Origin of the sequence: Bradyrhizobium sp. AUGA SZCCT0105 (assembly GCF_018129565.1) — a bacterium.
Lineage (GTDB): Bacteria > Pseudomonadota > Alphaproteobacteria > Rhizobiales > Xanthobacteraceae > Bradyrhizobium.
In genome coordinates this window covers 668,569-780,079 of record NZ_JAFCMK010000003.1, presented here as the reverse complement: position 1 = coordinate 780,079, position 111,511 = coordinate 668,569, and the positions used below count along the sequence as shown (strand labels likewise).

The 111,511-nt window shown below is 64.8% G+C and carries 113 protein-coding genes, 1 pseudogene and 1 riboswitch; of the genes and pseudogenes, 71 read left to right on the top strand and 43 right to left on the bottom strand.

What is annotated here, in order from left to right:
* Positions 1–240: transposase (locus JQ573_RS19670; RefSeq protein ID WP_212314275.1), on the top strand; the 240-nt coding region annotated here is incomplete at its 5' end.
* 52 nt (positions 241–292) lie between these two features.
* Here the strand turns inward: JQ573_RS19670 and JQ573_RS19665 are convergent.
* Positions 293–1,153, bottom strand: a complete 861-nt coding sequence (locus JQ573_RS19665) for a prephenate dehydratase (RefSeq protein WP_212314273.1) — start codon at positions 1,151–1,153, stop codon at positions 293–295.
* Between the two features lie 21 nt (positions 1,154–1,174).
* Entirely contained in the window at positions 1,175–1,915 is a 741-nt protein-coding gene (locus JQ573_RS19660; protein ID WP_212314271.1) for a 3-deoxy-manno-octulosonate cytidylyltransferase, read from the bottom strand.
* Between the two features lie 198 nt (positions 1,916–2,113).
* Here JQ573_RS19660 and JQ573_RS19655 point away from each other — a divergent pair, with 198 nt between their 5' ends.
* From JQ573_RS19655 to JQ573_RS19630, 6 genes are all read left to right on the top strand, one after another.
* Positions 2,114–2,662, top strand: coding sequence for a cytochrome c family protein (locus tag JQ573_RS19655; protein ID WP_092119076.1), 549 nt, complete (start codon positions 2,114–2,116; stop codon positions 2,660–2,662).
* 215 nt (positions 2,663–2,877) lie between these two features.
* Positions 2,878–4,782 (top strand): extracellular solute-binding protein, encoded by a 1,905-nt coding sequence (locus JQ573_RS19650; protein ID WP_212314269.1) that lies wholly within the window; start codon positions 2,878–2,880, stop codon positions 4,780–4,782.
* A gap of 16 nt (positions 4,783–4,798) precedes the next feature.
* Positions 4,799–6,670: an extracellular solute-binding protein gene (locus tag JQ573_RS19645; protein WP_212314267.1), complete on the top strand. Its 1,872-nt coding sequence runs from the start codon at positions 4,799–4,801 to the stop codon at positions 6,668–6,670.
* Complete coding sequence (locus JQ573_RS19640) at positions 6,671–7,780, top strand: microcin C ABC transporter permease YejB (protein WP_212314265.1); 1,110 nt, start codon at positions 6,671–6,673, stop codon at positions 7,778–7,780.
* Positions 7,780–8,964 (top strand): ABC transporter permease, encoded by a 1,185-nt coding sequence (locus tag JQ573_RS19635; protein WP_212314263.1) that lies wholly within the window; start codon positions 7,780–7,782, stop codon positions 8,962–8,964. Before JQ573_RS19640 ends, JQ573_RS19635 begins: the two co-directional genes overlap by 1 nt.
* Before the next feature lie 3 nt (positions 8,965–8,967).
* The gene (locus JQ573_RS19630) at positions 8,968–10,593 is read left to right on the top strand and encodes an ABC transporter ATP-binding protein (RefSeq protein ID WP_212314261.1); all 1,626 of its coding nucleotides are present in this window, start codon (positions 8,968–8,970) and stop codon (positions 10,591–10,593) included.
* A 115-nt stretch (positions 10,594–10,708) separates the two neighbouring features.
* On the opposite strand, the gene JQ573_RS19625 is transcribed toward JQ573_RS19630, so the two are convergent.
* Together JQ573_RS19625 and JQ573_RS19620 are read right to left on the bottom strand one after the other, a co-directional pair.
* Complete coding sequence (locus tag JQ573_RS19625) at positions 10,709–11,551, bottom strand: C40 family peptidase (protein ID WP_212314259.1); 843 nt, start codon at positions 11,549–11,551, stop codon at positions 10,709–10,711.
* Positions 11,544–12,923, bottom strand: coding sequence for a M17 family metallopeptidase (locus JQ573_RS19620; protein ID WP_212314258.1), 1,380 nt, complete (start codon positions 12,921–12,923; stop codon positions 11,544–11,546). Before JQ573_RS19620 ends, JQ573_RS19625 begins: the two co-directional genes overlap by 8 nt.
* A gap of 206 nt (positions 12,924–13,129) precedes the next feature.
* Between JQ573_RS19620 and JQ573_RS19615 the strand changes: the two genes are divergently transcribed.
* Entirely contained in the window at positions 13,130–13,927 is a 798-nt protein-coding gene (locus JQ573_RS19615) for a tetratricopeptide repeat protein (protein WP_212314257.1), read from the top strand.
* A gap of 120 nt (positions 13,928–14,047) precedes the next feature.
* On the opposite strand, the gene JQ573_RS19610 is transcribed toward JQ573_RS19615, so the two are convergent.
* The 9 genes from JQ573_RS19610 to JQ573_RS19570 form a co-directional block, all read right to left on the bottom strand.
* A complete protein-coding gene (locus tag JQ573_RS19610; RefSeq protein ID WP_212314256.1) occupies positions 14,048–15,022 on the bottom strand; it encodes a type II secretion system F family protein in 975 nt (324 codons plus the stop codon).
* 9 nt (positions 15,023–15,031) lie between these two features.
* A complete protein-coding gene (locus JQ573_RS19605; protein ID WP_212314255.1) occupies positions 15,032–16,009 on the bottom strand; it encodes a type II secretion system F family protein in 978 nt (325 codons plus the stop codon).
* Between the two features lie 11 nt (positions 16,010–16,020).
* Positions 16,021–17,484 carry a CpaF family protein gene (locus JQ573_RS19600; protein ID WP_212314254.1) on the bottom strand — a complete coding sequence of 488 codons (1,464 nt, stop codon included), beginning with the start codon at positions 17,482–17,484 and terminating at the stop codon, positions 16,021–16,023.
* Positions 17,485–17,508: 24 nt separating this feature from the next.
* Positions 17,509–18,777 (bottom strand): AAA family ATPase, encoded by a 1,269-nt coding sequence (locus tag JQ573_RS19595; RefSeq protein ID WP_176528876.1) that lies wholly within the window; start codon positions 18,775–18,777, stop codon positions 17,509–17,511.
* Positions 18,774–19,526 (bottom strand): CpaD family pilus assembly protein, encoded by a 753-nt coding sequence (locus tag JQ573_RS19590; RefSeq protein WP_212314253.1) that lies wholly within the window; start codon positions 19,524–19,526, stop codon positions 18,774–18,776. The genes JQ573_RS19595 and JQ573_RS19590 overlap by 4 nt, the downstream gene beginning before the upstream one ends.
* A gap of 8 nt (positions 19,527–19,534) precedes the next feature.
* Entirely contained in the window at positions 19,535–21,019 is a 1,485-nt protein-coding gene (locus JQ573_RS19585) for a type II and III secretion system protein family protein (protein WP_409334656.1), read from the bottom strand.
* A gap of 2 nt (positions 21,020–21,021) precedes the next feature.
* On the bottom strand, positions 21,022–21,816 hold the full coding sequence (gene cpaB, locus JQ573_RS19580; RefSeq protein ID WP_212314252.1) for a Flp pilus assembly protein CpaB: 795 nt from the start codon (positions 21,814–21,816) through the stop codon (positions 21,022–21,024).
* A 127-nt stretch (positions 21,817–21,943) separates the two neighbouring features.
* Positions 21,944–22,468, bottom strand: coding sequence for a prepilin peptidase (locus JQ573_RS19575; protein WP_092119029.1), 525 nt, complete (start codon positions 22,466–22,468; stop codon positions 21,944–21,946).
* A gap of 171 nt (positions 22,469–22,639) precedes the next feature.
* On the bottom strand, positions 22,640–22,804 hold the full coding sequence (locus JQ573_RS19570; protein WP_173643703.1) for a Flp family type IVb pilin: 165 nt from the start codon (positions 22,802–22,804) through the stop codon (positions 22,640–22,642).
* Positions 22,805–23,082: 278 nt separating this feature from the next.
* Between JQ573_RS19570 and JQ573_RS19565 the strand changes: the two genes are divergently transcribed.
* The 5 genes from JQ573_RS19565 (at position 23,083) to JQ573_RS19545 (ending at position 27,506) form a co-directional block, all read left to right on the top strand.
* Positions 23,083–23,913: a sterol desaturase family protein gene (locus JQ573_RS19565; protein WP_212314251.1), complete on the top strand. Its 831-nt coding sequence runs from the start codon at positions 23,083–23,085 to the stop codon at positions 23,911–23,913.
* A 24-nt stretch (positions 23,914–23,937) separates the two neighbouring features.
* A complete protein-coding gene (locus JQ573_RS19560; protein WP_212314250.1) occupies positions 23,938–25,383 on the top strand; it encodes a hypothetical protein in 1,446 nt (481 codons plus the stop codon).
* 253 nt (positions 25,384–25,636) lie between these two features.
* Positions 25,637–26,143, top strand: coding sequence for a pilus assembly protein N-terminal domain-containing protein (locus JQ573_RS19555; protein ID WP_212314249.1), 507 nt, complete (start codon positions 25,637–25,639; stop codon positions 26,141–26,143).
* 167 nt (positions 26,144–26,310) lie between these two features.
* Positions 26,311–26,868: a TadE/TadG family type IV pilus assembly protein gene (locus tag JQ573_RS19550; RefSeq protein ID WP_212314248.1), complete on the top strand. Its 558-nt coding sequence runs from the start codon at positions 26,311–26,313 to the stop codon at positions 26,866–26,868.
* Complete coding sequence (locus tag JQ573_RS19545) at positions 26,865–27,506, top strand: TadE/TadG family type IV pilus assembly protein (protein ID WP_212314247.1); 642 nt, start codon at positions 26,865–26,867, stop codon at positions 27,504–27,506. Before JQ573_RS19550 ends, JQ573_RS19545 begins: the two co-directional genes overlap by 4 nt.
* Before the next feature lie 157 nt (positions 27,507–27,663).
* Here JQ573_RS19545 and JQ573_RS19540 read toward each other — a convergent pair whose 3' ends face one another.
* The 3 genes from JQ573_RS19540 to JQ573_RS19530 form a co-directional block, all read right to left on the bottom strand.
* Complete coding sequence (locus JQ573_RS19540) at positions 27,664–27,876, bottom strand: cold-shock protein (RefSeq protein WP_016842648.1); 213 nt, start codon at positions 27,874–27,876, stop codon at positions 27,664–27,666.
* A gap of 268 nt (positions 27,877–28,144) precedes the next feature.
* Positions 28,145–28,438, bottom strand: coding sequence for a translation initiation factor IF-1 (gene infA, locus JQ573_RS19535; protein WP_016842649.1), 294 nt, complete (start codon positions 28,436–28,438; stop codon positions 28,145–28,147).
* A gap of 24 nt (positions 28,439–28,462) precedes the next feature.
* Positions 28,463–29,881, bottom strand: a complete 1,419-nt coding sequence (locus JQ573_RS19530) for a DEAD/DEAH box helicase (RefSeq protein WP_212314245.1) — start codon at positions 29,879–29,881, stop codon at positions 28,463–28,465.
* Between the two features lie 532 nt (positions 29,882–30,413).
* On the opposite strand from JQ573_RS19530, the gene urtA reads away from it, so the two are divergent.
* From urtA to JQ573_RS19445, 17 genes are all read left to right on the top strand, one after another.
* Positions 30,414–31,742, top strand: coding sequence for an urea ABC transporter substrate-binding protein (gene urtA, locus JQ573_RS19525; RefSeq protein ID WP_092119009.1), 1,329 nt, complete (start codon positions 30,414–30,416; stop codon positions 31,740–31,742).
* Between the two features lie 110 nt (positions 31,743–31,852).
* On the top strand, positions 31,853–33,448 hold the full coding sequence (gene urtB / locus JQ573_RS19520) for an urea ABC transporter permease subunit UrtB (protein ID WP_212314371.1): 1,596 nt from the start codon (positions 31,853–31,855) through the stop codon (positions 33,446–33,448).
* On the top strand, positions 33,445–34,614 hold the full coding sequence (gene urtC / locus JQ573_RS19515; RefSeq protein WP_092119003.1) for an urea ABC transporter permease subunit UrtC: 1,170 nt from the start codon (positions 33,445–33,447) through the stop codon (positions 34,612–34,614). The genes urtB and urtC overlap by 4 nt, the downstream gene beginning before the upstream one ends.
* Positions 34,615–34,618: 4 nt before the next feature.
* Complete coding sequence (gene urtD, locus JQ573_RS19510; protein ID WP_050405363.1) at positions 34,619–35,380, top strand: urea ABC transporter ATP-binding protein UrtD; 762 nt, start codon at positions 34,619–34,621, stop codon at positions 35,378–35,380.
* 3 nt (positions 35,381–35,383) lie between these two features.
* On the top strand, positions 35,384–36,079 hold the full coding sequence (gene urtE, locus JQ573_RS19505; RefSeq protein ID WP_212314243.1) for an urea ABC transporter ATP-binding subunit UrtE: 696 nt from the start codon (positions 35,384–35,386) through the stop codon (positions 36,077–36,079).
* A gap of 51 nt (positions 36,080–36,130) precedes the next feature.
* Entirely contained in the window at positions 36,131–37,063 is a 933-nt protein-coding gene (locus tag JQ573_RS19500; RefSeq protein ID WP_212314241.1) for an urease accessory protein UreD, read from the top strand.
* A gap of 28 nt (positions 37,064–37,091) precedes the next feature.
* Complete coding sequence (locus tag JQ573_RS19495; protein ID WP_050387204.1) at positions 37,092–37,394, top strand: urease subunit gamma; 303 nt, start codon at positions 37,092–37,094, stop codon at positions 37,392–37,394.
* Between the two features lie 9 nt (positions 37,395–37,403).
* On the top strand, positions 37,404–37,709 hold the full coding sequence (locus JQ573_RS19490; RefSeq protein WP_212314238.1) for an urease subunit beta: 306 nt from the start codon (positions 37,404–37,406) through the stop codon (positions 37,707–37,709).
* A 5-nt stretch (positions 37,710–37,714) separates the two neighbouring features.
* Complete coding sequence (locus JQ573_RS19485) at positions 37,715–38,269, top strand: HD domain-containing protein (protein ID WP_212314228.1); 555 nt, start codon at positions 37,715–37,717, stop codon at positions 38,267–38,269.
* 1 nt (position 38,270) lies between these two features.
* Positions 38,271–39,986: an urease subunit alpha gene (gene ureC / locus JQ573_RS19480; RefSeq protein WP_212314225.1), complete on the top strand. Its 1,716-nt coding sequence runs from the start codon at positions 38,271–38,273 to the stop codon at positions 39,984–39,986.
* A 111-nt stretch (positions 39,987–40,097) separates the two neighbouring features.
* Positions 40,098–40,397 (top strand): putative quinol monooxygenase, encoded by a 300-nt coding sequence (locus tag JQ573_RS19475; protein ID WP_024581875.1) that lies wholly within the window; start codon positions 40,098–40,100, stop codon positions 40,395–40,397.
* A gap of 25 nt (positions 40,398–40,422) precedes the next feature.
* Entirely contained in the window at positions 40,423–40,722 is a 300-nt protein-coding gene (locus JQ573_RS19470; protein WP_092118991.1) for a putative quinol monooxygenase, read from the top strand.
* Positions 40,723–40,730: 8 nt separating this feature from the next.
* Entirely contained in the window at positions 40,731–41,360 is a 630-nt protein-coding gene (locus JQ573_RS19465) for an urease accessory protein UreE (protein WP_212314224.1), read from the top strand.
* Entirely contained in the window at positions 41,341–42,078 is a 738-nt protein-coding gene (locus tag JQ573_RS19460; RefSeq protein WP_212314369.1) for an urease accessory protein UreF, read from the top strand. The genes JQ573_RS19465 and JQ573_RS19460 overlap by 20 nt, the downstream gene beginning before the upstream one ends.
* 174 nt (positions 42,079–42,252) lie before the next feature.
* A complete protein-coding gene (gene ureG / locus JQ573_RS19455) occupies positions 42,253–42,897 on the top strand; it encodes an urease accessory protein UreG (protein ID WP_212314223.1) in 645 nt (214 codons plus the stop codon).
* A 402-nt stretch (positions 42,898–43,299) separates the two neighbouring features.
* Positions 43,300–44,961 (top strand): HWE histidine kinase domain-containing protein, encoded by a 1,662-nt coding sequence (locus tag JQ573_RS19450; protein ID WP_212314222.1) that lies wholly within the window; start codon positions 43,300–43,302, stop codon positions 44,959–44,961.
* 203 nt (positions 44,962–45,164) lie between these two features.
* The gene (locus JQ573_RS19445; RefSeq protein ID WP_212314221.1) at positions 45,165–46,193 is read left to right on the top strand and encodes a cytochrome-c peroxidase; all 1,029 of its coding nucleotides are present in this window, start codon (positions 45,165–45,167) and stop codon (positions 46,191–46,193) included.
* A gap of 30 nt (positions 46,194–46,223) precedes the next feature.
* Here JQ573_RS19445 and JQ573_RS40625 read toward each other — a convergent pair whose 3' ends face one another.
* Positions 46,224–46,352 carry a hypothetical protein gene (locus JQ573_RS40625; protein WP_283815087.1) on the bottom strand — a complete coding sequence of 43 codons (129 nt, stop codon included), beginning with the start codon at positions 46,350–46,352 and terminating at the stop codon, positions 46,224–46,226.
* 352 nt (positions 46,353–46,704) lie between these two features.
* Between JQ573_RS40625 and JQ573_RS19440 the strand changes: the two genes are divergently transcribed.
* Positions 46,705–47,688: a hypothetical protein gene (locus JQ573_RS19440; protein ID WP_212314220.1), complete on the top strand. Its 984-nt coding sequence runs from the start codon at positions 46,705–46,707 to the stop codon at positions 47,686–47,688.
* Between the two features lie 22 nt (positions 47,689–47,710).
* Here the strand turns inward: JQ573_RS19440 and JQ573_RS19435 are convergent, their stop codons facing one another.
* Positions 47,711–48,076 (bottom strand): methylamine utilization protein, encoded by a 366-nt coding sequence (locus JQ573_RS19435; RefSeq protein ID WP_212314219.1) that lies wholly within the window; start codon positions 48,074–48,076, stop codon positions 47,711–47,713.
* 215 nt (positions 48,077–48,291) lie between these two features.
* On the opposite strand from JQ573_RS19435, the gene JQ573_RS19430 reads away from it, so the two are divergent.
* Positions 48,292–51,201 (top strand): EAL domain-containing protein, encoded by a 2,910-nt coding sequence (locus tag JQ573_RS19430; RefSeq protein WP_212314218.1) that lies wholly within the window; start codon positions 48,292–48,294, stop codon positions 51,199–51,201.
* 44 nt (positions 51,202–51,245) lie between these two features.
* Here JQ573_RS19430 and JQ573_RS40915 read toward each other — a convergent pair.
* A pseudogene (locus tag JQ573_RS40915) lies at positions 51,246–51,359 on the bottom strand (YdeI/OmpD-associated family protein); the annotation flags it as partial.
* Positions 51,360–51,601: 242 nt separating this feature from the next.
* Here JQ573_RS40915 and JQ573_RS19420 point away from each other — a divergent pair.
* Positions 51,602–51,763, top strand: a complete 162-nt coding sequence (locus JQ573_RS19420; RefSeq protein ID WP_212314216.1) for a hypothetical protein — start codon at positions 51,602–51,604, stop codon at positions 51,761–51,763.
* 12 nt (positions 51,764–51,775) lie between these two features.
* On the opposite strand, the gene JQ573_RS19415 is transcribed toward JQ573_RS19420, so the two are convergent.
* On the bottom strand, positions 51,776–52,324 hold the full coding sequence (locus JQ573_RS19415) for a sigma-70 family RNA polymerase sigma factor (RefSeq protein WP_092118964.1): 549 nt from the start codon (positions 52,322–52,324) through the stop codon (positions 51,776–51,778).
* Positions 52,324–52,527: a NepR family anti-sigma factor gene (locus tag JQ573_RS19410; protein ID WP_018269610.1), complete on the bottom strand. Its 204-nt coding sequence runs from the start codon at positions 52,525–52,527 to the stop codon at positions 52,324–52,326. Before JQ573_RS19410 ends, JQ573_RS19415 begins: the two co-directional genes overlap by 1 nt.
* A 266-nt stretch (positions 52,528–52,793) precedes the next feature.
* Between JQ573_RS19410 and JQ573_RS19405 the strand changes: the two genes are divergently transcribed.
* Both JQ573_RS19405 and JQ573_RS19400 read left to right on the top strand, forming a co-directional pair.
* Positions 52,794–53,606 carry a response regulator gene (locus tag JQ573_RS19405; RefSeq protein ID WP_212314214.1) on the top strand — a complete coding sequence of 271 codons (813 nt, stop codon included), beginning with the start codon at positions 52,794–52,796 and terminating at the stop codon, positions 53,604–53,606.
* Positions 53,607–53,773: 167 nt separating this feature from the next.
* The gene (locus JQ573_RS19400; protein ID WP_312011539.1) at positions 53,774–57,865 is read left to right on the top strand and encodes an ATP-binding protein; all 4,092 of its coding nucleotides are present in this window, start codon (positions 53,774–53,776) and stop codon (positions 57,863–57,865) included.
* Between the two features lie 25 nt (positions 57,866–57,890).
* Here JQ573_RS19400 and JQ573_RS19395 read toward each other — a convergent pair whose 3' ends face one another.
* Entirely contained in the window at positions 57,891–59,102 is a 1,212-nt protein-coding gene (locus JQ573_RS19395; protein WP_212314212.1) for a cytochrome P450, read from the bottom strand.
* A 216-nt stretch (positions 59,103–59,318) separates the two neighbouring features.
* Here JQ573_RS19395 and JQ573_RS19390 point away from each other — a divergent pair, with 216 nt between their 5' ends.
* The 3 genes from JQ573_RS19390 (at position 59,319) to JQ573_RS19380 (ending at position 61,211) form a co-directional block, all read left to right on the top strand.
* Positions 59,319–60,044, top strand: coding sequence for a TetR/AcrR family transcriptional regulator (locus tag JQ573_RS19390; RefSeq protein WP_212314210.1), 726 nt, complete (start codon positions 59,319–59,321; stop codon positions 60,042–60,044).
* Positions 60,045–60,128: 84 nt separating this feature from the next.
* Positions 60,129–61,010 carry a DMT family transporter gene (locus tag JQ573_RS19385; RefSeq protein WP_212314208.1) on the top strand — a complete coding sequence of 294 codons (882 nt, stop codon included), beginning with the start codon at positions 60,129–60,131 and terminating at the stop codon, positions 61,008–61,010.
* Positions 61,011–61,070: 60 nt separating this feature from the next.
* Complete coding sequence (locus JQ573_RS19380) at positions 61,071–61,211, top strand: hypothetical protein (protein ID WP_173643732.1); 141 nt, start codon at positions 61,071–61,073, stop codon at positions 61,209–61,211.
* Between the two features lie 26 nt (positions 61,212–61,237).
* On the opposite strand, the gene JQ573_RS19375 is transcribed toward JQ573_RS19380, so the two are convergent.
* Entirely contained in the window at positions 61,238–61,477 is a 240-nt protein-coding gene (locus JQ573_RS19375) for a hypothetical protein (RefSeq protein WP_212314206.1), read from the bottom strand.
* A gap of 179 nt (positions 61,478–61,656) precedes the next feature.
* Between JQ573_RS19375 and JQ573_RS19370 the strand changes: the two genes are divergently transcribed.
* From JQ573_RS19370 to JQ573_RS19330, 9 genes are all read left to right on the top strand, one after another.
* Positions 61,657–61,833 carry a hypothetical protein gene (locus JQ573_RS19370; RefSeq protein ID WP_171947849.1) on the top strand — a complete coding sequence of 59 codons (177 nt, stop codon included), beginning with the start codon at positions 61,657–61,659 and terminating at the stop codon, positions 61,831–61,833.
* Positions 61,799–61,993, top strand: coding sequence for a hypothetical protein (locus JQ573_RS19365; protein ID WP_212314204.1), 195 nt, complete (start codon positions 61,799–61,801; stop codon positions 61,991–61,993). Before JQ573_RS19370 ends, JQ573_RS19365 begins: the two co-directional genes overlap by 35 nt.
* Before the next feature lie 57 nt (positions 61,994–62,050).
* A riboswitch (Fluoride riboswitch) is annotated at positions 62,051–62,111 on the top strand.
* Between the two features lie 72 nt (positions 62,112–62,183).
* Entirely contained in the window at positions 62,184–62,465 is a 282-nt protein-coding gene (locus JQ573_RS19360; protein ID WP_212314381.1) for a hypothetical protein, read from the top strand.
* A complete protein-coding gene (gene crcB / locus JQ573_RS19355) occupies positions 62,462–62,848 on the top strand; it encodes a fluoride efflux transporter CrcB (RefSeq protein WP_212314202.1) in 387 nt (128 codons plus the stop codon). Before JQ573_RS19360 ends, crcB begins: the two co-directional genes overlap by 4 nt.
* Positions 62,849–63,007: 159 nt before the next feature.
* On the top strand, positions 63,008–63,229 hold the full coding sequence (locus tag JQ573_RS19350) for a hypothetical protein (RefSeq protein ID WP_092118943.1): 222 nt from the start codon (positions 63,008–63,010) through the stop codon (positions 63,227–63,229).
* 71 nt (positions 63,230–63,300) lie between these two features.
* Positions 63,301–63,981 (top strand): transglutaminase family protein, encoded by a 681-nt coding sequence (locus JQ573_RS19345; protein ID WP_212314200.1) that lies wholly within the window; start codon positions 63,301–63,303, stop codon positions 63,979–63,981.
* 77 nt (positions 63,982–64,058) lie between these two features.
* The gene (locus tag JQ573_RS19340) at positions 64,059–64,985 is read left to right on the top strand and encodes a DMT family transporter (protein ID WP_212314198.1); all 927 of its coding nucleotides are present in this window, start codon (positions 64,059–64,061) and stop codon (positions 64,983–64,985) included.
* Between the two features lie 82 nt (positions 64,986–65,067).
* Complete coding sequence (locus tag JQ573_RS19335; RefSeq protein ID WP_212314197.1) at positions 65,068–65,247, top strand: hypothetical protein; 180 nt, start codon at positions 65,068–65,070, stop codon at positions 65,245–65,247.
* Positions 65,248–65,897: 650 nt separating this feature from the next.
* The gene (locus JQ573_RS19330; protein ID WP_212314193.1) at positions 65,898–66,293 is read left to right on the top strand and encodes a hypothetical protein; all 396 of its coding nucleotides are present in this window, start codon (positions 65,898–65,900) and stop codon (positions 66,291–66,293) included.
* Positions 66,294–66,468: 175 nt separating this feature from the next.
* On the opposite strand, the gene JQ573_RS19325 is transcribed toward JQ573_RS19330, so the two are convergent.
* From JQ573_RS19325 to JQ573_RS19315, 3 genes are all read right to left on the bottom strand, one after another.
* A complete protein-coding gene (locus JQ573_RS19325; RefSeq protein WP_212314191.1) occupies positions 66,469–66,918 on the bottom strand; it encodes a hypothetical protein in 450 nt (149 codons plus the stop codon).
* 118 nt (positions 66,919–67,036) lie between these two features.
* The gene (locus JQ573_RS19320) at positions 67,037–67,408 is read right to left on the bottom strand and encodes a YqjD family protein (protein WP_212314189.1); all 372 of its coding nucleotides are present in this window, start codon (positions 67,406–67,408) and stop codon (positions 67,037–67,039) included.
* Between the two features lie 76 nt (positions 67,409–67,484).
* The gene (locus tag JQ573_RS19315; protein WP_212314187.1) at positions 67,485–68,597 is read right to left on the bottom strand and encodes an AI-2E family transporter; all 1,113 of its coding nucleotides are present in this window, start codon (positions 68,595–68,597) and stop codon (positions 67,485–67,487) included.
* A 209-nt stretch (positions 68,598–68,806) separates the two neighbouring features.
* Between JQ573_RS19315 and JQ573_RS19310 the strand changes: the two genes are divergently transcribed.
* The 3 genes from JQ573_RS19310 (at position 68,807) to JQ573_RS19300 (ending at position 70,569) form a co-directional block, all read left to right on the top strand.
* The gene (locus tag JQ573_RS19310; protein WP_212314184.1) at positions 68,807–69,628 is read left to right on the top strand and encodes a L,D-transpeptidase; all 822 of its coding nucleotides are present in this window, start codon (positions 68,807–68,809) and stop codon (positions 69,626–69,628) included.
* A gap of 42 nt (positions 69,629–69,670) precedes the next feature.
* Complete coding sequence (locus JQ573_RS19305; protein WP_212314182.1) at positions 69,671–70,300, top strand: DUF2865 domain-containing protein; 630 nt, start codon at positions 69,671–69,673, stop codon at positions 70,298–70,300.
* Between the two features lie 113 nt (positions 70,301–70,413).
* Entirely contained in the window at positions 70,414–70,569 is a 156-nt protein-coding gene (locus JQ573_RS19300) for a Thivi_2564 family membrane protein (protein ID WP_061880958.1), read from the top strand.
* A 541-nt stretch (positions 70,570–71,110) separates the two neighbouring features.
* Here JQ573_RS19300 and JQ573_RS19295 read toward each other — a convergent pair.
* The 3 genes from JQ573_RS19295 to JQ573_RS19290 all read right to left on the bottom strand — a co-directional run bounded on the left by JQ573_RS19295 (position 71,111) and on the right by JQ573_RS19290 (position 74,658).
* Entirely contained in the window at positions 71,111–73,273 is a 2,163-nt protein-coding gene (locus tag JQ573_RS19295) for a malate synthase G (protein ID WP_212314180.1), read from the bottom strand.
* 193 nt (positions 73,274–73,466) lie between these two features.
* Positions 73,467–73,661, bottom strand: coding sequence for a hypothetical protein (locus JQ573_RS40240; protein WP_249132011.1), 195 nt, complete (start codon positions 73,659–73,661; stop codon positions 73,467–73,469).
* Positions 73,648–74,658, bottom strand: a complete 1,011-nt coding sequence (locus JQ573_RS19290) for an MFS transporter (protein ID WP_249132005.1) — start codon at positions 74,656–74,658, stop codon at positions 73,648–73,650. Before JQ573_RS19290 ends, JQ573_RS40240 begins: the two co-directional genes overlap by 14 nt.
* A 27-nt stretch (positions 74,659–74,685) precedes the next feature.
* On the opposite strand from JQ573_RS19290, the gene JQ573_RS19285 reads away from it, so the two are divergent.
* On the top strand, positions 74,686–75,198 hold the full coding sequence (locus tag JQ573_RS19285) for an AraC family transcriptional regulator (protein ID WP_312011542.1): 513 nt from the start codon (positions 74,686–74,688) through the stop codon (positions 75,196–75,198).
* Positions 75,199–75,327: 129 nt separating this feature from the next.
* Here the strand turns inward: JQ573_RS19285 and cysC are convergent, their stop codons facing one another.
* Together cysC and cysD are read right to left on the bottom strand one after the other, a co-directional pair.
* A complete protein-coding gene (gene cysC / locus JQ573_RS19280) occupies positions 75,328–77,247 on the bottom strand; it encodes an adenylyl-sulfate kinase (RefSeq protein WP_212314179.1) in 1,920 nt (639 codons plus the stop codon).
* Between the two features lie 24 nt (positions 77,248–77,271).
* Complete coding sequence (gene cysD / locus JQ573_RS19275) at positions 77,272–78,066, bottom strand: sulfate adenylyltransferase subunit CysD (RefSeq protein WP_212314177.1); 795 nt, start codon at positions 78,064–78,066, stop codon at positions 77,272–77,274.
* Between the two features lie 247 nt (positions 78,067–78,313).
* On the opposite strand from cysD, the gene cysG reads away from it, so the two are divergent.
* The 12 genes from cysG (at position 78,314) to JQ573_RS19215 (ending at position 89,994) form a co-directional block, all read left to right on the top strand.
* Positions 78,314–79,765 carry a siroheme synthase CysG gene (cysG, locus tag JQ573_RS19270; protein WP_212314174.1) on the top strand — a complete coding sequence of 484 codons (1,452 nt, stop codon included), beginning with the start codon at positions 78,314–78,316 and terminating at the stop codon, positions 79,763–79,765.
* Entirely contained in the window at positions 79,762–80,079 is a 318-nt protein-coding gene (locus JQ573_RS19265) for a DUF2849 domain-containing protein (RefSeq protein WP_074131355.1), read from the top strand. The genes cysG and JQ573_RS19265 overlap by 4 nt, the downstream gene beginning before the upstream one ends.
* Before the next feature lie 27 nt (positions 80,080–80,106).
* Entirely contained in the window at positions 80,107–81,762 is a 1,656-nt protein-coding gene (locus JQ573_RS19260; RefSeq protein ID WP_097673761.1) for a nitrite/sulfite reductase, read from the top strand.
* The gene (locus tag JQ573_RS19255) at positions 81,749–82,264 is read left to right on the top strand and encodes a DUF934 domain-containing protein (RefSeq protein ID WP_212314173.1); all 516 of its coding nucleotides are present in this window, start codon (positions 81,749–81,751) and stop codon (positions 82,262–82,264) included. Before JQ573_RS19260 ends, JQ573_RS19255 begins: the two co-directional genes overlap by 14 nt.
* Positions 82,261–82,989: a phosphoadenylyl-sulfate reductase gene (locus tag JQ573_RS19250; RefSeq protein ID WP_212314171.1), complete on the top strand. Its 729-nt coding sequence runs from the start codon at positions 82,261–82,263 to the stop codon at positions 82,987–82,989. The genes JQ573_RS19255 and JQ573_RS19250 overlap by 4 nt, the downstream gene beginning before the upstream one ends.
* A gap of 181 nt (positions 82,990–83,170) precedes the next feature.
* Positions 83,171–84,172 (top strand): sulfate ABC transporter substrate-binding protein, encoded by a 1,002-nt coding sequence (locus JQ573_RS19245; protein WP_212314169.1) that lies wholly within the window; start codon positions 83,171–83,173, stop codon positions 84,170–84,172.
* Between the two features lie 50 nt (positions 84,173–84,222).
* Entirely contained in the window at positions 84,223–85,029 is an 807-nt protein-coding gene (cysT, locus tag JQ573_RS19240) for a sulfate ABC transporter permease subunit CysT (protein ID WP_212314365.1), read from the top strand.
* Positions 85,030–85,037: 8 nt separating this feature from the next.
* Positions 85,038–86,000, top strand: a complete 963-nt coding sequence (gene cysW / locus JQ573_RS19235) for a sulfate ABC transporter permease subunit CysW (protein WP_409334655.1) — start codon at positions 85,038–85,040, stop codon at positions 85,998–86,000.
* The gene (locus JQ573_RS19230; RefSeq protein WP_212314168.1) at positions 85,990–87,039 is read left to right on the top strand and encodes a sulfate/molybdate ABC transporter ATP-binding protein; all 1,050 of its coding nucleotides are present in this window, start codon (positions 85,990–85,992) and stop codon (positions 87,037–87,039) included. The genes cysW and JQ573_RS19230 overlap by 11 nt, the downstream gene beginning before the upstream one ends.
* 364 nt (positions 87,040–87,403) lie before the next feature.
* Positions 87,404–87,901, top strand: coding sequence for a CAP domain-containing protein (locus tag JQ573_RS19225; RefSeq protein ID WP_076860877.1), 498 nt, complete (start codon positions 87,404–87,406; stop codon positions 87,899–87,901).
* Between the two features lie 107 nt (positions 87,902–88,008).
* Positions 88,009–89,193: a DUF3734 domain-containing protein gene (locus JQ573_RS19220; RefSeq protein ID WP_212314166.1), complete on the top strand. Its 1,185-nt coding sequence runs from the start codon at positions 88,009–88,011 to the stop codon at positions 89,191–89,193.
* Between the two features lie 12 nt (positions 89,194–89,205).
* Entirely contained in the window at positions 89,206–89,994 is a 789-nt protein-coding gene (locus tag JQ573_RS19215) for a 3-hydroxybutyrate dehydrogenase (RefSeq protein ID WP_092118875.1), read from the top strand.
* 131 nt (positions 89,995–90,125) lie between these two features.
* On the opposite strand, the gene JQ573_RS19210 is transcribed toward JQ573_RS19215, so the two are convergent.
* Both JQ573_RS19210 and JQ573_RS19205 read right to left on the bottom strand, forming a co-directional pair.
* Positions 90,126–91,493 (bottom strand): oligosaccharide flippase family protein, encoded by a 1,368-nt coding sequence (locus JQ573_RS19210; RefSeq protein WP_212314361.1) that lies wholly within the window; start codon positions 91,491–91,493, stop codon positions 90,126–90,128.
* A gap of 252 nt (positions 91,494–91,745) precedes the next feature.
* A complete protein-coding gene (locus JQ573_RS19205; RefSeq protein ID WP_212314165.1) occupies positions 91,746–92,582 on the bottom strand; it encodes a protein-disulfide reductase DsbD domain-containing protein in 837 nt (278 codons plus the stop codon).
* Positions 92,583–92,718: 136 nt separating this feature from the next.
* Here JQ573_RS19205 and JQ573_RS19200 point away from each other — a divergent pair, with 136 nt between their 5' ends.
* The gene (locus JQ573_RS19200) at positions 92,719–93,378 is read left to right on the top strand and encodes a YqgE/AlgH family protein (RefSeq protein ID WP_176528924.1); all 660 of its coding nucleotides are present in this window, start codon (positions 92,719–92,721) and stop codon (positions 93,376–93,378) included.
* Between the two features lie 243 nt (positions 93,379–93,621).
* On the opposite strand, the gene JQ573_RS19195 is transcribed toward JQ573_RS19200, so the two are convergent.
* Together JQ573_RS19195 and JQ573_RS19190 are read right to left on the bottom strand one after the other, a co-directional pair.
* Complete coding sequence (locus tag JQ573_RS19195; protein WP_212314162.1) at positions 93,622–94,509, bottom strand: TauD/TfdA family dioxygenase; 888 nt, start codon at positions 94,507–94,509, stop codon at positions 93,622–93,624.
* A 101-nt stretch (positions 94,510–94,610) separates the two neighbouring features.
* Positions 94,611–95,390: an SDR family NAD(P)-dependent oxidoreductase gene (locus JQ573_RS19190; RefSeq protein WP_212314161.1), complete on the bottom strand. Its 780-nt coding sequence runs from the start codon at positions 95,388–95,390 to the stop codon at positions 94,611–94,613.
* Positions 95,391–95,572: 182 nt separating this feature from the next.
* On the opposite strand from JQ573_RS19190, the gene JQ573_RS19185 reads away from it, so the two are divergent.
* Positions 95,573–96,307 (top strand): SDR family NAD(P)-dependent oxidoreductase, encoded by a 735-nt coding sequence (locus tag JQ573_RS19185; protein WP_212314160.1) that lies wholly within the window; start codon positions 95,573–95,575, stop codon positions 96,305–96,307.
* A gap of 59 nt (positions 96,308–96,366) precedes the next feature.
* Entirely contained in the window at positions 96,367–96,741 is a 375-nt protein-coding gene (locus JQ573_RS19180; protein ID WP_212314159.1) for a CsbD family protein, read from the top strand.
* Between the two features lie 107 nt (positions 96,742–96,848).
* On the opposite strand, the gene JQ573_RS19175 is transcribed toward JQ573_RS19180, so the two are convergent.
* From JQ573_RS19175 to JQ573_RS19165, 3 genes are all read right to left on the bottom strand, one after another.
* Positions 96,849–98,582, bottom strand: a complete 1,734-nt coding sequence (locus tag JQ573_RS19175; RefSeq protein ID WP_212314357.1) for an SGNH family hydrolase — start codon at positions 98,580–98,582, stop codon at positions 96,849–96,851.
* A gap of 316 nt (positions 98,583–98,898) precedes the next feature.
* The gene (locus JQ573_RS19170) at positions 98,899–100,278 is read right to left on the bottom strand and encodes a lytic murein transglycosylase (protein ID WP_212314158.1); all 1,380 of its coding nucleotides are present in this window, start codon (positions 100,276–100,278) and stop codon (positions 98,899–98,901) included.
* Positions 100,279–100,412: 134 nt separating this feature from the next.
* Complete coding sequence (locus JQ573_RS19165; protein ID WP_212314157.1) at positions 100,413–100,832, bottom strand: MerR family transcriptional regulator; 420 nt, start codon at positions 100,830–100,832, stop codon at positions 100,413–100,415.
* A 90-nt stretch (positions 100,833–100,922) separates the two neighbouring features.
* On the opposite strand from JQ573_RS19165, the gene JQ573_RS19160 reads away from it, so the two are divergent.
* A complete protein-coding gene (locus JQ573_RS19160) occupies positions 100,923–102,224 on the top strand; it encodes an NADH:flavin oxidoreductase/NADH oxidase family protein (RefSeq protein ID WP_212314156.1) in 1,302 nt (433 codons plus the stop codon).
* Positions 102,225–102,375: 151 nt separating this feature from the next.
* On the top strand, positions 102,376–103,251 hold the full coding sequence (galU, locus tag JQ573_RS19155) for a UTP--glucose-1-phosphate uridylyltransferase GalU (RefSeq protein WP_212314154.1): 876 nt from the start codon (positions 102,376–102,378) through the stop codon (positions 103,249–103,251).
* Between the two features lie 261 nt (positions 103,252–103,512).
* Here galU and JQ573_RS19150 read toward each other — a convergent pair whose 3' ends face one another.
* Positions 103,513–104,469 (bottom strand): hydrogen peroxide-inducible genes activator, encoded by a 957-nt coding sequence (locus tag JQ573_RS19150; protein WP_212314152.1) that lies wholly within the window; start codon positions 104,467–104,469, stop codon positions 103,513–103,515.
* 118 nt (positions 104,470–104,587) lie between these two features.
* Between JQ573_RS19150 and katG the strand changes: the two genes are divergently transcribed.
* Positions 104,588–106,753, top strand: coding sequence for a catalase/peroxidase HPI (gene katG / locus JQ573_RS19145; RefSeq protein WP_212314149.1), 2,166 nt, complete (start codon positions 104,588–104,590; stop codon positions 106,751–106,753).
* A gap of 99 nt (positions 106,754–106,852) precedes the next feature.
* Here the strand turns inward: katG and JQ573_RS19140 are convergent, their stop codons facing one another.
* The 3 genes from JQ573_RS19140 to JQ573_RS19130 all read right to left on the bottom strand — a co-directional run bounded on the left by JQ573_RS19140 (position 106,853) and on the right by JQ573_RS19130 (position 108,708).
* The gene (locus JQ573_RS19140) at positions 106,853–107,053 is read right to left on the bottom strand and encodes a hypothetical protein (protein ID WP_212314148.1); all 201 of its coding nucleotides are present in this window, start codon (positions 107,051–107,053) and stop codon (positions 106,853–106,855) included.
* A gap of 119 nt (positions 107,054–107,172) precedes the next feature.
* On the bottom strand, positions 107,173–108,183 hold the full coding sequence (locus tag JQ573_RS19135) for an aldo/keto reductase (protein ID WP_212314147.1): 1,011 nt from the start codon (positions 108,181–108,183) through the stop codon (positions 107,173–107,175).
* A 99-nt stretch (positions 108,184–108,282) separates the two neighbouring features.
* Positions 108,283–108,708, bottom strand: a complete 426-nt coding sequence (locus tag JQ573_RS19130) for a PaaI family thioesterase (protein WP_092118828.1) — start codon at positions 108,706–108,708, stop codon at positions 108,283–108,285.
* 92 nt (positions 108,709–108,800) lie between these two features.
* Here JQ573_RS19130 and JQ573_RS19125 point away from each other — a divergent pair, with 92 nt between their 5' ends.
* Together JQ573_RS19125 and JQ573_RS19120 are read left to right on the top strand one after the other, a co-directional pair.
* Positions 108,801–109,430, top strand: coding sequence for a CoA pyrophosphatase (locus JQ573_RS19125; protein ID WP_212314146.1), 630 nt, complete (start codon positions 108,801–108,803; stop codon positions 109,428–109,430).
* Between the two features lie 364 nt (positions 109,431–109,794).
* Positions 109,795–110,991, top strand: coding sequence for a hypothetical protein (locus tag JQ573_RS19120; RefSeq protein ID WP_212314145.1), 1,197 nt, complete (start codon positions 109,795–109,797; stop codon positions 110,989–110,991).
* 117 nt (positions 110,992–111,108) lie between these two features.
* Here JQ573_RS19120 and JQ573_RS19115 read toward each other — a convergent pair whose 3' ends face one another.
* On the bottom strand, positions 111,109–111,408 hold the full coding sequence (locus JQ573_RS19115) for a hypothetical protein (RefSeq protein ID WP_212314144.1): 300 nt from the start codon (positions 111,406–111,408) through the stop codon (positions 111,109–111,111).
* Positions 111,409–111,511: the final 103 nt, after the last annotated feature.

The window sequence follows — 111,511 nt, the reverse complement described above, 5'->3', positions numbered from 1 at the left end:
GGCGCCTTCCGCGGCAAGCGCAAGATTGCGGGCGGCCGAAAGCGCGTTCGTGACGCCCTTTATATGGCGGCCCTCAACGCAGTCCGCAGAGCCGATCCGTTCAAGGCCTTCTATGCACGACTGCGACAGGCCGGAAAACCAGCCAAACTCGCCCTCATCGCCGTCGCCAGGAAGCTGCTGACCGTCCTCAATGCCATGATGCGAAACCGAAAGCCGTACCTGCAGACCAAACCAACATAACAGTTGCCGGCTTTCGCCGGGACGACGTGTGGAAAGATTGCGCTCGCCTGACTCAGTCCTGCGTTTCGCTGAAGGTCGCGCGGAACGGATGGCCGGGATAGACGCCGACGATGCGGAATTCGCGCGAGAAGAATTTCAATTCCTCCAGCGCGAAGGCGAGTCCACGGTCGTCAGGATGACCGTCGACATCGGCATAGAATTGCGTGGCGAAGAAATTGCCGTCGACCATGTAGCTTTCGAGCTTGGTCATGTTGACGCCGTTGGTGGCGAAGCCGCCCATCGCCTTGTAGAGCGCGGCGGGCAAATTGCGCACCCGGAACACAAAACTGGTGACCAGCGGCCCGGAGCCCTGCGCGGCCCATTTGGCCTCGCGCGCCAGCACCACGAAACGGGTGGTGTTGTGGGCCTCGTCCTCGATGTCCTCGGCGAGAATGTCGAGGCCATAAATATCGGCGGCGAGGCGCGAGGCAATCGCCGCCACGCTCTTGTCGCCGCGCTCGGAAATATCGCGGGCGCTGCCGGCGGTGTCGCCGGCGACGATTGGCCGGACGCCGAGCTTGCGGATGATGCGCCGGCACTGGCCGAGCGCATGGACGTGGCTCTCCACGCTCTTGATGTCGGCGAGCCTGGTGCCCTTCACCGCCATCAGCTGGTGGCGGATCGGCAAGAACCATTCGCCGACGATGAACAGGCCCGAGGCGGGCAGCAGATGATGGATGTCGGCGACGCGGCCGGCGACCGAATTCTCGATCGGGATCATGCCGAGATCGGCCTCGCCCGAGGAAATCGCGGCCAGCGCATCCTCGAAGGTCGGGCAAGGCATCGGCTCGGCGTCGGGATAGGCCTCGGCGATCGCGATATGGGAATTGGCGCCAGGCTCACCCTGGAACGCGATTTTCAGCTTCTTGGTCATGGGTGGCCTTTTAGCAGCGGCTTAGGCTTTTGCCAGTATCCGCCGGGCGGTTTCGAGGTCGGCCGGAGTGTCGACGCCGCGGGGCACGGTGTCGACGATGGTGATGTCGATCCGCATCCCCGCCTCCAGCGCGCGCAGCTGCTCGAGCTTCTCCTGCTGCTCCAGCGGCGAGGGCGGCAGCCGCACGAACCGCTCCAAGGCGGCACGGCGGTAGGCATAGAGGCCGATATGGTGGTAGCGCGGTCCGTCACCATAAGGTGCCGTGGCGCGGGTGAAATAGAGCGCGCGCAGCCGGTTAGGGCCAATCGGCGAGCCGACCGCCTTGACGACGCTGGGGGCCCGATCCTCCTCCTCGGTATGGATGCGCGAGGCCAGCGTCGAGATGTCGACGGTGGGGTCGGCGAGCGGCGGCATCACGCTGCGGATCGTTTCAGGGGTGATGGTCGGGAAATCGCCCTGCAGATTGACCACGATCTCGGCAGCACCGTCCGGGTCGAGGATCGTCATCGCTTCATGGATCCTGTCCGAGCCGGAGGGATGGTCCGGGCGGGTCATCACCACCTCGCCGCCCGCAGCCTTCACTGCGGCTGCGATCTCGGGCGCGTCGGTTGCGACTGCGACCCGGCCGATCCCGGCCGCCTCGGCCCGTCGCAGCACATGGACGATCATCGGCGCGCCCGCGATATCGAGCAGCGGTTTGCCGGGGAGGCGCGTGGCGGCCATGCGGGCCGGAATCAGCACCAAGGTACGGGGTTGGGTCATTCGTGTCGGGGCCCGTCCGGCCTGCGGAAATTGGCGGGGAGGAGGTTGAATTCGGCGCGTTTATACGGGTTGCCAGAGCGCGGGCAAACCGATATCTCAACCCTGCTTGGGGCGGTGCGATAAGGCCGATTCCCAGGTCTTTCCCCGCGGCCGTATTCCGGCCTGAAGTCGACATTCAAGGCCCGGAGCCTGACCGAAATGGACTCCTTCGAACTCAACAAAATCCTCGGTGCGGTTCTCGGCACCTGCATCGTCGTCCTGGTGATGAGCTTTGCCGCCAGCGCGAAATTCGCGCCGAAGCTGCCGGAGAAGCCGGGTTTTGAGATCGCGGTGAAGGAAGAGTCCCATGGCGGTGGTGGCGAGGCCGCTGCGGCCGCCTCCGAGCCGATCGAGAAGCTGCTGCAGACGGCTTCCGCCGAGAAGGGCGCAGCCGCCGCCAAGAAGTGCCAGGCCTGCCATACCTTCGAGAAGGGCGGCCCCAACCGCGTCGGTCCGAACCTGTTCGGCATCGTCGGCGAGAAGAAGGGCGAGGGCCGTGGCTTCAATTTCTCGGCCGCGATGAAGGGCAAGGGCGGCGACTGGTCCTTCGACGACCTGAACAAGTTCCTGACCAACCCGAAGGGCTTCGTCCCCGGCACCGCGATGGGCTTCGCCGGCGTGCCGAAGGACAGCGAGCGCGCCGACATCATCGCCTATCTGAATTCGAACTCGGAGCACCCGGCTCCGCTCCCGACCGCTTCGAAGTAACGACTTGCTTCGCGCAAGCAGGCGAATGAAACGGCCAGGCACTGCCTGGCCGTTTTCGCATGGGGAATCCGCTGTCGCGGGGTTGTTATCGGGACGTTTCGCCGCACCGATATTGTTCCCGGGCCAATATCATGAGGAAAAAGCAACGTAATTTGTCGAACCGTTGCCTTATATTGGGTCCCATGTAACCGGGGCCGCAAGCAGGAAGACCGAATTTGGCGATCACCCGACGACACCTCCTTCAAGGCAGCGCACTGGCGGCACTCGCTCCGGCGCTCGGACTGAACTCCGGCCTGTCGGCGATCACGCCGGCACTCGCCGACGATGCCCCCAACGGGCTGAAATGGCGCCACGGCCTGTCCACCTACGGCGAAATCAAGTACCCGGCCGACTTCAAGCGTTACGATTACGTCAAGCCGGACGCGCCGAAGGGCGGCGTGGTTCGGCTGTTCCAGCCCGGCACCTATGACAGCTTCAACCTGGTCGTTGCGGGATTGAAGGGCACGGTCGCCGCGGCGGTCACCCGCATATACGACTCGCTGATGGAAGCCTCGCTCGACGAGCCCGATACCTATTACGGCGAGCTCGCCGAAGGCGCGGCCTTCCCCGACGATTTCTCTTACGTGATCTACCGCCTCCGTCCCGGGTCGCGTTGGCACGACGGCAAGCCGGTCACGCCTGAAGACGTGATCTTCTCCTTCGAGGCGCTGAAGGCGAACAGCCCGATGTTCAGCGCTTACTACCGGCATATCGCAAAGGCCGAGAAGATCGGCGATCGCGATGTCAAGTTCACCTTCGACAGCCCGGGCAACCGCGAGCTGCCGATGATCACCGGTCAGCTCGTCATCCTGCCCAAGCATTGGTGGGAGGGCACCGACGCGCAGGGCAAGAAGCGTGACATCACCGCGAGCACGCTGGAGCCGCCGCTTGGGTCGGGCCCCTACAAGATCAAGGAATTCGTTGCCGGACGATCGGTCGTGCTCGAGCGCGTCAAGGATTACTGGGGCAAGGACATTCCGATCGCGATCGGGCAGAACAATTTCGACGAGCTGCGCTACGAGTATTTCCGCGACGACACCGTCGCGCGCGAGGCGCTGAAGGCCGACCAGTTCGATTGGTACAACGAGCGCAGCGCCAAGGAATGGGCGTCGGCCTACGACGTTCCGCCGGTGCGCGAGAACCGGCTGCTCAAGGAGCTCTTCACCGTCCGCAATCAGGGCCGGATGCAGGGCTGGGTGTTCAACCTGAGGCGCCCGAAATTCGCGGACCCCAGGCTGCGCCGGGCCTTCAACTACGCGTTCGATTTCGAAGAGATGAACCGCGTGCTCTCGACCGGCGAGTACCATCGCGATTCAAGCTATTTCGACGGCATCCCCGATCTGATGGCGACCGGCCTGCCGGAAGGCAAGGAGCTCGAGCTGCTGGAGACGCTGCGTGACAAGGTGCCGCCGGAAGTCTTCACCACGCCCTACACGAACCCGGTCGGCGGCACACCGGAGAACGTCCGCGCCAATCTGCGCGAGGCGACGCGGCTGCTGAAGGAAGCCGGCTTCGAGATCCGCGATCGCAAGCTGGTCGATTCCTCGGGCCAGCCGTTTACGGTCGAGATCCTCGGCAACAGCGGCGATTCCGGCATGGAGCGGATCACGCTGTTCTACAAGCCGAGCCTGGAGCGCCTCGGCATCACCGTCAATCTGCGCGCCGTCGACACCGTGCAGTATCAGAACCGGGTACGCGATTTCGATTTCGAGATGGTCACCCAGGTGTGGGGCCAGTCGATCTCGCCCGGCAACGAACAGCGCGATAATTTCGGCTCGCAGGCCGCCGACCGGGCGGGCTCGAACAATCTTCCCGGCATCAAGAATCCGGCCGTCGATGCCATCATCGAGCGCATCATCTTCGCCAACAGCCGCGCCGATCAGATCGCCGCCGCCAAGGCGCTGGACCGGGTTCTACTCTGGAACTTCTATTGCGTTCCACACTTCAACTACGACAAGCAGCGCTATGTCTATTGGGATCGCTTCAGCCATCCCGATCCGCTGCCGAAATACGCGGTTTCAGGTTTCCCAAATCTTTGGTGGTACGACGCCGACAAGGCAGCCAAGCTCAAGCGTTCATAAGCTCAAGGATCCGCGCATGGCGCTATTCTCCCGTCGGCACGCACTCGGTCTCGGCATCGGCGCGTTGAGTGCTGCAGGCCTGCGGACTGCACCGGCAGTGGCCGACAACGGAGCCGAAATGCACGGCATGTCGGTGTTCGGCGACCTGAAATATCCCGCGGATTTCCAGATCTTCGACTACGTCAATCCGAAGGCGCCGAAGGGCGGCGCCTTCTCGGTGATTCCGTGGGTGCGCGCCTACAACCAGTCCTACTACACCTTCAACTCGCTAAACGCCTACGTCCTGAAGGGCGAGGGCGCGCAGGGCATGGACATGACGTTCGCGGCGCTGATGTCGCGCGCCAATGACGAGCCCGACGCGATGTACGGCTTTGCCGCGAAGTCGGTGCAGATCTCGCCCGACAAGCTGACCTACCGCTTCACCTTGCGCCCCGAAGCGCGCTTCCATGACGGCTCGAAGCTGACCGCGCAGGACGTCGCCTTCTCACTCAACACGCTGAAGGAAAAGGGGCACCCGCTGATCCAGGTGCAGCTCCGCGACTTCGTCAAGGCCGAGGCGCCCGATGACGCGACCGTGGTGGTGACCTTCGCGGCGGGTCGCGCACGCGACGTACCGCTCTATGTCGCGAGCCTGCCGATCTTCTCCAAGGCCTATTACGCGACGCGATCGTTCGAGGAATCGACACTCGATGCGCCGCTCGGCTCGGGGCCGTACAAGGTTGGCCGGTTCGAGGTCAACCGCTACGTCGAATACGACCGCGTCAAGGACTGGTGGGGCGCCGATCTTCCGGTCAATCGCGGCAGCTACAATTTCGACACCGTGCGCTACGAATTCTATCGCGACCGCGATGTGGCATTCGAGGGCTTTACCTCAAAGAGCTATCTGTTCCGCGAGGAGTTCACCGCGCGGGTCTGGGCGACGCGCTACGATTTTCCCGCGGTCAAGGACGGCCGGGTCAAGCGCGAGACGCTGCCCGACGACACGCCGTCCGGCGCGCAGGGCTGGTTCATCAACATGCGCCGCGACAAGTTCAAGGATTCTCGCGTACGCGAGGCGCTGATCTGCGCCTTCGACTTCGAGTGGACCAACAAGACCATCATGTACGATGCCTATGCGCGCACCGTCTCACCGTTCCAGAACTCGGACATGGTGGCGGAAGGTCCTCCCTCGCCGGAGGAGCTTGCGTTGCTCGAGCCGTTCCGCGGCCAGGTGCCGGACGAGGTGTTCGGTTTGCCGTTCGTGCCGCCGATGTCCGACGGCTCCGGTCAGGACCGTGCGCTGCTGCGCAAGGCGGTGCAGCTGCTCAACGAGGCCGGCTGTGTGGTCAAGGACGGCAAGCGCGTGCTGCCGAACGGCACGCCCATTACCATCGAATTCCTCAACGACGAGCCCTCGCTGCAACCGCACCACGGGCCATACATCAAGAATCTCGGCACGCTCGGCATCGATGCGACGTTCCGCCTGGTCGACGCGGTGCAGTACCGCGCCCGGGTGGAAGACTTCGACTTCGACATGACCATGCAGCGCTTCAGCTTCTCGGCGACGCCCGGCGACAGCATGCGGCCGTTCTTCTCCTCGCAGGCTGCGAAGACCAAGGGCTCCTACAATCTCGCAGGCATATCCAATCCCGCGATCGACGTGTTGATCGAGAAGATCATCAGCGCCAACAGCCGCCATGAGCTGACGATCGCCTGCCGCGCCTTCGACCGGGTGTTTCGCGCCGGCCGTTACTGGGTGCCGCAATGGTACCGCAACACGCATCCGATCGCCTACTGGGATCAGTTCGGCCATACCGAGAAGCTCGCCAAGTATACCCAGGGCGTCGGTGCGCCGGAGAATTGGTGGTACGACGCGGCCAAGGCCGCGAAGCTCGAGCAGGCGAAGTAGATGAGCGCCTATATCGCCCGACGTATCTTCCTGATGCTGCCGACACTGCTCGGCATCCTGTTCGTCTCCTTCGTGGTCGTGCAGTTTGCTCCCGGCGGTCCGGTCGAACGCGTCATCGCGCAGATCAACGGCGCCGACACCGGCGGCACCTCGCGCGTCTCGGGTGGCGGCGGCGATTTCGGCGCGCAGCGCGGCCAGGGCGCGGGGGCGGCCGGCGCCGTCAACTCGAAATATCGCGGCGCGCAGGGGCTCGATCCTGATTTCATCAAGAAACTCGAGGTGCAGTTCGGCTTCGACAAGCCGGCGCCGGAGCGGTTCGCGCTGATGGTCTGGAATTTCGCGCGGTTCGATTTCGGCGAGAGCTATTTCCGCAGTGTCAGCGTGCTCCAGCTGATCAAGGAGAAGCTGCCGGTCTCGATGTCGCTCGGCATCTGGATGACGCTGCTGACCTATCTGATCTCGATCCCGCTCGGCATCCGCAAGGCGGTGAAGGACGGGTCGCGGTTCGATACCTGGACCTCGGCCGTGATCATCGTCGGCTTTGCGATCCCGGGTTTCCTTTTCGCGATCCTTTTGATCGTGCTGTTCGCCGGCGGCTCGTTCCTCAACATCTTTCCGCTGCGCGGCCTCACCTCGGACGGCTGGTCGCAATTCCCCTGGTACTGGAAGATCATCGACTATTTCTGGCACCTGACGCTGCCGCTGGTGTCAATGGCGCTCGGCGCCTTCGCCACCATGACGCTGCTGACAAAGAACTCGTTCCTCGACGAGATCCGCAAGCAATATGTGATGACCGCGCGGGCCAAGGGCTGCAGCGAGCACCAGGTGCTGTACGGCCACATCTTCCGCAACGCCATGCTGATCGTGATTGCGGGCTTCCCGGGCGCGTTCATCCACGCCTTCTTCTCGGGCTCGCTGCTGATCGAGACCATCTTCTCGCTCGACGGGCTCGGCCTGCTCGGCTTCGAGAGCGTCCTGAACCGCGACTATCCGGTGGTGTTCGGAACGCTGTTCATCTTCTCGCTGGTCGGACTGGTGGTCAATCTGATCTCAGATCTTGCCTATATGTGGATCGATCCGCGGATCGACTTCGAGGCGCGGGAGGTCTGATGACGATGCTCGCGCCCCAACCGGTCGAGACCACGACGCAATCGCCGATGGGCGAGGCGGTGCCCGCCACCCGCCGCGGTTTTTCGCCGTCGCCGCTGAACAAGCGGCGCTGGCAGAACTTCAAGGCGAACCGTCGCGGCTACTGGTCGTTCTGGATCTTCCTCATCCTGTTCGTGGCGTCGCTGTTCGCCAATTTCATTGCCAACGACAAGCCGCTGGTCGTCAGATATGACGGCCGTCTCTACTGGCCGGTCGTATTCACCTACGCCGAGACGACTTTCGGCGGCGACTTCGAGACCGCGGCCGACTATCGCGATCCCTATCTGCAGAAGCAGATCGCCGCCAAGGGCGGCAGCATGATCTGGCCGCCGATCCGCTATTCCTACGACAGCCGCAACCTCGATCCGCCGACGGCGGTGCCGTCGAAGCCGACCTGGCTCCTGACCGAAAAGCAGTGCGCGGACGTGGTGAAGCGGAAGGGCCTGACCGGCTGCCGCGACCTCGAATACAACTGGCTCGGCACCGACGATCAGGGCCGCGACGTCGTCGCGCGGCTGATCTACGGCTTCCGCATCTCGGTCTTGTTCGGCCTGACGCTGACCATCCTGTCCTCGATCATCGGCGTTGCCGCCGGCGGCGTGCAGGGCTATTTCGGCGGCTGGATCGATCTCGGCTTCCAGCGCTTCATCGAGATCTGGACCGCGATCCCCTCGCTCTATCTGCTGCTGATCATCTCGGCGGTGCTGCCGCCGGGCTTCTTCATCCTGCTCGGCATCCTCCTGCTGTTCTCCTGGGTCTCGCTGGTCGGCCTGGTCCGGGCCGAATTCCTGCGCGGCCGCAACTTCGAATACATCCAGGCGGCGCGTGCGCTCGGCGTCTCCAACCGCGTGATCATGTTCCGCCATTTGCTGCCGAACGCGATGGTCGCGACCATGACGTTCCTGCCCTTCATCGTCTCGTCCTCGGTGATGACGCTGACGGCGCTGGATTTCCTCGGCTTCGGCTTGCCGCCCGGTTCACCCTCGCTTGGTGAATTGCTGTCGCAGGGCAAGGCCAATGTGCAGGCGCCGTGGCTCGGCCTCACCGGCTTCTTCTCCGTCGCGATCATGCTGTCTCTCCTGATCTTCATCGGCGAAGCCGCGCGCGACGCCTTCGATCCGCGCAAGACGTTCTCGAAGGGCTGACGCATGGACGCGACCAACCAGCCCCTGCTCGACGTCAGCGACCTCTCCGTCGCCTTCGGCCGCTCGCTTGCGGTCGATCGCGTCTCTTTCTCGATCAAGCGCGGCGAATGCACGGCGCTGGTCGGCGAGTCCGGCTCGGGAAAATCGGTCAGCGCGCTGTCGGTATTGAGGCTGCTGCCCTATCCGGCGGCGTCACATCCCTCCGGGGCGATCCGTTTCAAGGGCCGCGATCTCCTGGGATCGTCGGAACGCGAGATGCGCGGGATTCGTGGCAACGACATCTCGATCATCTTCCAGGAGCCGATGACCTCGCTCAATCCGCTCCACACCATCGAATCCCAGATCGGCGAGATCCTGTCGCTGCACAGCGGCATCAGCGGTGCGGCGGCGCGGGCGCGGACGCTGGAGTTGCTGGGCCAGGTCGGCATCCCCGAGCCGGAGACGCGGCTCAAGAGCTATCCGCATCAACTGTCCGGCGGCCAGCGCCAGCGCGTGATGATTGCGATGGCACTTGCCAACGAACCCGATCTCTTGATCGCGGACGAGCCGACCACCGCGCTCGACGTCACCGTGCAGGCGCAGATCCTGGCCTTGCTGGCCGAGATCCGCGCGCGGCTTGGCATGAGCCTGTTGTTTATCACCCACGATCTCGGCATCGTCCGCCGCATCGCCGACACCGTCTGCGTGATGAACAACGGCAAGATCGTCGAACAGGGCCCGGTCGAGCAGGTCTTCACCGCGCCGAAGCATGCCTATACGAAGGCGCTGCTGGCGGCCGAGCCGAAGCCCGACCCGGCGCCGCCGCAGCCGGATGCGCCGGTCGTGATGTCGGCGGACAATCTCAAGGTCTGGTTTCCGATCAAGCGCGGGCTGATGCGCTCGACCGTCGGCCACATCAAGGCCGTCGATGGCGTCAGCCTTGCGGTGCGCAAGGGCGAGACGCTCGGCGTCGTCGGCGAATCCGGCTCCGGCAAGACCACGCTCGGGCTGGCACTGCTCCGGCTGATTTCGTCCGATGGCCCGATCGTGTTCCTCGGCAAGGACATCCAGGGCCTGCGCTTCAAGCAGATGCTGCCGTTCCGCCGCGACATGCAGATCGTGTTCCAGGACCCGTTCGGCTCGCTCAGCCCGCGGATGTCGGTCGCCGACATCATCGCCGAGGGGCTCGAGGTGCACCAGAAACAGCTGTCGCGTGAGGAGCGCGAGGCGCGGGTGATCAAGGCTTTGAAAGATGTCGGGCTCGATCCGGACTGGCGCTTCCGCTATCCGCACGAATTCTCCGGCGGCCAGCGCCAGCGCATCTCGATCGCGCGCGCAGTCGTGCTGGAGCCGAACTTCGTCGTGCTGGACGAACCGACCAGTGCGCTCGACATGCTGCTCCAGGCCCAGATGGTCGATCTTCTGCGCGACTTGCAGCGCAAGCGCGACCTGACCTACATGTTCATCTCGCACGATCTGCGCGTGGTGGCCTCGCTCGCGAGCCATCTGATCGTGATGAAATCCGGCAAGGTCGAGGAGGAGGGGCCGGCCTCCGAGCTGTTCAAGAATCCGAAGAGCGACTACACCCGCGCGCTGTTCGCCGCCGCGTTCCGCATCGAAGCGGCCGGCGAGGGGACGGTGGCGACGTAGCCATTGCGCGTCATTCGGGTGCGCGCGAAGCGCGAGCCCGGAATCCATCGATCCGCACGTTCGGTGGATGAACGGATTCCGGGTTCGACGCTGCGCGTCGCCCGAAATGACAGGCTCAAAGCCGCTTAATTACCAGGACGTCGCTGCCGGCGGCCTTGATCCGCGCGATGGCGGCATGCGTGCTCTCCACCACCGTTGCCATGTGATGCGCGTTGGCGTGCACGATCGTCGTCGCATCGCGCACGATGGCGACATGGCCCTTCCAGAAGATCAGGTCGCCGCGCTGCAGATGTCTCGATTCCGCGGTCGTCAATTCGCGGCCGAGCCCGTCCTGCTGCATGTCGCTGTCGCGCGGGCAGCCGGTGCCGGCGGCGGTCAGCGCGATCTGGACCAGGCCGGAGCAATCGATGCCGAGGCTCGACTTGCCGCCCCAGAGATAGGGCGTGCCGACGAACTGCTCGGCGATTGCGACGAAATCCTGCGCCATCGTGTCGAGAGAGGCGAGATGCTGGCGTGGCAAATGCCAGCCCTCGCGGGTCACCGCGAAGGGACCGTCCTCGCGGGTGATTGCGAGCCTGGTCCCCATCGCCAGCGCCTCGACCGGCGGCAGCTTGATCGACGGTCCCGGAAACGCCAGCGTGCGCAGCGCCGTCACCTTGTGCGACGGCGCTGCGCCGGGCACCGTCAGCGCCGCCTCGGCAATCCAGCCGACATAGCCGTCATCGGCAAGCTGGCCCCAGGCCCAGCCTTCGCCGTTGCGGTCGTACACCGTGACGCATTCACCCCTGAGTGCCTGCGTCATCTGTTCGGCATCGGCCGCCGGCGCCCGCCGCAGCGGCGCGATGGCATCCCCGACCTCAAGCGTCTCGCCGTCGGCGAAGCGCGCCGCCTTCACCTTGCCCTCGAGATATTTTGCCGCGACGTCCTCGCGGGCCGGCGTCAGTCTGACATCATGCATAGCGCTGGCTCAGCAGTTTGTAGATCGCGCGCGCAGCCTGGCATTCGCCGCCTTCGGGGCGGCCGGGCTTCGCCGACGGTGTCCAGCCATAGATGTCGACATGCAGCCAGCTCCTGGCATGCTCGACGAAGCGCTGCAGGAACAGCGCGCAGGTGATCGAGCCGGCGAAACCGCCCGACGGCGCGTTGGTGATGTCGGCGGTCTTGGAGTCGAGCCAGGCATCGTAGGCCGGCCACAGCGGCATCCGCCACAACGGATCGTTCTCGCTCCTTGCAAACGCAGCAACGTCGCCGGCGAGCGCCTCGTCATTGGTGTAGAACGGCGGCAGATCCGGGCCGAGCGCCACGCGCGCGGCGCCGGTCAGCGTGCCGAGATCGACCAGCAGGTCCGGCGTCTCCTCGTCGGCCAGCGTCAGCGCATCGGCGAGCACCAGCCGCCCCTCGGCATCGGTGTTGCCGATCTCGACGGTGATGCCCTTGCGCGACTTGAAGATGTCGAGCGGACGGAACGCATTGCCGGCAACCGCGTTCTCGACCGCCGGGATCAGCACGCGCAGCCGCACCTTCAGCTTCGCGTCCATCACCATCTGCGCCAGCGCCAGCACGTTGGCGGCGCCGCCCATATCCTTCTTCATGATCAGCATGCCGCTCGACGGCTTGAGGTCGAGCCCGCCGGTGTCGAAGCAGACGCCTTTGCCGACCAGCGTCACCTTTGGATGCGCCGGATCGCCCCAGCTCAGATCGATCAGCCGCGGTGCGCGGGTCGACGCCATGCCGACGGCGTGGATCAGCGGGAAGTTCTGCGCGAGCTCGTCGCCATCGATGCAATTGAAGGCGGCGCCGAATCGCGTTGCGAGGTCGCGCGCCGCCTCGGCGAGCTCGGCCGGGCCCATGTCGTTGGATGGCGTGTTGATGAGGTCGCGCGCCAGCGCCGCGGCATCCGCCATCCGCGCGATCTCGGCCGTGTCGACGCCATCGGGCGGCACCAGGCGGACCTCGGGGGTCTTGTTCTTGCGATAGCGGCCGAAGCGGTAGCAGCCGAGCGCGAAGGCGAGCGTCGCAAGCCGCGTGTCATGCGGCGCATTGGCAAAGCGGTAGACGCCCGGCGGCAGCAGGCCGGGCAGGGCGCCGGCACGGAACGGATCGCGCGCCTTGTGGTCTGCATCCTCGAGGCCGAACAGCACCTGCGCGATGCCGCCATCAGCTGCCGGCAGCGCGAGCGCCTTGCCCGGCTTGGCCGCAAAGTCATTGGCCTCCGCGAACTGGCGCGCCGGCGCCGGCAACTCGCTGCGGATCGCATCCCATGTCGCCTTGCTGACGAAGGTGATCGGCGTGACGGCGGTCGTGGAGGCGGTCTCGAACACGGATGGCATGCGGCTCTCGGCTGTTCTGGCGTCGTTGCTGGTGACTAACACGCCTTTCGCGGTGGATGGTAGCGCGCCCGCGGTTGATGCGACCTGCGGGATTGGAACCGGCGCGCCGGTCGCCGGTGCCGCAGTTAACCAGACGTTAGGGTTAACAGTCTATTGCTGGCACGCTCGGCTCGATCCATTTGCCCGATTTTGTGAGTCACAGTGCCATGCGTCGACAGTCCATTTTGACCCGGCATCTTAGTTCCGCAGCCCTCGTGGCGGTCCTCGCCGCCGGGCTTGGCGGTTGCCAGACCATGTCAGACGTCACCGGATCGATCGCGTCCCGGTCCGATCCGGTGCCAGACGATCCGCGCCGCAATCTCGAGGTTTATGGCGAGCGCTACCGCAAGAATCCCAAGGATGTCGACGCCGCCATCGCTTACGGGCAGGCGCTGCGCATGACCGGACAGCGTTCGCAGGCCTGCGCCGTGCTGGAGCAGGCCACACTCGCCAGCCCCGGCAGCAAGCCGCTGCTCGCCGCCTATGGCCGCGCGCTCGCCGACAACGGTAATTCGCAGGCCGCATTCGACGTGCTGAGCCGCGCGCACAGTCCGGACAATCCGGACTGGCGGATCCTGTCGGTGCAGGGCACCACGCTCGACAAGTTGAACCGGCACGAGGAAGCGCGGCGCTACTACGCCAGTGCGCTTCGACTGGCCCCCGACGAGCCGTCGGTGCTGTCCAATCTCGGCCTGTCCTACATGCTGACCAAGGAATTGCCGAAGGCGGAGCAGACGCTGCGCCAGGCCTATGCCAGCGCCCGCGCCGACACCCGCATCCGGCAGAACCTTGCGCTCGTCGTCGGCCTGCAGGGCCGCTTCGCGGAGGCCGAGACCATCGTCAAGGCCGACCTGCCGGCCGATGAGGCGGCGGCCAACGTCGCCTATCTGCGCGACATGCTGAACCGCAAGGACGGTCCGCGGATTTCATCGCGCGCCGCACCTGTCGTCGCCAAGGACGATTAACGCTCGTTTATGGCGTCTGACAGCGAAGCGCTCGGCTTCGCTGTCCATATCTGCCCTAACGCGCACAAAAAGAAACGCCCGGCGTTTGCCGGGCGTCTTGGTAATGCGCTGCGGCGCGGCTCAATGCATCGTGGCGATCTTGATGTAGGACGGCCCGAGGATCACGATGAACAGGCAGGGCAGGAAGAACAGGATCATCGGCACGGTCAGCTTGGGCGGCAGCGCCGCCGCCTTCTTCTCGGCCTCGTTCATGCGCATGTCGCGATTTTCCTGCGCCATCACGCGCAGGCTCTGGCCGAGCGGCGTGCCGTAGCGTTCGGATTGCTGCAAGGCCATGCACACCGACTTCACGCCTTCGAGCCCGGTGCGGCGCGCCAGGTTCTCGTAGGCGGACTTGCGGTCCTGCAAATAGGACAGTTCCGCGGTCGTCAGCGCGAACTCCTCCGACAGCGCGATCGACTGCCCGGCGATCTCGTTGGCCACCTTCCGGAACGCGACCTCGACCGACATGCCCGACTCGATGCAGATCAGCAGCAGGTCGAGCGAATCCGGGAAAGCGCGCTTGATCTGGAGCTGGCGCTTGGAGATCGCGTTCTTCAGGAACAACATCGGCGCCTGCAGGCCGGCATAGGCCGCGCCGACGCAAATGCCGATCTTGAGCGTGAGCGACCAGTTCGCGCCCGCGATGAAGAACGTATAGACGATGGCGCCGAGCAGCAGCACGATCGGCGTCACCGCGCGGGCGAACAGGAAAGTGACGTAGGGGGCGTGGCCGCGATAGCCGGCCATCACGAGCTTATCGAGCGCCGCTTCCTGGGCGAGCCATTTCGTGAGGTTGAGATCATCCACCACCCGGGAGACCACCTGCTTCGGGGTCTGCCGCAGCGCCACCTTCTCGGTCTTGGCGAGACGCTCGCGCTCACGCTGCCGGAGACGCTCGCGCTCGCTGGCGACGGCCTTCATGCGCTTGTTGAGGTCGCCGCCGGCGAGCAGCGGCATCACCAGCGTGTAGACCGTCGCGCTTGCCGCGACGAAGGCAAGCAGCATGGTCATGAACCTGACGTCGTGGAGCTTGGCGACCAGAATATCAATCATGCTGCACCGTCAGAAATCGAAGTTGATCATCTTCTTCATCACCAGCACGCCCATCGACATCCAGACGACGCAGGCAACCAGCATGAGCTGGCCCATCGAGTTCGTCCACAGCAGGGCGATGTAGTCCGGCGTCGTGAGGAACACGAGGATCATCACGATCGGCGGCAGCGAGCCGATGATGGCGGCGGAAGCTTTCGCTTCCATCGACATCGCCTGGATCTTCTCGGCCATCTTCTTGCGGTCGCGCAGCACCCGCGACAGGTTGCCGAGCGCTTCCGACAGATTGCCGCCGGACTTCTGCTGGATCGCAATCACGATGCCGAAGAAGTTCGCTTCCGGCAGCGGCATGCGTTCGTAGAGCCGGGCGCAGGCCTCGCCGAGCGGCATGCCGATCGCCTGGGTCTCGATGATCGCAAGGAACTCGCTGCGCAGCGGCTCCGATGCGTCGTTGACGACCGCCTTGAGCGATTCGAACAGCGGCAGGCCGGCCTTGATGCCGCGCACGATGACGTCGACGGCGTCGGGCAGCGCTTTCAAAAAGGCTTTTTCCCGCCGCTTCTTCAAGAAGCCGAGCAGCCAGCGCGGCAGGCCGAGACCCATGGCAAAGCCGATGCCGGCCGCGCCGAGCAGGCCTCCGCCGACCATGAATGCCGCGCCGAACCCGAACAGGCCGAGGGCACCGGAGATCATCCAGAATTTCTGCTCGGACCACTCCAGTCCGGCCTGCGAGATGCGCACGCCGAGCGGGACTTTCTTGTCCTTTTGCCGACGCGCCTCGAGCTCCTTGAGCGATCCTTCGACCTGCTCGCGGCGGGAGCGCTGCGTGCGGTCCGTATTTCGAGTCGTCGACGGTTCGCTGCGCGCCACCGATGCGCGGCGCGACTCGGCCTTCTTTTCCCCCGAGAGGTAGGGATAGAGGAAGACCCAGGCGATGCCGCCCACGGTGGTGGCGGCGAGGAAGGCCAGGGCAAGGGTTTGCGTCTGCATCCTGCGTTCCCCTAGACCGGCGCCGGCGAGTCGGAGGCATCCAGCGCCGCCGCAAGCCGCTTCTCTTCATTGTAGTAGCGCGCACGCTCCCAGAAGCGCGGCCGGCCGATGCCGGTCGAGCGGTGCTTGCCGATGATCTTGCCGTTGGCATCTTCCCCGACCACGTCGTAGAGGAAGATATCCTGGGTGATGATAGTGTCGCCTTCCATGCCCATCACCTCGGTGATGTGGGTGATGCGGCGCGAACCGTCGCGCAGGCGCGCGGCCTGCACGATGATGTCGACCGAGGCGCAGATCATCTCGCGAATGGTGCGCGAGGGAAGCGAGAAGCCGCCCATGGTGATCATCGATTCGCAGCGCGACAGCGCTTCGCGAGGATTGTTGGCGTGCAGCGTGCCCATCGAGCCGTCATGGCCGGTGTTCATCGCCTGCAACAGATCGAACGCTTCGGGTCCGCGGACTTCGCCGACGATGATGCGCTCGGGGCGCATACGCAGGCAGTTGCGGACCAGTTCACGCATCGTGACCTGGCCCTCGCCCTCGATGTTCGGCGGCCGGGTTTCCAGCCGCACCACGTGCGGCTGCTGCAGCTGAAGTTCGGCGGCGTCTTCGCAGGTGATGATGCGCTCGTCGTGCTCGATATAGTTGGTCAGGCAGTTCAGCAGCGTGGTCTTGCCCGAGCCGGTGCCACCCGAGATGATCACGTTGCAGCGGACACGGCCGATGATCTGCAGGATGGTCGCCCCGTCCGGCGTGATCGCGCCGAACTTGACGAGCTGCTCCAGCGTCAGCTTGTCCTTCTTGAATTTACGAATGGTGAGCGCGGGCCCGTCGATCGCCAGCGGCGGCACGATGGCGTTGACGCGCGAGCCGTCGGCGAGGCGGGCGTCGCAGATCGGCGAGGATTCGTCGACGCGCCGGCCGACCTGGCTGACGATGCGCTGGCAGATGTTGAGCAGCTGCTGGTTGTCGCGAAAGCGGATGCCGGTGCGCTGGATCTTGCCGGCGACTTCGATGAACACGGTGCCGGCGCCGTTGACCATGATGTCGGCGATGTCGTCGCGCGACAATAGCGGCTCCAGCGGTCCGTAGCCGAGCACGTCGTTGCAGATGTCGTCGAGCAGCTCTTCCTGCTCGGCGATCGACATCACGATGTTCTTGATCGCGATGATCTCGTTGACGATGTCGCGGATTTCCTCGCGCGCCGACTCGCTGTCCAGCTTGGCGAGCTGGGCAAGGTCGATCGCCTCGATCAGGGCGCCGAAGATCGTCGCCTTGACCTGGTAGTAGTTGTCCGAGCGGCGGGCTTCGACGGCGGGAGCGGGCGGTGGCTTGGCAGGGGCCAGCGGCGGCGACGATATCGTCGGGGCGGCGGACTCGCGCGCCATCGGCGACGAGCCGGCAGGCTCCGGCGTCTGAAAGGCGGGCTTGGGTGCCCGCATATCCCCATCGTTTCCGCTACGCTTACCAAACACGACGTCTTGACTCCACGCGGACCACTATTTGGACCGCAGCTTTTCGAGCAGGGGCGACAGGAAGGACCCCCTCGGCTTCTTGGTCTCGCCGCGGCCTGTCAGCCGCTGCGCCATCTGCAGAAACATCTCGACTGCGCGGTGATTGGCCGAGATTTCCGCGATCATCTGGCCGTTGTTGGCGGCCGAACCGAAGATCTGCGGATCGAACGGGATGGCGGCGATCGGCGGGCTTTCGATCGCCTTGGCGAATTCGCCCGCCGCGATCTCCGGCCGCTTCGGCACGCCGACCTGGTTCAGGCAGTACAGCGGCGCGCGGTCGTTCGGCCGCGACGCCTTCAAGAGGTCGAACATGTTCTTGGCGTTGCGCAGGTTGGCGAGGTCGGGCGCCGCCACGATCAGGATGTCGTCGGCCGCGATCAGCGCGCGCTTGGTCCAGCCGGACCATTGGTGCGGCACGTCGAGCACGATGCAGGGCATCGTGGTGCGCAGCGTGTCGAAGATCGCATCGAACGCTTCGGCGCCGAAATCGTAGACCTTGTCGAGCGTGGCCGGCGCCGCCAGCAGGCTCAGATGGTCGGTGCATTTCGACAGCAGGCGGTCGACGAAGGCGGTATCGACGCGGTCCGGCGAAAACACCGCATCCGCGATGCCTTGCGCCGGGTCCTGGTTGTAGTTGAGGCCGGCGGTGCCGAATGCAAGGTCGAGATCGGCCACGACGGAATCCAGCGCCAGATCGCGGGCGATCGCCCAAGCGATATTGTGGGCGATCGTCGAGGCGCCGACGCCGCCCTTCGCGCCGACGACGGCGACGACGCGGCCGACTGCCTTGGCTTCCGGCGCCGAGAACAGGTTGCAGACCGCGCGCACCACGTCGATCGCATGAGCCGGCGCAATCACGTAGTCGCTGACGCCGCGGCGCACCAGCTCGCGATACAGCGTGACGTCGTTGACCCGGCCGATCACGACCACCCGCGTGCCGGCGTCGCACACCGTGGCGAGCTGGTCGAGCCCCGCCAGGATGTCGCTGCGGCCCTCGGTCTCGAGAATGATGACATTAGGCGTCGGCGCCGAGCGATAGGCCTCGATGGCAGCCGCCATGCCGCCCATCTGGATCTTGAGGTGGGCCTTGGCCAGCCGGCGATCCTCGCCCGCCGACTGTACGGCGGCAGCGGTCTCGACCGTCTCGCAGAACGCCTGGACCGAGACCCGCGGCGCCGGAGCAATATGGTCGTCCACGGCCTGCGGCGGGGCGTCCGTCTGCTCTTCGGAGTTTTGCTGCGCGTAGGTGATCATTTTCCTGTGTCGCTTAGCTTGGCCCTGTCGGACTCGGGATACGTCGTGGCGGTGGTGGTGCCCTTGCGATATTTGTCGAAGGCGATATTGCGGCGCGACGTGTAGGCAGGGGTCTCCGCGCGCGGCTGCACGAGGTCAGTCGGGTCTTCGACCATGGCTGCGAGGTTGCGCTGATTGGCGCAGCCGAAATTGTAGTATTGCTTGTTCTGGATGTAGGAACCGTTATGCATCGACGGGCCGAGATCTTCCGGCCAGATGCCGCACGGCCCGGCCTCCGCCTTCATCTTTGGATAGTTCACACGGATCGCAGGCATGAGGCGCGGATTCTCGGGATGGTATTTGCGCACGAGGATCCCGCGCGGCGGCACGCCGGCGGCGGCGAAGGTCGCCTGGATCTCGCGCAACGATTCCTGCGCGGGCCGGGCGTTCGGCGTGTCGGCGGGAACGTCGATGGTGACGGCGCCGGTGCCCTCGCGCATCCAGTCCTGCGCCATCCCCATCACCTCGGCGCGCTGCTCCGCGGTCAGGCCGCCGCGGCTGCGGCCGACGAAGACCACGATCGAGCGATCGGCCTCGGTCACGGCGATCGGGTGACGCTGGCGATAGTCGGCCGGCGAGTCCACCATCGCGAAACTGTTGTCGGCAGCGTGCTGGCAGGCGCCGAGCGTCATGGCAAGGCCGACGAGCACTCCGGCGAGACCGGCGGTGCGCTTGTAATCGGCGGATGTTCTGGGTGTGGTCTGTGTCATCGTCCGCCTCAGTCGGTAATAAAGCCGTAGGTGCCGCGGTAATTCCGCGCCGGCTCGGTGCGGCCAGGCACACCGTAGACGCGATTGATGCTGCCGAGCAGATCGGCCTGCGGATCGGACGCGTTGGCGAAGCCGTCATCCGGACGCGACAGGTCCTTCTGCGCCACGGCGCGAACGACATAGGGCGTCACCAGAACCATCAGTTCGGTCTGGTTGTTGACGAAGTCGCGGCTGCGGAACAGCGTGCCGAGCACGGGCAGCGACGCCAGCCCGGGAAGGCCGTTGATCGCCTGCTTGGTCTGGTCCTGGATCAGGCCGGCCATGGCCATCGAGCCGCCCGAGGGAATTTCCAGCGTGGTCTCGGCGCGGCGGGTCTTGATCGAAGGGATCGTCGTTCCACCCGCGCCGCCGGTCAGCGCGTTCTCGGTCGAGACTTCCGACACTTCCGTCATCACGCGCAGGCTGATGCGCCCTTCGGTCAGCACCACCGGCGTGAAGTTGAGCGAAATGCCGAATTTCTTGAAGCTGACGGTCTGGACGCAATTCCCGATCGCGCCCGTCGACGAGGTCTGACAGGTCACGCCGGTCGGAATTGGAAACTCGCCGCCCGAGATGAAGGTCGCCGATTCGCCCGATATCGCGGTCAGGTTCGGTTCGGCGAGCGTCCGCACGACACCGGCGCTTTCCATGGCGCGGATCGTCGCCGACACCGACGATCCGAACGATGTGGTGAGCGCGTTGCCGGCCACCAGCGGTGAGCTGTTCGCGGTGAACGGGTTGCTGTTGGCGAATTTGACCACGGTCGTGCCGTAGTTGAGGTTCGCGGTGAGGTCGATGCCGAGCTGCTTGATCAGGCTGCGCGAGACTTCGGCAACCGTGACCTTCAGCATCACCTGGTCGCGGCCGCGAACAGTGATCGAGTTTACGACCTTGTCGGGGCCGCCGACCAGCCGCGTAGCGATGTCGCCGGCCTGCTGTGCGTCGATCGGGCTCGCTGCGCTTCCGCTCAGCATTACGCCGTCGCCGACGCCCTCGATCTGGATATCGGAATTCGGCAGTGCTGCACGCAGCGCGGCGCGCACGCCGTTGAGGTCGCGCTTGACGGCGATGTCATAGGCCGCGATCTGCTGGCCGGCGGCGTCGAAGAACACGATGTTGGTCTGGCCGACGGTCGCGCCGATGATGTAGGCGCGTTGCGCCGAGCGAACCACGGCATTGGCGATCTTGGGATCGGCGACCAGCACGTCCTTGATGTCCCTGGGCAGGTCGATGACGATCGATTTGCCGACGCCGAGCGAGAGGAAGCGGGCATTCATCTGGCCGCCATCGGCCGATGCGGCGGGGGCAGGCGCGGCGCGGTAATCGCTCGCCACCACCGGTGTCAGCGCCGGATTGAGCGTGAGCGCCGCGACGGCCGAGAACGACAATGCGCGGACCATGAAGGCCCGCATCGTCCGTTGAGTTGCCCCGCCCTTCATCACGTGTGTCCTCATGGTCACTTCTGCATCGTCGCCTGGTTGGCAACGCCAAAGCGGATGACGTTGATCGTGTCACCGCGCCTCTGCCGGTTGTCGTCGGTCTTGGTTTCGGGCGCGTTGTTGTCGGCGATGCTGCGCAGCGCCAGCGACAGGACGCCGCTCTGGCGCGCGCGCGCCAGCGTCTCGGTCTGTTCGGGCTTCAGCTCCAGCGTCACCGTCTTGCCGATCAGTGCGTTGGTGCCGTCCTTTTCCTTCGGCGCCTGGTCGATCGCGAGCACGCGGACGTTGGTCAGGATCACCTCGGAGTTGACGATGTCGGCGCCGCTGCGGTCCGGATTCTTGTCCCGCTTCGACAGCAGGACGTCGACCCGGTCGTTCGGCAGGATGAAGCCGCCGGCGCCGGTCTCGGGCGAGATTTCGGTCGATACCGCCCGCATGCCGGTCGGCAGGATCGCGGCCATGAAGCCGCTGCCGTCGGCCTTGACGAGCTTCTGCTCGCGAATCGGTTCGCCCTGGATGAACGGGGCGCGCGCGATCGAACCGGTCACGTCCTTGATCGCTTCGGCGTTGCTGTCCCTGCGCATGAAGCTGGCGCTGGCGGTTGCCGCCGGCCAGGTCTGCCATTGCAAATCTTCGGGCTTCACGGCCTGGCCGAGGCCGATGTCGGTTTTCGCGACCAGGATGTCGACGGTGGGCAGCTGCGCGACCGGCGGAGCCGGCGCCGGCTTGTCGTCGCTTCCGCTCGCCAAATAGAGCGCCGCAAGGCCGGCGCAGCCTGCGATTGCCAGGACCAGAATGCGGGCCTTATCCATTACGCTTCACTTTCCACATGACGCCGCGACGCTGCCGCCGCCGTGATGGGAGTTGACCAGCTATTCGTCAAAGCATGGTTAATGAGGCGTATCTAAATCGCCTTAACGGGCGGTTACCGCTGCTTTCTCAGCGCATGGCGAAGTGCGCGAGATCGATCGTCTTGATCCAGTCCGTCTCGGGATAGATCAGCAGGGCGCCGAGGGCGAGTGCGATGCCGTAGGGAATTCCGGTCTGCTTGTCGTGCAGCCGGCTGAGCCAGGCCTGGTTCGCGAGCGCATAGGGCAACGGCCATTGCCGGAGCTGCAGCAGCAGCACCGTCAGCGCGCCGCCGAACAGCGACGCGAAGACCAGATAGGGGAGCAGATGCTCGAACCCGAACCACAGGCCGGCCGCGGCCGCGACCTTGGCGTCCCCGCCACCGACCCAGCCCATCGCAAACATGCCGAATGCCACCACCAGAACCAGCGCGCCCGCGCCGGCATGGTTGAGGATCTCGTGCACGCCCATCCCGGTCAGCGGCGCCAGGACGAAGAAGCCGGCCGCCAGCGCCAGCGAGATCCGGTTCGGGATCGTCATGGTCAGGAGATCGCTCGCCGCCGCAAAGGCCATCAGGGCCGGAAACAGCATCAAGCGTGCGATGTCGAGGATCATGGATTCATGCCGTCAAGCTGGAGCTGCGGTCGAGACCCGACGCTAGCGGCCAATGGTGAACAATCGGGAAAGGCCGGCCGTGGTCGCCATCAAGGCGCCGACGGCCGGTCCGCCAAATAGCAAAGGTCCCGGGGGTGCCGGGACCTTTGATGCGAGTTCCTGGGAACCGGATTACTTCAGCGAGCTGGCGACCGTGTTGAAGGTGCCCGAGAGCTTGGTGCCGACGCCGTTGACGGCAGCGATGATCGCGATGGCGATACCGGTGGCGATCAGGCCGTATTCGATGGCGGTCGCGCCCGATTCATCCTTCACGAAGCGCGAGACGAGGTTCTTCATAAATAGCTCCTGTGTACACGTGGCTGGTCGAACTAGGTTTGGTCTCGTCGGCGTTCTCAGCACCGTGACCATTGCGGCACCCTACGGTTCGACAATTTCGGCGCAGTTAATTTGATCGTATAAACACAGCGGGAACCCGCAGTTGTTGCGCACAGTAAATTTGGAATTAAGCGGTCCGCTAAGATTGCAGATTGTTGCCGGGGCCCGCTATCGGCACCTGTTCACGGCTCCTTAAGCGCACATCTATACCCATGGGGCTTCCGTCAGATGAGGCCGTCATGCCCAGCCTTCCCTTTGAAGTCATCGAGATGATCGGCCAGACGATGATGAAGGTGGTGCCGATCACGATCGCGCTGGCGCTGTTCTTCACGGTGCTCACTCATTTCTGGGCCTGCAATCCCGGCAAGCCGTGGTGGCAGAAGCGTGAGCTGGTCACCGACATCTGCTACTGGTTCTTCGTGCCGGTGTTCGCCCGCGTGCTGCGGATCGGTCTCCTGGTGGTGGGCGCAGCCGTGGTGTTCAACGTTCACGACGCCGACGATCTGATTGCGTTCTACGAGAACGGACATGGCCCTCTGGCGCAGCTTCCGCTCTGGCTGCAGTCCATTATCTTCCTCGTCGCCTCCGATTTCATGCTGTACTGGCTGCACCGGATGTTCCATGGCGGCGGCTTCTGGAAGTACCACGCCATTCATCACTCTTCCGAGGACCTTGAATGGATCTCGGCGGCACGCTTCCATCCGGTCAATCTTCTGATCGGCACGATCACTGTCGATGTGATCCTGCTGATGGCGGGCATCTCGCCGAACATCATGCTGTGGGTCGGCCCGGTCACCACTTTCCATTCGGCATTCGTGCACGCCAACCTTAACTGGACGCTCGGCCCGTTCAAATACGTGATCGCGACGCCGGTGTTTCACCGCTGGCATCACACCGGGCTCGAGGACGGCGGCGACACCAATTTCGCGGGCACGTTTCCGCTCTGGGATATTCTGTTCGGAACGTTCCGGATGCCCGAAGGCAAGCTTCCGGAAGATTACGGTGTCGATGCCGAGCAGGGCGTGCCGTCCGAGATCGGCGGACAGTTGGCCTATCCGTTCCGGCAATGACGCCGCCAGCCGGCCGGTGCGATCATGAGCGCTGAGACCGCGACCTTCCCGCGCGCGAAAACCTCCGTGTTCGCCGAGCTTCCAGCCTGGTTCTGGATGGCGTGCGGCGTCTATGCGCTGCTGCTGTTCGTCGGCGACAGGCTGCTCGCCGATTCCGACACCTACTGGCAGATTGCCGTCGGCCGCTGGATCCTCGACCATCGCACGCTGCCGTCTGTCGACATCTACTCGTTCACCAAGGCCGGTGAGCCGTGGGTGTCGTCGTCCTGGCTGGCGCAGGTTCTGTTCGCGAAGACCTATGACCTCGCCGGGTGGACCGGTCCGGCGGCGCTGGCGGCCGTCTGCGCCGCTGCCAGCTTCGCGCTGCTCACCGCCATCCTCAGCCGCGCGTTGCCGACGATCTACGCGAGCCTGATCGCCCTTGCGGCGCTGGTTCTGACCTGCGGGCACCTGCTGGCCCGTCCGCATGTGCTGGCGATGCCCATCATGATCGTCTGGGCGAACGGCCTGATGACCGCCAGCGAACGCCGCGAGGCGCCCTCGTTCTGGCTGCTGCCGCTGATCGCGCTGTGGGCCAATCTGCACGGCGGCTTCCTGTTTGGTTTGGTGCTGGCCGGCGCATTTGCGCTCGATGCGATGTGGAATGCCTTGCCGGCTCAAAGGTCGGCGCTGGCGCTGCGCTGGGGGGCGTTCGGCATCGGCGCACTGGCTGTGTGCTGCGTGACCCCTTATGGCTGGGGCTCGATCCTCGCCTCGCTCAGGATTCTCGGCCTCGGTGAATTGTTGCATCTCATCGCGGAGTGGAGGCCGGCGACGTTCGGCGAGATCGACCCGTTTGGACTATCGATCCTCGGCCTGCTCGGCGCTGCGCTCTATTGCGGGGCGAGGTTGCCGCTGCCGCGAATCATCCTGGTGCTGGGCTTGCTGCATATGGCGCTGTCCCATGTCAGAAATCTCGAGCTGCTCGCCCTGCTGCTGCCGCTGGCCGTGCTGACGCCGGTCGCCACCCAGTTCAGGCTGCGTGCCGCCAGCGCCGTCCGCCCGAGAGTTGCTCCGGCCGCAATCCTTATCGTCGGGCTTTGCGCGTGGACCGCAGTCGTTGCCGCGTGCCAGGTGATATCGCCACCGCCGATCTATTCGCCGGCTGCCGCCGTCGACGCGATGAAGGCGCACAACGTCAAGCGCGTGCTCAACGATCTGCAGTTCGGCGGCTACCTGATCTGGCGTCAGATGCCGGTGTTCATCGACGGGCGCGCCGAGCTCTACGGCGAGGCGTTCGGCATGAGCCTGGCCCGCGCGCTCCAGCTCAAGGACGTCAACGGTTTCCTCAATCTGCTCGCGACCCATGACATCGATGCGGTGATGCTCGATCCGACCACGCCGGCGTCCAAATTGCTGGATCACATCGGAGGATGGCAGCGCCTCTACGCCGATGAGCGCGTGGTCGTTCACGTCCGCGCCGCCAGTTGAAGCCGCCGCGGCTCTTAAGCTTGCCATCAGCGCACCGCTTCCCACCCAATGGCGGGACGAGGGGATCGGCGACCGGATAGTCCTCCGCGAGGTAGCGGACGGTTGGCCGATCTGCTCGGGAAGTCGTGACATCCGCGCAATTCGGCGGTCGATCTTTGCTCTTCCTAAATGAATTGCCGTCAGATTTGCCAGCGTCGGGCGCCGGTCCGCAGCGTATCGTCTTTGCCGGCCAGTTAACGTCCCGGGGTAGAGTATGTCGTTTCAGTCCCAGCGTATTCGCGCCGTCACGCGCATTGGTTTCATCTCGATGGCCGCAGCCATGCTGCTGGGGCCCGCACTCGCAACGGCAGCGCCGGATCCCGATCGGATCGCGGTCAACGTCGATCAGGCCAAGCTCGTCAGGCTGCCCGGCGGCATCGCCACGATCGTGGTCGGTAATCCCCTGATCGCCGACGTCACCCTGCAGAATGGCGGGGTTGTCGTGGTCACCGGCAAGGGTTATGGCGCGACCAATTTCATCGCACTCGACCGCTCCGGCCAGGTGCTGGTGGATCGCCAGATCCAGGTCGAAGGTCCGTCCGACCAGCTGGTCACCGTCTATCGCGGCATCGATCGCGAGACCTATAGCTGCATGCCGGTTTGTCAGCGCCGCATCACCCTCGGCGACGGCGACGCCTATTTCAAGACGACGATGGAACAGGCCGGTACGCTCAACAATCAGGCCTCCGGCTCGGGCGGCGGCGCGAAGCCGCAGAACTGACGTGCGTCCGCTCGGGCGCTTCACACGCCGGGGCCTTGGCCGCAGGCGGTTCGCCCGACATGCTTAATCAAGGCCTAACGGATCGGGTCGCTCGGTCTCGATCCGGCGAAATACTTCGACAATGACTCTTCGGTAGTTGTTGCCACCATGTTGATCCGGGGTCGTTGATGCCGCTGCCCGCTCATTCTTTTGCGCGCCTCCTCCGTCGCTTTCGCCGAAACCGCCGTGGTGTGACCGCGGTCGAATTCGCGTTGGTCGCGCCGCTGTTTTTCGCGTTGCTTTTTGCGATCATCGAAGTGGCACTGATCTTCTTTGCCAGCCAGGTGCTTGAGACGGCGACGCAGGATTCGTCCCGCTTCATCATGACCGGCCAGGCCCAGGGCGCGAGCTATACCCAGGCGCAGTTCAAGGCCTACGTCTGTGGCCGGGTCACCAATGCGCTGTTCGACTGCAACAACGGCATCTATGTCGACGTCCGCAGCTATCCGTCTGCGACAGGCTTCAGCAGCGTCAACATCACGCCGATCTCCGATCCTACCCAGGTGAAATGGTGTCCCGGCAAGGACGGCGACGTCGTGGTGGTCCGGCTGTTCTATCAATGGCAGCTGTTTGTCACCCAGCTCGGCTTCAACGCCTCGAATCTCCCCGGTGGCAAACGGCTCCTGATCGCGACCGCGACATTCAAGAACGAGCCATCCGGAACCGCAGGGACCACGTGCTCATGAGCAAGGTCGTGAAAACCCTGTCTGCGGCCTTGCTGCGCTCAGTTGCTGCTCTCGCGCGTGACCGCCGGGGCCTCGCCGCCGTCGAGTTCGCTTTCGTCATGCCGCTGATGCTGGTGATGTTCTTCGGCACCGTTGAATTTTCATCCGGTGTCGCGGTCGACCGCAAGGTAACGCTGATGGCGCGCGCCGCGTCAGATCTCACCTCGCAGGCGACGCAGGTGGTGGATACCGACCTGCAAAATTTCTTCAGCGCCAGCGTCGGCATCATGACGCCCTACGATCCGTCACCGACCAAGGTCACGCTGTCGGAAATCTACGTCGATAACTCCAACATCGCGCACATACAGTGGAGCAAGGCGGGGGTGATGAGTGCGGGTGCCACGCAGGCGACGCTGACGGCCTCGACGCGCAGCCAAGGTGACATCGTGACAAGCGTCGTTCCGTCGGCGCTGCTGGTTGCAGGCACCTATCTGATCTTCAGCGAAGTGAGCTACAAATACGTTCCGACGATCGGCTATGTGATGGCCAAGACCGGCATCAATCTCGCCGACGTTGCCTTCACGCGGCCGCGGCAGTCGGTTTGCGTGTTCTATGCCCCGACCTCCGCCACCATGCCGACGACCTGCTCGACTTACTAGAGCGCTTTCGGGCGAAGTGGCTACCGCTTCGCGTGAAGAAAATGCTCGACGCCGCGCTGCCATGGACGCGATCCAGACAAAAAGGGCCGCACCCGGAGGTGCGGCCCTTGATGCTTTGACGGCAATTTCCCGGAGCTTCGCGCTCCCGGAAATCGGCTTATCCAGCGGCGCGCAGATTGTCGGCCGAGGATTTGCCGGAACGGCGGTCAGCAACGATCTCGTAGGAGATCTTCTGGCCTTCACGCAGAGTGCCAAGGCCGGCGCGCTCGACTGCACTGATGTGCACGAACACGTCGTTCCCGCCTTCATCCGGCTGGATGAAGCCGTAGCCCTTGGTCGCGTTAAACCACTTCACGGTTCCCATGCTCACGTGGGTAGTCCCTTCTCAGATATACAAGTTCAAGACCCGCTTGTCGGCGGGGTGGTGAGATCGAATTTTTGGAAGGGTCGTCAGCGTCTGAACCGGCTGTACCGGTATTGGCTAATGTCGTCCGGCCGAAAATCGATGGGTAGGATATTATTCGATAGAAGGGCTCAAAACAATCCTGACGTGCGCGATTTTTTGGCCGGCGGAGCCGCCGGCCAATTGTTGCGCAGGACATCAGGACGTCATGCGCGCAGCAGTTGCAGTGCGCCTGTTATCGGCGGCGGAACTGGCCGCCGCGCTGCGCGCCGCCCCGCGGCGGACCGCCGGGTGCGCCACTCGGGCGTTCGTCCTTGTGCCGGAAAATCAGGCGACCCTTTTCGAGATCGTAGGGCGACATTTCGATCGTGACGCGGTCGCCGGCCAGCGTCTTGATGCGGTTTTTCTTCATCTTGCCGGCGGTGTAGGCGACGATCTCGTGTCCGGCATCGAGTTGCACCCGGTAGCGAGCGTCGGGGAGGATTTCGGTCACCAGTCCTTCGAACTGGATCAGCTCTTCCTTAGCCATATGTTTCTCCAGATCGAGCGACGACTAGTGCTTCGGTCGGTTGTTGCGGTTGGGTTGCGGATTCGGCCGGCTCTCGCGATGCAAGAAGGCGACGCCTTGGATGCCTTCGCTGTTGCCGGCCTGCGACGGACGCGGCGACTCGCCCCGGCTCGTCTGCGGCGCGCCATTATTACCACCTCCGCGGCGGCGGCGGCGAGGCCCTTTTGCACTCGGAGCGGGCTCATTCCCACGGACATTATGCGCGCGCGGCGCAGAGCGGCCGCCCCGATGCGGGTGGGGGGCCTGCGCCGGCGCGGCGGCCTCGCGGCTGCCCTGCGTGCGGCGGTCTTCCCGCGGCACGGTAATCCGGATGAGCCGCTCGATATCGCGCAGATAGCCCATCTCCTCGGCACCGGCGACCAGCGAGATCGCGATGCCGTCGGCGCCGGCCCGCGCGGTGCGGCCGATGCGGTGGACGTAGGTTTCCGGGATGTTGGGCAGGTCGAAGTTCACGACATGGCTGACGCCGTCGACGTCGATGCCGCGGGCGGCGATGTCGGTCGCCACCAGCGTGCGGATCTCGCCGGAGCGGAATGCCGCCAGCGTGCGCTCGCGGTGGTTCTGCGACTTGTTGCCGTGGATCGCATTGGCCTCGATGCCGGCCTTGGCAAGGCTCTTCACCACCTTGTCGGCGCCGTGCTTGGTGCGGGTAAACACCAGGGCACGATTGACCTGCTCCTGCTTCAGGAGCTGGGCGAGAACCGTCGGCTTGGCCGCGAAATCGACCTGGATCGCCCGCTGGGCGATGCGATCCACCGTCGAGGCCACCGGCGTCACCGCCACGCGGGCGGGGTCGCGCAGCATCGCCTCGGCGAGCTCGGCGATGTCCTTGGGCATGGTGGCCGAGAAGAACAGAGTCTGCCGCCGGATCGGCAACTTGGCGACGATTTTGCGGATGTCGTTGATGAAGCCCATGTCGAGCATGCGGTCGGCTTCATCGAGCACCAGGAACTCGACCTGGTTGAGCTTCAGCCCGTTGCTCTGCACGAGGTCGAGCAGACGGCCGGGGGTGGCGACCAGCACCTCGACGCCCTGCATCAGGGAACGGACCTGGCGGCCCATCGGCACGCCGCCGATGGCGAGGGTCGAGGACAGCCGGACGTGGCGGCCATAGGTGTTGAAGCTGTCGAGGATCTGCCCGGACAGTTCGCGGGTCGGCGAGAGCACCAGCACGCGGCAGCTCTTGGGCTGCGGGCGGATGCGGTTCTCGAGCAGCCGGTGCAGGATCGGCAGCGCGAAGGACGCGGTCTTGCCGGTTCCGGTCTGGGCGATGCCGACGACGTCGCGGCCGGCGAGTGCGAGCGGGATGGTCTGGGCTTGGATGGGGGTTGGCGTGAGATAGTTTTCTTCTCGAAGCGCGCGGGCGATGGGATCGGCGAGGCCGAAATCCTGAAAGGAGGTCAAAAGGTGGTTCTTTCCATAAAAGCCTTCATCGTCCCGGCCAGTATCGGCCGGAATCGCATGAAGGCATTCGGGGACACCCGCGTGTCTGGGGCGTCAAGCTGGGTTAGCTGAAAGGCGAGCCAGAAGCCGCTTGGGGCGGCTTGAACACGCAGCTCGCGAAGGCACCGCGATGTCGCGGGCATGGCGAGGATATGGACCAGGAACTGGGCGGTTTCAAGATGATATCGTCGGGATTGGTACGCCGAATGCGCCGAACCATCGCGCAAACTGTCACAAATCGGTGCCGGAAATTTAGCCAAGAAGGCAATTTTGCCTACAAAATAACCTGATTGCTCTTTCGGCAGTCAAGTTGACGGCTCAATGATTGGGCAATCGGTTTCCGTATTCGCCCGGAACTCATGAAATTATCCAGTTGGTTCATCGGCTTACGGTGTCCACACACCGTGGCACAGTTCTTGCGATTCCCTTAACCGCAGGCGGCCAAGCGGCCGTTCGCAAGCGTTCCACGCCTGCGTCAGGGAGACGACATTTCATGCTTACTCAGCTTACTCACAAAATAACGACGATGACCCGCCGCCGCGCGCTCGCGGCGACCGCCGGCCTGGTTTTGGGTCTGGCTGCGTCCTCGCCGTTCGCGCCCGCCCAAGCGGCCGACGACACCATCAAGATTGGTATTCTTCACTCGCTGTCGGGCACCATGGCCATCAGCGAAACCACGCTGAAGGACACGATCCTTTTCCTGATCGACGAGCAGAACAAGAAGGGCGGCGTACTCGGCAAGAAGCTCGAGGCCGTCGTGGTCGACCCCGCATCGAACTGGCCGCTGTTTGCCGAAAAGGCCCGCGAACTGATCACCAAGGACAAGGTTGCGGTCGTGTTCGGCTGCTGGACCTCGGTGTCGCGCAAGTCCGTGCTGCCGGTGTTCAAGGAGCTCAACAACATCCTGTTCTACCCGGTGCAGTATGAAGGCGAAGAGTCCGAGCGCAACGTGTTCTACACGGGTGCTGCGCCGAACCAGCAGGCGATCCCCGCCGTCGACTATCTGATGAAGGAAGAAAAGGTGAAGCGCTGGGTGCTGGCCGGCACCGACTACGTCTATCCGCGCACCACCAACAAGATCCTGGAAGCCTATCTGAAGTCGAAGGGCGTCGCCCAGGACGACATCATGATCAACTACACGCCGTTCGGTCACTCCGACTGGCAGACGATCGTGGCCGACATCAAGAAGTTCGGCTCGGCCGGCAAGAAGACCGCCGTGGTCTCCACCATCAACGGCGACGCCAACGTTCCGTTCTACAAGGAGCTCGGCAACCAGGGCATCAAGGCGACCGACATTCCGGTGGTCGCGTTCTCGGTCGGCGAAGAAGAGCTGGCCGGCATCGACACCAAGCCGCTGCTCGGCCATCTCGCCGCCTGGAACTACTTCGAGTCGATCAAGACCCCGGCGAACGAGAAGTTCATCAAGGAGTGGCAGGCCTACACCAAGAATCCGAAGCGCGTGACCAACGATCCGATGGAAGCGCACTACATCGGCTTCAACATGTGGGTGAAGGCGGTCGAGAAGGTGAAGTCGACCGATCCGGACAAGGTGATCGACGCGCTTCCCGGCACCGAGGCGCCGAACCTGACCGGCGGCACCTCGAAGATGCTGCCGAACCACCACATCACCAAGCCGGTGTTCATCGGCGAGATCAAGGGCAACGGCCAGTTCGACGTGGTCTGGAAGACCCCGGGCCTGGTGGCCGGCGATGCCTGGTCGAAGGAGCTCGAGGGCTCCAAGGACCTGATCGGCGATTGGGTCGGCAAGAAGTGCGGCAACTACAACACCAAGACCAACAAGTGCGGCGGCCAGGGCTCCTGAGCACCTGACTCGACAACGACACAAAACAACCTTCCAAAACCGGAGAAGGCGGCATTGTTCGCCGCCTTCTCCTCCACTCCTGCCGGGGTACTGACGTGTTTGCCAATTGTATTGATCGCTTTCGCACTTTGTTTCTCTCGATCCTGCTGCTGAGCTGCCTTGCTGTGCCGGCGCTGGCCGGCCCGTTCGAGGATTCGGTCGCCAAATTCGCCAATGACGAGTTCTCCGACACCGAGGCTGCGATCGGCGAGATCGCCGCATCTGGCAATGCGCTGGCTTCGCCCATCATCGCAGCGTTGCAGGACGGCCGGCTGTCGGCCGATCCCGACAGCAAGAAGGTCTTCATCACGCAGGCCGACGGCAAGATCGTCGACGCCGCGACCGGCGCGGCCGTCGACAAGCTGCCCGACAGCGCCGCCGCGGTTCGCCTCAACAACCGCCTGCGCCGCACCGTGGAGGCCGCGCTCGGCGGCCTGACGCTGCTGTCGCCGGATCCGGCCAAGCGGCTGGCGGCTGCGCAGTCGGTGTTCAAGAGCCACGAGGAGAACCTGCTGCCGACGGTGGAGGGCGCGCTCGCCAAGGAGAGCGTCAAGTCGATCAAGCAGGCTTTCGCCGAGGCGCGGGCTGCCGTCATCCTGTTCAAGCCGGATGCGTCCGACAACGACAAGCTCGACGCCGTCGCCGTAGTCAAGGCGCGCGGCGACCAGGAAGCGCTGGCGCTGCTCACCGGGCTCGGCGACCAGCCGCCGCCGGTCACCAAGGCGGCGGCTGCCGCGGTCACCTCGATCCAGAGCAATCTTGCGATGTGGTCGATGGTGCAGAATGCCTGGTACGGCCTGTCGCTCGGCTCGGTGCTGCTGCTCGCCGCGATCGGGCTTGCCATCACCTTCGGCGTGATGGGCGTGATCAACATGGCGCATGGCGAGATGGTGATGCTTGGCGCCTACACCACCTTCGTGGTGCAGGAGGTGATCCGCACCCGCTATCCCGCGCTGTTCGACTATTCGCTGCTGATCGCAGTGCCGCTCGCCTTCCTGGTCGCGGGCTTGATCGGCGTCGTGATCGAGCGCACGATCATCCGCTTCCTGTACGGCCGTCCGCTGGAGACGCTGCTCGCGACCTGGGGCCTGTCGCTGGTGCTGCAGCAGGCGGTGCGCACCGCGTTCGGCCCGACCAACCGCGAGGTCGGCAACCCCTCCTGGATGAGCGGCGCCTTCGAGCTCGGCCAGATCACCATCACCTATAACCGGCTCTGGATCCTCTGCTTCACGCTCGCGGTGTTCGCCATCCTGCTCGCGATGCTGCGCTACACCGCACTCGGCCTCGAGATGCGCGCGGTGACGCAGAACCGCCGCATGGCGGCCTCGATGGGGATCGCCACCTCGCGCGTCGACGCGCTGACCTTCGGCCTCGGCTCGGGGATTGCCGGCATTGCCGGCGTGGCCTTGTCGCAGATCGACAATGTCAGTCCGAATCTCGGGCAGAGCTACATCATCGACTCATTCATGGTCGTGGTGTTCGGCGGCGTCGGCAATCTCTGGGGCACGCTGGTCGGCGCCTTCACGCTCGGCATCGCCAACAAGTTCCTGGAGCCGGTGGCAGGTGCGGTGCTCGGCAAGATCGCGATCCTGGTGCTGATCATCCTGTTCATCCAGAAGCGGCCGCGCGGCCTGTTCGCGCTCAAGGGCCGGGCGGTGGAAGCATGACGCCGCATATCCTGACCCGCTCGCTCGACCGCGCCGCGACCGCGTTCGTCCTGCTCGTCGCCGCGGTCGGCGTGCTGATCCCGCTGTCGAACCTGCTGCTGCCGCAGGGCTCGATGTTCCAGGTACCGACCTATCTGGTGGCGCTGTGGGGCAAATATGTCTGCTACGCCATCCTCGCGCTCTCGATCGATCTGATCTGGGGCTATTGCGGCATCCTTTCGCTCGGCCACGGTGCGTTCTTCGCGCTCGGCGGCTACGCGATGGGCATGTACCTGATGCGGCAGATCGGCAGCCGCGGCGTCTACGGCAACCCGATCCTGCCCGACTTCATGGTGTTCCTGAACTGGGACAAGCTGCCCTGGTACTGGTACGGCTTCGACAAGTTCTGGGTTGCCGCGTTGATGGTGCTGCTGGTGCCGGGCCTGCTTGCCTTCTGCTTCGGCTGGCTCGCCTTCCGCTCGCGCGTCACCGGCGTCTATCTGTCGATCATCACGCAGGCGATGACCTATGCGCTGCTGCTGGCGTTCTTCCGTAACGATTTCGGCTTCGGCGGCAACAATGGCCTGACCGACTTCAAGGACATCCTCGGCTTCAACGTGCAGGCCGAAGGGACCCGTGCCGCGCTGTTCCTGCTGAGCTGCCTTGCGCTGATCATCGCCTTCCTGATCTGCCGCGCGATCGTGACCTCGAAGCTCGGCAAGGTCCTGATCGCGGTGCGCGACGCCGAAAGCCGGACCCGCTTCCTCGGCTATCGCGTCGAATCCTACAAGTTGTTCGTGTTCACGCTGTCGGCCTGCATGGCCGGCGTCGCTGGCGCGCTTTACGTGCCGCAGGTTGGTATCATCAATCCGAGCGAGTTCGCGCCCGGCAATTCGATCGAGGCGGTGATCTGGGTCGCGGTCGGCGGTCGCGGCACGCTGATCGGCGCCGCGCTCGGCGCCGTCGTGGTCAACTACGCCAAGACGTTCTTCACCTCGGGGCCGCTCGCGCCGTACTGGCTGTTCATGCTGGGCGCGCTGTTCATCCTGGTCACGCTGCTGTTGCCCAAGGGCATCGTCGGCACGTTCAATAGCTGGTGGGAGACGCGGCGCAGCGCGGCCCTTGCGGCCGACAAGGAAAGCGCCGCGCGCGAAGACGGCGTCGGCGCACCGAACCTGGCGGAGTAGGCAGATGAACGTCATGGATACCCGCGCCACTTCGGCCATGCTCTATCTCGACGGCGTGCACGTCTCGTTCGACGGTTTTCACGCCATCAACAATCTGTCGCTGACGCTCGCGCCCGGCGAGATGCGCGCGATCATCGGCCCGAACGGCGCCGGCAAGACCACGATGATGGACATCATCACCGGCAAGACCAAGCCGGACGAGGGCACCGTGTTGTTCGACGGCACCGTCGACCTGACCCGGCTCGACGAGACCCGCATCGCCGAGCTCGGCATCGGCCGCAAATTCCAGAAGCCGACGGTGTTCGAGAGCCAAACTGTGCAGGACAACCTGCTGCTCGCGCTCAATGTCGATCATTCCGTGCGTGGCACGCTGTTCTGGCGCGGCAGCAAGGCGGAGTCCGAGCGCATCGACAAGGTGCTGGAGACCATCCGCCTGACCGATGCGCGCAACCGCCTCGCCGGCAGCCTGTCGCACGGCCAGAAGCAGTGGCTCGAGATCGGCATGCTGCTGGCGCAGGATCCCAAGGTGCTGCTGGTCGACGAGCCGGTCGCCGGCATGACCGATGTCGAGACCCATTTGACCGCGGAGCTTCTGAAAGAGATCAACAAGAACCACACCATCATGGTGGTCGAGCACGACATGACCTTCGTGCGCGAGCTCGGCGTCAAGGTGACCTGCCTGCACGAAGGCACGGTGCTCGCCGAAGGTTCGATCGACCAGGTGTCGTCGAACGAGCGGGTGGTCGAAGTGTATCTGGGGCGCTAGGCGATGCTGAAGATCGACAACATCAACCTCTATTACGGCGCGGCGCAGGCGCTGCGCGGCGTGTCGCTGACCGCGGAGCCCGGCAAGGTCACCTGCGTGCTCGGCCGCAACGGCGTCGGCAAGACCTCGCTGCTGCGCGCCATGGTCGGCCAGTATCCGATCGCCTCCGGCGCGATCAATTTCGACGGCAAGGACATCACCGCGTTAAAGCCCTATGAGCGGGCGCGGTGCGGCATCGGCTTCGTGCCGCAGGGCCGCGAGATCTTCCCGCTGCTGACGGTGGAGGAAAACCTCAAGACCGGATTCGGCCCGCTGAAGCGCGAGGACCGCAACATCCCCGACGACGTGTTCTCGCTCTTCCCGGTGCTGCAGACCATGCTGGGCCGCCGCGGCGGCGACCTCTCCGGCGGCCAGCAGCAGCAGCTCGCGATCGGCCGCGCGCTGGTGATGCGGCCAAAGCTCCTGCTGCTCGACGAGCCGACTGAAGGCATCCAGCCCTCGATCATCAAGGACATCGGCCGCGCGATTTCCTATCTGCGCAACCTCGGCAACATCGCAATCGTGCTGGTCGAACAATATCTCGACTTTGCCTGCGAACTCGGCGACAGTTTTGCCGTGATGGACCGGGGTGCGGTAAAGTATGCCTGCGATCGCGCAAGCCTCGATCCCGCCGAGATCAGCCGCCAGATGGCGCTGTGAAGATGGTGTGACGCCGCCGCGCGCGGCGTGAGTCAAGGGAGCGTCGGGGGAATGCGGACCGGGATCGCAGGCGCGGCAGCGGCAACGTTTGCGGCAAACCGCGCCCAGGGCGCGGTCAGGTTCGGCGTGCATCGCAAGGATGGCGCCACCCGCCGCGGTGATCTCCATGAGTCAGGTTCGCTGCGCGTGCGTTTCCCGTCGCCGGAGGACGACGGCCTGTCGGCCATGTTCGTCAACACCGCCGGCGGCATTGCCGGCGGCGACCGCTTCGAGATTGCAATCGCAGCCGGCGAGGGCGCTCGCCTGACCCTGACCACGGCGGCCGCCGAAAAGGTCTATCGTGCACCGTTAGCGTTTTCGAGCGAAGTGGGTACCGGTTCGCGTGAAGAAAACGCGTCCAAACAAAATGGGGGCATGGAGCGATCCGACCGGATCGCACCATGCCCAGCGGCGGCGCGGCTCGATATCGCGCTGAAGGTCGCTGATGGCGCGCATCTCTCCTGGCTGCCGCAGGAGACCATCCTGTTCGACCGCGCCCGTATTCATCGCGGCTTCGACATCGATCTGGCCGAGGGCGCCTCGCTTTTGCTGTGCGAGATCGTGGTGTTCGGCCGTGCCGCGATGGGCGAGACCATGCGCCATGGCGAGTTCGTCGACCGCTGGCGGATGCGGCGCGGCGGCCGGCTGGTGTTTGCCGAGACCATCCGCCTCGACGGCGAGATCGGTGAGAAGCTGGCAAGGCCCGCGATTGCGGCGGGCGGCTGCGCGATCGGCACCGCGCTGATCGTGCCGGGTGACGAGGCGCTGATCGAGCGCATCCGCGAAGCGTCCGACAGCTTCGGCGGCGAGGTCGGCATCTCGGCCTGGAATGGCTTTGCAATGGCGCGCTTCTGTGCCCAAGATGCGGCCCGGTTGCGCGCCGACATGATGGCGGTGCTCGGCCGCGCCTCCTTAGTCCCGCTGCCGCGGCTGTGGCTCAACTAGACCTTTCAAGAACGATCAGAGTGCTCGCATGAATCTGTCTCCCCGCGAAAAGGACAAGCTGCTGGTATCGATGGCGGCCATGGTGGCGCGCCGCCGGCTTGAGCGTGGCGTCAAGCTGAACCATCCCGAGGCGATCGCGCTGATCACCGATTTCATCGTCGAGGGCGCGCGTGACGGCCGCACCGTCGCCGAGCTGATGCAGGCCGGCGCCAAGGTATTGACCCGCGCGCAGGTGATGGACGGCATCCCGGAGATGATCCACGACATCCAGGTCGAGGCGACATTCCCCGACGGCACCAAGCTCGTCACCGTGCACGAGCCGATCCGATAGGAGCGCGACATGATCCCCGGCGAACTCTTCATCAAGGACGGCGAGATCGAGCTCAATGCCGGCCGCAAGACCGTGACGCTGTCGGTCGCCAACACCGGCGACCGCCCGATCCAGGTCGGCTCGCACTATCATTTCTTCGAGACCAACCCGGCGCTGAAATTCGACCGTAAGAAAGCCCGCGGCATGCGCCTCGACATCGCCGCCGGCACCGCCGTCCGCTTCGAGCCCGGCCAGACCCGCGACGTCCACCTTGTGGCACTCGCCGGCAGGCGCGTGATCTACGGTTTTCGAGCCGAGGTGAAGGGGAAGTTGTAGGCCCGATGCTTCCCGCGCTACGCATGGTCTCCGAAGCTGCCGAGCTTGCTGCGCACCGTCACAACGGCATGGCGCGCAAGGGGCGGGGGAACGAGCCGTACATCAATCATCTGGCCGAGGTCGCGAACCTGCTGGCGCAGGTGACCGATGGTGCCGATGCCGAGCTGGTGGCGGCCGGCTGGCTGCACGACACCATCGAGGACACCGAGACCACGCGCGAGGAACTCGCGGAGAAATTCAGCGAACGCGTTGCCGCGCTGGTGGTCGAATGCACCGACGACATGAGCCTGCCAAAGGCCGTGCGCCGGCAAAAGCAGATCGAGGACGCTTCGCACAAGTCGCCCGGCGCAAAGCTGATCAAGACCGCCGACAAGGTCAGCAATATCGGCGCGCGGATCGTGCCGCATCCAAACAACGACGAGCGCGACGATCTCGCCGACTATGCGGCCTGGGCCGACAAGGTCGTTGCCGGTTGCCGGGGGATCAATCCGCGGCTCGACCGCATTTTCGACGACACCATTGCGCGCGCCAAGGCCGCGCTGGCTGAAACTGGGGGCTGATATGTCCGTGAAGATCAAGCGTTCCGTCTATGCCGACATGTTCGGGCCGACCACCGGCGACAAGGTGCGGCTGGCCGACACCGATTTGATCATCGAGGTCGAGAAGGACCTCACCACCTATGGCGAGGAGGTGAAGTTCGGCGGCGGCAAGGTGATCCGCGACGGCATGGGGCAGTCGCAGGTGACCAACGCGCAGGGCGCGGCCGACACCGTCATCACCAATGCGCTGATCGTCGATCACTGGGGCATCGTGAAGGCCGACGTCGCGATCAAGGAGGGCATGATCGCCGCGATCGGCAAGGCCGGCAATCCGGACATCCAGCCCAATGTGACCATCATCATCGGGCCCGGCACCGACGTGATCGCGGGCGAGGGCAAGATCCTCACCGCGGGCGGGTTCGACAGCCACATCCACTTCATCTGCCCGCAGCAGATCGAGCACGCGTTGATGAGTGGCGTCACCTCGATGTTAGGCGGCGGCACCGGCCCGTCGCACGGCACCTTCGCCACCACATGCACGCCCGGCCCGTGGCACATGGGACGGATGATCCAGTCGTTCGACGCCTTCCCGGTCAATCTCGGCATCTCGGGCAAGGGCAACGCGTCGCGTCCGGCGGCGCTGGTCGAAATGATCAAGGGCGGCGCCTGTGCGCTGAAGCTGCACGAGGACTGGGGCACCACGCCGTCGGCGATCGACACCTGCCTCTCAGTGGCTGACGATTACGACGTCCAGGTGATGCTGCATTCGGACACGCTGAACGAATCCGGCTTCGTCGAAGACACGGTCAAGGCGTTCAAGGGCCGCACCATCCATGCCTTCCACACCGAGGGCGCCGGCGGCGGCCACGCCCCCGACATTATCAAGATCGCCGGTCTGAAGAACGTGCTGCCGTCCTCGACCAATCCGACCCGGCCGTTCACGCGCAACACCATCGACGAGCATTTGGACATGCTGATGGTGTGCCACCACCTCGATCCGTCGATCGCCGAAGACCTCGCCTTCGCCGAAAGCCGCATCCGCAAGGAGACCATCGCCGCCGAGGACATCCTGCACGATCTCGGCGCGCTCTCGATGATGTCGTCGGACTCGCAGGCGATGGGCCGGCTTGGCGAGGTGATCATCCGCACCTGGCAGACCGCCGACAAGATGAAGAAGCAGCGCGGAGCGCTGCCGCAGGACAAGGGCAACGACAACGACAATTTCCGCGTCAGGCGCTACATCGCCAAATACACCATCAACCCGGCGATCGCGCATGGCGTGTCGAAGCTGATCGGTTCGGTGGAGAAGGGCAAGATGGCCGATCTGGTGCTGTGGTCGCCGGCGTTCTTCGGCGTCAAGCCGGACTGCATCATCAAGGGCGGCTCGATCGTGGCGGCGCCGATGGGCGATCCCAACGCATCGATCCCGACGCCGCAGCCGGTGCATTACCGGCCGATGTTCGCCGCCTTTGGCAAGGCGCTGACCGCGTCCTCGGTGGTGTTCACCTCGAAGGCTGCGGTCACCGGCGGCCTCGCCCGCAAGCTCGGGATCAGCAAGAAGCTCTACGCGGTGCAGAACACCCGCGGAAAGATCTCCAAGAAGAGCATGATCCACAACGATGCGACCCCGAAGATCGAGGTCGATCCGGAGACCTATGAGGTCCGCGCAGACGGCGAGCTCCTGACCTGCGCGCCGGTCGAGGTGCTGCCCATGGCACAGCGCTACTTTATGTTCTAAAACCACTCCCGGTAACTAGAGCGTTTTCGAGCGAAGTGGATTTCCGGTTCGCGGAAAGAAAACGCGTCAAGACAAGACCCAAGCCAGAACAGAAAACCGGGAGGAATTTCCGTGATTTACGTCGTTGCCACACTGACCATCAAGCCCGAGACCCGCGCCGAATTCATCGCTGCGGCGACGGCCTGCATCAAGGAAACCCGCAAGGAGCCCGGCAACATCGCCTACGATTTGCACGAGAGCGTCACCGACCACAGCAAGATGGTGTTCGTCGAGCAGTGGGAGAACGCCGAGGCGCTGGTGCCGCATCGCACCGCCGAGCACATGAAGACGTTCGGCCGCGTTGCGGTGAAGTGCATGGCCGCGCCGCCGAAGATCGAGGTGATCACGCCCGAGAAGGTCGACGTCCGCTAACAAGAACAAGAACGGGAGAAACACCATGATCTATGTCATCGCCACCACGCCGATGAAGCCCGAGAACAAGGACGACTTCATCAGGGGACACAAGGCGTGCATCGCCGAGACCCACAAGGAGAAGGGCTGCCTCTCCTACGAGGGCCATGTCAGCGTCAACGATCCCAATCTGTATGTGGTGGTCGAGCGCTGGGAAACCCGCGACGACCTGACCGCGCACAGCAAGGCGCCGCACATGAAGGTGTGGCGCGAATATTCCGCCGAAATGAAGACGGGCCCGACGGTGATCGAGATCATCAGCGACGCCAAGGTTCAGAAGCTCTGAGGCAATCGATGATCCGCGCAACCAAAGTCCTGGGACAGCATCGCTGGACAGAAGCGGCAGCCGACACCGTCGTGCTCGATTTCGACGACCGGCATCGGCGGCGGATGGCAATGACCGGGACGCGCGGGCTCGAATTCCTGCTCGATCTCGAGAATGCCGTCGCGCTGCGCGGCGGCGACGCAATGGTGCTGGAGGACGGCCGCCTCATCGAGGTGGTCGCTGCTCCAGAGCCGCTCGCGGAAATCCGCGGCAGCGATCCGCATCATCTGATCCGGGTCGCCTGGCATCTTGGCAATCGCCATCTCCCGACGCAGATCATGCCGAAGGGCCTGCGCATTCGCAGGGATCACGTGATCGAGGCGATGGTGAAGGGGTTAGGGGCCCGTGTCATCGAGATCGAGGCGCCGTTCGATCCCGAAGGGGGCGCCTATGCCGAGCATGCGCATGCCGACGATCACGCGCATGGTCACACCGGGCACGATCATGCCCATGGCGACGCGCACGATCATGGTCACGACCACGGTGATGGACAACACCATGACCATGGGCATGACCACGACCACCACCATCATCATGATGAGCATTGCGACCATGCCCATCATCACCACGACCACTCCCATGCTCATGACCACAAATGAGCCTGATCCCGCTGCGGTGCGCGGCGGGATGGCGGAGGACGAGGCGGCCGCGCTGTACCGGCTGATGACGTGGCTGTCGCCGTCCTTTCCGGTGGGGGCGTTCGCCTATTCCAGCGGCATCGAATGGGCGGTCGAGGCCGGCGACATCACCGATGCCGCGTCGCTGCGCGGCTGGCTCGCGGCGATGCTCACCGACGGCAGCGGCTTTTGCGACGCCGTGTTCCTTGCGCAGAGCCATCGCGCGGCGTCGCAGCCCGGTCATGCCGGGCTGAAGGAGATCGCTGAGCTCGCGGCCGCCTTCGTGCCGTCGCGCGAGCGGCAGCTCGAGACCACGACGCAAGGGCGCGCCTTCATCGAGATCGCCCGCGCAGCCTGGAATTCGTCCGGCCTCGACGCGATGATCGCGGCCTGCGGCGGGCCGATCGTGTACCCGGTCGCGGTCGGTATCGTCAGCGCTGCGCATGGCATCCGGCTGGCGCCGTCGCTGCATGCCTTCCTGCATGCCGTGCTCTCGAACTGGATTTCCGCAGGCAGCCGGCTGATCCCGCTCGGCCAGACCGACAGCCAGCGCGTGCTGGCCGATCTCGAGCCGGTCGTTGCCGCGACCGCGGCGCGGGCCAACGCAGCCTCGCTCGACGATCTCGGCAGCGCGACCTTTCGGGCCGACCTCGCTAGTCTGCGTCATGAGACACAGTACACGAGGCTGTTCCGGTCATGATGCGCGCTCCGCTGTCGTCCCGGCGAAGGCCGGGACCCATAACCACTGGCCTTCGTGGTTATGCAAGACTGCGGCCCCAGCCTCGCGCAACAATTGAATTCGGTGGCAATGGGTCCCGGCCCCCGTGCGCAATCGCGCACTAGGCCGGGACGACGATAACGGAGAGAGCGCCTCATGCCCACTTCTCATGGCCCGTTGCGCGTCGGCGTCGGCGGTCCGGTCGGCTCCGGCAAGACCGCGCTGATGGATCTGCTCTGCAAGTCGATGCGCGAACGTTACGACATTGCGGCGATCACCAACGACATCTACACCAAATGGGATGCCGAGTTTCTGGTGCGCTCCGGCTCGCTGACGCCGGACCGCATCGCCGGCGTCGAGACCGGCGGCTGCCCCCACACCGCGATCCGCGAGGACGCCTCGATGAACCTCGCTGCGGTCGCCGACATGCGGGCGAAATTCCCCGATCTCGACCTGGTCCTGATCGAATCCGGCGGCGACAATCTGGCGGCGACCTTCTCGCCGGAATTGGCGGATCTGACGATCTACGTCATCGACGTCGCCGCCGGCGACAAAATCCCCTCCAAGGGCGGCCCCGGCATCACGCGATCCGACCTTCTGGTGATCAACAAGATCGACCTCGCGCCCCATGTCGGTGCGTCGCTCGAGAAGATGGACACCGACGCCAGGCGGATGCGCGGCGAGCGGCCCTTCGTGATGACCAACCTGAAGAAGAGCGAGGGCCTCGACCGCATCATCAGCTTCATCGAGACCAAGGGTGGCCTTCGGTCGCAGGGCGCGGGCAAGGCGGCCGGCCGTTAATCATTGTGGCGGACCGTGGTGCGCTTCACCGTCACCCTGAGGTGCGAGCTGAGCGAGCCTCGAAGGGTGAACGGCCCCACTGTCCGGGCTGTTCACCCTTCGAGACGCGCTTCGCGCTCCTCAGGGTGACGGACGACGAGCGGGGAGCGCACTCCGCCGCAAAAAAGCTGCGCAATCGCCGGAACAATTTCCAACTTTGACGATTAGCAACCTTTGGTGCCGCCAAAGACCGCCGGATGGCGTCGTCGTTAATGTTGCCGACCGGCTCCTGTTGCGTACCGATGATCGCTATTCCATATTCCTTTGCGGCTGGCGTTCATCGCACCCTGATTTGTCGCCGCCCCCGCAGAAGCCAGATGCCTACCGTCCCCTTTCGCCACCCCCTGATTGCCGAGTAAGCGTGTGGTTCGACTGGGCTTCATCGTTGCATTGATTGCGCTGATCGGAGTTCTGCTCTCCGGTCTTGCCGCCTATCGGGTGCACGATCAGGAGCTCGCAATCGACGGTATCGCGCTGGCGCGGGCGATCGACGTCCATGCCAGCCTGGTGCAGGACCGCCTGACCGAGCGCGAGCTGCTGGCGCGGGTGGCCTCTGGACTGTTCCGGACCCCGTCGATGGTGAAGGCCAACATGCTGCAGCCGCTGCGCTCGGCGATCTACGCCTTCAAGACCGATTTCGTCGTCGCCGCCTGGATCGCGCGGCTCAAGCCGAACGAGCTGACCGCGGCCGAGGCGGAGCTGAAGGCCGCCGGCTTCACCAATCCCTCGATCCGCGATTTCGACGACCAGGCGCTCGACATCAAGGCGCTCGACAAGCCGATCAACGTGCTGATGGACGTCGAGCCGCGCAATCCGGAGACCCTGAGCATCCCGGGCCGTGCCTTCGACCGTCACTCGGTGGTCGGCCCGATGCTGGCCAAGGCGATGGAGAGTGCCAAGCCCGTGGCCTCGGACCCGGTGCCGCTGCTGCGGCAGAACGGTCCGGTCGGGGTCGTGCTCGCCGCGCCGGTGTTCCAGGAGGGTGGGTCCGAGCCGGCCGGCTTCATCACCTTTTCCTACGAGCTGTCGTCGCTGATGCTGACCAACGACGATTCCTCGCTGTTCGCGGTGGCGTTGAAGGACCCGCGCGATTCCAATGACGAGTTCACCGCCAACGAGCAGGGCATCGTCACCTCGCGCGCGGTGCGCCAGGACGGCCCGCTGCCGTCGATGGTCCGCACGGTGACGTTCGGCGGCCGGGACTGGTCGCTCGACTATTACGCCAAGAGCAACGCCACGGTACGTGCGCAGCAGACCGCGACCATCGTCGCGGCGATCGGCCTCGCGCTGACCGGCATTGTCTGCGGCCTGTTCGGCTATGTCGCCTACAACAATTTGCGCCTCAGCCGCGAGATCGAGGTCCGGATCGGCTTCGAGCGCCGGCTGACTGCGGTCATCGACGAGCTCAACCATCGGGTCAAGAACATCCTCGCGGTGATCCAGTCGATCGTGACCCGCACGCTGCGGCACGGCGCCGACATCGACGTCGCGCGCGAACTGTTGATCGGGCGCATCCACGCGATGTCGAATGTCGTCACGCTGCTCAGCGAGAGTCAGTGGCAGGGCGTCAAGCTGAAGGGCCTGTTCGAATCGCGCGCGATTCCGCATGCCGACCGGATCGCGGTGAACGGTCCCGACATCACCGTCAGCGCCCGCGCCGCGCAATCGCTGTCGCTGTTGTTTTTCGAACTCGCCTCGCACTCCGATGAAGGGCTGTCGCTGGTCGGCAAGCATCCGCACATCGTCGCCAACTGGGAAGTCGCCGGCGAGGATGCGGACTCGGTCTTCCATTTCCGCTGGGAGGAGTTCAACACCAGCCAGGCGACGCGGCGGGCCGACAGTGATTTCGGCCTGATCCTGCTCGACCGCGTCGCGCCGGAGGCGCTGGGCGGCGCCGCGAAGCGGTACTTCACCGACGTCTCCTATGTCTATGAGCTCACCGCGCCGATGGACACGGTGGTCGACATGACCGAGCGCGACCGCACCGAGCAGCTCTCCGCGCCGGTCCGTCCGGCGAAGAAGTAGAGCGCCCCACGAAGTAGATCGCCGTCGCCGCCTTAGGTTGAGTGGCTATGTTATTGCGCGGTTTGATCGAAACCAGGCGCGCCGAGCGACGCTCAAATGATCTGTGACGGAATCCGGCATCCGTAATAGACCGCAACCGAGCGTTAAAACTTCGTTGAACATGCTTGGGCATATACCGAGCAGGATACCGTCTGAGGACCCCGATGAGGCTTTGGGTCAGCCTGACCTTGCTCGCGGCAGTTTTGCCTGTCGGGCTGTCGCTTGCCTTGACCCCGGCGACGGCGCCGCGCGACCCTGCGACAATTCGTGCCAGCTATCGCCGGCCCGACGTGGTTCCCTTCCCGAGCAGCAATCCCTATTCGGAGGCGAAATCCGCGCTTGGGCAGATGCTGTTCTTCGATCCGCTGCTGTCGCGGTCCAAGACCCATTCCTGCGCGAGCTGCCACAAGCCGAGCCTGTCGTGGGCCGACGGCCTTCCGCGCGCCATCGGTGAGGATCCGAAAGGCTTGCCGATCCGTTCGCCGACGCTGATCGATGTGGCCTTCTTCGAGCCGCTGGGATGGGACGGCAAGTTCAAGGATCTCGAATCCGTTGCGTTCGGGCCGATTCTGAGCCCGATGAACCTCAACATGACCGAGCCGGAATTGACCGCGCGTCTCGCGGCGATCCCCGGCTATGTCGATGCATTCACCCACGCGTTCGGCGACGGCGCGATCACACGGCCGAGGATCGAGCAGTCGCTGGCGACCTTCGAGCGCTCCATCGTCGCAGGCGAAGCCCCGTTCGACCGCTGGATCAAGGGTGACGAGAGCGCGATCAGCGCAACGGCCCAGCGCGGCTTTGAGCTTTTCAACGGCAAGGGACGTTGTTCGTCCTGCCACAGCGGCCCATCCTTCTCCGACGGGTCCTTCCAGGATATCGGCACCGCCAAGGGCCACGACATCGGGCGCGGACGTTACTTTCCGACCTCGGCGAAGCTGAAATATGCGTTCAAGACCCCGACATTGCGCGACGTCGCGCGCCGTGCGCCCTACATGCACGACGGATCGGTCGCAACGCTGGAAGATGTCATCGAGCTCTACAACAAGGGCGGGATCGAGCGGCCGAGCCGGTCGCCCGACATCAAGCCGTTGTCTCTGACGGCAGGCGAGAAGAAGGACCTCATCGCCTTCCTGCAATCCCTGACCGCCACGGCCCCGCCGGTGGCGGGGATCCCGAAATTGCCGCGCTGAACGCAGCAGAGGGTTTGGAACGGGGGCTCGTCAGGCGAGGTGCGGTAGTGCGGCCCCAAGCAGGCCGAGGCCGACGATCAGGAACGCGCCCGCGCAGGTCTCGAGGGCCGCCGTGCGCGACGGGGACGATTTTGTCACATAGGCGAGGGCTGACCCCACCCCGATACTCACGACGCTCAACACTCCGAACATATAACCGGCCTCCCGATCCGATTTGTCCGGGTTTCACTACGACAGTTGAATTGAGCGCCCGTGCCGGAATTAGCTAAAATTCGATGGAACCGCCTGAAAAAGATGCAATGAGGGACGGGTTGGGGCCTGCCTGCCGCAATTAACCACAATGCAACCAGCGGATGTCCAGAGGCAGGCGCAAAGCGTAAAATTTGATATAAGTTAAACAAGTCCTTAAGCGTATGTGTGTGTGTGGGCGGTTGGTTCAATGTTTAATGGGCGGGAGCGAGATGCCGCGTCGGCTGTGCGCTCCTTTTTCGCCACGTGTCTTGCAGCGGTTTTGTTTTGCGTCGTAGCCGCGCGCAGTGCCGAGGCACATGTCAAATGGTTTTGCGCTTACGATGTCGCCGGTCAGCCCCGCGGACTCGAGAATGTCCTTTGCCTCGATTTTGAACTGCTGCTCGGTGTCGCCGTCTTCTGGCTGTTTGCGGGCTGCCTGATCGAGCCGACGTCGCTCGGCGATGCGACCATTCGCGTGCTGGACCGCATTACCGAGGCACTTCGGCTGCACACCGAACTGATGATGCGCGCGGTCTGCGCGTTCTTCTTCATCTCGATCTGGGCCGTGGGCGGGATCCTGCTGACCCCCGAGTTGAAGACGTCGTCACCGCTGGTGGGCGCGTTGCAGCTCGCCATCGCCGCCGGCATGCTGTCGCGGCGCACGCTGCCGCTGTCGGCCGTGGGGATGGCGATCCTGTTCGGCATCGGCGTTCGCGGTTACGGCGTCTTCCATCTCGCCGACTACCCGATTTTTCTTGGTGTTGCCGCCTATTTTGCGCTGATCGGGCTGAACAAGGATCTGTTCGGAATCCGGCCGATCGACGTGATGCGGTATGCCGCGGCCGTGACGCTGATGTGGGCCTCGATCGAAAAATGGGCCTATCCGGAATGGAGCTTTCCGCTCCTGATCGAGCATGCCGGGATGACCCTCGGCTTCGACAATGAGTTCTACATGCGCGCTGCGGGCATGGTGGAATTCACGCTCGCCTTTGCCCTGATCTGGACGCCGCTGATCCGGCGCTGCGCCGCCGCCGTGCTGGTTGGGATGTTCATCAGCGCGTGCTTCGAATTCGGCAAGATCGACACCATCGGACACTCGGCGATCATCGCCGTGCTGTTTGCGATTCTCGCCGACAACAAGGTGTTGCCGCGCGATCGTCGCGCGCCGTGGCTTGCCCCGGTCGCGCTCTGCGCCGCGCTGTCGCTGACGCTGTTCGTCTACTATTTCGGCCACGCCGCGATCTTCAAAACCTCGGTCCTGTAGATCGTTGATCCCCGAGGGGGGACTATTTGACGACGTGGACCGCGAGCTTCATCTTTGGATGAATGCCGCACAGCACGGTGTAGTCGCCGGGTACGGAAAATGTGACGTCGAACTTGCTGCCAGGCTGCTGGTCGCCCGAGTCGAAACTGAAGGTATCGGTGCTCAAATAAGCGTGATGCAGCAGTTCGCCGTCATCGTTAATGAATCGTAAAATCTCGCCGCGCTTGATTGATATCTCTGCGGGCTTGAATTCGCGATCCTTCTGCGAAATGACATAAGGCGCCGCACCCAGAGCGGCGCCGGCTAGCGCTCCCGTGACAATCGCGGCCACTAAAGGCACGCCTCCGGACCGGCCGAGGCGCAGGATGCGCAACAAGCCTGACTGCATGAGACCCCCGCTTGGAATTCCGACGCCGGCCAATCTAGCGTGCAAATGATGCGTCCCGCGTTTACCTGTAAGGGTGATTATCGCCAGCTGATCTTAACGATTTCAGCATGAGTTGCAGTCACTACTAAAGCAATTTTGAGCAGACAGTCATTTTTCCGCAAGCGCTGCGCGTTTCTGCGTAGCTTGAACAGCGAGCACTACGGCGAAACGCGGGTATGGATAGCCTATTGGGCAACCTCAAGGTAAAGAGCGGTGCAGCCTTTCGGCTCGCAACCGGCGGCCTGTCGCGTCTTGCCCTGACCACGGGTTCGATCCGTACCCAGATTCTGATTTTTTGCCTCGCGATGAGCGCCGTTGCCGTCGCGCTCGGCGGATACTCCATCCTTGGCATCCGCCATGCCGGCGATCTGGTGGCCAAGACGTTCGACGAATCCCTGATGTCGATCAATTACGCCCGCGCGGCCGGTGCGGACTTCGCCACAATGCGGGTCGCGTCGTCGCAGCGTCTGCTGACCACGGATCCGGAAATTCACGCCAGCCTCGACAGCCAGATTGAAAAGCTCGCCAAGACGCTCTCGGAAGACCTGACGATCGCCGCCGACCGCTCGCAGTCCTCGCGCGCCGCGCAAGCCGCGGCAAAGGTTCAGGAAGCCGCCGACGCCTGGATGGCGCTGCATCGCCGGGCGATCGGATCGTCGCTCGAGGGGAATTCGGCGGCTGATCCGCATGCATCGGGGACGACGGTCGGCGATGTCGATCGCTACTCCAAGATCGTCAGCCAGCAGGTCGAGCTCTTGGTCAACTACACCGCCGGCGACGGCTTTCTGTTCCGGCAAAAGGCGCTCTCGACGATCAAGCGGGATCTGCAGCTCAACGTCGCCGGGCTGACCGTCGCGCTGTTCCTGTCGGCGCTGTTCTCGTGGGTGTTGGCGCGCCGGATCATCGGGCCTGTCGCCATTGCATCGCGGGCCGCGCGGAGCATCGCCGGCGGCGACCTCGACGCGACCGTCCCCAAGGGCGGCACCGACGAACTCGGCACGCTGCTGACCGCCATGGAAACCATGCGCGACAACATCAGGCGGATGGTCGATCAGGAGGTCTCGCAACGCCGCTCCGCGCAGGCGCGGCTTTCCGATGCGCTCGAAACGTCGCACGAAGGCGTCGTGCTGCTCGATGCGGATGGCCAGATCGCGCTGGCCAATTCGCGCGCCAGCGAATTCATCCGTCTCTCGCCGCAGCTTCTGCGGTCGGATCGGCTCGATGCGCCCAGCCTGGCGCCGGCCGACAGTGACTTCGATGGTTTCGCGAGCGAGGCGCAGCTTTCCGACGGGCGCTGGCTGCGTGTCAGCCGCAGCGAGACGCAGGAGGGCGGCGTCGTTCTCGTTTACAGCGACATCTCCGCGTTGAAGCAGCAGAAGGCCGAGCTGCATGAAACCAATCTGCGGCTCGACGCGGCGCTCACGCACATGTCGCAAGGGCTGTGCCTGTACAACAGCGAGGCGCGGCTGCAGGTCGCCAACCGCAGGTTCTGCGAGATCTTCGATATTTCGCCGGAGCTCGTCGTTCCCGGAATGACCATGGAGGACGTGCTCGGCCTCAGCGTCGCCGCCGATAATCACGGTGACCAGACCGTCGCCGACCTGCTGGCGGAACGCGAGCGATCGATGGCCCAGCACGAGGGCAACTATCTGCAGCATCTCAGCGATGGACGGATCATTGCCATCGCGCAGCGGCCGACATCCGACGGCGGCTGGCTCGTCACCTGCGAGGATGTCACCGAACAGCAGCGGGCGGAGTCGCAGATCGCGTTCATGGCCCGGCACGATGCCTTGACCAGGCTGCCGAACCGGACGCTGCTGGCCGAACGGATCGAGCTGGCGGTCGCTCAGGTCGGCCGCGGATCCGGCTTCGCGGTGTTCTGCCTCGATCTCGATAATTTCAAGCAGGTCAACGATACGCTCGGGCATCCGGTCGGCGACGAACTGCTATGTGCGGTCGCCGACCGCCTCAACGCCTGCGTCCGCGAGGTCGACACCGTCGCGCGTTTGGGCGGCGACGAGTTCGCGGTCATTCAGTGTGGCGTCCAGGCCGGAGAGGAGGCCGAGCGCCTCGCTCGCCGCATCGTGGAATGCGTCGGCGCTCCGTACGAGCTGAACGGGCATCGTGTCGTGGTCGGATGCAGCGTCGGCATCTCGATGTCGCCGGTCGACGGCAGCACCGGAGAGAAGCTCCTGAAGAACGCCGACGTCGCACTGTACCGCGCCAAGATGGAAGGCCGGGGTACCTGGCGCTTCTTCGAGCCCGCGATGGACGCCAGCCTGCAGCGGCGCCGGGCGATCGAGCTCGATCTCCGCGAGGCGATGGCCAAGGACGAGTTCTCGTTGTACTACCAGCCGCTTTATGATCTCCATCTCGACCGCATCTGCGGCTTCGAGGCGCTGCTGCGCTGGCATCACCCGAAGCGGGGAATGGTGCCGCCGGACCAGTTCATCCCGATCGCGGAAGAGATCGGCCTGATCGGCCCGTTGGGAGAATGGGTACTCAATCGCGCCTGCGAGCAGGCCGTCACCTGGCCTACCGAGATGAAGCTCGCGGTCAACGTCTCGGCGGTCCAGTTTCGCGATCCCGACTTCATCGACGTCGCCGTCAACGCGCTTACGGCGTCAAAATTGTCGCCGCGCCGGCTGGAGCTCGAAATCACCGAATCCGTCTTCCTCGCGAACAGCAGCGAGACGCTTGCAACGCTGCACAAGCTGAAGGCGCTGGGACTGCGCATCGCGCTGGACGATTTCGGCACCGGCTATTCGTCGCTGAGCTATCTGCGCAGTTTTCCGTTCGACAAGCTCAAGATCGACAAATCCTTCGTGCGCGACTTGACCGCGACGCATGGATCGAAATCGATCGTGCGCGCCGTCATCAGCCTTGGCAGAAGCCTCGGCATGACCACGATCGCGGAAGGCATCGAGACCGTCGAGCAGCTGGACCACATGCGGGCCGAGGGCTGCAACGAGGCCCAGGGCTTCCTGTTCAGTCATCCGGTCCCGGTGACCGAGATCGCGGGCAAGATCCTCGAATTGAGAAACGGCTTCAAGCCGACTGCCGTCAAGCAGGCGATGGCGGGCTGATGGCGCGACCGTCGCGCAACGCGACGGAGATCGCGGACAACGCTCTAGTCTGACGATGGTCGATCGAGACGGGCGATGGTCTGCTCGATCCGGCGTGCGCGCGTGTCCGGCTTTTTGGCCTCGTTGATCGCCTCGACGTTTTCTCGCTGGTGCGTGTAGCTGAGCGCATCCTAGCGGGCTCGCGCAGCCGGGGTGAGCGCCTTGTCGAGGTCGGGCGGGATGTCGACAGTTCGCTTTTCGGCATCGAGCTCGAGCGCGACCTGTAATGTCTCGCCGCCCTTTAGCCCGGCCGCCTCGCGGTTGCTCTTTCGCAGGGGGAATGCGGGCCTGCCCGCCCATCGAGGCGATGGTGCTTCGATAGGTGTAGCCGTTCAGCGTGACGAGAACCGGAGCGCGAACCTTGCCGAAAACAACCTTCGGATCGAACGTCACCGGTATGAAGCAGGCGCCGCCCTCCAGGAGGATGGTGGTTTTAAACGTCTCCCTGGTCATGCTGCGCGATACCGTGATCGACCATCGCCGAATGAAAAAGGCGGCCCAGCGGGCCGCCCTTCCGTTCTAGCATCGCGCTTGTCTAGCCGCCATTGCCGCCGATCACGGCGCGCACGGTGTTGTCGGGGCCGAAATCCTCGGCGCTGTCGACATAGAGCAGCGCGGAGAGCTTCGATCGCGCGCGGTTGACGCGGCTCTTGATGGTGCCGACCGCACAGCCGCAGATCGCCGCGGCATCCTCGTAGGAAAAGCCGGAGGCACCAACCAGGATCAACGCCTCGCGCTGGTCCTGCGGCAGCTTTTCGAGCGCCGCGCGGAATTCCTCGAACTCCAGATGCGCCGTCTGCGACGGCTGGCTCTTCAGGGTCTTGGCATAATTGCCCTCGGCATCCTCCACCTCGCGCCGCCGCTTCCGGTAGTCGGAGCGAAACAGGTTGCGCAGGATCGTGAACAACCACGCGGGCAGGTTCGAGCCGGGCTGGAACGAGTCGATATTGGCGATCGCGCGCAGCAGGGTCTCCTGCACCAGATCGTCGGCGCGGTCACCATTACCGGACAGCGAGATCGCGAACGCGCGCAGGCTCGGGACCGACGCCAGGATGTCGTCGCGAAGTTCATTGGTGAGAGGCATTAGTCCCCTCCATTGTTCTTGTCAGTATCGCCCCCGGCCACAGCCGCCGCGGCAGCCTCGGGTCCGTCGAGTTTGCGGATCAGCTCCGCAAAGCGGTCGGGCACCCCCTGCCGCACCACGTCGTCGTACATGGCGCGAAGCTGGTGGCCGATTCTCGATTGAATCTCGGCGTTGAGACCGCCCTGCTTCTTTACTTCCTTCATGATGTGATCCACGCTTCCCCGGGAGTGAAGTCTCTGATTTTCAAGTCGATTCCTCGAAAAAAGAGGCTGGCCGCGTTGCCTCGTCGGTCAGGAGCTAATGCAAAGTTGCGCAGAAAGTTCCGGAAGCCTGGAACTATTTCGTGGAACTTTTTCGGCGCTCGCGCGTAGTCGGGCATGCAGGGGAACCTGGGGCGCCCCAAAATGGTACGCCGCCCCAGAGTACGGGCTTCAGGCCGGTTGGCCTCACGAACAAGGATGGAGTGGGAATGTCCCGATCACAGATCGTTGCCGAACATCTTCCGCTGCTGCGCCGTTATGCGCGCGCACTGACCGGAAACCAGGCGTCCGGGGACGCCTATGTCGGGGCCATGCTCGAGGCCCTGTTGCAGGACGGATCATTGCTGGACCAGAGCCACGGTCCGCGCGCCGGCCTGTTTCGGCTGTTCACCCAGATCTGGAATTCGGTGTCGGTGAACAACAACGACAATGCCGACGTGGCGACGCTCTCGCTGCCGCCGGAGCGCCGGCTCTCCAACATCACGCCGCTGCCTCGGCAGGCCTTCCTGCTGCTTTCGCTGGAAGGCTTCTCGGAGGAGGAGGTCGGCTACATTCTCGGCACCGATATTGCCGAGACGCGCAAGCTGACCGATGCCGCCGGCCGCGAGATGGCCGCCGAGATCGCCACCGATGTCCTGATCATCGAGGACGAGACCTTCATCGCCATGGACCTCGAGAGCCTGGTGAAGAATCTTGGCCACAACGTCATCGGCGTCGCGCGCACCCATTCCGATGCGGTGGCGCTCGCGAAGAACAAGAAGCCCGGCCTGATCCTCGCCGACATCCAGCTCGCCGACGGCTCGTCGGGCCTCGATGCGGTGAACGAGCTGCTGCGCACGTTCGAGGTGCCGGTGGTGTTCATCACGGCCTATCCCGAGCGCTTCCTGACCGGCGAACGGCCGGAGCCGGCGTTCCTGATCTCGAAGCCGTTCCAGCCGGCAATGGTGTCGGCGGTGGCGAGCCAGGCGCTGTTCTTCCAGCGCAACTCGCGCAACCGCACGCCGCGCGCGGCGTCGGCATGAGCTGAGTTTACGCAAGAGGGCAAAATGCAAGCCGGCGTACCGAAAGGTACGCCGGCTTTTTCTTTGAGAAGAATCGATGCGTGGCGGAGATCGACCAGGTCGCACGCTTAGGAACCGAGATTGTCGGAACGAGTTTATTTCGTTGTTCGGGCTTGGGCGGATCCGTTGTGTCGATATTTAGAACCCCTGCTATTTCGCGTGGCGAGGCCATCGAACGTCTTTTCATCGGCAGCAGCGAGCTCGCCGGATTGCTCCGGCATCTGGACTGGGCAGGCACATCGTTAGGCCCGCCCGAGGCATGGCCGGATAGCCTCAAAACCGCGGTGCGCATCATGCTCACCTCGCAGCAGCCGATCTGGATCGGTTGGGGCGACGAACTGACCTTCCTCTACAACGATCCGTACAAATCGATCATCGGTGGCAAGCATCCGCGCGCGCTCGGCGAGCCGACCCGCGTGGTCTGGCGCGAGATCTGGGATGACATTTCGCCGCTCCTCAACAAGGCGATGGGTGGGAGCGAGGGCACCTATGTCGAGGCCCAATTGCTGATCATGGAGCGCAACGGTTTCCCCGAAGAGACCTACTACACGTTCTCCTACAGCCCGATTCCCGATGCCGACGGTCTGCCCGCCGGAATCTTCTGCGCCAACACTGACGACACGCAGCGTGTGATCAGCGAACGCCAGCTCTCGCTCTTGCGCGAGCTTGCCAGCCGCGCGGCTGAGGCGCGAAGCGTCGGCGAGGCTTGCGAACGCAGCGCCGCGGCGCTTGCGACCGATCCTCAGGATTTGCCATTTGCGATGATCTATCTGATCGATTCGCAGGAGCAGGTTGCACGGCTGGCTGCAACCAGCGGCATTGATAGGCATCATATCGGGGTGAAGTCGCAGCTGGCGCTCGACGGCAGCGAAGTGTGGCCGATCGCCGAGGCGCATGCGGGCCGTGACGGCGCGCTAGTGCAGAACTTGAAAAGCCTGTTCGGTCTCGATTTTCCATCCGGTGGCTGGCGTCAGGCGCCGGGGCAGGCCGTCGTCCTTCCGGTACTTGCTGCCGGTGATGCAGTTGCCGGCTTCCTGATCGCAGGCCTCAATCCATTCCGCCTCTACGACGAACGCTACACGAGCTTCCTCGGATTAGTATCGGCGCAGATCGCCGCCGCAATCAACAATGCCCAGGCCTACGAGGAGGAGCGCCGCCGCGCCGAGGCGCTGGCCGAGATCGATCGCGCCAAGACCACCTTCTTCTCCAATGTCAGTCACGAATTCCGCACGCCGCTCACCTTGATGCTGAGCCCGCTGGAAGAACTGCTGTCCGAGGGGGCGGGCCACCTGCTTCCCGCGCAGCGCTCGCTGGCCGACATCGCTCACCGCAACGGACAGCGCTTGTTGAAGCTGGTCAACACTTTGCTTGATTTCGCGCGAATTGAGGCAGGCCGCGTTACCGCCAGCTTCGAGCCCGTCGACCTCGCAGGGCTGACGTCCGATCTCGCCTCGAACTTCCGCTCGGCGATCGAAAAGGCGGGCATGCGACTTGCAATCAGGAAAGAGCCACTGCCGGACCTCGTCTATGTCGATCGTGACATGTGGGAGAAGATCGTCCTCAATCTGCTGTCGAACGCGTTCAAGTTCACGTTCGACGGCGAGATCGCGGTCGCGGTCAAGGCGACGCCCGAGGGTGCCGAAGTCACCGTGAGCGATACGGGGACCGGCATTCCCGCATCGGCGCTGTCGCATGTGTTCGAGCGTTTCGAACGCGTCGAGAGCGCGCGCGGCCGCTCCTTTGAGGGCAGCGGCATCGGCTTGGCGCTGGTCCGTGAGTTGGTGAAGCAGCATGGCGGCCAAATTCGGGTCGAAAGCGAGGTCGATCGCGGCACCTCGTTCACCATCATGCTTCCGTTCGGGACGGATCATCTCCCCGCCGATCAGGTCAACACGACTGCGCCGGCGCCTCGGAGCAGCGCCCGTGCCCAGGCCTATCTCGACGAGGCGCTCGGATGGCTGGACGGGAGCGGCGCCGCCGACCGGCCTGATCCATCTTCGCCGGAGGATCTCGGCGTCGCCGCGCCGACCGCCTCCGGACGCCGGCAGCGCATTCTGCTTGCGGACGACAATGCCGACATGCGCGAATATGTGCGGCGGCTGCTCGAGCCGTTTTACGATGTCGAGGCGGTCGAGGACGGAAGAGCCGCGCTGGAGGCGGCATGGCGACGTCGCCCCGATCTTGTGCTGAGCGACATCATGATGCCGCGGCTCGACGGCATCAGCCTTCTCAATGCGCTTCGCGCGGACAAGGACATGAGGGGTTTGCCCGTCATTTTCCTGTCGGCGCGCGCCGGTGAAGAGGCCAAGGTCGAAGGCCTGCAAATCGGCGCCGATGACTATCTCGTCAAGCCGTTCAGCGCGCGCGAGCTGCTTGCGCGTGTTGCCGCCAATCTTGAGCTGTCGGCTACGCGGTCGGAGCGGGCGGTGCGCCTTGAAGAAGAGGCCCATGTGCTCGAGCTCTTGAACAAGGTAGGCAGCACGGTTGCGGGCGAACTCAATCTCGATCGCGCGGTTCAGATCGTCACCGATGCGGCGACCGAATTGACCGGCGCAGCGTTTGGCTCGTTCTTCTACAATGTGATCAACGACAGGGGCGAGAGCTGCATGCTCTATACCCTGTCCGGAGCGCCGCGCGAGGCGTTCTCCCGGTTTCCGATGCCGCGCAACACGGCGGTGTTCGCGCCGACCTTCAGCGGCGAGGCGATCGTGCGGTCCGCCGATATCCTGAATGATCCGCGCTACGGCAAGAACGACCCGCATTACGGGATGCCGCAAGGGCATCTGCCGGTGCGCAGTTATCTTGCTGCGCCCGTGGTGTCGCGTTCCGGCGAAGTACTGGGAGGTCTGTTTTTCGGTCATCCGGAGCCTGGCATTTTCGGCGAGCGTGCAGAGCGGCTGCTTGCCGGCATTGCCGCGCAGGCCGCAACCGCGATCGACACTGCGCGGCTGTTTCAGGCCGCCGAGCGCGAGGTCTCCGAGCGGCGCCGTGCCGAAGCCGCATTGCAGACCCTCAACACCACCCTGGAGCAGCGGGTCGTGGAAGAGGTTCAGGAGCGCACCAAGGCCGAAGAGCAGTTGCGCCAGATCCAGAAGATGGAAGCCGTAGGCCAGCTGACCGGCGGCATCGCCCACGACTTCAACAACATGCTGGCCGTGATCCTCGCGGGCCTCAATCTGATCCAGCGCAAGCTTGCCAAGGGGGAAAACGACGTCGGGCGATTCGTCGAAGCCGCCGTCGACGGCGCGCAGCGCGCCGCGGGCCTGACCCAGCGCCTGCTTGCGTTCTCCCGTCAGCAGCCGCTTGCGCCGGTGACGCTCGATGGCAACAAGATGATCTCCGGCATGGCCGACCTGTTGGCGCGCACGCTTGGCGAGACCATCAGTTTCGAGACCGTGCTGACAGCAGGGCTGTGGCGGGTTCGCGCCGACCCCGGCCAGCTCGAAAACGCTATCCTCAACCTCTGCGTCAATGGCCGCGACGCGATGCCGGGCGGCGGCAAGCTCACGCTGGAGACCGCCAACGCCTATGTCGATGAGGCCGCGGCGAGGGCGTATGCGATTCCGCCAGGTCAATACGTGATGACAGCGGTTGCCGATAACGGCAGCGGCATGAGCCAGGAGGTCATCACCAAGGCATTCGACCCGTTCTTCACCACCAAGGGCGTCGGGAAGGGCACCGGTCTCGGGCTCAGCCAGGTCTATGGCTTCGTGCGCCAGTCCGGTGGCCACGTGAAGATCTACTCGGAGGTCGGAGTCGGCACGACCGTCAAGATCTACCTGCCGCGGCACCGTGGCGATGACGGTCCAGATCCTGTCAGGCGCGCACCGATCGCCTCGTATCGCGGACAGAAGGACGAGGTCATTTTGGTGGTCGAGGATGAGGATCGCGTGCGTAGTCTCTCAGTCGAGGCGCTGCGCGAACTCGGTTACACCGTGGTCGACGCGGCCAGTCCTCGCGAAGCCTTGCGACTGCTGGACGACGGGCTTTCGGTGGCTTTGCTTTTCACCGACGTGGTTATGCCCAGCATGTCCGGCCACGAGCTCGCCGTGCGGGCGCGAGAACGAATTCCAAGCCTCAAGTTGCTTTACACCACCGGCTACACCCGCAACGCCATCGTCCACAACGGGATCCTCGATCCCGGCACCAACCTCCTGCCGAAGCCGTTCTCGATCGATGAACTGGCGACCAAGGTTCGCGAGGTCCTTGACGGGATCTAGCGACCAATCGTGCGCTTCCTTGTAGCTATTTGCGGACGACGCGGACCGGCATCGTGCTGAGCGCCCGCAGGCCCGAGCTGTCGCGGAAGGCAACGGGCCCCGCAATGTCGAATTGCTTCACGCGGCTGGCGAGCGCTGCGATCACGGCCTCCGCCTCCAGCCGCGCCACCATCTGCCCAACGCAGCCGTGGATGCCGACACCGAAGCCCATGTGTCCGGACAGCCGCCGTCTGACGTCGAACTGGTCGGGATGCTCCCAGCGCGTCGCGTCGCGGTTGGCGGAGGCGAGCAGCAGCAGCACCTTCTCGTGCTTGCCGATCGCAACGCCTGCAATTTCGGTGTCGTGCGGCGTGGTGCGGAACACGAACGGCGCCGGTGAATCGAAGCGCAGCGTCTCGTCGAACGCCGCGCGCGACAGCGAGGGGTCGGCTGCGAGCAATGCCCATTGCTCCGGATGGCGCGCGAGCGTGTACAGCGCCATGCCGATCGCGCTGATCGTGGTGTCGAGCCCGGCCGAGAGCAGCGAACGCACCAGCAGCGGAGCTTCCTCGGCGCTGATCTCGCCGGTGTCGGCCGCCTCGTAGACCCGCGCGCCAAAGCTGCCCGGCCGCAGCGCCTCGCGCTGACAGCGCGCCGCCACCCAGGGCAGCACGCGCGGCGCCTCTTTCATCAGGTCGCGGAAATAGTCGTTCTCGGGCCCGAAGCCGGCGAACACCATCGCGCCATAGGTCAAGAAGTTCTCACGGCCCTCCTGGTCGATGCCGAGCGCGTCGGGAAACACGCTGACCGGAAACACCTCCGCGATGTCCTTGATCGCATCGAACGAGCCGCGCTCGACCAACCCGTCGATCAGCCGCGTCGCCGTGGCCTTGAAATCATCCGCGAGCCGTCGCATCGCGCCGGGTGAGAGGATCCGCGCCAGCACCGCGCGGGTCCGCGTATGCAACGGCGGATCGGCTTCCAGCACGATGCTCGGCGGCCGCCACGGCGTTTCCTTGAAGTGGTTCGCAAGCCCGGCGCCGCCGGCGTTGCTGAAATTGACATGGTCGCCGAAGATCGTCTTGACCTCGGCAAAGCGCGGCACGGCCCAGATGTCATATCTGGTCAGGCGAACGACCGGCGCCGCGGCGCGCAGCTCCGCATAGGTGCCGTAGGGATCGGCCCGCGTCGCCGGGCTGAACGGATCGAAATCGCTGCGGACAATTTCGCCGGCGAGGGGGCTCGCAAGGGCGCTCATTGCATCCTCCCGTTTCATTGTCAGTTAATTGACCATAGTCAATTAACTGGGGTATGGCAAGGGGGAGCCTCGTTTCGATTCCATCGGAGCGGAAAAGGCTCTAGAGCGTTTTCGAGCGAAGTGGGTACCGGTTCGCGTGAAGAAAACGCGTCAACACAAGAAGCTAGAGCTTCGGTTCTGATTCAATCAGAACCGAAAGTGCTCTAGGAGACGGCAATGTCGATCGAGGAGCGATCCAGCAAGGGTGCGCGGCGCTTTCAGCGCAGGGCGCGTCAGGAGGCCGACAAGGAGGCGCTGAAGGCGCTGATCCTCGAGACCGCGCGCAAGGAGTTCGCCGCCGGCACGCTCGGGACGGTCTCGATCCAGAAGATCGCCGACGCGATCGGCTATTCGAAGGGCACCGTCCTCAAATATTATCCGACCAAGCTGCTGCTGCTGCTCGCGGTGAAGCAGCAGAATCTCGAGGCGGTTGCCGAACAGCTCGAACGGGTCCGCGCGCAGACCGCCGACAGCGATGCGCGGCTGCGGCGGGTGATGGAAACCTATCTCGACTACTGGGCCGACAATCCCGATCATTTCCGTTCGCTGTTCTCGATGTCCGGCACGGTCGAGGACCGCCGCTTTCCCGACGGCGTCTATTTCGGCGAGACCGAGATCGCGCGCCGCAGCTACGAATTGTTCGTGATCTCGGTGCGGGAATATCTTGCGGCGCAAGGCGCCGAGCCGGCGTCCGGCCTGCCGCCGCGGCTCGCAACTGCGCTGCTTGCGGCCGTGCACGGCGTGATCGCGCTCGCGCTCGGCACGCCGACCATGAAACTGCCCGACATGCGCGGCACCGGCCGTCTGCTGATCGCAAGCCTGATCGATGCCTGGACCAGCAAGCTTGCCGCCGCGCGGAAAAGCGAGGGCTGGCCGCGGGTCTCGATCGGCACCTTTGCCTGACGGAATGGTATCCGAAGGTACACGCCGACGCGGCATGCGCGCTGCGAAGTGGAATCGCGTGTCTCCGCCTGCTAAGCGCGGCCGATGGATAAGACGCAACGCGACCGAACGATCGGCTTTCTCTGCCTGGTGGTGACGGCGTTCGGCTGGGCCCTCAACTGGCCGCTGATGAAGCTGTTGCTGCAGCAATGGCCGCCGCTGTTCGCCCGCGGGCTGGCCGGCACCTGCGCGGCAGTGATCCTGGGCACGCTGGCGCTGGCCCGCGGCCAGTCGCTCGCGGTGCCGCGCGAGGCGCTCCCGCGGCTGCTGTTCGCCTCCTTCACCAACGTCTTCGCCTGGATGGGCTTTGGCACCATCGCGATGAAATTCGTCACGGTCGGCGAGGGGGCGCTCCTCGCCTACACCATGCCGATCTGGGCGATGCTGTTCGCCTGGCCGGTGCTGCACAGCCGCCCGACGCTGCGGGATCTGGCGGCGCTGGTGCTCGGCGTCGCCGGTGTCGCACTTTTGCTCGGCGGCAACGGCTTTGCGTTCAGTGCCGACAAGCTCACCGGCATCGCGCTTGCGCTCGCCTGCGCCATCCTGTTCGCGCTCGGCAACGTGCTGAACCGCAAGCCGCTGCCGATGCCGCCGCTCGCGGTGGTCGCCTGGCAGGTCGGCATCGGCTGTCTGGTGATGCTGCTGCTCGGCGTTCTGTTCGAGCACCCGAACTATGCCGCGATCACGCCGTTCGGCCTCGGCTGCTTCGCCTACATGACGTTGATGCCGATGGGTATCTGCTATCTCACCTGGTTCGAGACGCTGCGCCGCCTGCCGCCGACATCGGCGTCGACCGGCATGCTGCTGGTGCCGGTCATCGGCGTGATTTCGGCCGCGATCATCCTCCGCGAGGCCTTGGGGCTGCGTGAGATCGGCGCGATGGCGCTGACGCTTGGCGGCGTGATGCTGGCGCTGCAGCGGGCGTGAGAAGGCGACCGAGGGAACCGACGTTCACGCGACGCGTTCTCCTGAAAAGGGAGCTTGGCCATGCGCAAGGCGATCGCGCGGCTTGATGCGGAGCAGAAGGCGCAGCTGCTTTATCTCGCAGATCTCGGTACGGCGATGTTCACGTCGGCGCTTGTGGTCTGCACGCTGAAAGCGGTCGTGGACCTCTTCGTCGCCGGCTGAACCGTCGCATCAGCGCCAACGCGCCGTCACTCCTGCGGCGCCTCTCCTTGGGTGTGCCCATCCGGCCCCCGGTTAAACACCCCATACTCGCTCGACTTCACCCCGGCCCCTCCATCGACACCGTTGCCGGCCAGACCGAGCCTGAGCAACTCGCGCACTGCCGCGGCACGGGTCGGCATGCGGTGCCTGAAGCGGAAATCGTCGAGAGCCGATAATTCGTCGGGGGAAAGCATGACTTGAAGACGTTCAGCGCGAAGCTCATTCATCGCAAATCGCCCAGAATTAGTTAGTTGAGTAATTTGCTAAACGAACCAATTCGCGGCGGGTTCCACAGCTTGAGATAAAAACGTCGATTGAGTAAGTTAATCAAGCAAAATCAATAGCTTAGAAGAAAAATCAAGGGAACGATCCGGCTGCCTCTCCGTTGTCTGGCGGGAGTGACGCCATGACCAATCACGTCAAGCTGCCCCGCAAGCTATCCGAGGAGCCGGAAGCGCCGGAACCGCGGCGCCCGAGCCACGCACGGGTGATCGATCAACTGGACCGCTGGGCCAATAGTCCCGGTCTGCAACCGCCAAGGGTGAGTGATGCAGAAGACGATTCGGAAGCGGAAGCGATCTGAACCCCACACCTTCGAGCAGCGGCTCGAAGAGCATCGCGTGCGGCTCGAGCGCCAGCTCGCGGAATTGCCGCGCGGCGCCAAGCGCGAGCAGATTGCCGCGCGCATCGAGCAGCTGCGGACCGCCCTCGAGTTGAACACGATGCTGTCGATGAGCGAGTGAGCCAACACCGGCGCGGGACGCCCACTTGCTCCCGCTGCTCCGTTTGCCTACCATCCCTGCGTTGATGGGGATGGAGTCCCCCGATAACCGCCGCAAGGCTGATGACTCCTACCGGGCGCGACAGCGTCGGTAGGAGCATGCGCCACCGCCGATCCGCAGCGCGCGCCCCGCGAATGAGAAGGGGCAGAGCATGACGGGTCTTACTGGTTCACTCTCAATCGCATTGTCGCTGGTCGGGTCGATCTGGCTCGTTGGTGTCGTCGCCCTGCTGGTCGGCGCCCCGGGCGAGCTGGTCGCCGCGACCTTTGTTGTTGGGCTTGTGACAGGCGTCGCCGAGTGGCGCGGCATGATCCGGAAAAGTGGATGCCGGTTTTCCCAGCGACAAACGCGAAGCGTTTGCGCGGAGATCATGCCCAAACTTGAAGCAGAGCACGATGACAGGTCATCGTGCTCCGGAAAGGCAGAATCTTGAACGTTCAATTGTTGGCGGCGGTCGCGATCGGCGGTTCGCTGGGATCGGTCGCACGCTATCTGGTGGCGATCGGCGCGGGGCGCCTGGTCGGCACCGATTTTCCATGGGGCACGCTGGTGATCAATATCGTGGGCTCGTTCCTGATCGGCGTCTTCGCGGAGTCCTTTGCGCTGAGCTGGAATGTCAGCCAGGCGGTGCGGGTGTTTCTCACCGTCGGCATCTGCGGCGGCTTCACCACCTTCTCGACCTTCTCGCTCGATGCGATCGTGCTGATGCAGCGGGGCGAGCTATGGCCGGCCGCTGCCTACATCGCGGCCTCCGTTGCGCTCTCGATCCTCGCGCTGTTCGCCGGCCTGCTGCTGGTGCGGGCGTTCGCGGCTTGATCGCTTGAACGGCGGCTCGTCGTCCGGTTTGCGCGGGCGCCGTTCCAAAAAAGTGAAGGACCGGAGGTATCGTCTGCCGCCGGAATCCTTGGCGTGCCCGGGGCCAGCCGGTAGGATGGAACCCGGATTGTGGTCAGGGATCAAGGGAAAGACTGGGGAATGAAGCATGTCGACGTCGCGGTGATTGCTGCCACGCTGTGGCTGCTGGCGTCGATGGTGCTGGACATCCTGACGCCGAAGTCGATCACCGCACTGATGATCGCCGCCGCGCTTGCGCCGCCGTTCCTGATCGGGATCGGCATCCATTTCGCACGCGAATATTTCAAGGCGAAGCGGCGCAGCTACCGGCCGCCGCAATGGGACGAACGCTTCAGGAACTAAGCGGGGCAGGACTGCAAGAAGGGCTGCACCTGCCGCATTGAACTGCGCACATGGCTTGCTAAGGTTGCGCCATGACCGAGCATCTCCCCGATACGATCAGCCGCCTCTACACCGTAGCAGGCGAATATGTCGACAGCGACCATCCCGCCGTCGAGGCGTTCGCCCGCGCTGCCGTCCCCGCCGACGCCGGCGCCCGCGACATAGCGAGCCGGCTCTACACCGCGGTGCGCGACGGCATCCGCTACAACCCCTATGTCAGCATGCGTTCGCCCGAGAGCTACCGGGCCTCCAGCGTGCTCGCCGCCGGCAATGGCTACTGCGTCGGCAAGGCGGCGCTCTATGCCGCGGCCTGCCGGGTCCACGGCATCCCGGCCCGGCTCGGCTTCGCCGACGTCCGCAACCATCTCACCACCGAGAAGCTGCGCCAGAGCATGGGCTCGGACCTGTTCACCTGGCACGGCTTCACCGAAGTGTTCGTCGACGGCGCCTGGCGCAAGGCGACCCCGACCTTCAACGACACGCTGTGCGCCAAGCTCGGCGTCCAGCCGCTCGATTTCGACGGCCATTCAGATGCGCTGCTGCACCCCTTCGACGGCGCAGGGCGCGCCTACATGCAATATGTCAACGACCACGGCACCTATCACGACGTCCCCGCCAAATTCCTGATGCGCGAGATGGCGCGCGAATACGCCAACATGCAGGGCGAGGACATGTCCGGCCGCGACATGGAGCGCGAAGCGGCGGAGCAATAGCGCGGGCGTGCCGCGGCAAGCGGCGCGCTGACGGAAGCCGTCCTGGGTGAACGTGCGCCGGCTGAAGGGGCGGTGTCATGGATGCGGAACTGCCGAAAGGGTCAGTGAGCCGCCCGGTCACGGGCTGGGAGGACGCGGTCGCGCTGACCGGATTCATCCTGGTCGCGGTCGGGCAGGCCTCCAATCAGGTGCTGGCGCGCGGCCTGGCCGGCTCGGTGCCGCCGTTCTCGCTGGCCTTCTTCCGCTGGAGCATCATCGCCATCGGCCTCGCGCCGTTTGCGATCGCGGCCGTGAGGGATGGCAAGATCCCGCTGGCGCAGAATCTCTGGCCGATCCTCGCCGCGGGCTTCCTCGGCATGTTCCTGTGCGGCGGCCCGGTCTACATCGCCGGCATCACCACCACCGCGATCCATATCGCACTGATCTTCGCGCTGTCGCCGATCATGGTGCTGTTGATCTCGGCCGCGCTCGGCATCGAGCATATCGGTCCGCTGCAATGGCTCGGCACGGCGCTGGCGCTCGCCGGCGCGCTTTTGATCGTCTCGGGCGGCCATCTGGAAACGCTGATGCAATCGAGCGCGGCCTGGGGCGATCTCCTGGTGGTGTGCGCGATGCTCGGCTGGTCCGGCTACACGCTGGTGCAATCGCGCGTCGCGCCGCGCGCCTCGCTGCTGGCGCGGGTCAGCCTGTTCTCGGCGGCCGGCGCGCTGTGCTCGCTGCCGCCGGCGCTCCAGGAAATGTGGGCCACGCCGGCTGCGGTCTTCAACGCCCGGGCGTTCGAGGCCTATGTGTTCGCCGGTCTCGTGCCGGGCCTCGCCGCCTATGCCGGCTTCGCCTGGCTCGGCGCACGGTTCGGGTCGGTGCGGACGTCGCTCGTGCTCTATGTCGCGCCGATCGCGAGCGCACTGTTGTCCTGGATCATCCTTGGCGAGCCGCCGAAGCTGATCCACCTGGTTGGCGGCTTGCTGATCCTCGGCGGCGTCTGGGCGAGCCTGCGCAAATAGATCCAGCTCCTTCCGGGGTGCAACCTTTTCCAGCCTCGTGCGTTGAATCCAGCGTTGATTCAAGAACTTAGTTGGAGGTCGTATGAATCTTACTCCCCAGCAGCGCAAGGTTCGTAGCGAGCAGCGTCAGCAAGACGCATCGCAGGCGATGAAGGAGCACCTCGCCCACGAGAAGGCGTTCTACAACAACTTCCACCGCCTCAAGGCCGAGCGGCAGGCGCGTGAAGCCGCGGAATCACGGAAGCCATCCGCTGCAAAATAAGCGCAGTGAGCCACATCCATCGTCCGGATTGCACGGATCTGACAGACCGAGAAGGAGCCGAAGCGAGGGGGGCGGGCGCAAGCGAGTTCGCCCGAATGACGCGATGAAATCTCCAGGCTTATGGAGGACGTCAGATGTATTTTGCCGATAAGAAAACGGTCACTTGCAAATGCGGCGAGCCCTTGAGCGAATTGATGCTCGTCGACGACCAGACGACTGGAATCAAGTTTCACGTCGGTCGTTGCCTGTCCTGCCGTGAAGTGACGGTCGTTCGATCCCAGGACATGCCATCAAACGATAGTGCCTGATGCAGACGGTCCTCTCGCTTGGCGGAAGGACCGCTCCTTCAGCCCCGGGCTTCAATTGCGACGGCTGAGTGACAGGCCGGCTGACGCATCGTTCGCGGCACGGCCGAAAAAAGAGCAGGGCGCGACCGGCATCACCACGGTCGCGCCCTACGTCGCCGGTCAATGGGGCAGGGGGAATAACCGGCTCTTCCAATGACTCGCAGACCCCCGGACTCGTTCCGCGCGAATCAAAATTTTTTCGTACACGGTCAAGTGATGGCTGGACGCGAGAACCCCACAGGTTTCGCTCGCGTTGTGTCCGTGATCGCCAACGGGAATTTCCATGGGGCGAGGGACATCACCATGTCAAAGATTCAAAAGGGAATTTTCGCTGCGTTGGCGGCTGGATTGACGCTGGGCGCGGTCCAGCTGGCGTCCGGCCACGATCTCATTGGCGGACAGCAGGTCACCACCCAATTGGCGCCGGAGAGCGCGGTCAATCGCGCCGCCAAGACCGACCGTGCCGCGGTTCCGATGACCGGCTTGCCGAGCCGGACCGTCGCGCTGAGGGTTGATCGGCTTCCCGATACGTCGGTCCTGGTCCGTGTTCCCGTGGCGCGGGAAGAGGCCCGCAATCACCCCCTCGCAGCGCCGGCGCGTGCGCGGCCCGGCGACACCCGCAAGGTGGCCTGCGAGCCCGTGGTCAGCGTCCTGACCGAAGTGGCCAAGCTGCTGCAGCCCGGCCGCTGCGTGACCTGAGCAGGGGGCGCGCAGTCGGTCCAATATCGACGGCGTCATCGCCCGGCTTGACCGGGCGATCCAGTACGCCGCGGCCATCGGCTCAATCGCAATCGTCTCTGGAATACTGGATCGCCCGATCAAGCCGGGCGATGACATCGCTGGTTGCGGTTTGCACCTTGCCGGGCAACGCAGGCTATTCCGCTTCGTCCGGCTCGCTGCTGCCAGCGGCGCTGCGGCTTGCCATCAGGCCGAGCGCGAGGCCGCCGACCGCCAGGATCGGGATCAGCCGCTTCACGCCGATGGCTCGCACGATCTGCAGGCCGGTGGCGATCAGTGCGGGGTCGGCGAGCATTGTCGCCGCGGCCGATTTCGCAGCCTTGGCCGCTTTCTCCGCGCGGAGGCGCATCTCTCGCTTGCGCGCCATGTAAACGGCAATCGCGATCAGCGTGACGACGAGGAACACCGCGGCGCCGGACAGGCACGCTTCCACCGGACCATAGTGCTGCAGCACATAGACGAAGGCGGCGGCGCACAGGAACGCGATGGTGATGAACAACGCGATCGCGGCGGCGGCCGCGAGCGAGGTCAGCCGCAGCGCGCTGCCGGTGGACTGCTTGACGTCATCGATCAGCCGCTGAAGCATTGACCAGCCTTGTCCTGTAAAGCCCTGCTTTGAGCCTTGCCTTGAAAAGCGCGTCGACAAACGAGGCGGCGGCGCGCCAGCGCTGCCATCGCGTCCAGAACGGTGGTTTGCGCATGACCTAGCGCCGCCAAGTGACGCCGATCAAAAAGCCGAGGCCGAGCGCAAGGCCGACGGTCGCCAGCGGCCGCTGCGTGATCACCTCTTCCAGCGATTCCTCGATCGAGGATGCCGCATCCTGCGCCGCGCCCATCATCGCGCTGCCGCGCTCCGACATGTCGTCGAGCGTCGATTCCGCGTTGGCGCGCACATCCTTGTAGCGGCGGCGGGCCTGCTTGCCTGCGTTGTTGGCAAACGAGTTGAGCGCGTCGGTGATCTGTTCGGTGAGGGCTGCAATATCGTTCTTCACGGCAGTGACATCCTTTTCGAGGCGTTCGTAGGTCGCTTTGTCCGTCATGTTCTTGATCCCAAATGTGCTGTCCGTGCTCGACATCGAAAGCTCCCGGAGAACGTGCCTGTTCGGAGAAAAACGCTTCGCACCTCGCAAGGTTCCAGATGCGAAAGCGAGGTTAGTCCTCGGGCAGCTGCGGCGAATTGACCGGCATCAAATGCTCCTTGACGATCAACGCCACGATCAGCAGCGGCGACGACAGGAAGGCGCCCATCGGGCCCCACAGCCAGGTCCAGAATGCGAGCGCGAGAAAAACCGCGAGCGCATTCAGCGACAGCCTGCGGCCGACGATCGTCGGCGTCACGAAATGCCCTTCCATGAAGGTCACGACGGCAAAACACGCCGGCGCGAGCAGCCCGGCGCCGATGGTCGGCGAGGTGATGATGCCGACCACAACCAGCACCACGAACATCGCGACCGGCCCGATGATCGGAATAAAGTTCAGCGTCGCGGCGAGCGCGCCGAGCCCCGCCGGGTTCGGCATTCCCGTCGCCGCGCAGATCGCACCGGTGACGATGCCGATGCCGACATTGATCATCGTCACCGTCAGCAGATAATTGCCGAGATTGGTCTCGACCTCGTTGAGGATACGCAGCGTGCGCAATCGTGCCGCGCGGTCGCTGAAGGTCATCACCAGCCCGCGGCGCAGATCCTTCCAGCTTGCGATGAACAGGATCAGGGTCGCGATGAACAGCAGGAATTCGGCGAAGGTCGGCGACACGAATTCCAGCGTCGGCTGCACCCATTCGAATTTCGGCAGCTGGAGGTTGGCGAGCGTGTCGGGGGCGCCGACCATGCTCTGCAGCTCCCGCCACAGCGCAAGCGGCCGGTCGAACACATGCAGCTTCTCCTTCAGGATCGCGCCGAGCTCGGGCAGCCGCGAGCTCCATTCCATGACAGGCGAGGCGATCAGTCCGACCATGAAGGCGACGGCGGCGCCGACCGCGACCACGATCAGCATGGCGCCGAGCGCGCGCGGGATCCGGTAGCGCTCGAGCAGGCTCGCCGCCGGCGACAGCATGGTGCCGACGATGAAGGCCATGGTGATCGGAAGGAAGAAGGCCCGTGCGAGATAGAGCACCCCGACGATGACGATCACCAGCAGTGCGACCAGCGCGAAGGCGACGGCCTCGGCGCGGCTGATCATCGGCGGCGTTTCGGCTTTGCTGTCGGGGAGGGGCGTGCCTTCGGGCGCGTTGCCAAGCATACGTTCACCCGGAAAGGCGCGCACCAGACTCCTCCCGAACGGGGACAAATGAATTTCGCGTCAAATTACGCACGACAACGGCCGTGCCCGGCAAAGGTTCCATCGCGCGCTCGTGAGACGTGGCGGGTTGACAATCGCGGCTTTGCGACGATTCGCAGCGGAACTGTCTCACGGCTACGCGCGTTGGTTGGGCATCGCATCACCTTGATGCGCATCCCGTCCAGGGGCAGCACATGACACAGCAGTCTCTCTCCAGCCGCCGGCTTGCGTCGCGCGCCGCGCGCACCCTCGTCCGCACCTTTGCTTTCGCCAGCGTCCTGCTCGCGACGCCATTCATTGTCGCCAATTCGGCGAGCGCCCAAGTGCGCTCCTCTGCGCTGGGCTATGCGTCGACGCAGCCGGGCGCATTCCCCTCCGACGAGGTGATGAACGATCCCTCGACCGAGGACGGCGCGCTGCCGGAGCGGCTGCGCCGCACCACCGTAGCGCTCAACACATCAGAGCCGCCCGGCACCGTCATCATCGATACCGGCAACACCGCGCTGTATTACGTGCTCGGCGGCGGCCGGGCGATCCGTTACGGCGTCGGCGTCGGCCGCGAGGGATTCACCTGGGCGGGCACCCAGACCATCAGCCGCAAGGCCGAGTGGCCGGACTGGCATCCGCCGGCCGAGATGATCAAGCGCCAGCCCTATCTGCCGCGCTTCATGGCCGGCGGCCCCGGCAATCCGCTCGGCGCGCGCGCGATGTATCTCGGCTCCAGCGAGTATCGCATCCATGGCACCAACGATCCGTCGACGATCGGCAAGTTCGTGTCGTCGGGCTGCATCCGCCTGACCAACGAAGACGTCTCCGACCTGTTCAGCCGGGTCGATGTCGGCACCAAGGTGGTGGTGCTGCCGAAGAGCGCACCGCATCTTGCCGCGCGCGAGCTCGGCCCGAGCACGACGCAGATCTCGGTCCGGCCGGCGCCGATGCAGCCGCGCCCCGCGGTGATGACGCTGCCTTCCGGCCGTCAGGCGTTGAACATCCCGGCGACTTCCTCGTTGTACTGACTTCCTCGTTGTACTGAGGAGTGCCGTAGCGAGGGGTCGGCGATGGTGAAGCGATATTCCAGGCGGTGGGCGTTCGGGACGGCGGCATTGCTCGGCCTGTCCCTTGCGCCCGCGGCGCAAGCCCAGGATTTCTTCTCGCAACTGTTCGGCGGCTTCATGCAGGGCCGCCCGCCGGTGATCCGGATGCCGTTCGATGACGGCCCGGCGCCCGTGCCACGGGCCGAGCGGCGCGCGCGCTATGATGTCGGCCAGGCCTATTGCGTGCGCACCTGCGACGGCCGCTATTTCCCGCTGGCTGCGACCGGCAACCAGAGCAAGGCGGAAAGCTGCAACAGCTTCTGCCCGGCGAGCGCGACCGAAGTGGTCTATGGCGGCAACATCGACAACGCTGCAACCGACGACGGCAAGCCGTATTCCGAGCTGCCGAACGCATTTCGCTATCGCGACGAGATCGTTTCGGGCTGCACCTGCAACGGCAAGGACCCCGTCGGACTCGCCGCGGTGAAGATCGAGGACGATCCGACCTTGCGCAAGGGCGACATCGTCGCCGGCAAGGATGGGCTGATGTCGGTCGGCCGCCCGGACCGGCGCGGGGCATCTCTCAATTTCACGCCGGCGCCGGATCGCATCCGCGCCAAGTATCAGCGCGCGCCGGTGCTGGCGCGCGAGTAGCGCGGCTCATGCGAGACCGGCCACTTTCGGTTCCGTTGTCCGGAACCGGATTCCTCGTCGCACGTTAGCAACGGGCGAACAGCACATTCACTGATGCCATCAGGGGGCCTCGCATGCTCGTCGGCGTACTCGTCACCTTCCTTGTCGTTATTCTCGTTCTTTATCTCATCAACATGCTGCCGCTCGACGGCCGCGCCAAGCAGATCGCGCGCGTCGTCGTCATCATCATCGGCATCGTCTCGCTGCTGAAATATTTGGCCGTGTTCTAGACTCGCAATTGCGAGCCACCGGGTCGCGCGAACGCGCGCCCGATGACAGGCTCCGCGAAGCAATCCATCTCACCGCGCGAGTGGAGCAATGGATTGCTTCGTCGCTTCACTCCTCGCAACAACGTCGATGCAGCACCATGAGGGTCTACAGTTCAGCCGCGAAACAAGGCGCATACCCTCGTCCACCACTGTCATCGCCCGGCTCGACCGGGCGATCCAGTACGCCGCGGCTCCTCGATTCAAGCACGGACGTCTCTGGAATACTGGATCACCCGCGCATGCTTTCGCGGGTGATGACGCTGCGAGGGGCGTCCGCAGGATTTCTGAATAATAGAAGAATATCGCTGATTTGCCCGACGAGTCAAGTTGCCGTATCCGCCGGCAGCCACCGGCTACTTTGCATGGGGTTGTTTTCGATATTTTGGCAATGCGCCCCTGCGGCGGCAGGCTATTGCATCGGCTCCTCTAGCGCCGCCTGTGGCGCCAACAAAAAAGCCCCGGCTCATCGCCGGGGCTTTTGCTTGTCGTTGGGACCTGCGGATCAACCCGCGGCCTTGGCCTCGCGGCGGCGTGCGGTGAGGATGTATTCGGTATAGCCGTTCGGCTGCGTACGTCCTTCGAACACGAGGTCGCAGGCCGCCTTGAAGGCGACGCCGTCGAACGCTGGCGCCATCGGCTTGTAGAGCGCATCGCCGGCGTTCTGCTTGTCGACGACGACAGCCATGCGCTTCAGCGATTCCATCACCTGATCCTTGGTGATGACGCCCTGATGCAGCCAGTTCGCCAGATGCTGGCTCGAGATGCGCAGCGTTGCGCGGTCTTCCATCAGGCCGACATCGTGGATGTCGGGCACCTTGGAGCAGCCGACGCCCTGGTCGATCCAGCGCACGACGTAGCCCAGGATGCCTTGGCAATTGTTGTCGATCTCCTGCTTCACATCGTCCGGCGCCCAGTTCGACTGCGACACCGGAATGGTGAGGATGTCGGAGAGTTTTGCACGCGGCCCGCCCTTGGCGAGCTCCTGCTGCCGGGCGATCACGTTGACCTGGTGATAGTGCAGGGCGTGCAGCGTGGCCGCGGTCGGCGACGGCACCCAGGCGGTGGTGGCGCCGGCCTGCGGATGGCCGATCTTCTGCGTTAGCATGTCGGCCATCTTGTCGGGCGCCGCCCACATGCCCTTGCCGATCTGGGCGTGGCCGGGCAGGCCGTCGATCAGGCCGTTGTCGACGTTCCAGTCCTCATAGGCCTTGATCCACGGCTGCGCCTTCATGTCGTTCTTGCGGATCATCGGACCCGCTTCCATCGAGGTGTGGATCTCGTCGCCGGTGCGGTCGAGGAAGCCGGTGTTGATGAACATGATGCGCTTGGAGGCGCGCTGGATGCAGGCCTTGAGGTTGACCGTGGTGCGGCGCTCCTCGTCCATGATGCCGACCTTCAGCGTGTTCTCCGGCAGGCCGAGCATCTTCTCGACCTCGGCGAACAGGTCGCAGGTCAGCGTCGCCTCGTCGGGGCCGTGCATCTTCGGCTTGACGATATAGGCCGAGCCGGTGCGGCTGTTCCTGACCTTGGAATTGCCCTTGAGGTCGTGGATCGCGAGCAGGCCGGCGACCGCGGCGTCCAGCAGGCCTTCGGGGATCTCCTCGCCCTTGGCGTCGAGCACCGCGTCGGTGAACATGTGGTGGCCGACATTGCGCATCAACAGCAGGCTGCGGCCGTGCAGCTTCAGCTCGCTGCCGTCGGGCTTCTTGTAGACGCGGTCGGCATTGAGCGAACGCGTCAGCGTCTTGCCGCCCTTGTCGAAATCGGCCGACAGCGTGCCGTTCATCAGGCCGAGCGTGTTGCGATAGACCAGCACCTTGTCCTCGGCGTCGACGGCGGCAACCGAGTCTTCCATGTCGAGAATGGTGGAGACCGCCGACTCCAGGATCATGTCGGCGACGCCGGCCGGATCATCCTTGCCGATGATGTTGCTGCGGTCGATCTTGACCTCGACATGCATGCCGTTGTTGACGAGCAGGATCGCCGAGGGCTGGGCGGCGTTGCCCAGATAGCCGGCGAACTGGGCGGCGTTCTTCAGCGCGGTCGAATTGCCGCTCTTCAGCTTGACCGAGAGCTGGCCCGCGATCACGCCGTAGGAGGTCACGTCGGTGTGGCTTCCGGTCGCGAGCGGCACAGCGGCATCGAGGAACGCCTTGGCCTTCGCGATCACCTTATCGCCGCGGGCCTTGTTGTAACCCTTGCCACTCTCGCTCGGATCATGCGGGATCGCGTCGGTGCCGTAGAAGGCATCGTACAGCGAACCCCAGCGCGCGTTGGCGGCGTTCAGCGCGTAGCGGGCGTTGGTCAGCGGCACCACGAGCTGCGGGCCGCAGATCTTGCCGATTTCCTCGTCGACATTTGACGTCTCGACCTTGTGGGTCGCGGGCTCGGGCAGCAGATAGCCGATGTCCTTGAGGAACGCGGTGTAGGCGTTGATGTCGAACGCCTTGCCCTTGTTGGCGCGATGCCAGTCGTCGATCTTGGCCTGCAGCGCGTCGCGGACCGCGAGCAGCTCGCGGTTCTTCGGGCCGAGCTTCTGGATGATGGCGGCGAGTCCTGCCCAGAACGCGTCAGGCGCGATCCCGGTTTTCGGCGTCGCCTCCTTGGCGATGAAATCGAACAGGACAGGGGCGATCTTCAATCCATGGGCATCGACACGAGTCATGATGGGCTTTCTCAAAGAAATGGGGCGTTTAGGGGCTGTTTTCGAAAGAAATCAGCAAAAAACGCGCCAACGGCGGCGTTCATGGCCCTTTTTGCCCTAAAGCCACGGCTCTGAGAAGGCCCCTTTCCCCCGGGCGCTGCACCGGCAGCCGCCGTGAATTTCTGAAGCCCGATCCAGTCTCGTAAGGACGCCGTTACGGCGCCCTGGTCCGTACCTTGGTGGCGATCAGCAATGCGGCGAGCAACAAGGGAATTGCGCCTGCCACGAACACGGCCGCCGCGCCCATCAAATCGAGCACCAGCCCGCCGCCGGCTGCGCCCATGGTGATGCCGAGGAAGATCGAGGCTACCGTGAGGCCAGTGCCGCTTTCGGTCTCATCGGGCACCATGCGGGTGATCCAGGTCGTCGTCGCCACCGGTACGCCGCTGAAGGCAAATCCCCAGAGTGCGACCAGCACCAGCGCGGGAATGACGTCCTTGCCGTAGACCGAGAGCAACAGACCGAGCACGCTGATCGCCAGCGGCATCGCGATCAGCGTAAGCTTGATTGCGCTCGGCCATCAGCCCGCTCGCGAAGGAGCCGACATAGTTGGCGACGCCGAAAGCGAGCAACGTCGCTGCGACGCCGGCCGCGCCAAGCCCGGTCACGCTTTCAAGGAAGGGACGGATATAGCCGAAATAGCCGAAGTGTCCGGTGAACACCAACGTAGCCGCGAAGATGCCGGCGCCGATCCCCGGCCGGGTCAGGATGTCGACCAGGGTGCCCAGTCCGGCTTCACCCTTCGGGGCCAGACGCGGCAAAGCCAGCGCCTGGACGACGAACACCGCTGCGCCCAATGCCGTCGCGAGCAGGAACACGACGCGCCAGCTCGCCACCTCGCCGAGATAGCTGCCGAGCGGAACGGCAATGATCATCGCGGCGGGAATGCCGCTCATCACGATCGACAAGGCCCGTGCAACCAGCGACGGCGGCACCAGCCTGATCGTCGTGGCTGCCGCCATCGCCCAAAAGCCGCCAATGGCAAGGCCAAGCACGATCCGCGCCGCCAGCAGGAACGTGATGCTCGGCGCCAGCGCCACCAGCAGGTTGGAGATGACCAGGAGAATCGAAAAGCTCAGCAGCACCGGCTTTCGATTGAAGCTGCGCGTCAGCCTCGGCGTGAACAACGCCCCGACCAGGCCGGCCAGCGAGGTCGCCGTCACGGCCTGACCGGCGAGGCCCGGGCTCACACCGAGATCGCGCGCCATCGGCGTCAACAGACCGGACGGCAGGAACTCCGCCGTCAGAAGTGCGGTGACACCCAGCATCATTGCGACGACAGCGCCCCAGGCGGGCTCAGGCGTGAGCGGCTCGTCACCAACCTTGAGAGCGATTTCGCCCGGCATCAGCGCAACGGCATCGGCACGTTGCTCGTGCGCCAGCCGGAAATCGAACCGATGCTGAAGGCCATGGAGCGGGAGACCTGCACGCCGCGGGCCGGCTCCGTCGGCGTGATGGCGCGGCTCGCCGATGTTCTCGCCGCGTCGATCGTGCGCGGCTGGGTCGAATGCGGCGGCACCAACGCCATGGGCTGGTTCGAGGCCTTGCGCGATCCGCGTCTTGGCCGCGCCATCGGTGCGCTGCATCGCGCTCCCGGCCGCAACTGGACTGTTGCTGAACTGGCGGCGGAGGCGGGTTGCTCGCGCTCGCTGTTCGCCGAGCGCTTCCAGTCGATGACCGGGCAGTCGCCGCTGCGCTACCTTGCCGAGCTGCGCATGCGCCTCGCGACACAGTGGATCGGGGACGAGCGCCAGCCGATCGATGTGATCGCCCAACGGCTGGGCTATGCGTCGCAGGCGGCCTTCAGCCGCGCGTTCAAGCGTATCACCGGGCAATCGCCGGGAATGGTGCGGCAACCGGCTGGAAGCCGCCGCGCGGCGGAATAGGCATCCACACCGCCGTCATGCCCCGCTTCAAGCGGGGCATCCAGTACGCCGCGGCCTCTCCGCTTGAGCACCGGCGTCTCTGGAATACTGGGTCGTCCGGTCGAGCCGGACGACGACAGGTGAGCAAGGTCAGATATTCGCCGCGAGGTCGGTCAGTTCGTCGAACAGGATGCCGGTCGTGGCCAGCATCCGCTCGATCGCGTCGGTGGCATCGCTGACCGAGCGGTTCGAGGTGTCGATGGTCAGTTCATTGCCGGTCGGCGGCTGGTAGTCGTTGGTGATGCCGGTAAAGGACGGCAATCCGCCCGAGCGCGCCTTGGCGTAGTGGCCTTTGGGATCGCGGGTCTCGCAGACCTCGGCAGGCGTGGCGACATAGACCTCGCGGAATGCGCTGTCGGCGATGCGGCGGGCTGCCGCGCGGTCGGCGGTCGACGGCGAGACCGCGGCGACGATGGCGATATGGCCGTTGCGCGCCAGATGGGTCGCGACCTCGGCGAGGCGGCGGATGTTTTCGGCGCGATCCTGCGGCGAGAAGCCGAGGTCGCTGTTCAGCCCGGCGCGGAAGGTGTCGCCATCGAGCAGGATTGGCGAGCCGCCATTGCCGAACAGGCGCCGTTCCAGCGCCCGCGCCAAGGTCGACTTGCCGGAGCCGGGCAGGCCGGTCAGCCAGATCACCGCGCCATTGTGATGGTAACGCGCCGAGCGCTCGTCCGGCCGCAGCGCGGATTCCACCGGCACGATGTCGATCGGCACCGCAGGCCGGCCAGCGTCGACCGACAGCACGAGGCCGCCGCCGGCGATGCGCCCGTTGACCTCGATCACGAGGCGGCCGGTGCGCGGATTGTCGGTGTAGGGATCGGTCGCAACCGGCTGCGCCAGCGAGATGTCGATCTCGCCGACATGGTTGCGCGCGATCGCGGTGTTCTCTTCGTTGGACAGCGCGCCGGGATCGATCGCCTTTTCGATCGCGACCACGGTGGCGCGGCTTTCCCTGGTGCCGAGCCGGATCAGGATCTGCTCGCCCTTGGTCAGCGGCTTGTCGTGCAGCCAGAAGATCCGCGCGCGGATGCGGCGGGTATCGCGCGGGCTCTGCCCGCTATGTCCGATGACGTCGCCGCGCTCGAGGAACAGCTCGCGGTCGAGCGTGATGCCGACCGAGCGCCCGGCGCCCTGCGGGCCGTGCACGGGCGTCACCGGCCAGCTCTCGACCGTCTTGATCTTCGCGATCTTGCCCGTGGGCATGATGACGATCTCGTCGCCGGCCTTCAGGCTGCCGGACTCGATGCGGCCCGCCACGATGCGGCGGTCGTCGAATTTGTAGATCGCCTGCACCGGCAGCCGCAGCGGCAGCTCCGCCAGCTGTGGTGCCGGCTCGAGCGCATCGAGCGCCTCGACCACGGTCGGGCCCTTGTACCATCCGATCCGCGGCGTGTGTTCGGCAACGCCGTCGCCATCGCGCGCGGAGATCGGGACCACCGCGGTCGGCGTCACGCCGAGACCGATCAGATGCGCGGAAATCTCGTCGCTGATCTCCTTGAAGCGATCGGCACTGAAATCGACCCGGTCCATCTTGTTGACGACGACCGCGACCTGCTTCACGCCGAGCAGATGCAGGAGATAGCCGTGCCGCCGCGTCTGCGAGCGGACGCCTTCAAGCGCGTCGATGATCAACACCGCGCCATCGGCCTGCGAGGCGCCGGTGATCATGTTGCGCAAGAACTCTGCATGGCCGGGCGCGTCGATCAGCACGACGTCGCGCGAGCGGGTGCGGAAGCGGATCTGGGTGGTGTCGATGGTGATGCCCTGGTCGCGCTCGGTCTGCAGCGCGTCGAGCAGGAACGACCATTCGAACGGCATGCCGCGCCGCGCGCTGACTGCCTTCAGCATCTCGAGCTTGCCGTCCGGCAGGCTGCCGGTCTCATGCAGCAGGCGGCCCACCAGGGTGGACTTGCCGTGGTCTACATGGCCGACGATGACGATGCGCACCTGGGGACGTGTGGTGCCGTTGGGGGTCGCCGAGATCGAGGCGGTGGGAAGAATCATGTTCATCAGAGCACTCACGCCAAACTGGGATCAGAGATAGCCGGCGACACGCAGTCGCTCGAACGCATCCTCGGTTTCGTGATCGAGCGCGCGGCCGGCGCGCTCCGGGATCTTGGTGTTCTCGAGCTCATCCAGGATTTCATCGATGCTGGATGCGGTCGAAGCCACCGGGTTGGTGATGTCCTGATCCCCCAGCGAGCGATAGCGCTTGCCGTCCTTGGCGAGATAGAGCGGGATGATCGGAATGCCTTCGCGCTTGGTGTAGGCCCAGATGTCGGCTTCGGTCCAATGCAGGATCGGATGGATGCGTAAGTGAGCGCCTTGCGGCGGCGAGGCGTTGAAGTGATCCCAGAATTCCGGCGGCTGGTCGCGCACGTCCCATTCGCCTTCGAGGCCGCGCGGCGAGAATACGCGCTCCTTGGCGCGCGTTGCTTCCTCGTCGCGGCGGATGCCGGCAATCAATCCGTCAAAGCCGTATTTAGTGAGCGCGAGCTTCAGGCCCTCGGTCTTGCGCGCGGCGGAGCGCGCGGCCGGCGGCAGGGTCGGGTCGACGCTGTCGATCGGCGGGCAGGGCTCGACGCGCAGGTCGAGATCCCATTCCTTTCCGAAGCGGTCGCGGAACGCATACATCTCCGGAAACTTCTTGCCGGTGTCGACGTGCAGCGCCGGGAAAGGGACGCGGCCGAAGAACGCCTTGCGCGCCAGCCAGATCATCACGTTGGAGTCTTTGCCGAGCGACCACAGCAGCGCGAGCTTCTTCAGCCGGGCGAACGCCTCGCGCAAAATATAGATGCTCTGGGCCTCCAGCTCATCGAGATGATCCATGGTCGGGGCGGCCTGATGGGCCGAAATTCCCGGCACGGAAGATGCTTTACCAAGCGCTACGGAGCGCGTTCCGGCGGCAGCGGATTCGTTGTCGAGAAGATGCATCTCTTGGCCTTGGCCTGTGGAGTTGAAAATTCTAAAGTTGCGCTGCAATAGAGAAGAAATAATTTTCTCTTTGCTGGGCTTGATCGAGAGATAAATAGAAAATAATTTCAGTCAACCCCCAAATTGGGGAAGCGAGTGTCTGATGCGATATCTGCCGGTGTTTCTGGATCTGCAAAGCGGCAAGGTGCTGCTCGTTGGAGCGGGCGAGCTCGTGCGCGCCAAGTTGCGGCTGCTCGCAGCTGCCGGCGCCGCGGTTCGCTGGTACGCGACCGACGGCGATCATGAGCTCGCCGGTATCGCGGCGGAGGACGCCGCGCGCATCGAGCGCGCCGAAGGCGATCCGCTCGCAGCCGATCTCTCCGATGTCATCGCCGTGCTCTGCGCCGGCGCAGGCGAGGTCGGTGTTGCGTTGTCGGTGCGCGCCAAGGCGATTGGCCTGCCGGTCAACGTGATGGACGACCTCGTGCACTCCACCTTCATCATGCCTGCGATCGTCGATCGCGGCGATGTCGTGGTCGCGGTCGGAACCGGCGGCACGTCGCCGGTCGTAGCGCGTCGCATCCGCGAGAAGATCGAGGCGGTGCTGCCGGCGCGGATCGGCGATCTCGCCGGCTTCATCGGCCGCTTCCGCAAACCGATGCATGCGCGGATTGAAGAATTTCCGCTGCGCCGCCGCTTCTGGGAGCGCATCGTCGACGGTCCGATCGGCGCGCTGGTGCTGGCCGGCCGCAACGACGAGGCCGAGCACGCGCTGAACGCGATCGGCGATCCCGCCGCATTCGCCGGCGCCGATACGGAAGGCAAGGCTGCAGGCCATGTGACACTGGTCGGCGCCGGTCCGGGCGATCCGGATCTGCTCACCGTGAAGGCGCTGCGCGCGCTGCAGGACGCCGACGTCGTGTTCTATGACGAATTGGTGTCACCAGAAATTCTCGACCGCATCCGGCGCGATGCCGCGCGGATTCCGGTCGGCCGCCGCATCGGCAAGCCCGGCATCGGCCAGGACGCCATCAACCGCCTGATGATCGAGGCGGCGCAGTCGGGCCAGCGTGCGGTGCGGCTGAAGGGCGGCGATCCCTTTGTGTTCGGCCGCGGCGGCGAGGAAATCGAGGCGCTGCGCGACGCCGGCGTCGCCTACTCCATTATTCCCGGCATCTCCGCCGGTCTCGGTGCGGCCGCGCAATTCGAGGTGCCGCTGACCTTCCGGCACGAGGCGCTGCGCATCACCTTCCTGACCGCGCACAAGGCGCGCGATGCCGAAGTCGTCGACTGGTCGGTGCTGACCGACACCAAGATGACCGTCGTTGTCTACATGGGCATGACCGCGGCGCCCGCGATCCGCGAGGGTATGCTCGCCGCGGGCCGCTCGCCGGAGACGCCGGTCGGTGTGTTCGCGCGCGTGACGCGGCCGGACGCCAAGGCCGCGGTCGGCACGCTGGCGCGGCTGCCCGAGCTGGTCAAACAGGTCGATGGCGGTCCTGCTGTCCTCATCATCGGCGACGTGGTCGCGCATTCCGCGCCCTGGAGCCGATCCAACGTCACCCAACTGTTCTCCAACCAGATGTTCTCCGAACTGCTGAAAGCTGCCGAATGACCTCTCCGCTCGAACAGAAGAAAATCAGGATCACAGGCCCCTCGATGGTGACCGCCAACCGGACCTGGGACGGTGCCGTGGTGTACCGAACCGCCAAGCAAGGCTGGTCCACCGAACTCTCCGACTCTGCGATCGTGACCACGTCTGACGAGGCCCGCGCGCTGCTGGCTGAAGCCACCGCCGACGACGTCGGCGCGGTCGGCCCCTATATCGCGCCGGTCGAGCTCAAGGACGGCGGCAAGGTCAAGCCGGGCAATCTCCGCGAACATATCCGCGCCAAGGGCGTCACCATCGATCTCCAGGTCCCCGCGTAAGGCGCGCCGGCGTAAGGCTCATCGAACATGTATGCTTATGACGAACTCGACCGCACGCTGATCAACGAGCGTGTTTCGGAATTCCGCGATCAGGTGAAGCGCCGCCTTTCCGGCGAGCTCACCGAAGACGAATTCAAGATCCTGCGCCTGCAGAACGGCGTGTATTTGCAGCTGCACGCCTACATGTTCCGCGTCGCGATCCCGTACGGCACGCTGTCGTCGAAGCAGCTGCGCCGGTTCGCCCATGTCGCGCGCCGCTACGACCGCGGCTATGGCCACTTCACCACGCGGCAGAACATCCAGTTCAACTGGATCAAGCTCGCCGAGCTGCCCGACGCGCTGGCCGATCTCGCCGAAGTCGGCATCCATGCGATGCAGACCTCCGGCAACAACATGCGCAACGTCACCTCGGACCAGTGGGCCGGCGTCGCGCCCGGCGAGATCGAGGATCCGCGGATCTGGTCGGAGCTGATCCGCCAGCACACCACGCTGCATCCGGAATTCTCGTTCCTGCCGCGCAAGTTCAAGATCGCGATCACTGCCGCCGAGCACGATCGCGCCGCCATCAAGATCCACGACATCGGCCTGCGCCTGCACAAGAATGCCGACGGCGAGACCGGCTTCGAGGTGCTGGTCGGCGGCGGCCTCGGCCGCACCCCGTTCATCGCCAAGACCATCAAGCCGTTCGTCTCCGGCCGCGATATCCTGAGCTACATCGAGGCGATCCTGCGCGTCTACAACCAGTACGGCCGCCGCGACAACATCTACAAGGCGCGCATCAAGATCCTGGTGCACGAGCTCGGTATCGAGAAGTTCGCCAAGGAAGTCGACGAGGAGTGGAAGGCGATGGGGGATGTCGGGCTGACGCTCGATCACACCGCCATCGAGGAGGTGCGCTCGCGCTTCTCCTACCCGGCCTACGAAAAGCTGCCGCACATGCCGGACGAGCTGAAGCAGGCCGCGCATGACAAGCTGTTCGAGCGCTGGCGCAAGAACTCGGTCTCGGCGCACAAGGTGCAGGGCTATTCGATCGTGACGCTGTCGCTGAAGCCGGTCGGTGGCCCGCCCGGCGACGCCACCGCCGAGCAGATGGACGCGGTCGCCGACCTCGCCGATAAATATTCGTTCGGCGAGATCCGCGTCGGCCACGAGCAGAACCTGGCGCTGCCGCACGTCGCCAAGCGCGACCTGCCGGCGCTGTTCAAGGCGCTCGACCGCCTCGGCCTCGCGACGCCGAACGTCAATTTGGTGACCGACATCATCGCCTGCCCGGGGCTGGATTACTGCTCGCTGGCCAATGCGCGCTCGATCCCGATCGCGCAGGAGCTGACGCGGCGTTTCGCCAACCACGACACCGCCGACCTGATCGGCCGGCTGCACATCAACATCTCCGGCTGCATCAATGCTTGCGGCCATCACCATGTCGGCCACATCGGCATTCTCGGAGTCGAGAAGAACGGTGAGGAGTTCTACCAGATCACGATCGGCGGCCGCGCCGACGAGAACGCGCAGTTGGGCACCTTGATCGGCCCGGCCGTTCCCTATGCGGAAGTCGCCGACGTGATCGAAGACATTGTCGAAGCCTATCTCGCGCTGCGCGACCGTCCCGAGGAATTGTTCGTCGATACGGTGAAGCGTCTGGGCGTCGAGCCTATCAGGGAGCGCGTCTATGCCACTCGTTAAGCAGGGAAGACTGACCACCGATCTGTTCGTGCATGTCGCCGACGGTGCCGAGCTGCCGGGCGACGGCGCGGTGCTGGTGACGGCCGAGCGCTTTCTCGCCGATCCGGAGGCGCTGCTGCGCCGCCCCGGCAAGCTGGGGGTGATCTGGCCGAACAACCGCAACCTCGACGAACTCGTGCGGCATCTCGATCGCCTCGCCTCGGTCGCGCTGGTGTTCCCGACCTTCCGCGACGGCCGCGCCTACAGCCAGGCCCGCCTGCTGCGCGAACGCTACGGCTATGACGGCGAGCTGCGCGCCACCGGGCAGATCCTGCGCGACCAGTTTGTGTTCATGACGCGCGCCGGCTTCGACGCCTTCGAGGTGAAGAAGGATGCTGACGCCGATGCGTTCGCCCAGACGATGAAGCGCTATTCGGTGTTCTATCAGCCGACCGGCGACGGCCGTGTCACCGCGCTCAACCGCCGCATGCAGCTGCGTCACTCGGAGAGCGCCGGCCAGTGAGCGCGCTTGTACCAGAGCTTGCAGCGGCGCCGGCCGCATTGCCCGCGGCCGATACGCTCGATCGCGCGCTGCGCAAAGCGTCGCCCGCCGAAGTGATCGCGGCCGCATTGCAGACGGTCGGCCGCGAGAGGCTGGCGCTGGTGTCGTCGTTCGGCACCGAGTCCGCCGCGCTGCTCAAGGTGATGGCGGACGTCGATCCGGCGATCCCGGTGGTCTTTCTCGACACCGGATGGCTGTTCGAGGAGACGCTGGCCTATCGTGATACGCTGATCAAGACGCTCGGCCTCACCGATGTGCGCTCGATCAAGCCCGACGAGCAGGCGCTGTCGCGTCTCGATCCGGACCGCGAATTGTGGTTTAGCGATCCCGACGCCTGCTGCCGCATCCGCAAGGTGGAGCCCCTGGCGCGCGCACTGAAGCCGTTCGCCGGCTGGATCAACGGCCGCAAGCGCTTCCAGGGCGGCGCCCGCGCCGACATCCCGGTCGTCGAGGACGACGGCGTCAGGCTGAAATTCAATCCGTTCGCCAACGTCTCGCGCGAGGAGATCGAGGCGATCTACACGCTCGGCAAGCTGCCGCCGCATCCACTTGTCGCATCGGGATATCAGTCGGTCGGGTGTATGCCATGCTCGAGCCGGGCAGCAGCCGGCGAGGATGCACGCGACGGCCGCTGGCGGGGCCGGGCCAAGACGGAATGCGGCATCCATACGATGAAGATGTCGTAGGGCACCGCGCCAGATCGCGATGGTTCATCGCGATTTGGCGACGTGACAAAGCCTTCGCGGTGCGGCGAGTTCGTAGCACAAGCGCGCTGCGCCGCTGAAAACAAAGAAAACCGGTTTCGTTGACTTAGGGCCACTTCACCGTGAGTTATGTCTTGCGTGTTCCCTGACATTCTCAGGTTGAATGGAGACAGAAATGATCCGTCGTATGCTGCCGCTGGTCGCGGGATTGTTGTGGGCGAGCTCGGCCTTCGCGGCCGACTATTCGCTGCTCAACGTGTCCTACGATCCGACGCGCGAGCTCTATGTCGATTTCAACAAGGCATTCGCCGCGGCCTATCAGAAGGAAACCGGCAAGAGCGTCGAGATCAAGCAGTCGCATGGCGGCTCGGGCTCGCAGGCGCGCTCGGTGATCGACGGATTGCAGGCCGATATCGTCACGCTGGCGCTGGCCTATGACATCGACGCGATCGCGGGCAAGGGTCTCATTGCCACCGACTGGCAGAAGCGGCTGCCGCTCAACGCCTCGCCCTATACCTCGACCATCGTGTTCCTGGTTCGCAAGGGCAATCCCAAGGGCATCAAGGATTGGGACGATTTGATCAAGCCCGGTGTTGCCGTGATCACGCCGAACCCGAAGACCTCGGGCGGCGCGCGCTGGAACTACCTCGCCGCCTGGGGCCATGCGCAGAAGAAGTTCGGTTCGGCCGACAAGGCGAAGAAGTTCGTCGCCGATCTCTATCAGAACGTGCCGGTGCTCGACACCGGTGCGCGCGGTTCGACCGTGACCTTCGTCGAGCGTGGTGTCGGCGACGTGCTGCTCGCGTGGGAGAACGAAGCGTTTCTGGCGCTGCGCGAATTCGGTCCGGACAAGTTCGAGATCGTGGCCCCGGCGCAGTCGATCCTGGCCGAGCCGCCGGTCGCCGTCGTCGACACGGTTGCCGACAAGAAGGGCACCCGCGCGGTCGCCGAAGCCTATCTGAAGTACTGGTACACCAAGGAAGGCCAGGAGATCGCCGCGCGCAACTCCTACCGGCCGCGCGATCCCGAGATCGCCAAGGAGTACGAAAAATCCTTCGCCAAGGTTGAACTTTTCACCATTGACGACATTTTTGGTGGTTGGACCAAGGCGCAGAAGGAACACTTCGCCGAGGGCGGCATCTTCGATCAGATCTACAAGAACTGATCGAGATTTCAGGGGGATATGTGAGCACAGCGGTTGCAAGGCGCAGTAGCCTGCCGGGGTTCGGTCTCACCATGGGACTGACCCTGACATGGCTCTCCGTTATCATCCTGATTCCGCTGGCCGCGCTGTTCCTCAAGACGTTCGAGCTCAGCCTCGATCAGTTCTGGGGCATCGTCACCAGCCGCCGCACCCTGAACGCCCTCAAGATTTCGTTCGGGCTTTCGTTTGCGGCCGCCTGCGTCAATCTGGTGATGGGCACCATCATCGTCTGGGCGCTGGTGCGCTACCGTTTTCCGGGCCGGCGGCTGTTCGACGCCATCGTCGACATTCCGTTTGCCTTGCCGACGGCGGTCGCAGGCGTGGCGCTGACGCAGCTGTTTGCCCAGAAGGGCTGGCTCGGCGCGCCGCTCGCCGAGCTCGGCATCAAGGTCGCGTTCACGCCAATCGGCATCTTTATCGCGATGGTCTTCATCGGCATTCCCTTCGTGGTGCGCACGGTGCAGCCGGTGCTGATCGATCTCGATCCCGAGATCGAGGAGGCGGCGGCGAGTCTCGGCGCCAATCGCTGGCACACGGTGTTTCGCGTCATCCTGCCGAGTTTGATTCCGGCGCTGCTCACCGGCTTTGCGCTCGCCTTTGCCCGCGCCATCGGTGAATACGGCTCGGTGATCTTCATCGCGGGCAACCTGCCCAACGTCTCCGAGATCGCGCCGCTCCTGATCGTGATCCGGCTGTCCGAATTCCGCTACGCCGATGCCACCGCGATCGCGGTGGTGATGCTGGTGGCCTCGTTCCTGATCATCTTCCTGATCAACCGGCTGCAGCGCTGGGCGCAAGCCCGCATTCCCGTGCATTGAGGTTCGAGATGTCGATGCAGACGGGATTGGCGACCTCGACCACACAGCTGCGGACCTACGCGCCCGCGACTGATGTCAGCGTTGCGGCCCCGGCGCCGCGGCTCGAGATCGCGCGGGCGGAGCCGGTCGCGGCGCGGCGCAACCCCCGCACCGAGCCGGGTCCGATCCGCCTCATCATCATCGCGCTGGCGATCGCCTTCCTCAGCATCTTCGTCGTGCTGCCGCTGGTCGTCGTGTTCGCCTCGGCCTTCTCGAAAGGCATCGTCGCCTATTTCGCGGCGCTGGCGGAGCCCGAGGCGCTCGCTGCGATCAAGCTGACGCTGCTGATCGCGGCGATCTCGGTCACGCTCAACCTCGTGTTCGGCGTGGTCGCGGCCTGGGCGATCTCGAAATTCGAATTCACCGGCAAGACCTTCCTGATCACGCTGATCGACCTGCCGTTCTCGGTCTCGCCGGTGATCTCGGGCCTGGTCTTCGTGCTGCTGTTCGGCGCACAGGGCTATTTCGGGACATGGCTGCAGGCGCGCAACGTCCACATCCTGTTCGCGGTGCCCGGCATCGCGCTGGCGACGATCTTCGTCACCTTTCCGTTCGTGGCGCGCGCGCTGATCCCGCTGATGCAGGAGCAGGGCACCCAGGAAGAGGAGGCGGCGATCTCGCTCGGTGCCTCCGGCCTGCAGACCTTCTTCCGCGTCACGCTGCCCAACATCAAATGGGGACTGCTCTACGGCGTCCTGCTCTGCAACGCGCGTGCGATGGGCGAGTTCGGCGCGGTGTCCGTCGTCTCCGGCCATATCCGCGGCGAGACCAACACGATGCCGCTGCTGGTCGAGATTCTCTACAACGAATATCAGTTCGTCGCGTCGTTCGCGATCGCGTCGCTGCTCGCGATGCTGGCGCTGATCACGCTGGTGGCGAAAACCGTTCTCGAGCGGCGGCTCGACGAGGCAGAGGTGCCCGATGGCGATTGAAGTCAAGAATATCGTAAAGAAGTTCGGCAGCTTTGCCGCGCTCGACAATGTCGATCTCAAGGTCGCCGACGGCGAGCTGCTGGCGCTGCTCGGCCCGTCCGGCTCCGGCAAGACGACGCTGCTGCGGATCATCGCAGGGCTGGATTGGCCTGACTCGGGTGAGGTCGCGATCGACGGCGAGAATGCGCTCTCGCGCGGCGCCAGCGAGCGTCAGGTCGGCTTCGTGTTCCAGCACTATGCGCTGTTCCGCCACATGACGGTGTTCGAGAACGTCGCGTTCGGCCTGCGCGTGCAGCCGCGCGCGATCCGCAAGGACGAGGCGACGATCCGCGCCCGCGTCAAGAACCTGCTCGATCTGGTGCAGCTCGACTGGCTTGCCAACCGCTATCCGAGCCAGTTGTCCGGCGGCCAGCGTCAGCGCATCGCGCTGGCGCGTGCGCTTGCGATCGAGCCACGAATCCTGCTGCTCGACGAGCCGTTCGGTGCGCTCGACGCCAAGGTGCGCAAGGAGCTCCGGCAGTGGCTGCGCTCGCTGCACAACGAGATCCATGTCACCTCGATCTTCGTCACCCACGACCAGGAGGAGGCGCTCGAAGTCGCCAACCGCGTCGTGGTCATGGACAAGGGCAAGATCGAGCAGATCGGCTCGCCCGGCGAGGTCTATGACAATCCGGCGACCGCCTTCGTGCACAGCTTCATCGGCGAATCCATCGTGCTGCCGGTCGATGTGGCTGGCGATGCCGTGCGGCTCGACGGCCGTCCCCTGAACATTCCGGCGCTGGGTGCGGCATCGGGCGCGGCAAAACTGTTCGTCCGCCGCCACGACATGGCGGTCGGCCCGGCGGGAACCGGGGCGCTGGAAGGCGCCATCCGGCATGTCCGTTCGTTCGGACCGATCCAGCGCGCCGAGGTGGCCCTCGCGGGGAGCGAGGGCAGGACCGTGATCGAGATCGACGCCCCCCGCGACCGTGAGCTGCAGGCCGGCGAAATCGTCTCGCTACAGCCCCGCCGCTACCGGATCTTTGCCGCCCAGGAGTAGGGCCCAGCCGGCGCACGCAAACCTCCCCTTGAAAAGGGGAGGTCGCTTTGCTCGCCAGAGCAAAGCGGGTGGGGATCCTCTCTCTCCACATCCAGCGTCGCCTGCGGCCGACCCACATCCGACCTTCCCCCTTTCAGGGGGAAGGAGAAGCGGACCGCTCGCTGGAGCTCCGTAGCCCGGATGGAGCGGAGCGAAATCCGGGGCTTCGTTCCTCGGATCGACTGTTCCCGGATTACGCTTCGCTTCATCCGGGCTACAGGCGCCGGAGATCGGTGGCTATTGATGGCCAAAAGTTAGCCGCTGTTCACCATTCAGCCACGGTTGGTATGCAACAACGACGGGCCAACCTTGGGGGTTTTCAGTAGTGAAACGGACGACGGTCGCCCTGTTCGGGCTTCTGGTGCTTGCCGGCTGCGGCACAGACACCAAAATCCCGGAAGAACCGGCCATGTATCTCAACATGGCGCAGCCCGGTGCCGTGCTGGACAGCCAGGCCGCCGCGATCATGTTTTCGCAGTACCGCCAGAACAATGGTCTCGGCACCGTCGTGGTCGATCCCGACCTGACGAGGCTCGCCGAGCAGCAGTCGCAGGCGATGGCCGCCCGCAACAAGATGGACCATGACGTGAAGGCCCCGCTCGGCAAGCGGCTGGAGGCCGGCGGCTACCCGGCGACGGTGGCGGTCGAGAACATCTCGGCCGGCTATCACACGCTCGCAGAGGCATTTTCGGGCTGGCGCGATTCACCGCCGCACAAGGCCAATATGCTCAAGAGCGGTGTCACAAAAATGGGCATCGCAGCGGTCTATGCTCCGAATACCAAATACAAGGTGTTCTGGACGCTCATTTTGGCGGCAACCTGAGCTCGATAAATTCCGCGTGATCTCCGCTCCATATCTCGTTGATTGACGCGGCTGCGAACAGCCGCCACGGTGCGCCCTTAAAGTCATTTCGAACCGAGCGGTTACGAATGGATACTTCGGATTCCGCGCCCGGCCCGACGCCGGCGCAAGCGCAGCGTGTGCTGGTGCTTCAGGGCGGCGGTGCGCTCGGCTCCTATCAGGCCGGCGCCTTTCAGGCGCTCTGTCACGCAGGCTTCGAGCCGGAATGGATCGCAGGCATCTCGATCGGCGCCATCAATGCCGCGATCATTGCCGGCAACGAGCCGGACATGCGCGTGCCGCGGCTGAAGGAATTCTGGGATATGGTGTCGGCGCCGGTGCCCTGGAATCCGGTCTCCAAGCATGAGCGCGCCCGCTCGCTGTTCAACGAGACCAGCGCCGCCATCATCGCGACCTTCGGCGTGCCCGGCTTCTTCACGCCGCGGATTCCGCCGGCGCCGCTGTGGCCGCCCGGCAGCTCGCAATCGCTGAGCTATTACGACACCGCGCCGCTGAAGAAGACGCTGGAACGGCTGGTCGACTTCGATCGCATCAACGATCTGAAGACGCGGCTATCGGTCGGCGCAGTCGGCGTCACCTCGGGCAACTTCCGCTATTTCGACAATTACGAGTTCAAGAAGCTCGGCAAGAAGATCGGCCCCGAGCACATCATGGCCTCCGGCGCGCTGCCGCCAGGCTTTCCCGCCGTCGTGATCGAGGGCGAGCATTACTGGGATGGCGGCATCGCCTCCAACACGCCGCTCGACTTCGTGCTCGATGAGGAGATCAGCCGCGATCTCCTGATCTTCCAGGTCGACCTGTTCAGCGCGCGCGGGCCGTTGCCGGAGACGCTGCTGGAGGCCGCCGAGCGCGAAAAGGATATCCGCTTTTCCAGCCGGACGCGGATGAACACCGACAAGAACAGGCAGGTCCACAACGCCCGCATGGCGGTGCGCGACCTGATCGGCAAGCTGCCCGATTACCTGAAGAACGATCCGTCGGTCGAACTGTTGCGCAAGGCCTCCAAGGAGAACACCGTCACGGTGGTTCACCTGATCTACAAGAGCAAGAATTACGAGAGCTCGTCGAAGGACTACGACTTCTCCCATGTTGCGATGGTCGAGCACTGGGGCGCAGGTGTCCGCGACGTGCATTTGTCGATGCGTCACAAAGAATGGCTAGAACGGCCACAGTCCGGCGAAACCATGGTGACTTACGACCTCACGGGGGACGAACCCACGCCCCCTGAAACGAAGTCCCCTGCAAGCAAATAGGAGCGAAGAACAATGGGTACGTTGACAGGCAAGACCGCCGTTGTGACCGGCTCGACCAGCGGCATCGGATTGGCTTATGCGCGCGCCTTCGCCGGCGCCGGCGCCAATATCGTGCTCAACGGCATGGGTGTGCCGGCCGACATCGAGAAGGAGCGTTCCGGCATCGAGACCGACTTCAAGGTCAAGGCGGCCTATTCGCCGGCCGACATGACCAAGCCGGCCGAGATCGCCGACATGATCGCGCTCGGTGAGAAGACCTTCGGTTCGGTCGACATCCTCGTCAACAATGCCGGCATCCAGTTCGTCTCGCCGATCGAGGAATTCCCGCCGGAGAAGTGGGAAGCGATCATCGCGATCAATCTGTCGTCGGCGTTCTATGGGATTCGCGCCGCGGTGCCCGGCATGAAGAAGCGCGGCTGGGGCCGCATCATCAACACGGCTTCGGCGCACTCGCTGGTCGCATCGCCGTTCAAGTCGGCCTATGTCTCGGCCAAGCACGGCATCGCCGGCCTCACCAAGACCGCCGCGCTCGAGCTCGCGCAGTTCAAGATCACCTGCAACTGCATCAGCCCGGGCTATGTCTGGACCCCGCTGGTCGAGCACCAGATTCCGGAGACCATGAAGGCGCGCAACATGACCAAGGAGCAGGTCATCAAGGACGTGCTGCTCGCCGCCCAGCCGACCAAGGAGTTCGTCACCTCGGAGCAGGTCGCCGCACTGGCGCTGTTCCTGTGCGGCGACGACGCCGCGCAGATCACCGGTGCCAATCTCTCGATCGACGGCGGCTGGACCGCGGAGTAGCGCGCGCGTCGCTGAGCTCGATGTTCGTCATGGCCGGGCTTGTCCCGGCCATCCACGTCTTTGGTGCCGATGGATTCTGAAGACATGGATGCCCGGGACGAGCCCGGGCATGACGCGGGGGAAGACCGAAGCTATTTCCCGAACGCCAGCACGTGCAGCCCGAGGCGCGAGCGCACCACGTAGAACAACAGGATGGTCTCGAAGACCAGCGACAGCGAGGTCGAGGCGGCGGCGCCCATGCCGCCAAAGCGCGGCACCAGCGTCATGCAGAGCCCGACATTCATGAAGAACGACACGGCATAGGCGGTCGCGCAGATGCTCTGGTGGCCGAGCATGTTCAACAACCGCTCCACCGGCCCGATCGCCGAGCGCACCACGAGCCCGATCGCGGCGACGAACATGATGCTGTAGCCGTCGACGAATTTGGGGCCGAACAGCCACAGCAGCGGCTTGCCGAAGGCGAGCAGGGCGATGGTCGCGAGCAACGAGGGCCAGAACGTCCAGCTGATGGCGTGTGCGACATAGGCCGACAGCCGCTCCTTGTCGCCGAGCGCGTTGTATTCGGCGAAGCGGTGCGCCGTCGTTGCCGACATCGCGTAGTGCACGAACGACACCAGCGCCAGCGTCTTCACCACGGCGAAGTAGATGCCGACCTCCTCGGAGGAGCGGAATTGCTGCAGCATCAGCACGTCGGTGTAGCCGAGCAAGAGATAGAAGCTCTCGACCAGCATGATCGGCAGCGAGATCGCGAACCAGCCCCTGACGTCGTAGGTCTTCTCGCCCGGCCCGAGATGGGCTTTGAGGCGGCGGTTCAGCACGATCATCTGGCCGATCGCCGCGATGTACACGGCCGCAGCACTCGCGATCATCGCCGCGGTCCCGCCGAGATTGAGGCCGAGCGCCAGCGCGCCGGCGGTCAGCGCGATGATCAGTCCCTGCCGCACGATGAACTGCGGCATCAGGCCGAGCTGCATCCAGTCATGCGCGCGCGAGATGCCGTCCTGGGTGTTGGCAACCACGAAGGGCGGCAAGGTCAGGCAGCCGATATAGAGCGGCACCACCGCGTTGGGATCGATCCAGGGCGAGGCGAGGTGGATCACGCCGGCGAGCAGCAGCGCCACCGTGCTCGACGCGGCAAGCACCACCCAGCGGCCGCCGGAGAGGAAGCCGCGCAGCGCGGCGAGGTCGCCGCGCGCGCGATATTCCGGGATGATCTTCTGCGAGGACGGCGCGATGCCGAAATCCATCGTGCTGCCGAGCAGCAGCACCCAGGTCCAGACATAGACATAGATGCCGTAGTCCGAGCCGCTCATCCAGCGCGCCAGCAGGATCTGCGCAAGATAGGCGATGGCGGCACTGACGACGCGGATGACGAAGATCATGCCGGCGAGGCGCTTGGTGACCGAAGCCTCCTTGGTGCCGCCGAGCAGGCGCGCGGCGAGGCCGCGCAGGCGTGCGGCCGGGCCCGATGGCACGGAGGTTGCGGATTGTGTCTCCATCACAGCCAAGGCGGAAAATTCCTAAAGCGCCGCAAGCCGGCAATGGCCCCGATCTATCAACGAAACGTTAAGATTGGGTTGGGTGACGGATGTTCCCATCTTGCGTCATCCCGGCGAAAGCCGGGATCCATAACCACAGGGAACAGTTGGTGCACACAGCTTGATCCCCAGCGTGCCTCAGACTGCAGCCGCGGAGTATGGGTCCCGGCTCCCGTGTGCAATTGTGCACCAAGCAGGAACGACGCCGCGCCGTCAGTTCAAATTGATATTGAATTCGTAGCTTTTGTCGCCGCCGACCAGCGTCAGCTTCAGCGCGGCGCCGTCCGCTTTGGCACCCGGCGGCAACCCGTCGAGCTCGAACGAGAAGCGCTTCACGCCTGGCGGCGCGTGCTCGACGAGCTTGGGCACGGGGAGCGCCCAGTCGGGCGTCGGGCCCTCGACGAACAGGCTGAGGTCCTTGGTTTCGGGCGCGGCGACATCGACCAGCACGTTGTTGCCGTCGCGCTTGACGTCGCGGATCGTGACCGGGGTGGGGTCGCCGATATTGGCGGGCTTCGGCACCGCATTGAGCGCCTCCGACAGCGCGGCGTCCTCGGTCGAGGCGACGCTGGCGAACGCGAGCTCGGCCTTCGCCTCCACCGGCACGCACAGCTTCTCGCACACCGCGTAGTTGATGTCGGCGCGCAGCACCAGCGGCTTGTCCGGATTTTTCGCCACGATGCGCAGCGGCAGCACCACCTGGTGCTTGTAGCCGAGCGAGGTACCTCCGGCGCCGTCGTCGAACTGGCGCGGCGCCGGCCACATCACCGTGACCGCATCGACATTGTCCGACCTGGAGAAATCGAATCGCGGCGGCACGCCGGAATCGCCTGGCGTGCGCCAGTAGGTTTTCCAGCCATCCTGCAACTGGAAGGCGATGCCGCCGAGCAGCACCGCGCCGCTGCGCGATCCCGCCAGCAGCCTGACCGCCGAATGCGTGTCCTGCTGCCACGGCGAGGCGTCGTCGGCGCGAACCTCCATTGCCACGGATGCGACGGAAAACAAGGCGGTGACGGCAAATGCGGCACGCATGGGAACTGTGACGACCATGAGACGTCTTTACCTGCAACTTTCGTTGCAAACCATTGAATTGCTTGTGATGCATCGCCGCACTGCGGCCGAAGGTTGATTGACAGAACGGCGACCCAATATCAGGATGCCAAATCAGCAGGAAAGGCCTTTGCGGATGCGCCCTGAAGGCAAAACAGGCAAGACTCGCAAGACCGCCGCCGGCAGAAGCCCGGCCGTCGGTCCCCATGCCACCGAAGATGGCTATCTCGATGGCCAGATGCTGATCGCGATGCCTGTGATGAACGACCCGCGCTTCGAACGCTCCGTGATCTACATGTGCGCGCATTCCTCCGAGGGGGCGATGGGGATCATCGTCAACCGGCCGGCCGGCAGCATCGATTTCCCGGGGCTGCTGGTGCAGCTCGACATCATCGAGAAGTCGGACCAGATCACGCTGCCGGAAAACGCCGAGATGATGAAGGTGATGAAGGGCGGCCCGGTCGACACCGGCCGCGGCTTCGTGCTGCATTCCAGCGACTTCTACATCCAGGATGCGACGCTGAATATCGACGACGGCATCTCGCTCACCGCGACCGTCGACATCCTCAAGGCGATCGCCAAGGGCTCCGGTCCCAAGCACGCGATCCTCGCGCTGGGCTATGCCGGCTGGGCGCCGGGCCAGCTCGAGAACGAGATCCAGCACAATGGCTGGCTGCATTGCGACGCCGATCCGGAGCTGATCTTCGGCACCGATGTCGACGAGAAATATGCACGCGCCCTGCGCAAGATCGGCATCGAGGCCGGCATGCTGTCGAACGACGCCGGCCACGCGTAGGTTGGCACGAGCGTAGCCACGATCTCTCCACGTTTTCGGTGTCGTCCCCGCGAAAGCAGGGACCCATAACCACAGGGCGTACGGATGGAGCGCGCTGGGGCCACAGCCTTCGCCATCACATGCATTCGTGGTTATGGGTCCGGGTCGCGCTTCGCTTGCCCGGGACGACGGCTGTGGGGTTGGCCACGCCAGCGGTGAGTTTGGCTATGACGGCTATAGGGTTGGCTACGATGGCGGAGCCCGCTACTCCGCCGCCTCCTGCGCCACCGTCGGCTGGGTGCCGGCGACCGTGGCGCGGCGCATGTCGCGGGGCTGCGACTGGTCGTAGCGGCGCACGCGGTGCACGGTCTGGCGGTTGTCCCACATCACGAGGTCATGCACCGTCCATTTGTGCACATAGACGAACTCCGGCTGCGTGGCGTGCTCGGTGAGATCGCGCAGCAGCAGCCGCGCCTCCGGCATGCTCATGCCCCTGATGGCGCCGGCATGCGAGGACAAATACAGCGACTTGCGGCCGTGCACCGGATGGGTGCGCACCAGGCGCTGCAGCACCGGCTTGAACATCTCCTTTTCCTCGTCGGTGTAGTCGAGGAAGCCGAGCGAGCCGCGCGAATACATCAGCGAGTGCTCGCAGATCATGTCGTCGATCTCGGCCTTGGTCTCGTCGTCGAGCGCGTCATAGGCGGCGCGCATGTCGGCGAACTCGGTGTTGCCGCCCTTCGGATTGACCACGCGCGCCGACAGCAGCGAGAATTTCGCCGGGATCGGCCGGAACGAGCTGTCGGAGTGCCACAGGCAGTTGCCGAGATTGAACAGGTGGGTGCGGTGATCCTTCGGCAGCGGCTTGCCGTCCTTGCCGAGATTGGAGACATCGTTGAGCCCGGAGGAGAGGCGGTAGTCTTCCTTCTTCGTCACCGTGCCGCCGCGCGCGTTCTCGCGCTCGCCGAAGTTCAGCGCGAACGCCATCTGCTGTTCGTCTGATATGTCCTGGCCGTGGAAGATGAGTACGGCGTATTTGTCCATGCCGGCCTCGATGTCGATCGCTTCCTGCTTCGTCAGCGGCTTGCGCAGATCGACGCCGGAGACGTCGCCGACGAAATGCTTGTGAAGCTGCCGGATCAGGACCGTCATTGGCGCATCTCCCCGTCTCTCGCGGGCGGTTGTCCCGCTTCGTTTGACGAGAAGGCTACTCCCGGCGCGCGCCCTGTCAACGCTTCGCGGCCAGACGCGGGTCAGGCATTCCGCGCCATCAACCCGCCGTCGACGGGAATCACCGCGCCAGTCAGGAAGGATGCCGCGGGCAGGCAAAGGCTCAGCGTCATGTGCGCGACCTCTTCCGGATCGCCGTAACGGCCGAGCGCGGTGCGGCGCTTGGCGTAGATCGTCTTGTGCTCTTCGGAGATGCGGTCGGTGATGGCGGTGCGGATCGGGCCCGGGCAGATACAGTTCACGGTGATGCCTTCGCGTCCCAGCTCCACCGCGAGCGAGCGGGTCAGGCTGGTGACGCCGCCCTTGGCCGCGGAGTAGGGGCTGTGCAGCCCGGTCGCGCCGAGCGCCTCGGTCGAGGCGATGTTGACGATGCGCGGCGAGCGCGACTTGCGCAGGTACGGCAGTGCGGCGCGGATGATGCGCGGATGCGCCGTCAGCATCACCGCGATGCCCTTGGCCCAGGCGTCCTCGTACCCGGGATCGTCGATCGCCACGCGCACCGAGATGCCGGCATTGTTGACGATGATGTCGAGCCCGCCGAAATGCGCGGCGACGTCGTTGACGACCCTGGCAATGGCGTCGCGATCGCTGACGTCGAGCGCCCAGGCCTTTGCCGAGCCGCCGCTTGCGGCGATCTCCTTCGCCACTGCCTGTGTGCCCTCTTCGGTGAGATCGGTGACCGCGACATTGGCGCCTTCATCGGCGAACACGCGCGCGGTGGCGCGGCCCATGCCGCTGGCGGCACCGGTGACGAGAACGGTGAGGCCCTTCACCGAGCGGCTGAGCTGTTTGAATTCGGACATGACGGATTCTCGCGAGATGAAATTTGGCGCGTTGTGAGACCGGCAACGCTGGCACCGATCCGCAAAGACGTCAAACCGCTGATCCGCTATCGCCGCGCGCGCAGCGCGTTAACGCAAGTTCTGCGTTGGCTTTTCGAAAAGGATCATGCTCAATCAAGAAAACAGCACGGGAGAGGAACGCGATGAACGAGCTCGATTTCGGCGGCAAGCAAGTACTGGTGATCGGCGGCTCCAGCGGCATCGGCAACGGCATCGCGCAGGCCTTCCGCGCCAAGGGCGCGCGCGTGAGTGTGTACGGCACCCGCGCGCAGGCGAGCGATTACTCCGCAGAAGAAGGCTCGCATCTCGATGGCCTTGCCTATGCGCAGCTCGACGTCAGCAATCCGCAGGCGATCGAAAGCCTCACGCCGTCGTTCGATCGGCTCGACGTGCTGGTGCTGGCGCAGGGCGCGGTGATTTACCGCCGCGGGGAATTCCAGATGGACGGCTTCCGCAAGGTGATGGAAGTCAATTTGATGAGCCTGATGGCCTGCGCCACCAAATTCCACGCCATGCTGAGCGCCGCCAAGGGATCGCTGATCATCGTGAGCTCGACCGCGGCCTATCATTCCACCATGGGCAATCCGGCCTACAACGCCTCGAAGACCGGCGCGGTTGGTCTGACCCGCACGCTCGGCGAGGCCTGGGCCGAGAACGGCATCCGCGTCAACGGCATCGCGCCGGGCCTCGTCGACACCAAGATGACCAAGGCGACGACGGCGAATCCAAAGCGGCTCGAAGGCGCGCTCGATCGCATTCCGCTGAAGCGTCTCGGCACGCCCGCCGACATGGCCGGCGCCGCGCTGTTCCTGGCCTCGCCGCTCGCCTCTTACGTCGTCGGCCAGACCATCATCGTCGATGGCGGGCTCATTCTTTAGCTCCAGGAACTTGTGCGAGGTTCCGCGGTTGGCCTCCTGACAGTTTCAGGGAGCACGTTATGGACAAGGATCGGATTTTAGGAACGGCGAAGGAATTCGCAGGCAAGGCCGAGGGCGCCGTCGGCGATGCGGCCGGCGACGCACAGACCCAGGCGTCGGGCCGCGCGCGCGAGGCCGCAGGCGCGGTGCAAGATCTCTACGGCCAGGCCAAGGACGCGGCGCGCGACGCCGCCGACACCGCGGTGAACTACGCCAAGGATGCTTATGAGAACCGCGGCGAGACCGTTCGCAGCGGCCAGAGGGCGATGGCGCAAACGGTGCAGGACAATCCGCTCGGTTCGCTCCTGATTGCCGGCGGCATCGGTTTTGCGCTGGCGCTGTTGATGACGCGCCAGCCGCGCCGCCCGCCGGCACGCTGGCGCTACTACGGTTGAGCGCCGTTACTTCGTAGGGCGGGTTAGCGGTAGCGTAACCCGCCGTTTCTCCACGCATGCGATATCGGCGGATTACGCCTTCGGCTAATCCGCCCTACAAATTCCGCCTACTGCCAGGGATTCCCCGGCACCGCGGCACGCTGTCCGACATTGCGCGGCGGGCGCGGTGGCGGTGCGACCAGCGGGCGCTGCTGCTGCGGCGCGCCGAATCCGAAGATGTCACGCAGCCAGGGCTGCGTCTGCGGCTGCTGTTGCGGCTGGGCCTGGGCCGGACGGAACACGCGCCTTGGCGGCTTCGGCGCGGTGATGATCGAGCCGTCCGGCGCGATCGCTGTGGTCGAGGGCGGCGGATTCGCAGGGCCACCCGCCGGGGCGGCCGGCGTGGTCGCGGCAACCGGCACGTCGCCCTTGGCCTGCTCGCGCCCCATCTCGCGGCGCGGCCAAGCGAAATCATCGGCCCGGCCGGCCGGCGGCGCCAGCGCTTCGCCCTTCACCAGCGTGCGCGCGGCGAGCGCGTCGACCGCGGCAGGCCGCGATCCGGGGCCGCCGAGCAATTGATCGGTACCGACCGTGGAGGCGACCAGCGGCAGCACGGGGCCGGCCAGCGGCCGCGGCGCGGGCTTGCCGGGCTCGGTGCTGGTCTCGGGCGTTGCCGGTTCGCTCGGCAGCGCGATCGGGCCGGTGCGCACCGCGAGCAGGCGGGTCACCTCGCGCTCGACATAATGCGCGAGCTTGCGCGCGCCGGCCTTGGTGAAGAACACGCCGTCATCGGAACGCAGCTTGCGCGGCTGGCCTTCGAAGTCCGGGCCCTTCGGCATGAAGCGGCCGGCCTCGTCGACAAAGCCGTCCCAGACGTCGACATAGGTGATGCCGGCCTTGCCGGCGCCGTCGCGATAGAGCGCGTCGAGGAACAGCATGTCCGACGTGCCCTTCTGGCCGCGGATCGCGGGCAGGCCGACCCACAGCACCGGCACGCCCTTGCTCTTCAGCACGTTGATCAGTTCCTCGATCTTCTTGCCGTAGAGCTCGACCCAGCGGTCGTCGCGGAAGTCATAGAGGCCATTGGGCGAGCGCGCGGTCTTTTCCGGCGCGGCCTGTGAGTCCGTGTCGGCGTCATCGGCTGGCAGCTCGGCATCGGCCGGCTTGCTGTCCGCCTTGCTATCGGTCTTGCCGTCAGTCTTGCCATCAGTCTTGGCGGCGGCATCGGGCTTGGCGTCCGGCTTGGCGCGCGCGTCTTTCTTCTCGTCCTTCTTGTCGACCTTCTTCTCCGCGACCGGTTCGCGGATCGCGGTGCGGTCGTTGAGGCCGAGCATCACGACAATGGCGTCGGGGTTCTCGGTGGCGAGAATGCCCTTGGCGGCCGCCGCCCAATCCGCCGGATCGCCCTTGGGCTGATAGCGGATCAGGCCGGAGACCGTCTTGTGCTTGCGGATCACGCCCATGTCGGGCTGGTCGGAATAGGCATCTTCCAGGCCATAGGCGAGCCAGTCGGCCATCGCGTCGCCGATCACGAGCACGTTGCGCTCGGCCGCGGCTTCGCGCTTCGCCGGCGGCGGAGCGCGCGAGAAATCCTCGCGCGGCCGCTGCGGCTGTGATGATTGCGGCTGCTGCTGGAATGGCGCGAAGAAATCGCCCCCGAACCAACCGCCACCGCCACCGCCGCCGTGCTGCGGCGGAGCGCGGCGCTGCGGTTGCGGCGGTCCGCCACCGAAGCCGGGGAAGCCGAAGAACTGCGCCGAGGCGGGCTCGGCAATGCCGATCAACAGCGCAAGCGCCACCGTCAGCGCGACCAGCGGACCGGCTTCGGTGAATATGCGCAGGAAGGATTTCGGCTTCGCCATCGAGTTCGTCGCAATGATCAGGAAGTACGTGAGCATATTAGCGGAATCGGGCCGCAAGCGGGCAGCTTTTCCACCATAAATCGGGTGCCCCCGGCCGCCGTCAAGGCGCCGGGCAAATATCGGAATTCACGGTTAGTTTTGGGGGAGGAGCACGTACCTCGTCATTCCGGGTTCGCTTGGCGCCCCGGAACGACATCGTTGAGCTGTTGTAGCCCGGATGGAGCGCAGCGTAATCCGGGACCAGACGAGCCGCATGGCGAGAACCCCGGATTTCGCTGCGCTTCATCCGGGCTACGGGCAGCCTGTGACCTCGACCCTACCGCCCCCGCAGCCGCTCCAGCACCTCTGATGTGGCGAAACCGTCGGCCGGCGCCCCGATCGACACCTGGAAGCCGCGCAGCGCCTCGCGGGTCTGGCCGCCGAACTGGCCGTCGGGCGTGCCTTTGTAGAAGCCGCGCTGGGCGAGCAGCTGCTGCAATTCCAGCCGTTCGGCGCGCGACAGCACCCGTTCCTGGCGCGGCCAGGGCTGCACGAAGGGCTGGCCGCCGCGCAGGCGATCGGCGAAATGGCCGATGGCGAGCGCATAGGCTTCGGCCGGGTTGTACTTCATGATCACCCGGAAATTCTGCAGCATCAGGAAGCCCGGACCTTCGACACCGGCGGGCGCCAGCAGATAGGCCTTGTCGGACGGCCGCGGAAACGGCTGGCCGCCCGGCCGCTTGACGCCGAGTTGCTCCCATTGCGACAGCGGCATCGCCTTGGCGCGGTCGGCCAGCATGTAGTTCAGGCCCTGCGGCAGCACCACCTCGTAGCCCCAGCTCGCGCCGGTCTGCCAGCCGTCCTTCTTCAGATTGTTGGCGGTCGAGGCGATCAGGTCGCTCGGATCGTCGACGACGTCGCGGCGGCCATCGCCATCGCCGTCGACAGCGTAGCGCTTGAACGCGGTCGGCATGAATTGGGTCGGGCCGAACGCGCCGGCCCAGGAGCCGCGCATTTGTTCGGGCCTGAGATCGCCGCGGTTGAGAATTTCCAGCGCCGACAGGAACTCGTCCTTGAAATAGGCCTGGCGGCGGCCGATGCAGGCGAGCGTCGCGGTCGACTGCACCACGCTGCGGTCGCCCATCTGGGTCGAGTAGTTCGACTCGATGCCCCAGATCGCTGCGATGATGTAGCGATCGACGCCATACGCCTTCTCGGTCGCGTCGAACTGCGGCTTGTACTTCACAAGGATCTCGCGGCCCCTGGCGAGCCTGGTGTCGCTGACGAGAATGTCCAGATAGTCCCAGATCGCCTTGGTGAATTCCGGCTGCGAATCCAGCAAATCCATGATGCGCAGGTCGGGCTGCAGGCCCGCGGTGAAGCGCTCGAAATTTTGCTGGGTGATGTTGCGCCGCGCGGCATCCGGCCACATCGCCGCGACGCAGTTCGGGAAGTCGGATGCGGCCTGGCGGATCGCGGCAGCCGTCATCAAAGGATGGCCGGAGGCGCCGTCTTCTCCGCTCCAGGGCGGCGCTGCGCCGTCCTGTCCGGTTGCGGCCTGCGGCGGCGTCGCGGCGTTCGGAGAGAAGATGCTGTCGATCAGGTTGGTCAGGCCGTTGCCGGCCGATTGGGCTTGCGTCGCGCCCGGCAGCAGCAGGGCCAGCGCGATCAGGCTCGCGCTGCAAAGCCTGGTCCTTGATGTTCCGGTCGCGCGCATATGTCGTGTGCCTGTCAAAATCGTGCCGTCCCAGAAGGCCCCGTCACGGTTTCCAATAGCTTAACAAAGGGCAGCATTTTGGGCGTGACGAAATCGCGCGCGATGGTTTGACCGGGACAAATTGTCCGGCGGCGTCAACCGGCTTTGGCCTGTTCTCTGAGATCGGCCAAGACAGCTTCGGCGTTTTCGAAGCAATCGCCGCCCGGCGGCGTGGCTTCGATCCGGGCGATCACGGCCTCGAGCCCGGCCTGGGTTTCAGCCAATCGGCGCTGCAAGGCTGCGACCTCGACCACCTTGGCCTTGAGCGCGGCCACCAGTCTGTCGCGGCTCCAGTCTCCCTTGCCGTGCGGCGGCAGCAGGTTCCGGATCTCGTCGAGCGAAAATCCAGCCTGCTGGGCCATCACGATGATCTCGAGGACCTGCCTGGTTCCGCGCGAATACTGCCGATAGCCATTCAAGCCGCGATCGATCGACCCGATCAGGCCCTCTCGCTCATAGAAGCGGATGCGCGACGGCGCCAGGCCAGACTCCCGAGCCAGTTCCCCGATCTTCACTGCCGTGCTCCTCGCTGCTTGACCTTAAAGTTTACTTTAAGGTTAGGGTGCGTGCAGATCAACAAGGAACTCGATTAAGGAACCTGGCTCATGTCGCCGTTCAATTCCCTCACTCTGCCCAACGGAAGCACCGTTCCCAACCGCATCGCCAAGGCGGCGATGGAGGAGAACATGGCTGATGCCGGGCATCTCCCGTCCGCCGAACTGCTGCGCCTCTATCAGGCCTGGGCCGAGGGCGGCGCCGGTCTCATCATCACCGGCAATGTCATGATCGATCGCCGCGCCATGACCGGACCGGGTGGCGTCGTGCTGGAGGACGGCACGCCGCTTGAGGCGTTCCGAAACTGGGCCCGGATTGGCCGGGCCAGGGGCGCGCAAATCTGGCTGCAGCTCAGTCATCCGGGGCGGCAGATGATGAAAAACATGGGCCAGCAGACCCTGGCGCCCTCGGCGGTGGCGCTCGATCTCGGCAAGCATTCGAATCTGTTTGCGATGCCGAGGGCGATGACCGAGCACGACATCGACGAGGTGATCGCGCGCTTCGTCACCGCCGCGAAACTCGCAGAGCAGGCCGGCTTCTCCGGCGTGCAGATCCATGCGGCGCATGGCTATCTGATCAGCCAGTTCCTGTCGCCCTTGAGCAACCGGCGCACCGACCGCTGGGGCGGCTCGCTGCAAAACAGGGCGCGTCTCTTGATCGAAACCGTCAAGGCCGTCCGCGCCGCGGTGTCGCCGGGCTTCTCGGTCGCGGTCAAATTGAACTCGGCCGATTTCCAGCGCGGCGGCTTCGATGCAGCCGATGCGAAGACGGTCGTCGAGATGCTGAATGAATTGCCCGTGGATCTGGTGGAACTGTCGGGCGGCAGCTACGAGGCGCCGGCGATGCAAGGCGATGCACGCGACGGCCGCACGCTGGCGCGCGAGGCCTATTTCCTCGACTTCGCGCGCGATATCGCAGGGGTCGCCAGGATGCCGGTCATGGTCACCGGCGGCATTCGCCGCATCGGCGTCGTGCAGCAGGTGCTCGACAGCGGCGTCGCCATCGCGGGTATCGCCACCGCGCTTGCGATCAGGCCGGATTTGCCGAGCGCGTGGCGCGGCGGCGAAGATCTGCGGCCAGAAGTCGCGCCCATCCGCTGGAAGAGCAAGCCGATGGCGTCGCTTGCCGCCATGGCCGTCGTGAAATTCCAGCTGCGGCGGTTGAGCCGGGGCCGCACGGCCAATCCGAACGTTTCGCCGTTGAAGGCGTTGGTTCTCGCCCAGTTGCGCACCGCGTCGCTCACCCGCAAATATCGCCGCTGGATCGCGTCATCGGCCGCCGCAACGGCTGCGTCTCGCGGCACGTCGGTTTTGTCACGCGCGAACGCGCGGGCCGTCGGGATGCCTCGGTAGGCCGGCTATTCGGGTCGGAAATACTCGGATGGACAAGGCGGATTGGTGCGCATCACACATCCGCCTTTGTTCTCGGCTGCAAAACGGGTACCAAGGAGCGATTAGATTCCGCGCCGCCGTCCCACCCGTTTCAAGGCTCCCGATAAATCCCATGAAGATCCGCAAAGCCGTATTTCCCGTCGCCGGTCTCGGCACCCGCGTGCTGCCTGCCACCAAGGCAATGCCGAAGGAGATGCTGACGATCGTCGACAAGCCTCTGATCCAGTACGTGGTGGATGAGGCCCGTGAGGCCGGCATCGAGCACTTCGTGTTCGTCACCGGCCGCAACAAAGGCGTCATCGAGGATCACTTCGACCGCATGTTCGAGCTCGACACCACGCTCGCGCAACGCGGCAAGAAGACCGAGCAGGACATCCTGGCGCAGAACCAGCCTGAAGCCGGCGCGATGAGCTTCACCCGGCAGCAATCGCCGCTCGGGCTCGGCCACGCGGTGTGGTGCGCGCGCGACATCGTCGGCAACGAGCCGTTCGCGGTGGTGTTGCCGGACGAGCTGGTGCTGAACACGCCGGGCTGCCTGAAGCAGATGATCGACGCCGCCAACAAGCTCGGCGACAAGTCGAACGTGATCGCGGTCGAGGCGGTGCCCGACGAGCTCACCCATCAATACGGCATCTGCGGCGTCGGAAAACGCACCGGCAACATCTTCGAGGTCGACGGCATGGTCGAGAAGCCGCCGCAGGGCACCGCGCCGTCCAACCTGTCGATCACCGGGCGCTACATCCTGCAGCCGGAAATCTTCAATATCCTGGCCACGCAGGAGCGCGGCGCCGGCGGCGAGATCCAGCTCACCGACGCGATGATCGGGCTTGCCAAGACGCAGAAGTTCTACGGCGTCGAGTTCGAGGGCGAGCGCCACGATTGCGGCTCCAAGCCCGGCTTCCTCCGCGCCAACATCGCCTTCGGCCTCAAGCGCCCCGAGCTGCGCGACGGCCTGATCGCCGAGATGAAGAAGTATCTGGAGAAGTAGGGGCGCTGCCTCATCTCGTCATTCGCCGCGAGAATGCGGAGGTCGATTCACAGACCGCGCAACGTATTCGATGTCGTCCCTGCGAAAGCAGGGACCCACACTCCGCAGCAGGCGTAGTGAATGGAACACGTCGTCCAGAATTGCTCAACAATGAACATTCGTGGTTATGGGTCCCTGCTTTCGCAGGGACGACAGCTGTAAGTATGGCGCGACGTGTGCGTCAAACACGGACGGCATCGTCTCCGCCGCACCCCGACCCAATCACGCCACCTTCCTTCGCCCCGCCCGTTTCATTGGCTCTTTCGCGCCATCACCCTTCGGTGCGCGAAGCTCGCGAGCGGCGAGGCTGACCACCTCGGCGATCTGCTGCAGCTGCGCGGCGAGCGGAGAGGTCTTGCGCCAGACCATGCCGATGGTGCGCGAGGGCTGCGGGTTCTTGAAGCGCGAGACGGTGACGGGCGCGGAGCGCGTCTCGACCGTCACCGCCATCTCGGGGATCAGGGTGACGCCGATGCCGGCGCCGACCATCTGCACCAGCGTCGACAGCGAGCTCGCATCCAGCACCTCGCGCGGCGGCGAGGATTGCATGTTGCAGAACGACAGCGCCTGGTCGCGGAAGCAATGGCCTTCCTCGAGCAGCAACAGCCGCATCTCGCGCAGCATCTCGGCGCTCGGCACCGGCGTCTTGGCGTCCTCGCCCGGCCGCACCAGCAGGAAATTCTCGGAGAACAGCGCGACCTCGGTCAGCGACGGTTCATGCACCGGCAGCGCCACGATCGCGGTGTCGAGCCGGCCCTCGGCGACTTCCTTGATCAGCTTCGGCGTCAGCGTCTCGCGGACATGGATGTCGAGCTCGGGATGCAGCCGCGCCAGGGTCTCGATCACCCGCGGCAGCAGATATGGCGCAATGGTTGGGATCATTCCGACGCGCAGCCGCCCGGCGAGCTTGTCGCGCGAGGCGCGCGCGAAGTCGCCGAGCTCGTCGACCGAGCGCAGGATGTCGCGCACGCGATGCAGCAGGTCCTCGCCGAAGGTCGTCAGGGTGACCTGCCGGGCATTGCGTTCGATCAGCACGCCGCCGACCGCACGTTCCAACTCGCGGATCTGCATCGACAGCGCCGGCTGCGACACCGCGCAGGCATCCGCGGCGCGCCCGAAATGCCCGTGCTGCGCCAGCGCATCGAAATACCTCAGTTGCCGGAGTGTGACATTTATCATCAGATTATCTTATCGACGCGATCACTAAAGTCAATTTCACCTGATGGATTGGGGCGCGTAGAATCATTCTTGGAAGAGCTCCAGCGCATTCCAGAATCCATCACCTCGGAGAAGAAACATGGACGCAAAAACCGACGACGGCGCGGGCAAATGCCCATTCACGGGCGGGCCCCGCGGGCACGCGAATCGCGACTGGTGGCCGGAGACGCTCGACGTTCAGGTGCTGCATCACAATTCCAACCTGTCCGATCCGATGGGCAAGGGCTTCGACTACGCCAAGGAATTCAAGTCCCTCGATCTCAACGCCGTGATCAAGGACCTCACGGCCCTGATGACGACGTCGCAGGAATGGTGGCCAGCCGACTTCGGCCATTACGGTGGCCTGATGATCCGCATGGCCTGGCACTCGGCGGGAACCTATCGCATCACCGACGGCCGCGGCGGCGCCGGTGCCGGTCAGCAGCGTTTCGCCCCGCTCAACAGCTGGCCTGACAACGCCAACCTCGACAAGGCGCGCCGGCTGCTGTGGCCGATCAAGCAGAAATATGGCCGCAAGATCTCCTGGGCCGACCTGATGGTCCTCGCCGGCAACGTCGCGCTGGAATCGATGGGCTTCAAGACGTTCGGGTTTGCCGGCGGCCGCGCCGACGTGTGGGAGCCGGAAGAGCTGTACTGGGGTCCGGAAGGCACCTGGCTCGGCGACGAGCGCTACAGCGGCGAGCGCCAGCTCTCCGAGCCGCTCGGCGCGGTGCAGATGGGCCTGATCTACGTCAACCCGGAAGGCCCGAACGGCAATCCGGACCCGGTTGCCGCCGCGAAGGACATCCGCGAGACGTTCTTCCGCATGGCGATGAACGACGAGGAGACGGTTGCGCTGATCGCCGGTGGCCACACCTTCGGCAAGACCCACGGTGCGGGCGATCCGTCGTTGGTCGGTCCGGAGCCGGAAGGTGGCGCGATCGAGGATCAGGGCTTGGGGTGGAAGAGCAAGTTCGGCACCGGCGTCGGCGCTGACGCGATCACCGGCGGTCCCGAGGTGACCTGGACCCAGACCCCGACCAGGTGGAGCAACCACTTCTTCGAGAACCTGTTCAAGTACGAATGGGAGCTGACGAAGAGCCCGGCGGGTGCGAAACAGTGGAAGGCAAAGGGCGCGGACGCCGTGATTCCGGACGCGTTCGATTCGTCGAAGAAGCATGTCCCGACCATGCTGACCACCGACCTGTCGCTGCGCTTCGATCCGGCCTACGAGAAGATCTCGCGCCGGTTCTATGAGCATCCGGATCAGTTCGCGGACGCCTTCGCCCGCGCCTGGTTCAAGCTCACGCACCGCGACATGGGTCCGATCGCGCGCTACCTCGGCCCGCTGGTGCCGAAGGAGACGTTGATCTGGCAGGATCCGGTGCCGGCGCTCGATCACGCTGTGATCGACGACAAGGATATCGAGGCGCTCAAGGCGAAGATAACAGCCTCGGGTCTCTCGGTCTCCGAACTGGTGTCGACTGCCTGGGCTTCGGCCTCCACGTTCCGCGGCTCCGACAAGCGCGGCGGCGCCAACGGCGCGCGCATCCGTCTTGCTCCGCAGAAGGACTGGGATGTCAACGAGCCGGCCCAGCTCAAGGGTGTGCTGTCCAAGCTCGAAGCCATCCAGAAAGAGTTCGGCAAGAAGGTCTCGCTCGCCGATCTGATCGTGCTTGGCGGCGCGGCTGCGATCGAGAAGGCGGCGAAGGACGGCGGCACCATTGTGAAGGTCCCCTTCACGCCGGGCCGCACCGATGCGACGCAGGATCAGACCGACGTCGAATCGTTCGCTCCGCTCGAGCCGCGGGCTGACGGCTTCCGCAACTACATCAGCGGCAAGCATCAGTTCCTGCAGCCCGAGGAGGCATTGGTCGACCGTGCGCAGCTCCTGCGGCTGACCGGACCGGAATTGACGGTCCTCGTCGGCGGCCTGCGCGTGCTCGGCGCCAATGCCAAGAAGTCGAAGCACGGCGTCTTCACCGGCAAGCCGGGGACGCTGACCAACGACTTCTTCCTCAACCTGCTCGACATGGGCACGGTGTGGAGCGATGCCGGCCAGGGCGTCTATGAGGGCCGCGACCGCAAGACCAAGGCGGTGAAGTGGACCGGCACCCGCGTCGACCTGATCTTCGGCTCGCACTCGCAGCTGCGCGCGTTCGCCGAAGTCTACGGCTCGTCGGATGCCAAGGAGCAGTTCGTGAACGACTTCGTCGCGGCCTGGGCCAAGGTGATGAACGCCGATCGCTTCGACCTCGCGAAGTAAGCGACCGGTACGCAACGGCAATCAGGGCGGCGCTTCGGCGCCGCCCTGTTTCATTTCGGGGACGCAATTTGGAAGACGAAAGGCTTTCCGCAGCTTTGCTCAGTCGTGCAGCTTCATGTCCCGGATCATCTCCTCGAACTCCGCCTGCGTCGGAATCGCCGGTGGCGATTGCGCCGCGCTGCTCATCACGATGGGAGCATCGCACTGCAAGGCCCCGCGCGAAGGTTCGAAGATCGCGGTCAGGCTCGCCCAGCACACCAGGAGAGCCACGATCCAGTCCAGTACATTGGATGCCATCATCGCAGCACCAGCATCAGCATTTCCATGCGCTGATGGTGCAGCCTGTGCGACGCTTGCGCAATTCGGAAGCTACGAAACGTGACTTCGGCGTGGCCGAGCGAAGTACCGAAGGCTGGACGCTATCCGGTCCGCGCCCGACGCCCCTCGATCGGATAGGCGGGATCGTTGAAGCCCGGCGTCGAGGGATGGCCGGCGACGACGAGGCGGTCGATCAGGGCTTCGTCCTCGGCGGTGAAGCGATAATCGAGCGCGCGGATGTAATCGTCCCATTGCGCTTCGGTGCGCGGTCCCGCAATGACCGCGCTGACGAACGACGAGTTCAGCACCCACGACACGGCGAACCGTCCGGCGGTGATGCCGTGGCTCTCGGCGTGGCACTTGATTTCCTGCGCGAGCTGCAGCGATTCCGGCCGCCACTCGGTCTGCATCATGCGCTTGTCGTTGCGGCCGGCGCGCGTGTCGGCAGGTGGCGCGGCATCGGGTGCGTATTTGCCGGTCAGCACGCCGCGCGCCAGCGGGCTGTAGGGCACGATGCCGAGGCCGTAATAGGCGCAGGCCGGGAAATGCTCGACCTCCGGCATCCGGTTCATCGCATTGTAATAGGGCTGGCTCGCGACGGGACGGTCGATGCCGAGCCGGTCGCAGATGTTGCAGATCTCGGCGACGCGCCAGGCGCGGTAGTTGGAGACGCCGAAATAGCGCACCTTGCCGGCGCGGATCAGGTCGCCCATCGCGCGCACCGTCTCGTCGAGCGGCGTCGCGTGGTCTTCCTTGTGCAGGTAGTAGACGTCGATGTAGTCGGTGCCGAGCCGCTTCAGGCTTTCGTCTGCGGCCTGGAGCACCCAGCGCCGCGACAGCCCGCCATGGTTGGGATCGTCGCCGATCGGATTGGCGAGCTTGGTCGCGAGCACCCAGTTCGACCGGCTGTTCGAGATCGCGCGTCCCACGACCTCCTCGGACTTGCCGCCATTATAGGCGTCGGCGCTGTCGATGAAGTTGATGCCGGCCTCGCGCGCCTTGGCCACGATCCGCGACGAGGTCGCTTCGTCGGTCGGCCCGCCGAACATCATGGTGCCCAAGCAGATCGGCGAAATCTTCAGGCCGCTGCGGCCGAGCTGGCGATATTGCATCGATCGTTCCTCCGGGTCATTCCGGGATGCCCCAAAGGACCAGACCCGGCACATCGGGATTCCGGGCTCGATGCTGCGCATCGCCCCGGAATGACAGGATCAACTCTCGTTCTTCAGGATCTTGAACACACCATTGGCCATCGCGATGCAGCGCTTGTCGACGGTCACCTCGGCCGTGATGAAGATCAGGCTGCGGGTCGAGCGTACCACGCGCGGCCGCGTCGTCAGGATCTCGCCGATCTTGCCGGCCTCGACGAAATGGGTGTCGAGCTGCACCGTCGCAAGCGTCGGCTTGCCCGAGACGAAGCGCGCGGCCATGCCGCAGGCGCGGTCGGCGAAGGTCATGATCACGCCGCCCTGCACCAGGCCGCGACGGTTGTGGTGCTTGTCCTCGGTGATCAGCGCGAGTTCGAGCGCACCGTCCTTCAATCGCTCCCACAACGGGCCGATCAGCGTCAGGAAACCCGTGGTGTCGGCGATCTTCCAGCCGTCGGATTTGAGTTTGTCCGCGGCTTTGGCCGTCATGAGGAGGGATCCCTTGCTTGCAAATGTTTGATCGCAGGAGGCATGTCGTTGCGCTCATTTCATCAAACGCTGTTGTGTTGTAGTCAAGCTCCATGGCCCGCACATTTGACGATGCCACCCGGCGGAATATCGCAGAGCTCTGCGCCGCATTCGCGCGCCTCGCGCCGGCGGATGCGGCACCGACGCTGAAGCGCGCGGCGGTCGCGATCGCGCTGACCGAAGGTGATGACGGCGACGGCACCGCCTTCCTGCTGACCCGCCGCAGCGCGCGCCTGCGCGCCCATAGCGCGCAATGGGCGCTGCCGGGTGGACGCTGCGACGCCGGCGAAACGCAGCCCCAGGCCGCGCTGCGCGAGCTGCACGAGGAGCTTGGGCTGGCGCTGTCCGAACGCGATGTGCTCGGCATGCTCGACGACTATCCGACGCGGTCCGGCTATCTGATCACGCCGGTCGTGGTCTGGGCCGGTGCGCATGCGGCGATCGCGCCGAACCCGGATGAGGTTGCGTCCGTCCATCGCATCGGCCTCGATGCGGTCGAGCCCGACGATGCGTTCACCTTCGTCACGATTCCCGAAAGCTCGCGGCGCGTGATCCGCTTCCGGCTCGGTGGCCAACAGATTCATGCGCCGACCGCCGCGCTGATCTATCAGTTCCGTGAGGTGCTCGCCGGCCGCAACACCCGCGTCGCCGATCTCGAGCAGCCGGTGTTCGCATGGAAGTAGGCCGCAACGATGCGGCTATTTGTGACGCCGTTTGCGGGCGTTCATCTTCATTACCTTCTCTTGCGCAACAGGCGGATGCGTTGCGCTCTCGGGTTCCGGCGGCGCCCGCGACACATTCTCGTAACAGGAGAACCGTGAGCGCGTATCCGGAAACGACCCGCAATCCGGACGCTGGGCGCGCGCAGGTGCGGCAAGCGTCAACGCGGCGGCGAGCCAGAGTGCCATTCTCATCGCAATCTCCACGGCGTTTCACCGGAGAACACCGCATTGTGGCGAAAATTCTGGACCTGATCGCGGCATCCGGCCGCTTGCGCTCCGGACATTTCCGGGCTGACTTCGCGGCGGCGCTTGCTACAACGAGGCCATGCGCCCGCAATTGATTCGCCTCGTTCCTGGATTTGTCGCGCTCGCGCTCGCCGCCAGCGCGCCGTCTGTATTGGCCGGCGAGGCCGATACGTTGCCGCCGTCCGTCGCCAATGCGATGGCGCAGGCCTCACCGCAGGCGATCATGGAATATCGCCGCAAGCTGGAGGAATATCAGGCGGCGCGCGATGCCTTCGAGCAGGACGCCAGCGCCTATTGGAGCGCGATCGCCGACAAGCGGCGTGGCCGCAACGCCAAGCGCCGCGACCGCGTGCAGATTTCGCTGGACGATTACGTGCTGCAGCAGCCGCCGGTCTATGAGGGCCCCAAGCGGCCGGTCAACCCGGCGCCGGAAGAAGAGGGCGGCAAGCCGCCGCGTCCGCCCAAAACCATTCCGGTGGTCTCGGATCTGGTGAGGGCGGCGGCCGAACAGTTCCAGTTCACGCCGCAGCGGCCGTCGAGCGAGGTCGAGTTCAAGCGCGCCTATGCCCGCTACGCGCGAGCGGCGGGGCTGACGCCGGAGCAGGCGGTGCGGGTCTATTCGTTCGAGACCGGCGGCACCGGCAATTACGACGTGCAGGCCGGCATCGAGCACGGCGGCAAGCGCGCCATCTCCACCGCGATGGGCTACAACCAGCTGCTCACCACCAACACCGTCGAGCTCCTGGCCGAGCAGGGCCATGAATTCGTGCGGGATCTGACCGCGCGGGTGGCGGCGACACAGGGGCCGGCACGCAAGGCGATGGAGCACAAGCTCGCGGTGCTGAAGAAGATGGTTGCGTTCACGCTGACCGTGCCCGACGACTGGTCGGCGCATCAGCGCCTGGCCGATACGCCGCAGGGCTGGGCGTGTCACGCCATGGTGCTCGACATCGATATCGGCCCGATGCTGCAGACCCACAAGCTGCTGACCTCGGTGATCTTCGCGCGCAACAAGGGCTACACCAGGCCGCTGACCGCGGCCGAGCTCGAGATGATGAACCTGACCGGCGACGGCACCGGGCTCGACATGGTGACCATGCCGCAGGCGATGCGCGAGCAGGTGCCGACCACGAATTTCTTCCAGCGCTCCGGCTACGAACGCAATCCGGTCGCGATCCGTCACAACACCGTGGCCAAGCTGCTCGCCATCACCAACGAGCGAATGGATTCCAACAGCAACAAGCCCGGCGCGAGGGAATTGGCCGCGGCGTTCTGAGGTCTACCGAAGACATCAGAGCATTGTCGGTTCTGATTGAATCAGAACCGAAGCTCTAGACCTTCTCTCGACGCGTTTTCTTCACGTGAACCGGCGTCCACTTCGCTCGAAAACGCTCTAATTCGAGCCGAACATGAACTTGCCGTCGCCCTCGAGATAGGGCCCGGAGCGCATGTAGAGCTGGCCGTTGTGGCCGATGAAGAACAGCGTCCCCTTCGGCACCTTCTTGGCGCCCTTCAGCAGTGTGTTGGCATTGCTGGTCCCCATCTTGTAGGCCCAGGTCTTGCCGTCCTTGTCATAGGCGTAGCCCATGTCGGTCTTCAGCTCCCAGGGAGCAGCCTCCTGCGCGAATGCGCATGTCGTCAGCGCCGCAAGCGCCGCAGTCGCAATAAAGGTCTTGGTCAAAAAATGCGTCATGATCCACCTCCGGCCGAGAAAAACGGCGTCGTCCCCACGTTCTTGAACAAATCACGAACGGCATTTGCGCGTCAATACGACAATCGGCGCGACCGCTATCGTC

Coding starts and splice junctions, on each gene's coding strand:
- JQ573_RS19665 (WP_212314273.1), bottom strand. CDS start 1,153: ATGACCAAGAAGCTGAAAATCGCGTTCCAGGGTGAGCCTGGCGCCAAT.
- JQ573_RS19660 (WP_212314271.1), bottom strand. CDS start 1,915: ATGACCCAACCCCGTACCTTGGTGCTGATTCCGGCCCGCATGGCCGCC.
- JQ573_RS19655 (WP_092119076.1), top strand. CDS start 2,114: ATGGACTCCTTCGAACTCAACAAAATCCTCGGTGCGGTTCTCGGCACC.
- JQ573_RS19645 (WP_212314267.1), top strand. CDS start 4,799: ATGGCGCTATTCTCCCGTCGGCACGCACTCGGTCTCGGCATCGGCGCG.
- JQ573_RS19640 (WP_212314265.1), top strand. CDS start 6,671: ATGAGCGCCTATATCGCCCGACGTATCTTCCTGATGCTGCCGACACTG.
- JQ573_RS19635 (WP_212314263.1), top strand. CDS start 7,780: ATGACGATGCTCGCGCCCCAACCGGTCGAGACCACGACGCAATCGCCG.
- JQ573_RS19630 (WP_212314261.1), top strand. CDS start 8,968: ATGGACGCGACCAACCAGCCCCTGCTCGACGTCAGCGACCTCTCCGTC.
- JQ573_RS19625 (WP_212314259.1), bottom strand. CDS start 11,551: ATGCATGATGTCAGACTGACGCCGGCCCGCGAGGACGTCGCGGCAAAA.
- JQ573_RS19620 (WP_212314258.1), bottom strand. CDS start 12,923: ATGCCATCCGTGTTCGAGACCGCCTCCACGACCGCCGTCACGCCGATC.
- JQ573_RS19615 (WP_212314257.1), top strand. CDS start 13,130: ATGCGTCGACAGTCCATTTTGACCCGGCATCTTAGTTCCGCAGCCCTC.
- JQ573_RS19610 (WP_212314256.1), bottom strand. CDS start 15,022: ATGATTGATATTCTGGTCGCCAAGCTCCACGACGTCAGGTTCATGACC.
- JQ573_RS19605 (WP_212314255.1), bottom strand. CDS start 16,009: ATGCAGACGCAAACCCTTGCCCTGGCCTTCCTCGCCGCCACCACCGTG.
- JQ573_RS19595 (WP_176528876.1), bottom strand. CDS start 18,777: ATGATCACCTACGCGCAGCAAAACTCCGAAGAGCAGACGGACGCCCCG.
- JQ573_RS19590 (WP_212314253.1), bottom strand. CDS start 19,526: ATGACACAGACCACACCCAGAACATCCGCCGATTACAAGCGCACCGCC.
- JQ573_RS19585 (WP_409334656.1), bottom strand. CDS start 21,019: ATGAGGACACACGTGATGAAGGGCGGGGCAACTCAACGGACGATGCGG.
- cpaB (WP_212314252.1), bottom strand. CDS start 21,816: ATGGATAAGGCCCGCATTCTGGTCCTGGCAATCGCAGGCTGCGCCGGC.
- JQ573_RS19575 (WP_092119029.1), bottom strand. CDS start 22,468: ATGATCCTCGACATCGCACGCTTGATGCTGTTTCCGGCCCTGATGGCC.
- JQ573_RS19570 (WP_173643703.1), bottom strand. CDS start 22,804: ATGAAGAACCTCGTCTCGCGCTTCGTGAAGGATGAATCGGGCGCGACC.
- JQ573_RS19565 (WP_212314251.1), top strand. CDS start 23,083: ATGCCCAGCCTTCCCTTTGAAGTCATCGAGATGATCGGCCAGACGATG.
- JQ573_RS19560 (WP_212314250.1), top strand. CDS start 23,938: ATGAGCGCTGAGACCGCGACCTTCCCGCGCGCGAAAACCTCCGTGTTC.
- JQ573_RS19555 (WP_212314249.1), top strand. CDS start 25,637: ATGTCGTTTCAGTCCCAGCGTATTCGCGCCGTCACGCGCATTGGTTTC.
- JQ573_RS19550 (WP_212314248.1), top strand. CDS start 26,311: ATGCCGCTGCCCGCTCATTCTTTTGCGCGCCTCCTCCGTCGCTTTCGC.
- JQ573_RS19545 (WP_212314247.1), top strand. CDS start 26,865: ATGAGCAAGGTCGTGAAAACCCTGTCTGCGGCCTTGCTGCGCTCAGTT.
- infA (WP_016842649.1), bottom strand. CDS start 28,438: ATGGCTAAGGAAGAGCTGATCCAGTTCGAAGGACTGGTGACCGAAATC.
- urtA (WP_092119009.1), top strand. CDS start 30,414: ATGCTTACTCAGCTTACTCACAAAATAACGACGATGACCCGCCGCCGC.
- urtC (WP_092119003.1), top strand. CDS start 33,445: ATGACGCCGCATATCCTGACCCGCTCGCTCGACCGCGCCGCGACCGCG.
- urtD (WP_050405363.1), top strand. CDS start 34,619: ATGAACGTCATGGATACCCGCGCCACTTCGGCCATGCTCTATCTCGAC.
- urtE (WP_212314243.1), top strand. CDS start 35,384: ATGCTGAAGATCGACAACATCAACCTCTATTACGGCGCGGCGCAGGCG.
- JQ573_RS19500 (WP_212314241.1), top strand. CDS start 36,131: ATGCGGACCGGGATCGCAGGCGCGGCAGCGGCAACGTTTGCGGCAAAC.
- JQ573_RS19495 (WP_050387204.1), top strand. CDS start 37,092: ATGAATCTGTCTCCCCGCGAAAAGGACAAGCTGCTGGTATCGATGGCG.
- JQ573_RS19490 (WP_212314238.1), top strand. CDS start 37,404: ATGATCCCCGGCGAACTCTTCATCAAGGACGGCGAGATCGAGCTCAAT.
- JQ573_RS19485 (WP_212314228.1), top strand. CDS start 37,715: ATGCTTCCCGCGCTACGCATGGTCTCCGAAGCTGCCGAGCTTGCTGCG.
- ureC (WP_212314225.1), top strand. CDS start 38,271: ATGTCCGTGAAGATCAAGCGTTCCGTCTATGCCGACATGTTCGGGCCG.
- JQ573_RS19470 (WP_092118991.1), top strand. CDS start 40,423: ATGATCTATGTCATCGCCACCACGCCGATGAAGCCCGAGAACAAGGAC.
- JQ573_RS19465 (WP_212314224.1), top strand. CDS start 40,731: ATGATCCGCGCAACCAAAGTCCTGGGACAGCATCGCTGGACAGAAGCG.
- JQ573_RS19460 (WP_212314369.1), top strand. CDS start 41,341: ATGCTCATGACCACAAATGAGCCTGATCCCGCTGCGGTGCGCGGCGGG.
- ureG (WP_212314223.1), top strand. CDS start 42,253: ATGCCCACTTCTCATGGCCCGTTGCGCGTCGGCGTCGGCGGTCCGGTC.
- JQ573_RS19445 (WP_212314221.1), top strand. CDS start 45,165: ATGAGGCTTTGGGTCAGCCTGACCTTGCTCGCGGCAGTTTTGCCTGTC.
- JQ573_RS19435 (WP_212314219.1), bottom strand. CDS start 48,076: ATGCAGTCAGGCTTGTTGCGCATCCTGCGCCTCGGCCGGTCCGGAGGC.
- JQ573_RS19430 (WP_212314218.1), top strand. CDS start 48,292: ATGGATAGCCTATTGGGCAACCTCAAGGTAAAGAGCGGTGCAGCCTTT.
- JQ573_RS19415 (WP_092118964.1), bottom strand. CDS start 52,324: ATGCCTCTCACCAATGAACTTCGCGACGACATCCTGGCGTCGGTCCCG.
- JQ573_RS19410 (WP_018269610.1), bottom strand. CDS start 52,527: ATGAAGGAAGTAAAGAAGCAGGGCGGTCTCAACGCCGAGATTCAATCG.
- JQ573_RS19405 (WP_212314214.1), top strand. CDS start 52,794: ATGTCCCGATCACAGATCGTTGCCGAACATCTTCCGCTGCTGCGCCGT.
- JQ573_RS19395 (WP_212314212.1), bottom strand. CDS start 59,102: ATGAGCGCCCTTGCGAGCCCCCTCGCCGGCGAAATTGTCCGCAGCGAT.
- JQ573_RS19390 (WP_212314210.1), top strand. CDS start 59,319: ATGTCGATCGAGGAGCGATCCAGCAAGGGTGCGCGGCGCTTTCAGCGC.
- JQ573_RS19385 (WP_212314208.1), top strand. CDS start 60,129: ATGGATAAGACGCAACGCGACCGAACGATCGGCTTTCTCTGCCTGGTG.
- JQ573_RS19380 (WP_173643732.1), top strand. CDS start 61,071: ATGCGCAAGGCGATCGCGCGGCTTGATGCGGAGCAGAAGGCGCAGCTG.
- JQ573_RS19375 (WP_212314206.1), bottom strand. CDS start 61,477: ATGAATGAGCTTCGCGCTGAACGTCTTCAAGTCATGCTTTCCCCCGAC.
- JQ573_RS19370 (WP_171947849.1), top strand. CDS start 61,657: ATGACCAATCACGTCAAGCTGCCCCGCAAGCTATCCGAGGAGCCGGAA.
- JQ573_RS19365 (WP_212314204.1), top strand. CDS start 61,799: ATGCAGAAGACGATTCGGAAGCGGAAGCGATCTGAACCCCACACCTTC.
- JQ573_RS19360 (WP_212314381.1), top strand. CDS start 62,184: ATGACGGGTCTTACTGGTTCACTCTCAATCGCATTGTCGCTGGTCGGG.
- JQ573_RS19350 (WP_092118943.1), top strand. CDS start 63,008: ATGAAGCATGTCGACGTCGCGGTGATTGCTGCCACGCTGTGGCTGCTG.
- JQ573_RS19345 (WP_212314200.1), top strand. CDS start 63,301: ATGACCGAGCATCTCCCCGATACGATCAGCCGCCTCTACACCGTAGCA.
- JQ573_RS19340 (WP_212314198.1), top strand. CDS start 64,059: ATGGATGCGGAACTGCCGAAAGGGTCAGTGAGCCGCCCGGTCACGGGC.
- JQ573_RS19335 (WP_212314197.1), top strand. CDS start 65,068: ATGAATCTTACTCCCCAGCAGCGCAAGGTTCGTAGCGAGCAGCGTCAG.
- JQ573_RS19330 (WP_212314193.1), top strand. CDS start 65,898: ATGTCAAAGATTCAAAAGGGAATTTTCGCTGCGTTGGCGGCTGGATTG.
- JQ573_RS19325 (WP_212314191.1), bottom strand. CDS start 66,918: ATGCTTCAGCGGCTGATCGATGACGTCAAGCAGTCCACCGGCAGCGCG.
- JQ573_RS19320 (WP_212314189.1), bottom strand. CDS start 67,408: ATGTCGAGCACGGACAGCACATTTGGGATCAAGAACATGACGGACAAA.
- JQ573_RS19310 (WP_212314184.1), top strand. CDS start 68,807: ATGACACAGCAGTCTCTCTCCAGCCGCCGGCTTGCGTCGCGCGCCGCG.
- JQ573_RS19305 (WP_212314182.1), top strand. CDS start 69,671: ATGGTGAAGCGATATTCCAGGCGGTGGGCGTTCGGGACGGCGGCATTG.
- JQ573_RS19300 (WP_061880958.1), top strand. CDS start 70,414: ATGCTCGTCGGCGTACTCGTCACCTTCCTTGTCGTTATTCTCGTTCTT.
- JQ573_RS19295 (WP_212314180.1), bottom strand. CDS start 73,273: ATGACTCGTGTCGATGCCCATGGATTGAAGATCGCCCCTGTCCTGTTC.
- JQ573_RS40240 (WP_249132011.1), bottom strand. CDS start 73,661: ATGGTGCCCGATGAGACCGAAAGCGGCACTGGCCTCACGGTAGCCTCG.
- JQ573_RS19290 (WP_249132005.1), bottom strand. CDS start 74,658: ATGCCGGGCGAAATCGCTCTCAAGGTTGGTGACGAGCCGCTCACGCCT.
- cysC (WP_212314179.1), bottom strand. CDS start 77,247: ATGAACATGATTCTTCCCACCGCCTCGATCTCGGCGACCCCCAACGGC.
- cysD (WP_212314177.1), bottom strand. CDS start 78,066: ATGGATCATCTCGATGAGCTGGAGGCCCAGAGCATCTATATTTTGCGC.
- cysG (WP_212314174.1), top strand. CDS start 78,314: ATGCGATATCTGCCGGTGTTTCTGGATCTGCAAAGCGGCAAGGTGCTG.
- JQ573_RS19265 (WP_074131355.1), top strand. CDS start 79,762: ATGACCTCTCCGCTCGAACAGAAGAAAATCAGGATCACAGGCCCCTCG.
- JQ573_RS19260 (WP_097673761.1), top strand. CDS start 80,107: ATGTATGCTTATGACGAACTCGACCGCACGCTGATCAACGAGCGTGTT.
- JQ573_RS19255 (WP_212314173.1), top strand. CDS start 81,749: ATGCCACTCGTTAAGCAGGGAAGACTGACCACCGATCTGTTCGTGCAT.
- JQ573_RS19245 (WP_212314169.1), top strand. CDS start 83,171: ATGGAGACAGAAATGATCCGTCGTATGCTGCCGCTGGTCGCGGGATTG.
- cysW (WP_409334655.1), top strand. CDS start 85,038: ATGTCGATGCAGACGGGATTGGCGACCTCGACCACACAGCTGCGGACC.
- JQ573_RS19230 (WP_212314168.1), top strand. CDS start 85,990: ATGGCGATTGAAGTCAAGAATATCGTAAAGAAGTTCGGCAGCTTTGCC.
- JQ573_RS19220 (WP_212314166.1), top strand. CDS start 88,009: ATGGATACTTCGGATTCCGCGCCCGGCCCGACGCCGGCGCAAGCGCAG.
- JQ573_RS19215 (WP_092118875.1), top strand. CDS start 89,206: ATGGGTACGTTGACAGGCAAGACCGCCGTTGTGACCGGCTCGACCAGC.
- JQ573_RS19210 (WP_212314361.1), bottom strand. CDS start 91,493: ATGGAGACACAATCCGCAACCTCCGTGCCATCGGGCCCGGCCGCACGC.
- JQ573_RS19205 (WP_212314165.1), bottom strand. CDS start 92,582: ATGGTCGTCACAGTTCCCATGCGTGCCGCATTTGCCGTCACCGCCTTG.
- JQ573_RS19200 (WP_176528924.1), top strand. CDS start 92,719: ATGCGCCCTGAAGGCAAAACAGGCAAGACTCGCAAGACCGCCGCCGGC.
- JQ573_RS19195 (WP_212314162.1), bottom strand. CDS start 94,509: ATGACGGTCCTGATCCGGCAGCTTCACAAGCATTTCGTCGGCGACGTC.
- JQ573_RS19190 (WP_212314161.1), bottom strand. CDS start 95,390: ATGTCCGAATTCAAACAGCTCAGCCGCTCGGTGAAGGGCCTCACCGTT.
- JQ573_RS19185 (WP_212314160.1), top strand. CDS start 95,573: ATGAACGAGCTCGATTTCGGCGGCAAGCAAGTACTGGTGATCGGCGGC.
- JQ573_RS19180 (WP_212314159.1), top strand. CDS start 96,367: ATGGACAAGGATCGGATTTTAGGAACGGCGAAGGAATTCGCAGGCAAG.
- JQ573_RS19175 (WP_212314357.1), bottom strand. CDS start 98,582: ATGGCGAAGCCGAAATCCTTCCTGCGCATATTCACCGAAGCCGGTCCG.
- JQ573_RS19170 (WP_212314158.1), bottom strand. CDS start 100,278: ATGCGCGCGACCGGAACATCAAGGACCAGGCTTTGCAGCGCGAGCCTG.
- JQ573_RS19160 (WP_212314156.1), top strand. CDS start 100,923: ATGTCGCCGTTCAATTCCCTCACTCTGCCCAACGGAAGCACCGTTCCC.
- galU (WP_212314154.1), top strand. CDS start 102,376: ATGAAGATCCGCAAAGCCGTATTTCCCGTCGCCGGTCTCGGCACCCGC.
- JQ573_RS19150 (WP_212314152.1), bottom strand. CDS start 104,469: ATGATAAATGTCACACTCCGGCAACTGAGGTATTTCGATGCGCTGGCG.
- katG (WP_212314149.1), top strand. CDS start 104,588: ATGGACGCAAAAACCGACGACGGCGCGGGCAAATGCCCATTCACGGGC.
- JQ573_RS19140 (WP_212314148.1), bottom strand. CDS start 107,053: ATGATGGCATCCAATGTACTGGACTGGATCGTGGCTCTCCTGGTGTGC.
- JQ573_RS19135 (WP_212314147.1), bottom strand. CDS start 108,183: ATGCAATATCGCCAGCTCGGCCGCAGCGGCCTGAAGATTTCGCCGATC.
- JQ573_RS19130 (WP_092118828.1), bottom strand. CDS start 108,708: ATGACGGCCAAAGCCGCGGACAAACTCAAATCCGACGGCTGGAAGATC.
- JQ573_RS19125 (WP_212314146.1), top strand. CDS start 108,801: ATGGCCCGCACATTTGACGATGCCACCCGGCGGAATATCGCAGAGCTC.
- JQ573_RS19120 (WP_212314145.1), top strand. CDS start 109,795: ATGCGCCCGCAATTGATTCGCCTCGTTCCTGGATTTGTCGCGCTCGCG.
- JQ573_RS19115 (WP_212314144.1), bottom strand. CDS start 111,408: ATGACGCATTTTTTGACCAAGACCTTTATTGCGACTGCGGCGCTTGCG.